The sequence below is a fragment of the Slackia equolifaciens genome (assembly GCF_003725995.1).
Lineage (GTDB): Bacteria > Actinomycetota > Coriobacteriia > Coriobacteriales > Eggerthellaceae > Slackia > Slackia equolifaciens.
The window spans coordinates 1-115,343 of the sequence record NZ_QIBX01000004.1 but is presented as its reverse complement, the minus strand read 5'-3'; the positions used below and the strand labels follow the sequence as shown (position 1 = coordinate 115,343).

The window sequence follows — 115,343 nt, the reverse complement described above, 5'->3', positions numbered from 1 at the left end:
TTTTCGTCTGCGGTATAGTACAAGCAGCAATGCGTCTTGGGAACGATGGCACGTCGGCATGGCATGGGCGGTTTTGTGGCGGCGTAGGACGGATTGTATACGCGCGCCATGGTGGGGAACATCTCCAAAAGATCAATCGTATGGCTGACATACGCTTTTATGAAAGGGGAGAGGGATTCGAACCGACAGTCAAATTCATCGTCAAAATACGACTTATATGGACGTTCCTCTTTTACAATGATTTTGCTTCCGGATGGGCTTTCGTCCAGTGTTCTTCCAGTTCTTCCCTTGTCACATAGTGGCCCGCCTTCATCCTCTCGTACGATTGCGTAAGCTCTCTCGAAAGATGCTCGTAGTAATTGCGACACAGCGCGTCGAACTCTTCCTGCGTGCGTACCGAGGGCGTGTCTGCCGAGGTGAGTTTGAAGGGGATGCCCTGTTCGCGCACCACGGCGCGGGCGAATATGTTGATGGCCGTGGAGGGGCTCAGCCCGATTTCTTTGCACACAGCGGTGAATTCGCGCTTGAGCGTGTCGTCCATGCTGATGGTCATAGGCATGATGAGGCCTCCTTACTTTTGTTTTGTTGCCATATATTATACGAGAAATCCCGTATTTTATACGTATAAAACACGTAAGGAGATTGGCAGCAAAGCGCGCATGTGAAAAGAGGGGGAAACGGGGCGCAAAGCCATCCATGGGCGGGCTCCTTTCTTGCGACTGAATCCAGCATAGCCTGCAACCCTTGCCAAACCCTTTCCCAATCCTTACCCGAATCTAGCTGGAATTTGAATCGAACCACGCCGGCGTCCACGCCATTTTTGACCCAGATTCCCTCTATGTTTGCTCTCCTGTCGACAGATTTACCTCCCTCTTGCATATACCCCCAAAGGGTATATAATGCGCTCAGGATGATGATACCCCTAAGGGGTATAGGAGGTTGCATATGGCTGAAGAATACAGGGAAGAGGCGGAAGTCGTTGACGCGTGCGAAACCGCCACGCGCGATTGCTGCTCGTGCCGCCACAAGAACACCGAGCGCACCGAGGCGTTCCAGGCCGATATCCAAAAGCGACTCAATCGAGCGATAGGCCAGCTCAACGGAGTAAAGGCAATGATTGAGGACAATCGCTATTGCGGCGACGTTCTCACGCAGCTCGCAGCCGCCGAGAGCGCCATCCACCGTACTGCGGAAATCATCCTGCAGGATCATATGGAAACCTGTGTGGTTGAGCAGGTGCGGGCCGGCAACGTGGAAGTGGTGGATGAGGCCATGAAGCTGATCAGGAGGTTCATGCGATGAAGGCGACCTTCGACGTTACCGGCATGACATGCGCGGCATGCAAGGCGCGCGTAGAAAAGGCGACTGCAAAGGTGGACGGCGTAGAGTCCGTGGCGGTGAACCTGCTCAAAAATAGCATGGAGGTGGAATACGCAAGCGATGAGCCCGAGGTTGTTGCCCAGGTGAGCGCCGCCATCTGCGCCGCCGTCGACAAAGCGGGCTATGGCGCGCTGCCTCGCACGGATGCAGCGAAGGCGGCGGACGGGCTGGGCGGTGCGCAAGGCTCGTCGGCCGCTCCTTCGCCTATGGCGGCACAGCAAAGGTCGAGCGAACTTGCTGTCGCAAACGAGCGCCACATGCGTATGCGCCTCATTGTGTCTATCGTATTCTGCGTGCCGCTGTTCTATCTGGCCATGGGGCACATGGCGGGCGCGCCCATTCCAGCGTTTTTCCAAGGCGATGCCGGGATGCTGCCCTTCGCGCTCACCCAGTTCCTGCTCTTGCTGCCGGTCATCTTCGTCAACTTCAAGTACTTCAGCGGCGGCTTCAAGAGCCTCATTCATGGCGCTCCCAACATGGATTCGCTCATTGCTCTGGGCTCGGCTGCCTCAACCATCTACGGTATCGCGATGCTGTACGTTATGGGCGCGGCGCTTGGCGCGGGCGATATGGCAGCGGCGCACGATGCGTCCATGAATCTGTATTTCGATTCTGCCTCTATGATTCTGACGCTCATCACGTTGGGCAAATACTTCGAGGCCCGCGCGAAGGGCAAGACCACGGGCGCCATCGAGGCCTTGATGGATCTTTCCCCCAAAACGGCTACGGTAGTGCGGGGCCAGGTAGAGGCGGAAGTGCCCATCGAGCAGGTGCGCGTGGGGGACATCCTTGTGGTCAAGGCCGGCGAAAGCGTGCCAGTCGATGGCATTGTGCTGGAGGGATCGGCCTCCGTTGATGAATCCGCCATCACGGGTGAGAGCGTGCCGGCGGAAAAGGCCGCGGGCGACAGCGTGACGGGCGCCACCATCAGCCGCAGCGGATGGATGAAGATGCGGGCTCAGCGTGTGGGCGGCGATACCACCTTGGCGGGTATCATCCGCATGGTGGACGAGGCTACCAGCACTAAGGCCCCCATCGAGAAGATGGCGGATAAGATCAGCGGGATTTTCGTGCCCGTGGTTATCGGTATCGCCGTCCTCGTGTTCGTCGTATGGATGGTAGCGGGCGGTACGTTCCAAGCCGCTCTGACCCACGCTATCACCGTGCTGGTCATTTCTTGCCCGTGCGCGCTTGGCTTGGCCACGCCTACCGCCATCATGGTGGGAACGGGTCGCGGCGCCACGCATGGCGTGCTCATCAAATCGGCCGAGGCGCTGGAAACCGCTCACGACGTGAAAACGGTCGTGCTCGATAAGACGGGCACCATCACGCGCGGCGTTCCAAGCGTGACGGCCGTGACGTGCGCCCCGGGGGTTTCGGAGGCGGACTTTTTGCGCATCGCCCTTGCCGTAGAAAAACCTTCCGAGCATCCGTTGGCGCAGGCGGTGGTGGCGTATGCAGAGGCGCGCACTGGCGCCGCGGGCGAAAGCGGGGAGCAGTGCGGCAAAACGGGAAATGCGGGGGCGTGTGAAACGAGGGGCAACGATGTCGCTGCGGTGTGCGGCGATGTGCGGGTGACTGACTTTGCCCAGGTTGCGGGCGGAGGAGTGCGCGGCGTGGTTGACGGAGCGATGTGCGTTGCGGGCAACGCGCGCCTTATGAAGAGCGAGGGCGTCGATTTGGGCACGCTTGTTCAGGCGGGCGATCGTGCGGCAGATGAAGGCGCCACTCCGCTCTACTTCGCGCGTGACGGCAAGGCGCTTGGACTGATCGCCGTGGCAGACCAGGTGAAGTCCACGAGCGCGCAGGCAATTGCCGAACTCGCAAGTATGGGCGTGAACACCGTCATGATCACAGGCGATAACGAGCGCACCGCTCGTGCCGTGCAGCAAAAGTGCGGCATCGGCCAGGTGATTGCTGGCGTGCTGCCTCAGGATAAGGCCGCCGAAGTAGCGCGCCTCGCACAGGACGGCCGCGTCGCCATGGTGGGCGACGGCATCAACGATGCCCCTGCGCTCGCTCGGGCGGATGTGGGCATCGCCATCGGCGCCGGCACCGATATCGCTATCGAAAGCGCCGACGTGGTGCTTATGAGGAGCGACCTTTTGGATGTGCCTGCGGCCATCCAACTGTCGCGTGCGACGATGCGTACCATCAAACAGAACCTGTTCTGGGCGCTGTTCTACAACGCCATCTGCATTCCCGTGGCGGCAGGCGCGCTCAGCTGGGCGGGCGTTAATTTGAACCCGATGATCGCCGCCGCGGCCATGAGTCTGAGTTCAGTGTGCGTGGTGAGCAACGCGCTGCGTTTGCGCGGATGGAGGCCGAAGTTTGCGCATACGGGCGTGGCGCGCAAGGCGGCTGTTGCGGCAACGGCGGGCGGGCCCCTCTCGGATGCGGGCGATGCTCCTTCGCCTGCGGATGCGCCTCGCCTTCAGGCCGCATCGACCGAGGCGGCCCTGGGCGCCCAAGATGGCGCCGACGCCGAATTCAAACCAGGTGCTTTCGATTCGCCGTCTGCTCGTACGGCGACGGCGAATGATGATAGCAAGAGCAGTATCGAAGGAAAGGAATCCATCATGGAGAAAACCCTACATGTAGAAGGCATGATGTGCCAAAACTGCGTCAAGCATGTAAAGAAAGCCCTCGAGGCGGTCGAGGGAGTGACCGCGGCGAACGTCGATCTGGACGAGAAGAGTGCCGTGGTTGAGCTTTCCGCCGAGGTGCCCGACGAAACGCTTGTTGCCGCCGTTGTGGAAGAGGGCTACGAAGCCGTTATGGCTTAACGTCCAGCTCCGTCGAAGGTGCCATGAGCTCCCCGAGCGTCGGTCGGAGGCTTTCTGCTCGCCCTCGCCTTTGGACGAGCCTGAGGCCGGCCGAACCGGTCGGGAACTTTGTGGAGCCATTTGGGCGTGGACCCATGCAAGATTGGTGTCCGCTGTAAGCTACGGCAACAGTTGTGCCTCAATATATTCAATTTGACTAAAAGCGGCGGTCGAAAGGGCGCCGTTTTTAGTAAGCTAGCGCGTTGAGTAAAACATCGCGTTGATGAAACGCCAATGAACGGAGGTCCATATGGACGATACGCATGAGCACAGGGTTGAGTTCGGCGAAGGCATCCAGTCTGATGACGTGCAGATCACATTCCTCGAAAAGGCGAACACCGCCGACAACTCCGTCGAGGGCATTGCTACGCGCACGGAGTTTACGGGACATTTTGCTATCGACGGCTATGTGCTGCAGTACAACGACGGCCGCTATGTAGATGCCGGCCTTGGCGCCGATTTCGACGAATACAATGGTCCCACGCGTGCGTGGATCTGGTTCTCTGCGCCCGTGAACGATGCCGTGAAGGAGGCGTTCGAGGGGTTTTTCTCCGCCGAGTTCGGCGAGGATCGCCTGCGCATGGAGCTCGACCCTGAGACGTTTCTCAAGTTTGCGGATTCGAGTGCCTGGGGTGAATTCACCGAAGGCGGCGTGGAGGAAGAAGAGGAGGACGACCTCTCCGGCTTTCTTGGGTAGCCCGCACGCAAAGCGAATCGCATCCAATACAACTTTCGCATACGGACTCACGTTCAATACGACCCCCGTATCCGCAAAGCCGCCTTCGGGCGGCTTTTTGCGTCGTGCACGAAATGATGCGTTTGACAAAGCGGCAAAACCTTTAAGGCGCGTCGATTGCGCGCCGAGCAAAAGAACGCACTCGTCACGGTCCGGCAGGTTCTGCGCGACTTCGGTTTTGTTCCGCGTGCGAAAGAGCGCCCTAGTGCTGCGACTTATTGCGTCGGAAGGCGAAGACGCCGATGACAAGAAGCACCGCTGCCGCAACAACAACGGGCGCAACAACGACCAGAGGAATGGTTGCAGGCTGATGGGACGAACTATCCTCTTCAGGCGCCTCGACGATCTCGAATGTGGCGCGCGCGGTGCCGGAGCAGTTCCCGATGCCCTCGATTACGATAGTGGCAGTGCCGGGTTGAATATTGTTGCTATAGGTCACGGTGTAATCCACGTCGCGGGCAAGCTCGGACCCGTCGAGCTTGACGGTGGGGGTAGGGCAAATTTCCTCGCCCGTTTCCTCTTGGTCGGGGATCACGTCCACCGTGGCATGCGAAAGATCGCCGGGCAGAATGGTAAACGAGGTTTCGATGGTGCCCGTGTATGCGCCTTTGCCCGTGATTAAGACGCTCACCGTGCCGGGGTTCACGTTGTCGCCGGAAAATTCGACGTCAAAATCCTCGCCGGCGCGCAGCGTAGCGTTGTCGAGCTTGAGGGTGACCGTGGGCGTTTCGGGCTGACCGTTGTACATGACGTCCTGCAGGCCCTGCACGCGAGCGTGCGCGATGCTCACCGAACCCTCGGTGCCAAGCTGCTCCTGGTAGTTTTCGTACGTGAGCATGGAGGGGGCCAGCTCGTTGCGCAACGCCTCGGCGGCGCCCTCAAGGCCGCTTCGGCCCGATGCGTCGGCTGCGAACGCGGGTGCGGCTATGCATGCGGCAAGCAAGAAGGAGGCGGCTATGCCTGCAAGCGCTTTGCGAGCCTTGGGCATGGGTCCTCCTAACTTGGCTTCTGGCGCGCCCTTGGGCGTGTGATGGATATTTCGCACGATTATAATCCAGCCGCGATGCTTTGAGCTGGGGGCACAGGAGAAGTCCATGCCGAGAGGAGCGCGTTGGGGTAAGGCGGTGGCGGCGATGGGACTGGAATTCGGGCGTCGCATGGGTGCGCGGATGCGGACGGCGCGGGCATTGGACGCAATGTGGGCGTCGCGCGGATTTCCCGGGAAAGCGTGAGCGTCAGAGCGTGGCATGATATAGTGCCCCGGCTATGAATGAACAGAAGACATACCCTACGCCCCTGCAATATCTTGCTACGTCCGTCAAGCGAGTGCCCATTCCCATTGGCGCCCTCGCCTTGGGCCTCGTGGCTCTGGGCGGCCTTCTGCGCCCGTATTGGGAGCCTGCGGCCTGGATTTTTGGCGCCATGGCCGCGATTCTTTTGCTGATGCTGGTGGCAAAGACGGTGTTCTTCCCCCGCATGGTCAGGCATGACCTGGGCAACTCCATCTTTGCGAGCGTCGCGGTGGGCGCGTTCATGGCTGCCATGCAGATAGCCGCCCTGTTCGCGCCGCTTGCTCCGCAGGCGATGTTCGTGCTGTGGGTGGTGGCGGTTGCTGCCCATGCTTTGTGGATCGCATGGTTCACCTGGTCGTTCATTCGCAAATTCGACCTATCGCAGGTATTTCCCACGTACTTCGTGTGCTATGTGGGCATCATTGTTGCCTCCATCACGTCGCCGACATTTGGCCTTGAGGCGCTAGGCCGCGGCATTTGGTGGTTCGGGTTTGTCGCCTATATGGTCTTGCTCGTGGTTGTTACGCTTCGTTACGCCAAGCATGAGGCGCCCCAGCCGGCCAAGCCGCTTCTGTGCATCTATACCGCGCCAATGAGCCTCTCGCTCGCGGGATATTGTGCGGTGTTCGATCCCAATGCGCACGTGGCGGTGCTCATGGAGGTTCTTGCCCAGGCGTTTTTCGTATTCGTGCTGATCAAGCTGCCTCCCATGCTCAAGTTGCCCTTCTATCCCAGCTATGCGGCGTTCACCTTCCCCTTCGTGATAACCGCCTCCGCTTTGTCCAAAACGGCGACGTTGCTGGGAAATCCGATGTGGATGGGTGTGCTGCTTGCGGCGGAGACGGCGTTCGCTACCGCAATCGTGCTGTACGCCACGGCGCGTTACCTGGTGTTCCTGTTTAAGCCTGAGCGCGTAGCGATGGCCAACGATTTGGGCAACACGGCGCTTCCGGCGGGTACGCGCGATGTCTCCATGCGCGTGTTTTCGCCTCGCATTCGTCGCGCGTTGCTTGTGGCGGTGCGTATGCGCAAGATGGCGCGTCGTTTAAGGGCGCGCGGGTAGCCGTTCGTGCGAGAGGCGAGCAGGCGCTCTTTCCTCGTGCTCATTCAGTGCATGCGCCGTGATGCGCACCTGTACGGCTTTCTTGCTCACCTATACTTTTTGCAGGTCATTAAACGGCGGCGGTCTTGCGTATCGTCGCCTTGTTGCGAAAAGAGGGGATTATGCATACCTATAAAACCCATGGCACCTGCTCTCGCGCCATCAGCTTCGACGTCCGTGACGGCCGCGTGTACGATGTGAGCTTCATGGGCGGCTGCAACGGCAATCTTAAAGGCATCGGCAAGCTTGTGGAGGGCATGCCGGTTGAACAGGTGATCTCCACGCTCGAAGGCACCACCTGCGGTTTTAAGCCCACGAGCTGCCCTGATCAGCTGGCTCAGGCGCTGAAAGAGGCAAGGTAGTGCCGCGGAACGGGCGCGCTCGCGTTCTCATCGCCTTGCGCACGCTGACTCTGGATGCGGCGGGTCGCTGTTTTTGAAATGAGTAGAACGATAGAGCTGACCGGCAAGGAGTGCCTTGCTGGTCAGCTTTTTTCTGCGGGGCTTTCCGTTTCCACGCCGAGCATGTCGAAGAGCTCTTGGCGGGTGTGGATGTCGAGCTTCTGGTAGATGTGGCGCACGTGCGCCTTCGCCGTTCCGTTGGCGATGAACAGCTCGCGTTCGATGATGCCCACGGTTTTACGCTGCGCCAAAAGCAGCAGCACCTCTTCCTCGCGGGCGCTGAGCTTGTATGCCCTGGCGGTTGCGGCCACGCGCGATGCCAGCTCGTGCTTGCGCTCTGCGATGGACACTTCGGGGGCCTTCTCGTTCGGCTCGTTCTGGCCGTCGCTGCGACGAACCATCTTTACGCCCCAGCTGCTGGACAGTTCACCCTCAGACATCAGGATCATTGTGGCCGCCACGACAGCGATGGCGCTAACGATGCTGATGAACACCTCACCGTTGCCGCCGAGCAGGTTGAGCGCATGGGCGCCGTCGGTCACGCCGCGGCCGAGCATCATGAAAATCTGCCGGATGCCGCGTTCGATGCCAAACAGCCAGATGGCCGAGGCTCCGTAGCGATAGCACAGATTTGCCACGATGAGCATGATGATAATGGATTGCATGGTGTAGCCTGCCGATACGCAGAAGCTGCTCGCCGCTCCGCCCATGAAATTGAACGAGGGCAAAAGCAAAAGCGCGGCAACGGTAAGGGGCAGCGCTACGCGATACACGAGCCCGAAGTCGAACCGCTTGCCGCGCGCCGCTACGCCAAAGAACACGGCTAACGCTCCCACTACCGTGCCCGGCGAGGAGTGCGGTCCAAACGACCCTTCGTATGACGCCATCTCCAGCATGCCGTACGCAAACGCGTATGTGGCCATGAGCAGGATAGCCTTCCAGGGCACCGAAAGCTGTACCCATACCGTAGAGGGCCGTTCGGATTTGGGCAGGCTGTCAAACCCGCTGCGTGCGCACAGGAGCGACACAAGCGGCAGAAGCGCAGTCATGACAAAAAGCCACGGGAATGCGAACCCGCGATAGATATAGATGACTATGGCGCCGGCAGCAATGGCAAGCGAGTAGTACGAAGCGACGCGCATGGGATTCAGACATCCGTAGAGCTCGCTCCAGAGCAAGATGAGGAACGCGATTCCTACGCCTCCCGTAAGTGCGCCTATCGGCGCGAGTAGCCCTGCGAGCTCGGGGCGCATGCATGCCGCGAAGACGCAAACCGTGGATGCGACGAGCAGGATGCCGCTTGGCACGTAGATGCCTGGCTTGTTGAAGAAGGGGCCTATGCGTTTTGCGAATGCGGCGCAGACAAGCGACACAACGACCATCGTCGCGTCGAAAAGGTCGCGAGCGGATGCCCCAAAAGGAAAATCCACGAACGAGCCCACGAACGCGATCTCAATCCATGCGCGATAGATTCCCAAGCCCAAAAACGCCAGCGGAACCACGGGGATGAACCCAAAGAGAAGAGACGTGCGCGCGTCGTCCGATTTCTCGTCCGGTTCGGCTTGCATCGCCTGAGATTCATCTTGCATGGTGCCTCGTTCGGACGCATGCGCATCCAAGGCCGCTTGCGTGCGGGCCTCGTTTGGCGCTTCGGTGCTTTCTTTGACGGTGTTTGTCAAAAGTCCCCCTTTAATCCTCCCTCGCGGCATTGTAAAGGAAAACGTAGGGTCGCGCATTTGGGCATTCTTGCGTAAAAGCGAGTTTTCCCAGGTAAATGAGGGGGTTATAAAAAGGGTTAAAGGAAATAGACCTACTAATTTCTCATTTGGACGATGGCGAAAGAGGAACGGTTCCGTATTGTGAGGCCTGCCTCTTGGGGAGGCGTGCCCGTGGATGCACGGTGCACGGCGTGCGGCATTGAGCCTGCGCCATGGAGGGAGGCTGGCGCTTGCGTTGCGAGATGCCGGCCGATTGAGGCCCCGCCGATGGGCGTCGGGCCAAAGACCAAGGAGGAGAATATGGAACTCACTCGTCGCGATTTGTTCAAGTTCGGTGGCGTTGCGGCCGCCGGCGCTGCTACCGCGGGCATGCTTGCGAGCTGTGCGCCTAGCACCGCCGGCACGAGCGAAACCGGCGCCGCGGTTGCCGAAGACGGTCTGCCCGCGTTCTTCGCGCAGCCGGAGCCCATCACCGACATCGCCGAGACCAAGGAATTCGACATCGTGGTCGTGGGCGCTGGCGCTGCCGGCGTCCCCTGCGCGCTCGCTGCCGCCGAGGCAGGCGCGAAGGTCGCCCTCATCCAGAAGGAGAGCCTGGCCATCTCTCAGGGCAACACCTGCGACTCGCTGATCCTGGACAGCGCCGATCCCGAGGGCACGGGTCCCGCGGGCGTGGCCGCCGTCACCTCTTGGATCACCGAGCAGTGCGTGTGGCGCTCCCACCGCGAGCAGGTTGACCTGTGGGCCAAGAATTCCGGCGAGGCTCTGACCTGGCTGTGGGAGAAGGCCACCGAGGCTGGCTGCTCCATCCAGGACACCACCGCCAAGTGGACCAGCACCATCCAGACCATCGACGGCCAGCCCGTCAAGTACTTCGCGTTCGACTTCGGCCCCAAGCCCTACAACACCGGCACCGGCATGCAGGACCTGTGCGCCTACTTCGACGGCAAGGACGGCCTGGAGATCTTCTACTCCTGCCCCGCCCAGCAGCTTGTCAAGGATGACTCCGGCAAGGTCGTGGGCGTCATCGCCGAGCTGGACAACCAGTACGTGCAGTTCAACGGCGCCAAGGGCGTGGTCATCGCTACCGGCGACTACACCAACGACGACGAGATGATGGCCTACTACAACCCCGACATGGCCAACATGGACCGCAAGCAGCAGAACAAGACCGGCGACGGCCAGAAGATGATGGTGTGGGCGGGCGCCCGCATGGAACCCGTGTGCGGCTCCAAGGTCCAGCATGACTTCGACGCCGGCCCGGGCTCCATGGCCGACATGCCCTTCCTGTGCGTCAAGGACGACGGCACCCGTTTCTGCAACGAGGCCCGCAGCGCCATGGCTTACATGGGCAACTTCCTGACCAGCGCCGAGGACACCGGCTGGTACTCCCAGATCTTCGACAGCAAGTACATGGACGACTGCGCCGATTGGCCGGGCATGCTCTACGACCCCAAGATGATGGAAGCCTACATGCCCGAGGTCGAGGGCGAGAAGGAAGGCGTGTACACCGACCTGATCGGCACCTACTCCGCCGACACCCTGGAGGAGCTCGCTGAGAAGCTGGGCATCGATTCCGCTAACTTCGTGGCTACCGTCGAGCGCTACAACGAGCTCGTGGAGAAGGGCGTCGACGAGGACATGGGCAAGGAGGCCAAGTGGCTCAAGTCCATCACCGAGCCGCCGTTCTACGGTATTCATCGTCACATTCGCCTGTCTGCCATCGTGCACGGCGTTAACGTGAACGGCGAGATGAACGTGCTCGATGCCGACGGCAATCCCATCGAGGGCCTGTACGCTATCGGAAACTGCGCCGGCAACTTCTTCGGCAGCCCCGACTATCCCATGGATCTGCCCGGTCTGTCTCTCGGCCGCTGCCACACCCAGGGTTACGTGGTGGGCAAGGCTCTGGCCGCCAAATAGCCATTCCCGTTTGAAGCGTTCGAGCTGATTGCTTCATCCGCTTATCGAAGCGCCGCGTCGTCCCCCTCCCTCCCTGACGGCGCGGCACCCCCCTCAAGGCCCCAATCGGGATTCACTCCCCGAATGGGGCCTTCTGGTGCGTTTGCCTGAGACATCATGCGCACGGCATGTGTCGGTCGTGGGCGGCATGGCACTGTATATGCGCGCCCTTGGGCTGGAGGGCTCTCAAGGCGTGCTTTGTGCATGACGCCGCGCGCACGGCATCGTGCCATCTGGAGGTTGCGAGCTTTGGCGGAGCGCGCGGTGCGCTGTTCTCCTGCGATTACTTTCCGGTTCACGAGCGGAAATAAGCAGGAAGCGACTTACGCGCGATGTTGCGTTTGAGGCCGGCTTTCGGATGGTTACTGAGTCTTTTTCGCCATTTCACAGATTAACCGGGCGGCGGAAAGGACTTCTTCCCATTCCAGGCCGGACGCGAAGTCGTTCCGATCTCGGTACCTCTTCCAGTTCGCGTGCATGGTATCGCTTGCTGCCAGGGCTTTCAGGACATTCTCGGAGGCATCTAGGCTCACGCCGTTGCCCCTGTTAGCGATGGTGGCGGCGACCGCATCCGCCAGAATCTTGCGGTCGACTTTCGATCCGGCGTTTGTGAGGGCCCACATGTCATAGAAGTCCCTCATACGCGTGTTGAACGTCGAGCGGGCGAGCATGGTCTCTGCCTTCTCCGCCAGCACGGTTTCGACGTTGTAGGCGAGGATGTTTATGGTACGGTCTTCCAACAGGAGACGATAGGCGTAGCCCACGGCGGCAGGCGTCAATGCGTCTCCCGTTGAGATGTCGATCTTCATGGGAATCTCGGTCTTGCCGAGACGTGCCCTCATCTCGATGCGCACGCCGCCGTATTCCGAGTCCTCCATAATCTCGTATGCGTTCTCAACGGAGAAAGATGCTCCGTCCTCGAGAGGGATGGCTGCAATTTCCTTCGTCATCTCGACGGCGCTCTCGATGTCGAGATGCTTATCCTGCATGGTCATGTCGGTATCCCGAGTCATGCGCTCCCCGACGCCAAGCATCGAGGTGACGAGCATCCCGCCCTTGAGGATAAGGTTTTCCCTGTAATCCGACTCGGCAATTCTCTCGAGGAATCGCTCCATTGCGTAGCGGCGCTGCAGGAGCTGAGCCCTGCCGCTGTCGCCCCCGGCGAGGTTCTTGATGAGGTCTTTTACCCTTCTCGGGTTGTCGATCATAAGAGCACTCCAATTGCGTCCCACACTCGGGATTCCATGTTCATCTTCCTGGCGTATTCGGACAGCCGCGCGAGGTTCCTGTCCTTCGACTTCGCCCAGGCTCGCATCGCCTGGTTAAACTCCGTCACGTCCGCGCTCGTCCTCTTCCGGATGAGGTCGCAGACGGTTCGCTCCTTGTTGTACGCCCTGACGATATTGCCGTCCGGGGTCCTGACCTCGCATACACCGAGCCCGTGCCATTCGGGCCTCACGTAGTAGATGCGCACGCCCTGGTTCTTGAGTGACGGCGAGTTGTACCCCGACTTGACGCTGACTGAAACCGGAATGGGGTCGCGTTCGCTCATCCCGTGCAGGAAGAGTGCGGTGTCGTGAGAGAAGATGGCCTTCGGGTAGCGCGCCTGCAGCAGAGCGAACTCATCGGGGAGGACGTCTGCCGAAAGGTAGATGCCCTGGGACTGCCGCCTCAGGCCTTTGCTGCTCACATAACGGTAGAAGGAGTCCTTCGGGATCCCCGCCCTGAGCGCGTCCGAGGCTGTGAGCACTCCGTCCCCCTTGTCGAGGAGGCGCTCTAACGTCTCGGTATGTTTTGCGATTTTCATACGGATATCTTATCATAGATTCAGTGCAAAAGTTTGAAAGAGCCATACAGATGGCCGCTGTAGGCTCGTCTCAAACTGTCCTCTGTGCGGCGGGCAGGTCGCGTTTGTACGACTCCTCCAGCCATGTGGCGAACCTCTCGGAATGCGAGCATTAGCGGTGTTGTTGCTCGGAATAGAGCAAATATTCTATTCCCAAACAATCGTCGCAGCGTCGTCGCCGATGACTTCGTTCGTCAAATCGCGCAGGTAGGTGTAATCGTCTCCCACGTCAGGGGTGCGGGTGTTTGCGTTGGTCGTGGCCTCGTCCATGCCCGCGAGCAGGCGAACATAGGGCTGGCCGCTGCCGTCGTCCCACTCGATGGTGGGATGCCACTCTAAGTTCTCCACTGCTATGCTGCCGTCTTCTTGCGGTACGAAATCGCAGGTGAAGATGCCGCTGATAATCGTGTCGGTAATGGTCCAGCAGCTTATGAAGTCGGAAAGCCCATACACCACCGGAACGGTGTTGCCCGTTTCGCCGGTTACGTACTCCACGGGCTGAATGGTGTGGCAGTGCGTGCCGAGCACCAGGTCAACGTCCAAATCGGCCAAAAACTGAGCGTATTCCACCTGCTGCTCGTTGGGCTCGTTCACGTACTCGGTGCCCCAATGCATCGCTACGATCACCGCGTCGGCTACTTTCTGGGCGCGCTGCACGTCTGCCGCGATGGCATCTTTGTCAAACGCGCACGAATAGTAGCTGTTGGGCATCTGCGAGGCGTCAGAAAACGCGTTGTCGCCGTATGTGTAGGCAAGGAAGGCGAACGTGAGCCCGTTGCGTTCGATCATGTGCACGGTCTCGCGGTCTTCTTGCGTAAGGTAGCTGCCGCCTACGAGCAGCTGGGGATAGCGATCCCACACCTCGTGACTTGCCTCAATGCCAAAGGTTCCCAGATCATACGTGTGGTTGGTGGCGAAATTCACCAGGTTGAAGCCGGTGTCGGCAACCGATGCCGCAGCCGATTCGGGCGAGTTGAACGTGGGGTATCCCGAATAGGAATATCCTTTCTCCTCGCTTACCATGACGGTTTCTTGATTGACAAAGCGCAGGTCGTGCTCCTGGATGAACGGTTTGACTTCGCGGTACCATGGGGTGAAGTCGTATTCGCCGTCACCGGTTTTGCCCGCGTAGGCATCGGCGAAGGGGAGGACGTATTCGGTCACCAGCTGATCGCCAATCGCGCATAACGTCACGCGGTCGGGGCTTTGGGCCAGCTCTCCGCGGCCGAGCACGGTGTAGCGGATGCCGTCGGGCGTGGTTCCGTGCACGATGCCGTTTTCATCGACGGTCTCTTCGCAATCGCGGAACCGTTCGGATACGCCGCTCACGGGCGCCTCGCCGCGAACGGCGTCGTTGAGCACGAGCGTCTGCGAGGAGTTCGCGGAGGCGGGGGAGCCGTCGGTGACCTCAAGGGACTCCTGGGCGGCGTTTGTCTTGCTTGTGCAAGAGAACACGCCAATCGCGATAGCGGCGATGATTGCGATTATCGCAACGAGGGCAATCACGAATCTCGCATTCATGCCGGCACGAGGACGCGCTGAAACCCCGCCGGCTCTGCCTCCGTGCGGTGCGTTATAGGCATTGAATGGTGAAGTGCCGGCGCGATAGAGCTCTCCATCGCGCCGCTGCGTTCGGCCATGGCGATGCCGCGTCGCGTAGGGCTGCGCTGTCATGGGCGGCATGTCTTGCGAGCGCCTTGAAGGCCGACGAGTCTCCACGATTTCCTCCTGCGTCGAGGGCATCCATGCTTTCTTCACGAATATTAACGCGAAGGGCGCGGCAAAAGGAGCAGCGTGGCTCCCTCGGGTGAAAAATCGGCGAACGGACTGCTGTATCATAGGCATCGCACCAAGCCCGCGCTTTCGGTGCGGCGCGCCGTACGACTGAAGGAGTGATTACCATGGGATTGTGGGAAGACTTGGCCAAGCTTCAGGGCTGCAAATGGGTCGATCTTACGCATCCGCTGACCAACGAGAGCCCGTATTGGGGCGGTATTCCCGATGGGTCGGTGGAGCTGTGCAAGACTGTGTTCGATTATGACGAAGAGATGCTCTCCTGCCGCATCCATACCTATAAATTCCCCGGTCAGTTTGGTACGCACGTGGATTTCCCCAATCATTTCACGCCGGGCGCCGTGGGGTCCGAGGCGTATGGCGTCGCCGATGCCGCGCATCCTTTGTGCGTGATCGACATCACGGCAAAAGTGGCCGAGAATCCCGATTGTGCCGTGACGCTTGGAGACGTAGAGGCATGGGAGGCCAAGCATGGCCGCATTCCCGAGGGCGCATTCGTGGCGTTGCGCACCGATTGGTCGAAGCGCTGGCCCGATAACAACGCGCTCAACAATTTTGATGACGAGGACGGTGAGCATTGCCCCGGCTGGTCGATGGAGGTTATCAGATTCCTCTATGAGGAGCGCGGCATCGCGATGAACGGCCATGAAACGCTAGACACCGACGCGTCGTATCTGGCGGTAGAGGCGGATGATTTGGCTATCGAGCGCTATGTACTGGATAACGGGCATCTGCAGGTGGAGCTTATGGCCAATCTCGATCAGGTGCCCGAGGCCGGCGCCATCATTTTCGTGGCGTGGCCGCACATCGAGGGCGCAACCGGCTTACCCGCTCGCGTGTGGGCCGTGTGCGAATAGCCTTAGTAAAGGCCAGGACTGAAAAGGGCCGTCCCAAGCGGGGCGACCCTTTTGCGTTTGATGCATCTTTGAACCGTTCGGAAAACGGCGGAATCGGTTAGCGCTTGTTGAACGGCACCAACGTAGCAGGCATGCCGTTTTCGTAGACCAGCTTAGGCTCGCCCTGAATGAGCGGGCGGAAATAGTCCATGGCCTCCTGCGTGATGCCGGCGTAGTTGGGCAGAATCCACTCAGCGGGGAAATGCTTCACGTAGTTCGCGAAGTCCTTGGCGGGGCCGGCGAAGAACTCGGCGTTGTATACGCCTGCCGCCATGTCTTCGGCGCTGCGGGGGCGAATGCCCACTACGGCGCTTGTGAACGCGGGGTCGGCCGAGCGCATGTGCGCGCTCATGCCCAGCTCATAGGCTTCGGTTACGTCCACCAAGCTCTGCGCGAAGTTGCTGGAGCGCGCCGCACGCGAAAGGTCCTGCACCACGCCGCGGGGAACAATGCCGGCGTCGACGATCATCTGCTTAAGCGTAGCGCCCGCGCCGCCCAGCACCGCGTGCGCAAAGCCATCGTTGGCGGTGTCGCCCGCAGAGAGGTAGGTGCCATCGGCATAATGAGCACCCTCGCTCACCACGATGTAGCACTCGCCCTTCTCGTCGAACTTTTTCTGCACCTCGGCGAGGAACGCCTCTTTATCAAAGTCAACCTCGGGCAGCACCAGCAGGTCTACATTGCCGGTGAAGCAGCAGCTCGCGGCCAGCCAGCCGGCATCGCGGCCCATGGTTTCCAACACGAACACTTCGGGGCGCGTGTAGGCGGCGTAATCCAGGTAGGTGGCGTGCGTGATTTCACAGGCGATCTTGGCAGCGCTCGCGAAGCCGGGGCAATGGTCCACGGGCACGAGGTCGTTGTCCACGGTTTTGGGAATGCCAATGAAGCGCTTGGCGATGCCGTTTTCGTGCGCCCACTCGCTGAGCGCATCCACCGTGTCCATGGAATCGTTGCCGCCGATGTAGAACATCGTCTCGATGTCGTGGGCGTCCATGACATCCACCAGCCGCTTGTAATCGGCATCGTTGCCGCGCTTGAGCTTGTAGCGGCAGGTGCCCAACGCGCTCGACGGCGTTTGCTTGAGAATTTCAATGTCGCGGCCGGAAAGGTCGGTCAGGTCATAAAGCTTGTCATCCAGCACGCCCTCGATGCCATGTAGCCCGCCAAACACGCGGTCGTACACGGGGTTGAGCTGGTTGGCGCGCACGACGCCGGCCAAACTTGCGTTGATGACGGCGGTGGGGCCGCCGGATTGCGCGACGAGGCAGTTGCTCATCTGGTGCTCCTTTTCCACGTATTCATGGCGCCCGCACGGTGGGATGCCTGCGCGGGTGGCTCAAGGGCGCCGCCGAAAGCGGGACGCGCAAAGAGCCTCATGGTCCTATTGTGCCATATCCTCAAAGCTTGCTATCACGGCGTCGGCAACATCCTCGATGGCATCGACGTTGTGGGCCGCGGTGTGCTCATGCACGGCGATCACGGGGAATCCTGCGCGCTTGGCGGTTTCGATAGCGTGGAGCGAATCCTCGACCACGACGGTTGTTTCGCGCGGCGTGCCCAGCTCGCGCAGCGCCCATTCGAACACGTCGGGCTTGCTTTTGCTCACGCCCACCTCGGGACAGGTGTAAACGCCCTGGAAATGATGAGCGATGCCCAGGCGCTCGAGTGCGGGAATCACCAGCTCCTTTTCCGACGCGGTGGCGATGCACATGCGCACGCCCGCCGCATCGAGTGTGTTCAGCATGCATGCCACGCCGGGCTTGAGAGGAATAAGCTCCAGATAGGGCTTGCGCATGCCGTCCATGATGGCGTTGTGCACCTCGTTGGCGGGTTCGGGCAGGTGGTACTTCTCCTTCACGTATACCGCCGCTTCCTCCAGGGTGAGCGTCTTGAAGTTCTCATGGTCGGCGGGATCGGGCTCGATGCCTCGTGCGGAGAGGTAGTTGGGCCCTAGACTATCCCAGTAATCCATGGAGTCTACGAGCGTGCCATCGAGGTCGAAAATCACGCCTGCGAACACTTCAGGCGCGCCGGGGTTCACGCGCGTGGGGTGCAGGTTTGAAACGGGGAAAGTCCCCGGGGCCGCGTTAGTCATACCGTTCCTCTCTCTTTATGCGGTTCCTGATTGCTGCGCACTCAGGAACGTGTCGCGCAGACAAGCAGCGTTCCCAGCCACGGACTAAACATGCCAGAGGGCATGTTTACCCTTTCGTTGGCGATAGTTGGCAAGATTGTATGTGAAGAGCGGCTGACGTGTGTGAAAGGGAAATAAGTTTTATGCAAAGGCAGTAGGGGCTTGGGCCTTTGGCCTGAGAAGTGCGGGGTTTCCGCCGGCGCCGTTTGGCTTGCGGAGTGCGGCGCGGTATCATGGCGGTGAAAGGCAGTTTGCTGCGGCTGGCTTCATGGGCCTCTCGCGGCGCTTGACAAAGGGGGAGCTATGAAGGCACTGCTTATCAACGGCAGCCCGCACAAGATGGGCTGCACCTATACGGCGCTCGGCGCGGTGGAAACGGGCCTGCAGGAGCAGGGCGTGCAGGCCGACATCATGTGGCTGGGCACGGGTGCTATTTCGGGGTGCCTGGGCTGCGGCAAGTGTCTCAAGGACGGGCATTGCTTCATCGACGACGTGGTGAACAAGGTTATCGATGACGCGAAGAGCTACGATGCGTTTGTGTTCGGCACGCCGGTGCACTTTGCGGCCGCATCGGGAGCCATGACCTCGTTCATGGACCGCCTGTTCTACGGTAGAGGCGCGTTGTTCGCGGGTAAGCCGGCGGCTGCGGTGGTATCGTGCAGACGCGGCGGCGCGAGTGCGGCGTTCGATCAGATGAACAAGTATTTCACCATTTCCAACATGATGGTGGTGGGCGCTCCCTACTGGAATCAGGTGCACGGCAACACGCCCGATGAGGTGCGACGCGACGAAGAGGGCATGCAAACCATGCGCACACTCGGTCGCAACATGGCATGGCTGATGAAGTGCATCGACGCCGGCAAGCAGGCGGGCATCGAGTTCCCCAAGTTCGAGCGACCCGTGAAGACGAACTTCATCCGCTAGCGTCAGGGTGCGCTCCGCATAACCAATCATCAGATTGCTGCTGCTGGCTTGACGCCGCTTAATATGCCCATCGCATTGAGCTGCCTCCCGTTTCTTGGACACGAGAAGCGGGAGGCTTCTTTATGACGTCCTTTGCATTCGGCGCGCTAGAACGCCCAGTTGCCGTTGCGGAAGATGGGAACCCTGGTGCCGTCGGGTTTGATGCCGTCTATGCTCAGGTCCTCGGTTCCCACCATGAAATCCACGTGCGTGGCGCTTTTGTTCACGCCGGCAGCCAGCAGCTCTTCGGCGCTCATTTCTAAGCCGCCCTGGTAGCAGTCGGGGAATCCCTGGCCGAGCGCCATGTGGCAGCTGGCATTCTCGTCGTAAAGCGTGCTATAGAACAGGATGCCCGTATCGCGAATGGGGCTCTTAAAGGGCACGAGAGCCACCTCGCCCAAGCGACACGCGTTTTCGTCGGTGTCCACGATGGACTGGAGCACGTCTTGCCCGCGCTCGGCGCGCACCTCAACGGCGCGACCGCCCTCGAAGCGCACGCTGAAGTTTTCGATCAGGCTGCCGTTGTATGCAAGCGGCATGGCGCTTGTCACGGTGCCTTCGGCGCGCAGGCGGTCGGGTGTGGTGAAAATCTCCTCGGTGGGCATATTGGGGAAGAACTGCACGCCATCCACCGTGGTATCCCCGCCGCCGTTCCATAGGTGCCCGGACGGCAGGCCAACGGTGATGTCGGTGCCTTGCGCGTTGGTGTAGTGCAGGGCGTCAAAACGCTGGTCGTTGAGCCAGGCGCAACGTTCTGCGAAGCTCTGGCGATGCGCGCGCCAGGCGGCAATCGCTTCGGCGGGGTCGTCGGAATCCACGCGCACGGTATGGAAGATGGCCTCCCATAGCCTCGCCACCGCGGCATCTTCCGGCAAATCGGGAAACACCTTGTGAGCCCACTTGGGGCTTGCGGCGCCCGCGATGCACCATACGCAGCGTCCGAAATCCATCGCATCGTAAAACTCGGCGCATGCGGCATGGCCCGCTTGGATGCGTGCCGAAATCTTGCGCGTATCCACGCCCGCCATGGCCTGCGGATCGTCGGAATCAATGGTGAGCACGGCCGCGCCACCGCGCGCCATGGAGTTGTTGAGCTCGGCAAGCCATCCGGGGAACTCCTCGAACACGTCCATGGCGCAGCGGTCGTAATGCATGCGCTCAATGGCCTCGTCGGAGAAGCGCACCGTCACGTGGCGCGCGCCAAGATCGTAGGCTTCCTTGACAATCAGGCGCACGAGCGGCGCCGCCTCGAGGTTGGCGCGCACGAACAGCTCTTGGCCGGGGTGCAGCGCGCAGCCCGCCTCCACGATGAGGCGTGCATAGGCGTGCATGCGGCGTTCAAGGGCTTTGGGGTCTTCGAAGGGGGAGTGTTCCGCCGCCATTCTGGCTTTCGTGATTTCAGCGTGTGCCGCGAACGCCTGCGAAATGATGTCCATAGGTAATCCTCCGTCTAATCTTCTGCGATGCGGCTATCGATTGCATAGCTCGGTAAGCGCTCGCCTTGCCACGTCGAAGAGGCGCTGGTAGTACTCATATTCGGGGATGATGACCCAGTCCTCGGGGCGCTTGAGCGAGGCTTCATCCATGATGCGCGCATACATGCTTTGCATGCGTCTACCTGGCATGACGTCGAGCATGCCGCTTTCCCCGCACAGCCAGAACTGCGCCTGAGCAAAACCCTTGCCTCTGATTGCTCTATGGGGTTCGATTATCACGCTGTAGTAATCCCTGGGTGGGTTGGGATGCCATGCTATGACGCATGTTTTCTTGAGGCCGAAGAACGATGCCGGAGCCAAGGTCTCCACCTCAGCGGCGACGGGCAGATCCAGGCGCAATGCTGTGCGCTCAATGGCCTCGACGATGTCTTCGGCGTGCGTTTTCGCGGGCATGCGGCAATTTGTGAACAGGTCGTACTGCGAGGGAGCTTCGGGAAGGTCTTGGGGTGAGAAGATACTCGATCGTTTGATGGTCATGGCATGCCTTTCGAATGCGACGTTTCGGAGTGCGGGCTTGCGATTCTGCGAGGCGAATCGTTGTGTTGTCCCGTGCGGGCGGCCATGAGGTCGCGCCGGACGGGCGTCGTACGCGCAGAAGCGCGCCGCATTCCAAAACGCTGGAACTCGTGGCAATTGTAGCGCTTGAGCTGTGGTTGCGAGCGGGTTTGTAGCCAAGCTGAAACGGCTTCTTGAGCAAACCGCAAGGCAGAATTTGCGAGTCTCGATGAGGTTTCGGCATGATTGCCAAATTAAGTTTGGTGTTGGCTATGAGCGAACGGTTACGGCCGTGTTGAATCTAGGATAGCTCCATGACGTCATCGTTGCATGATATATCAGCATTATATAGCCAATATATTTCTTATATACCTATGGTATATACTATAAAGGAGAGATGAGGCATGGAATTCGAGTATGATCCGAATAAAAGTGCGTCGAACCTCCGCAAGCACGGCATTGACTTCGATTGCGCTCAACGTCTCTGGGACGCGCAGACTGTCGAGGTGCCGTGCCGCGGAGACTTCGGAGAAGCCCGGTTTGCCGTTTTCGGTCTGATAGGAAGAAAGCATTGGACTGCGATTGTGACCTATCGAGGTGAAGCCATCCGTATCATCTCGGTGCGACGCTCAAGGAAAAAGGAGGCGGCTTACTATGATGAAAAAACAGGCTGCTAATGCGGAAGAGTTCGATCGTATTTTTGACGAGGGCAAAGAAGACATTCTTGATTATCTTGATTTGGACGCAGCCGTTGTGCGCCCTCCCATGAACGAAACACGTCGAGTGAACGTCGATTTTCCGGAATGGATGGTGCAGGGACTCGACGCGGCGGCAAGCAGGTTGGCGATTAACCGCCAGGCGGTCATAAAAATCTGGATTGCCGACAGACTGAAACAGGAGAATTTGGCCTAATGTTTTTGTTCGTCTTGTCCCTTATGCCCCATTGGGGGCAGAGGGAAAAAACGGGGTTGCTCTTCGTTTGTTGCGCCAAGGTTGCTTCTCTGAATAGGGCGAACGAGAACATAGAAGTGCCCGCCGAGGGAGGGAAGCGGCGGGCACTAAGGAAAAGCTAAGTTATGGTTTACTTTTACTTGGCTGCTAGCTCACGTCCAAGCACGTAGCCGAACGTCACACAGCATCCACCGTAGTTCAGGCCTTCCATCAAGAACGTATAGGTGTTGTTGAAGAAATCGCCAACCATGGTGCCAACGACGTAGAGTCCTTCGATGGGTGTATCGTCATCCTGGCAAACCTGCAAATCGACGTTTGTACGCAGACCACCCATAACAGTGAGGAATCGACCGCCAACGCGGGCGCCATAGAACGGCGCATCTCGCACAGGAACCATCTGATCCGCGCGCTTAAAGAAGTCGTCGTCGTGGCCCTTTTCGCACAGCTCGTTGTAACGTGCAATCGATGCAAGTGCAGTTTCCTTGGGAAGCTCAAGCAATTCCACCAGCTCCTCAAGCGTATCGGCTTTGACGAAGCGTCCACTTTCGACTTTATCTTCCCAATCGGCGATAACTTCCTCTGTGGTCATCTCGGGAAGATCAAAGGCGCCGCGGGCGTACCAGGGGCCGTATTCCGAGGCATAATTGGTTGCCCAGATTGGGAAGGAAACCTGACCGGGCTGCAGCATGAGTGCGCGGCCGGTGTAAGAATGCGTTGCGTGCTCGTTGCTGTATCGCTCTCCGTTGATGTTGAGGGTCAGGCCGCAATGTCCGCAATACGGCTGCGCGGCAGTTCCTTGCTGGACATTGACCATAGGACAATTCGGCACATTGCGCTGCCATCCGGCGCCAATCCAGAGCCCCATCTTGTGCCCGTCGCCCTTATAGAGTCCGGTAGTTGCCGGGCCTACGTCATAATCTTCGCCGGCGTCATCGGCAATGAGAGGCAGCATGGACGGGCAGTATTTCTTCATCATTTCTTTGTCGGCGGAGAAATCGCCCGTTGCCAAAACGACTGCCTTAGAGGCGGCGTATTTGGTGTATTCCTCGGTATTGAGATCTTGTGCAATGATGGCGCTGACGCGACCAGTATTGTCATCATCGCGGATTAGCTGGACGCCCTTGGTTTCGAACAGGATGCGCCCGCCCTTTTCCTGAAGGATTTCCGCAAGAGCATTCACAATGAGGGGCTGGCCAGAGCCGGGGTCGTAATCTTCGCTGTAGGCGCCGTGAGCGGCAAGTGGAATGAACTGCGGGTCATCAGGTCCAAACACCACTTCAGGAGCACATGTTTCAAGCGTCATCGGAATGCCGCGTTCTTCCATGAGATCGATGAGCCAGTTCATTGCCTCTTCATTGTTGTTGAACAGCTTGCTCCATTTCTTCTGGTCAACGCTGTTTGCGGCAAGAATACGCTCGCGCATCATGAATTTCTCGAGGTCGTAGGGCTCCACCCCTTCGCGCTCCATGACCTTGCTGTTGATGGCGTGGTTTGATCCGCCGCGGCTGACAGGTGCTTTGCTGGCAGAAATGAGCAGCACATCGGCACCTTGCTCTGCTGCCGATACTGCCGTGCACAGTCCTGAGGTTCCTGCGCCCACAACGACGATTTCCGCTTCGACGATTTCTTTGATGTCGGAATCCGGAATGGGGTCGGGCGGAATTTCGAAGCTCCACTTCGAGTCAGCGAGTTCGGCATTCAGGATGAGGTCGCCATCGGTGGTTGACGTTGCCGGGGCAGTCGCTTCGGGCTCGTCGCCTCCGTTTTGCTGGGGTGTACAGGCTCCCAACATGCTTGCGACACCGATGCCGGCGGCTCCTACGGCAGCGCCTTTAAGGAAATCTCTGCGGTCAAGCTTTGCTTCCATGGTTCCCTTCCTCTCTCCAAGTGTCGTGTCCTCGTAGGGTTCATTCAAAGGCGAATCGGAAAACGATGGCCTTCAATAAGGACGGAATAAACGATAAAAGTTGTGGTAAATAACGTCTTCACACGCACTTTGGTAAAAGACTTTTTAGTCCTGTGGGTTATCACATAGACCGGGTGATTTTCGTATTTCAAGCAGAAACGAAAGCCATTGCTCCAGAGAAAACCCCTACTGCGCTGTTTGCTGGCTTACAATCAAAGGAGCATCCGTTGGGAGGGTTGATGCATAGGAACAAATCAACAATATTGCTCTGTGCTATTGGATATACTTTCCATCTTGTGGTCATTTCCCTTATAGGCTGGAATGGCACCCTGCTTTTTCTGCCAGAATTTGCGGATGCGGAAAACGTGCTCTATTGGTTTAATGCCACGCAACTCATAGCGTTTCCCGTTACGTTTTTTATCGGCGCGCTTGCTTCTCAAAAGTGGGCGATTGAATGTCATGCAAAAGTCCTTGCTCTTGCTGCGACCTTCTTTTCGGCCGCGGGCGTGGCAGTGCTGTTTGCCTGCCTTTCTCAAGGCGATGCAAAAAGTATAGGATTGTTTGCTTCGTTGGCGGGGCTTTTGACCGGCACGGGAAACAGCATGTTCTTTCTTTCATGGCAGAATGTTCTCGCGGTGCAAGATGATTCATCTATTGGCATTGAGCTGACGATTGGTACGGGTGCCGCCGGTGCAATTTATCTCGTCGTCATTCAGTCAAAACCTGAGTGGCTTCCGCTTGCGGTCCTTGTTGTTGCGTTCGTTGCGAATGTTGTTTTGCTTGTGCTGTCTATCGACGCTACAAAGGCAGGTGAGCCTGGGTCGTGCGCTCCGAAAGCAAGGAAGAAAGAATTTGCGCAGCTTTTCGATAAGCTCTGGCAGCCAGCTTTGTGCATCGCTTCGCTTGCGCTTGCAAGAGGAATTGCTCCCGCATTAGTTTTGGATGACCCCGTATACGGTTCTACGCTCAGTACCTTGATGACGTTTGGGCGCCTAGCATCTGCCGTGCTGTTCTTTGTACTGTGGAGAAAGTATTCTCCAAATATGTCATTCTGGACGGATAGGCTCTATTCTATTGCGGTCGTGCTCGTGGCAACTGGATTTGTGCTCTTGCCTCTTTTCGGTAAGGAATATCAGTTTGTTTTCGCCATTGCCGCGTACACCATCTTCTCGGTAGCGTCACTTTTCATGATGTTTCTTTGTGCTGCGGCAGCTCGGTCGTGCGGTATTCGTCCTTTGACGGTTTACGGACTTTTTGGTGGGTTCGTGTACGCGTTTAGCCGTGCGGGATTTGCCACAACTTATTTCGCGCATATGCAAGTCGAGCTTGGGGTTGTGCAACTTCTGATGGTTGCGCTCGTGTCCGTATATATTCTCTTGCTGATATATTTTGTTAGCCGCAGGAAGCAAGGGGTTGCGCTTGGGAGGAGAGGCCAAGATATTGAGAGCGCTCCCGATTCTGGTGCGTTAGCATCGTGGCTTTCGGATGCCGACTCGGCTTCAATGATGGATTCCGATGACGAACCGGATGAGCCCGCGTCTATTGTCTTATCAGTGAAAGATGCCCTGCATGATCGGTGCTCCGCTATGGCGGAGGAATCAGGGCTTTCGGCACGTGAAGCGGAGATTATGGAGTATCTCGCCCTGGGGCGCAGCGTTCCTTATATAGCGGAAGCATTGTATATCTCGGAAAACACGGTTAGAACGCATTGCAAGAGCATCTACCGGAAGCTCGGTATTCATAGCAAGAGCGAGTTAATGGATCTCGTCGACAACTCGAAAACGCTTTCCTAATTTGGCATCGCATTTGCGCGCGCCTTGCTTTGCTGTGATACCGTGATGGATAGAAGCAAAGCGAAGCGCATCTGGATAGGAGCAACCATCGTGACCGATAATAAGTTCCCCAAGTTTTTAGACGTAGAACAGGTAAGTTCAGGCTGGATCAATAAATACATCCTCAAGTTCCGCCTGCCCGATGGGCGCGATTATCAGTATGAGGCGGTTTCGCGCAAGCCGCTCGACGTGTACAAGGCCGAGCTTGAAACGCAGGGCCCGGTTGATCCGCAGGTGGATGCCGTGTGCATCGTGGGCTATACAGCAGAGGGCTCGTTTCTGCTCATCAAGGAATTTCGTTTTCCCATGAACCGTGAGTGCATCGCGTTTCCTGCCGGTTTGCGCGATGCGGGCGAAAGCGTGGAGGAGTGCGCCTCGCGTGAGCTGCGCGAGGAGACGGGCTATGATTTGGCGCGCAATGCCGATGGCACTCCAGTCCACATCCACAGCTTCGTGCAGCCCGGCTTTTCGTCGCTCGGTATGGGCGACGAGAGTATCGCCATGGTGTTTGCCCAGGTCGAAAAGGTGGGAGAGCCGCGCTCCGAATCTACCGAGTTCATAGAGGTATTCGAATTGCCCCGCGCCGATATCGCACGGTTTTTGCAGGAGAACCGCGCGCCCCTCTCTATCCGTGCGCAGTTGGTGCTCGAGATGGTGGCGTGCGACCCGTTCGCATAGGGGCTCCTATTGCGCTGCCGGCAGCCACCACCTCGGCGCTCGGGCGGCCCGTTTGCATAGGGGGCGCTTCCGGTCGCGGGAAACCCATTGAAGGGCGCGGCTCGTTTGCATAGGGATTTTGGGACGGATTGCGCATGTTGTCTATTTCTCTTCAAGTAAACCGGCTGTTTAATCGAGAACAGTAGAACTAATTAAGCCGCTTGGCGTTGGAGAGAGGGGCAATGATGGCCGTAAAGAGGGAATTTCCCATGGAAAAGAGCGTGATGCTGGAGAAAATGCGCTGCAATATTCCGCCTTCGCCGGATTTCCAAGACAACATCGAGATCATCGACGTGACCGAGCCGGGCTACGTGCACTTCACCATGGACATTCCCGCGTGCTTGGGCAATTACCACGGCGGCATTCACGGAGGCACGGGGTATTGCATCGGAGAGATTGGGTCGGGGTTTGCCACGTTTACGCTGGGCTCCGACAACGTGTGCCAAAGCGCCAGCATCAATTTCTTCAAGGCCGTACCATGCTGCAAGGTTGACGTGACCACCGAGCCCATTCACGCCGGCCGGTCAACTGCGGTCATTCGCGTGACCACGCGCGAGGCCGCCACGGGCAAGCTGCTGTTTCAGTCTACCCACAATATGTTCCTGTTGGGGCCAATTGAGGGGTAGCGCGTTTGAGGGGCCTTTGCGCACGAGAGACATGCGGATACGAAAAGGCCCTGCGCAAGGGCGGAGCCGCTACCCGTTTCTTGAACCTTCTTTTCGCGTCCAGGAGCTGGGTTGCGTATTTCTTGCGCAGGGCCTGGTGCTGCCTCGTTACGAGCGCAGCGTAATGCCCTCGGGGAGCTCGAAATCCAAGGTGAAGCCTTCGTCCTCTTCGGCGTCTTCAGTAGGGGCCGCTTGCGCGACAACCGGCTTCTTGGTCTGGCCGAATGCCGCATCGAATGCGGAGAAGTGCGCACGCGGCACAGCGAACACCACGTTGGCGATCGTGCCGGGGTGTGCCGCGATCCATTCCTTGAACAGCGTAATCGTGCGCTGCTCGTCGCCCGCTTCGCGACCGCAGCCAAAGGCGCCCACGATGAGCGTTTCAATTTCGTGAGCCGCGGCGATATGCATGATGGCTTCGATGCGGTCTGCGAGCACCTTGTCGCATTCCGCCTCGGAGCGGTGATTCTCAAGCGCGCGCTGGCGGTTGGGCTCCGCGATGGCGAGCACGTCGGCGGCCTTCATGTCGCCTCCGCGCGTGAACACGATGCCCTCAAGGTACAGGGCGCGTCCCGTGAACAGCTGGCCGCATTGGTAGCCGCGGTTGGCATCGTAATACGTCTTTTTCATGCCGCGCAGTACGGGATAGAGGTTGCTATCGGCGCACAGGATTTGCTCCGGACCAAACGAGCCGTCTTCGTAGGCGCCGCCGGGGCGGGTGAAAGAAGCGGGATCAACCACCAGCGTTTTCCCCTCCGCGCGATGCACCACGTTAGATGCGAAATCGGTGGTTGCGCGCGTGACGGTTGTTTCGAATGCGGGCTCGGGCAGCTCAAGGGCTCGGCCTTCGCCGTCCTCGTAGATGACGGCCGATTCGATCGCCGTCGCGGTCTCTTTCGCGAATACTCCGTTCACCAGCGCCAGATGCTTTGCGGCTTCGGCGCGTCGTTCGTCCCTCGTTGGCATGCTGTCCTCCTCACATAGGTTCCTCAATCGATTGTAGAGGATGAGCGGGCGCTTCGGTGCAAGAAACCATGTAATTTGGCTCGAGGCGCTGCGTGCGGCAAGAATCTCACGTAGTATATGCGCCATGGAAAACAACGAATTCACACCATTCACCATCAACGTGACCAACTTGGAAACGGGCGCCGAGGTACCCGTTCAGGTGCGCGATAGGGGCGCCGACCAGTTTGCTGCGCGCCTTAAGAAGGTGGCGAAGGATCGCCGCAAGTGGGCGCGCAAAAACGACATCTCATGCTATCGCATGTATGACGCCGACCTGCCCGATTACGCGCTCGCCATCGACCGCTATGATGGCGTGTGGAAAAGCGAGGGCGAGAGCTATCTGTGCATCGCTGAGTACCAGGCGCCCAAATCGGTCGATCCCGAGCGAGCTCGTATGCGCCTGGAGGACGCCGTGGCAATCGCGTCGGCGGTGCTTGCGGTACCGCGCGAGCGTGTGTTCCTTAAAACGCGTCGCCACGAGCGCGGCGGCGGTCAGTACACTGACCAGCAAAAAGACGCCTGCATCATGTATACGCAGGAGTCGGGCAACGTGTTCGAGATCGATTTGGGCAGCTACCTGGACACGGGCATCTTCCTGGACCACCGCATCACGCGCGAAATGGTGGGGCAGATGGCCGAGGGCAAGCGTTTCTTGAACCTGTTCGCCTATACAGGCACGGCAACGGTGCATGCCGCGGTGGGTGGCGCGAAGAGCACGCTCACGGTTGACCTTTCGCAAACCTACCTCGCGTGGGCCGCGCGCAACATGGAGCTCAACGGTTGCGACGGGCCCGAGCATGGGTTCGTGCGCGCCGATGTGCTGCAATGGATCGTGCGTGCATGCCGCGAGAAGCCGCGGTTCGACCTGATTTTTGTGGATCCGCCCACGTTCTCCAATTCCAAGGCCATGGGCAAAAACACGTGGAGCGTCCAGCGCGATCACGTGATGCTGTTGTCGCACGTAGTGCGGTTGCTGGCGCCAGGCGGCGAGGCGGTGTTTAGCTGCAATCTGCGCAACTTCAAGCCCGATTATGAAGCGCTTGCGGCGGCGGGCGTTGCCATAGAGGACATTACCGCGCAGACCATCCCCTATGATTTCGCGCGCAATCCCAAGATTCATTGCTGCTTCAAAGTGCGTCGGGCCTAGGGGTTTGGCCGGTATGGACCTTGCCGTTATGCCTGGCTGCTTCAAGGCGCACCAGGCCTAGGACGTTGCTCTGGCGCAGGGCATATTGGTCAAGAACAATCGTCCCAACTTTGGAAAGCGACTCCATGGGGTCAACGTTTGCCTTAGCTTTGGCACTTTTGAAATGTTGCGCAACGTTTTGCGTGGAATTTTCGTTATGCTTGCATTCCTATATAACGTCGTGTCGTTGCGAGGAGGGATGAGCGCCGTGGGCACGGTTCGTCCGGCTTTTGATGCCATGCTTGACGCGTATTTCACCAAGCGCGATCTTGCCGCCTCGCTCGAGGTGGCAAGCGACGGCGTGCGCGCCTTGGGGACGTGGGCAAGCGAGGCGGTGCGTAACAAGGATGAGCTGTCGCGCCTTTTGGCCGAGGAACTCGCGGCGTATCCGAAGCCTTTGGGGTATGTGGTTGCAGGGTATGCTGAGTGGGAACTCGCGCCCGGCATTATGCAGTGCGGCGCTTCTGTTATGGTGACCCGCTCTCCCTCTTTCGAATCAGCGACAAATCCCGTTTTGCTGCGCATGACCGCGACCTTCAAGCTGATTGGCGGCGCCTGGAAGCTCACGCTGATCCACGCATCGATTCCCGAGGAGTCTGACGGCATCGGCGCTCGTTCTTCTCTTGCCGACGTGCACATTCACACCATCGAGCGGCTGCGGCGTGAGGCGACGACCGATGCCCTCACGGGAATTCTCAACCGCCGTGAAACCACGCGCCTCATTGATGCGGCGGCGGGTGATGCCGAGGGCACGCTGCTTCTTGTGGACGTTGACGATTTCAAGAACATCAATGATCGGTTCGGCCATCAGGCTGGCGATGCTGCTCTCGTGGCGCTCGCGCATGCAATCAAGGAGAACATGCGAGCTGATGACGTGGTGGGCCGTCTGGGTGGCGACGAGTTCGTGGTGTACTTCGCCCGTTTGGTGAATCGCGATGTGGTGCGCGCCAAGGTGGAGCAGTTTTGCAACGCGTTCGGGCAATCCATGTTTGACATTACGCCGGGGCTTCTGGTTACGCTTTCGGTGGGAGTGGCGCAGCGTGTGGCGGGGGAGTCGTTCGACGATCTGTACCGCCGCGCCGATGCGGCGCTGTACAAGGCGAAACACTCCGGCAAAGCCACCATGTTCTTCGACGATGAGGTATAGGTTCGAAGGCGCAAAAACGAGACGCTGGTTCGAAGGCGCGAAAAGCGAAGCGCAATGCCGAAGGTGCCAGAAAATAAAAAACCCGGCGAGAGCCGGGGAATTGTTGGTCGCGGGGGCTGGATTCGAACCAACGACCTTCGGGTTATGAGCCCGACGAGCTACCAGACTGCTCCACCCCGCACTATGTACGAGCACTTCTTGAGTGCGAAAAGGTATATTATCGTCTGATTGCTGCTTCTGCAAGAACTATTTTTATAATCTCTCGAACGACATGATTCCTTCATAATCGAGCATTCTGGCAAATGCTGACCGAGTGAGTGAGTGCCAGAACGGGTGCCTGTTGGGGCGGGCGCCTACCGGCGCCCCCTGTCAGGGCGCACGTCTGTCGGGGCGGGTGACGATTGGGGTGGACGAGCGATGGCCGGGCGGTCGACGACGCTCGGCGCAAGCGCGCTACACCGAAGCCATCCCTCGGCTAATCCAGCTCGATAGTCAGGCCGCTGGCGGTTTCGCTCACCATGCCCTCGCCGAGCTCTTCTACCAGAATCGCGAACGCTCGATCGCCGGTGCAGTGGCCGGTGTAGATGCGCTCCACGTTTGCCACCTTAAGGCGCGCCGCCAGTGCACGCACTTCCTCGTCGGACGTTTCGTAGAGATGGAAACCTCCGACAAGGGCGAGGATGCGTTCGCCGGGCATGAACGCCTTTGCTTCGGCGATAGCGACATCGGGTCCGCAGTGCGAGCAGCTGCTGAACACGGCGATTCCCGTGTCCAGCTTCACAACAAGGCTCTGCTCGTGCGAAAAGTCATCGGGGGCGAGTTCGTCTTCGCCGGGAACGGGAACGCAAGACCGCACGCGCTCGTGCGCCGCGCAGAGGTCGGCCACCTTCCCGCTCAACGCATCGCCAAGGTAATTGTCGGGATGGTCGAATGCTTCAGCGCCCGTGGAATCGGGCCGATCGGGTGCCACGAACATGCGCGCCTCAAGGCCCCGTTGGGAAAGTCCGGCGGTTGAATGGGGAAGGGCCCACACGTCGGGCGCAATCTCGGTGGGTTGGCTTACGCGTACGATGCGGCGGGCGTGGCGCGCAAACAGCCCGCGCGAAACGCCCATGTACACCATTTCGCCCCGGTCGATGCCGTAGCAGTTCTCGTGGGCCGATTGGGCAATGTAAAGCTTGGCTATACGATTGACCTGGAAGAATGCATCGAACCCATCGGCATGGTCGTAGTGTGCGTGCGAAAGGGCGGCGCTTTTCACGCGAGAAAGGTCGATGCCCAGCGCCTCCGCGTTGCGGATGAACGCCCCGCTGTCGCCGGTATCAAGCAGCATCATGCGCCCGCGATGTTCAATGAGCACCGAAAGCCCCCATTCGCTCGCAAGACGGCAGGGGGCTTTGTTGTCGATCAGCACGGTGGCCTTCATGGGCGTCTCCCTCTGGTGGTATTTCGTGTCGGGTTTTCGACGGTTATAGACCGCGAGGGGCCGCGAGTCAACAAGCGCATCGTGTATGGCGGTGAGTCATTTTGCCCTGCGCGCTTAAGGGGAAAGGCGGCTCGCCCGCTGACGCGTAGGCGCATCTTTCGCCCTGAAGAGTACAATAATTCTCGCTGGATAAGAGGGGGAGTCATGGCGAAAAAATCGAAGACACGGCTGGTAAACGGCGTGGTTTCGGCCTGCATCGCCGCATTCTTCCTGCTGCATGCGTCAATCGGGAGCGTTGCCGGGCTCGTTCCCTTGTCGACGGGGCTTGCGTGGGTGGTTTGGATTGGCGCCGCGCTGGCGGCTGCCCATGTAGCATTGTGCGGGGCTACGAGCGCTCTGCAGCTCACCGACACCGTTCGCCCTCCTAGCGTCAACAAAAAGCGTCATCTCGCACTCAAATGGGCGACAGGCGTGGCCCTTCTCGTGGCCGCAGCGGTGCACGTTTTCGTGATCAGGACGGTAGGGGCGCACGACATGCTGTCCAACATTTCGGGCGTATTCGTTATTGCGGCACTTGCCGCAGCTCTTGCCGCCCACGTGTGCGTGGGAAGCAAATCGTTGCTTAAAGATTTGGGTGTCGATCGCTCCTATAGAGCCGCGGTGCGCGTCACGGCATGCGTATGCGCTGCAGCATTCGCGCTGGCGGCATTGGCTGGGTTCATGGTTCGATGAGGCAGATTGGGGAAGGGCGGAGCGAAGCCGGGCTTTCCTGGCGGCCGGAGCGGTACAAAGCGGAGGTGAGGGATGCTTACTGTGGTGGATTTGGAGCAGGCGCGCTCGATTCCTCTCGAGCGCTTTGGCGGTTCCTGTGCGAATCGCAAGCGCGTCGTATCGTTGGACGGTGCGCTGGGAAAGGTGCTTGCCCGCGACATCGTTTCCGAGGAGGGCGTGCCGCCGTTCGATCGGTCGACTATGGACGGGTTCGCGGTAAGGGCTGCGGACACGTTTGGATGCTCGGAGGCTTTGCCCGCCATCTTGACGCTTGTCGGCGAAGTCGAAATGGGCGTCGCGCCGGATGCGGCATGCTCGTCCGGAACATGCATGCGCATTCTCACGGGCGGACAGGTTCCCCAGGGCGCCGACGCGGTAGTGATGCTGGAGCAATGCGAAGAATACGGCGACGGCACGGTGGGCATCATGAGGGCGGTTGCCCCGGGCGACAACATGGTGTTCAAGAACGACGACGTGAAGCCCGGAGAGCCGGTCCTGCGTGCGGGTGTGGGCATCGCTCCTCACCACATCGGGTCTCTTGCGAGCATGGGCATCACGGAGTGCGAGGTGCTTGACGATGTTTCGGTGGCCGTCATATCCACAGGCGATGAGATCGTGGATGAGTTCCGCAAGCCCGTGGGGGCGCAGATGCGCGATGTGAATGCTCCCATGCTTGCCGCCGCCGTGCGCGCATGCGGCGCGCGCCCGGTTCGGTACCCCATCGTGCCCGATGAATACGATGCGTTGCTCAGCGCCGTGCGGCGTGCGCTCGAGGAGTGCGACATGGTGCTCGTTTCGGGCGGGTCGTCTGCGGGGCAGAGGGACAATACGGCGCGCGTGCTGTCCGAGCTTGGCGAGCTTCTGTACCACGGCGTGGCTATCAAGCCGGGTAAGCCCACGATGTGCGCCGCCGTGCGGGAAAAACCTGCGTTCGGCTTGCCGGGGCATCCCGTTGCCGCATACTTCATGTTTCTCGAGGTGGTGCGTCCGCTGCTTGCGCGGATGTGCGGAGCGGGCGATGCGGGCGGGCGCGTCAGGCGGGCGACGTTGCGCGAGGGCATTCCCTCGAATCACGGGCGCGCCGAATTCGTCGCGGTGCGTTTCGAGGGAGAGCCAGATTGCGCATCGCGCCTTAAAGGTGGGCAAGGTGCGGAACCTCATTCCGAAGGCGCATCCGGTAAGGCTTCGCGCGGGGCGTTTGACGAGGATGGGCGCGAAGCTTTCGCCTCTCCGGTGCGCAGCAAGTCGGGGCTGATTTCGAGCCTTGCTGCTGCCGATGGGTATATCGTGATCGGGCGTAACACCGAGGGAGCGTCAGCGGGGCAGCGCGTGGACGTGCGACTTTTCTCGTGACGCGCGGCTCAATCGCTGGATGCATTTGCTCGGGGCAGTGCCCATTCGGCTCATTCTTGCGCCTCGTTTCGAATTGGCTCGGCCGCTTGGCAGGAAAAGGGAGGACGAATATGGCTTTTGCGTATCTGACCAATATCGCGTGCGAGGAGGCAATCGAGCGGCTGCTTGACGCGCTCGACGAATTGGGCGGAAGGGTCAAAAAGGAGCTTGTCCCGGTTTCCGAGTCGCTTGGCCGCATCACGGCCGAACCGCTCTATGCGCGCATTTCGGCTCCTCATTACCACGCGTGCGCGATGGACGGAATAGCGTTGCAGGCATCGGTTACGTTTGGCGCCACATCCACTACTCCCGTAGTCGTGCAACCCGACCGGTACGTGGTCGTGGACACGGGCGACCCTCTGCCTGATGGCTGCGATGCGGTGGTGATGGTGGAGGATGTCGTGCTGCCTGAGGGCGTTGGGATGCATGAACTGGGCGTATGCCCTGTAACGCTCTATAAGGCATCATCTCCGTGGGGCAATGTGCGGCAAATCGGGGAGGATATCTGCGCCGGTGAGATGCTGCTTACATCGGGCACCGTGATATCTCCTGCCGCCATGGGCGCCATGCTGGCGGCGGGCATCGCCGAGGTGCCGGTGGTCGTCCGGCCCAAAGTGGGCATTATTCCCACGGGTGACGAGGTGGTTCCCCCGTGCCCCGATCCCAGGCCGGGCGACGTGATGGAGTTCAACTCCACGATATTCGCGGGAATGGTGCGCTCGTGGGGCGGCGAGCCGGTGACGTACCCCATAACGCCCGATAGTCCCGAGGCGGTACGCGACGCGCTGCTTCGGGCGGTGTCGGAATGCGACGCCGTGCTGCTCAACGCGGGATCATCGGCGGGCCGCGACGATTATTCGGCGCGCGTGGTTGCCGATGCCGGCGAGCTTCTGTTCCACGGCGTTGCCATCAAGCCCGGCAAGCCCGCCATGGCGGGCATCGTTCGCGGCGTGCCCGTTATCGGCGTGCCCGGGTACCCAGTGAGCGGCATTGTGGTGGTGGAATCCCTGCTCAGGCCTGTTCTTGAACGATTCCTGGGCGCTTCTTTCGCCGATGGGGTTTCGGCCGAGGCAACGTTGGCGCGGCCGTGCACATCGTCGCTCAAGCACAAGGAGTATGTGCGCGTTCGTCTGGGCGCGGTAGAGGGCAAGCTCGTTGCGACGCCGCTTTCGCGTGGGGCAGGCGTGGTCACGTCGTTCGTCAAAGCCGACGGCATCATGGAGATTCCCCAGAACAGCGAGGGGTTTGAGGCGGGGGAGAAGACGCGCGTTCGCCTGCTGCGCCCGCTTGCCCAGATTGAGCGATCCTTGGTGGTCATTGGCAGCCACGATCCGCTTATTGACGAGATCGCCCAGATCATGCACGTTAAGCAGCCGGAGCTCTCCGTCGCATCGACCCACGTGGGATCGATGGGCGCTATCGTTGCGGCGAAGCGGCACGAAAACCACTGCGGCGGCATCCATCTGCTGGACGAGGCGACGGGCGAGTATAACGCCTCCTACCTGGAGCGCCATTTTCCCCAGGGCGGGGTGCGTCAAGTGGAGTGCGTCTATCGTCAGCAGGGCTTCATGGTGGCTCCGGGCAATCCGCTGGGCATCGAATCGCTTGCCGATCTGGCGCAGGAAGGCATGCGATACGTGAACAGGCAAAAAGGCTCGGGCACGCGCATCCTCAGCGATTATCTGTGCAAGCAGGAGAATGTGGACCCTGCGTCCATATACGGATACGACCATGAGGAATTCACCCACACCGCCGTTGCGGCGCTCGTGGAATCGGGGGCGGCGGATGCCGGCATGGGAATCTATTCGGCCGCCAAGATTTACGGGCTGGGCTTCGTTCCCGTGTGCGAGGAGCAGTATGACCTGCTCATTCCCGATTATGCGTGGGATACGCCCATGGTGCAGGCGCTTTTGGAGGTTCTCCAAAGCGAAGAGTTTCGCGCGCGAATCGAGGCCATGGGCGGGTATCGCGTAGAAAGCCCGGGAATGGTTCGCCGGCATTATGAGACCCGTGCGCAGATCTAGGTGCGTGCGGTCGGGTGGTGCAAACGAAGTTCTTCGGGTGAACGATGCGGCTTGTGTTGGGGTGGAGAGCGGGCGCGTGCAGGTTGAAGCGGCCTAGGCTGCTGTTCGTTTGGCGCCCGGCAGCTACGAGCCCAATATTGCGAGAAACTCTGACAGCTCGGGCGTTTGCGGGTGCGAGAGGATGGCGGCGGCGGGGCCTTCTTCCACGATGCGCCCGCCATCCATGAAGATGGCGTGGTCAGCGAGGCGGCGGGCCTGGCTCACAGAGTGCGTCACCACCACGATGCCGGCGTTTTTCTCGGTGCAGTAATCGCGCATGAGGCGCTCGGCGGCAAGGGTCGAGGGGATGTCGAGGGCGGCGGTGGGCTCATCCAGCACCAGATGGGTCCATGTGCCCGCCAGCACGCGAGCGAGCGCCATGCGTGCGGTTTCGCCGCCCGAAAGCTTTTTGGCGCTCTCGCGCTCGAGGTGCGATAACCCCAATGCTTCGACAAGCTCTTGGCAGCGCTCGTCGAATCGACGCCCTTTCGCCCCGAGCGCCACATTATGGGCGAGCGTCCCGTAAAACGCGTAGCTGCGCTGCGGCATGTAGCCGACGGTTTCTCCGGCGTCTAGAATCATACCGCCCTCATCGGGCCTGGTCGTTCCCGCGAGTACGCGCGCGAGTGTGGTTTTGCCGCATCCGTTCACGCCCATCACGGCGCAGATCTGGCCGCGGGGGAATTCAATGCCCTCTACGTTGAGCGCCGTTTTCGTTCCGTATCGCTTGACGGCTTTTTCGATTCTCATCGAGCCACGTTCCTTTGCACGATGCTCACGGCTACGTTAAGCGTGAGAAACATCAGCAGCAAGATGATGCCCAGCGCTATTCCCAAGGTGAAGTCACCGCGGTTCGTGTACATCATGATCGCCGTGGTCATGACGTTGGTTTTGTAGGCGATGGCTCCGCCCACCATGGATACGGCACCCACCTCGGCGATGGCGCGGCCGAAGGCGATGAGGTAGACCGTGAACACCTGGTAGCGGCATTCGCCCAGAAGCAGCAGCGCCGTGCGAACGCGCGAGAGCCCGATGCCTCGGGCGGTTTCGCGCACATCATCCACCAAGCCTCGAACGTACGACTCCATGTTACCCGCCACGATAGGCGTGATGAGAAGCACCTGCGCCACCACCATGCCCTCGACGGTGTAGAGCAGCTGGAGCCAGCGCAGCGGTCCGACGCCGCAGAACATGAGATAACACAGCAAACCGCACACCACGGGCGGGACGCCCATGAGCGTGCGGTTCACAATAACGAGCGCCGAAACGATTTTCGAGCGCCCCATAGCGAGGGCCGTGCCGAGTGGCATGCCTATGGCGAGCGCGATGAGAGAGCTGGCGATGCTCATGCGCAGCGTCACCAGGACGATATTCGTCAGCATCTCATCGCCCGAGACCAGAAGTGCGATGGCCTCCTCGAATGCGGTCAGCACGTGCCCTCAACCCTTTTTCTGCGGCGTTATTCGACGATGCCGCCGTTGGCCTCAAACGTGAGGAACGTCGCTTTGTCGGACAGGATGTACGCGTTCGTCTCGTTTGCCATGGCCAGGCAGGCGCCCATGCCGGCGTTGGAGTAGGTGTACCAATCGGTATAGTCGGCAACGCTGTCGGCCTCGGTGGTGATGCCCAGGTCCTCGGGCCACAGCGAGATTTCCTTGGTGTGCGTGCCGGAGGCATCGCCGCGCGAAACGAACGGGTACTTGCCGTCGGCAATCTGCGCGAAGGCGTCGAGCGCGGTGGCTGCGTCGGCTACGCCTGCGGGGTCGTCAGCGGGGCCGCACAGCACGAAATAATTGTGCATGAACGACAGGCGTTCGGAGTCAAAGCCGGGCAGCGTATACGCAAAACCGGCGGTCACGAACTCCTCTTCCTGGCTCTTGGAATGCACCAGGATGGCATCGGCGTTGCCCGACTCGGCGTTGGCGATGGCCTTGCCCGTGCCGGCGGAATACACCTCTACCTCATAGCCGTATTCGTCCTCGAAGTACGGCAGCAGGTAATCGAGCAGGCCGGAGTCGTTCACCGACGTGGTGGTGGACAGGCGGATGGCCTTCGTCTCGTCGGTTGCCTGCGGGATGTCGCCGTCATAGTGAGGCGCGTCGTCGTTGACGGTGAACAGCGATTCACCGAAGTCCGCCATGCCGTAATCGGCGATCAGCTCGAGGCCCTCGTCGGAGAGCATCCAATCGATGAAGGCGGCGGCACCTTCGGAGTTAATCGCCACGTCGGCGACCTCGTTGCCGTCGGCGTCCACGAACGGGGCGTCGGGATTCACGGCAAGCAGCGAGTAGGTGTTGATCAGGCTGTCATCCTCTTCGTACAGGATGGTCAAGTTGGTGGCCGCTGCCTCGGTGCTTTCCTCGGTCGTGGCGGCGGGCGTCGAGGTGTCTTCCTCGGCGGGCTCGCTGCTCTGCGACGAGCAGGCGGCGAGCGAAAGCGCCATCACGAACGCCGCAAGCAGGGCGACGATGCCAATGCGGATTTTCTTCATGGTTCCCCCCTTTGCTCGAAAAGAAGCTGCGCTTTCCGGCCACGCAATCATTCCATGCTTCTTTTCGCAATCCAGGAAAAACTATAGCCAAATGAAGGGAAAGATAAACCTTTGCTTGGGAGAGCATCGGCATAGTGCACCAAAAATTGTATATATGGATAATATTATTCAATTAATAGAATATATTGTTCTAAGAATGTTCGCGTTCTTGAATAGAATATGCTGTGCGCTCGTCTACGGGATCGGGGCGAGTTCTATGCTCTCCATCGACCCGTCGAGCAGGTCGATCATAAGCAGGCGGTTGCGGATCTGCCCGGGTCTTCCAAGGAGCACCTTCACCGTTTCGGCGGCTTGCACGGCGGCGGTGGCATACGCCGCGAAGGGAAGGCTCCCCAGCCGCGCGTGCTGGCTTGTGCCGAACGGCTCGCCGTATATCGAAACGAAAGAGGCGTCGCCCGGGTGCACGGTGCACACCTGTCCGAACCACCCCGCGATGGCGCCGTACACAAGGGGAATGCCCAGGGCCTGGCAGGCGTGCGCCAGCCAAAAGCGCGACTCGAGCGTATCCAGACAATCCACAACGCAGTCCATGCCGCGAATCAAGTCGGCTGCGTTGCTCTCGTCGAGGTACGAGACGATTGCTTCGGGCTTCGCCTTGCGATCGATTTCGAGGATGCGGCGTTTCGCGACCTCCGCCTTATGCAGGCCCACTGTCGCCTCGGTGCAAAGAACCTGCCTGTTGAGGTTTGTCTCGTCAAAGACGTCGGCATCGATGAGGCGCAGGTGCCGCACCCCAATGCGAGCGAGCGCTTCCACGACGGACCCTCCCAGTCCTCCGCACCCTGCCACCGCGACGCGATCCTCGGAAAGCGTGCGGCACTCTTCCTCAGTGAGCGCTTCGATATTGCGAAGGTATCGTTGTTCGACGGGCATGCGGGCTCCTGATCAAAAGGCGGCGTTGCATCTAAGCATATCATGGGGCGTTGGCTATTCGCCAATGGGGCTCGCGGCGTTCCTTCCCTGCGTTTATGTGGAACCGCCTGCTAGGCCGCATCGTCCATCACGGCCTCCAGGTTCCTGCCGTGATCCTATGGGCACCGCCGATCCGGGCGGCAGGCGGTTTGGAGCGAGGGGCTGGGTCGCAGGCGGCTTGGGCCAGCGGTGCGCTGGATTGTTCTATCCGATGGAGCCGCCGCCCCCACGATGAGGGGCGGCGGTGCTCATGTGTCTGCGATGGCGGATTCGCCGTGAACGGCTGGCGTTCGAACGCCCTGCGCTTTATACGTAGCGATACGTCTGCATCATCTCGTCGGCGAGTTCTTTCTTGCGGCAGGCGTCGCACACGCGGGGCTCTTCAACGCCCGCCTTCTCGGCGGCGCGATGCACGGCCTCCCTTGTGCCCATGAGGTTTCCGCAGCGTTCGCAGAACGCAAGCTCAAACGTGCGGCTCCAAATCGTGCGGCTCGTGGCGTCCTGCGTGTATTCGATAGCGCCCGTGGGGCATACGTTTGCGCAGCTCAAGCAGCCTATGCAATCTGCCGAAGGCTTATCGTAGGGGGTGCTCACCTTTTTATCCACGCCGCGATTCACGGTGGAGATGGCGCCCGTTCCCAAGCTGTCGCATGCTTGCACGCACAGCCCGCACAGGATGCACTTTTCGCCGTCGAGGGTGATCAGCCTATCGAAGCCGTCCAGCTCGCCTGCCTCTTGCGCCATGGAGACGATCGTTTCGGAATCGGGCGCGCGCTTCGCCAGCAGGGCGAGGGTGACGGCGCGCTCCTCGACGATTTTCTCCGAGTTGGTATACACCGTGCATTCGCGCTCTACGGGGTAGACGCATGAGGTAACCACCTTGCGTCTTCCGCGTTCCTCCACTTCCACGATGCACACGCGGCAGCAGGCGCGATGGTCCTCGAACGCGTCGGAGCGGCAGAGCGCGGGAATGTGGATTCCGTTGCGCTCCGCCACGTCGTACAGGTATTCGCCCGGCTCGCATGCGCACGGGCGTCCGTCAATGGTGATGGTCAACGTGTCGCTCATGCCGGCATCCTCCTCATCGTTTCAACAGCGTCGAACCGGCAGGCGTCGCGGCAGCTGCCGCAGGCGATACACTTGTCGGGGTCTATGACGTGCGCCGCTTTGACCTCGCCGGATATCGCATTCGCGGGGCACACGCGAGAGCACATGCCGCAGCCCGTGCATGCTTCTGCGTCGATCGTGAAGCGCGTGAGGTCGGGGCACACGCCGGCGGGGCATTCCTTGCGGTCGATGTGGGCCTCGTATTCGTCGCGGAAGAATTTGATCGTGGTCAGCACCGGGTTGGGCGCCGTACGTCCGAGCGCACAGAGCGAAACGTCCTGCATGGTGTGGCAGATGCGCTCGAGCAGCTCGATATCGCCCGCGCGACCGCGCCCCTCGCAGATGTCGGTGAGTATGGCGCGCATCTGGCGCAGGCCTTCGCGGCATGGCGTGCATTTGCCGCAGCTCTCCTCGCAGAGGAAATCCACGTAGTAGCGCGCGACCTCCACCATGCACGAGCGGTCGTCCATGACGATCATGCCGCCCGATCCCATCATGGCGCCGTACTCGGTAAGCGTGTCGAAATCCACGGGAAGGTCGAGCAGCGATTCAGGTATGCAGCCGCCCGACGGGCCGCCGGTCTGTATTGCCTTGAAGGGCCGGTCGTTCATGATGCCGCCGCCGATGTCGTATATCAACGTGCGCAGCGTGGTGCCCATGGGCACCTCCACCAGGCCGGTGTGCTTTACCTTGCCCACCATGGCGAACACCTTGGTGCCTTTGGACTTCTCGGTGCCCAGCTTGGCGTATTCATCGCCGCCGAAGCGCAGGATGGTGGGGATGGAGGCGAGCGTTTCCACGTTGTTCAGCACGGTGGGCTTGTCGAAGAGACCGCGCTGGACGCTGCGGATATATTTCGCGCGCGGTTCGCCCACCTTTCCGGCGATGGACGCCATGAGCGCCGTGGATTCGCCGCACACAAACGCGCCTCCGCCGCGCACGATGGACAGGTGCAGCTTGTGGGGCGTGCCCATGATGGAATCCCCCAGGATGCCCGCCTCGTACGCGTCGTCGATTGCGTGCTGGATGTGGTCGCGAGCAAGGGCGTATTCGTCGCGGATGTAGAGCACGCCCTCCTCGGCGCCTATGGCGAGCGCGCCGATTATCATGCCCTCGATCACGGCGTGGGGGCAGCCCTCCATTGTGGAGCCGTCCATAAACGCTCCGGGATCGCCCTCGTCGCCGTTGCATACGATGTACTTGGGCCATTCGTCATAGCCGGCGGCGCTGCGCCATTTGCGCCCGGTGGGGAATCCCGCTCCGCCCTTGCCGCGCAGGCCGCTCTTCTCCACTTCCGAGATGATTTCGTCCGGCGTCATGGCGAGCGCGCGTTTCAGGCCCTCGTACCCGCCGCGAGCGATGTAGTCGTCAAGGCTTAAGGGGTCGATGATGCCTACGTCTTTGAGCACCACCTTGTGCTGAAGCGCGTAGAACGGGTTGTCGTCCATGTGCTCGAAGAATTGGCCGTCGCGCCGGTGGAGGAGCTTCTTCACGGGTGCGCCATCGAGCGAATCGACAATCGCTTTGGCGTCGCGCGCGGCAACGCGGTAATACATCAGGTCGCGCGGCATAAACCGCACCACGGGGCCCTGCTCGCATTCGCCCGAGCAGCCGGTTCGTACCACGTCCACACGCACGTCGCCGGTCAGGTTGCGCGCTTCGAGCTCCTTTTCGATGGCGTCCGCCACGTCAAGCGCGCCATTGGCGATGCAGCTTGTGCCGCAGCAGACGAGAATTCTGTCGGTTCCGTTAATCATCGCCGATCACGCCCTTCGAATCATCCGTGCGGTAGCTATCAACAATGCCGGAAATCTGATCGACCTTAAGCTTGTTGTGATATACGCCGTCGACCACCATGACGGGGGCGAGGGCGCACGATCCCAGGCAGTTGACGTATTCCACCGAAAATTCCCCGTCGGCGCTGGTTTGTCCCGGCTCGATGTCCAGGATGCGCTTGAGCTCGGTGGCGAGGTTGACCGAGCCGCGCAGGTGGCATGCGGTGCCGTTGCATATCTTGATGATATGCTCTCCTTTGGGGGTCAGCGAGAGCGCCTTGTAGAACGTTGCCATGGAGTAGAGGTGCGCCTTGGTGCAGCCCAAGTAGTCGGCGAGGGCGGCGAGCCCCTCTTCGGGTATGTAGTTGAATTCGTGCTGCATGTCCTGCATGGCGGCCAGCGCGAAGCGGCGGTCTGCGGGATATGCCTCGATGATCGCGGTGATCTTCGAGGCGCGGTCCGTATCGTTCATGGATGCCTCGTTTCAAATGGATGTGCCCGCATCGAGAACGGGCGAAAGGCGAAGCGCCCGCCCCTGTCGGGGCGAGCGGCCGGATGTATGAAAATTGCTTATCCTCCTGCGACCAGAGGGGTGATGACCACGTAATCCTGCTCGGTGAGGCGCGTGGCCACGCCGTCCAAGTGCTCGATGTGGCGTCCATTCACCAGGATGATCACGTCGTCGCCTTTGTCCGTTCTCTCCTTGTTCAGAATGAGGCCATCGAATTCCGGCCAGCGGGCGCAAAGCGCCTCCATCAGCTCCAACACATTGGAAGGGGCGGGCAGGTCGCATGATTTGCAGCGCGCAATCTGCCGGTATGTCGCCAGGAACTTCACAAGCATGGGCGAACCTTCTTGAAGGGAACGAACGAGCGGGAGGCGGGCAGGGCTCGCCTCCCATGACGGGTCTAATAGGTCACATTCAGTTCGGCGAGCTTTTCGGGCGTGGGGATGCCGTCTGCGGTCCAATTGCGCGCCTCGTAGTAGTCGGCGAGCATGGTTTGCAGCTCGTTCACCTTGCCCTTGGCCGGGCCGCTGGGCAACGCCTCGCGCAAAAGACGCGGGGGCAGGGTGTCTTTTTCGACGCCGGCTTCCATGTTGAAGCGTTTCTCGAGGTTCCAGATGCGCTCGCCCTTGAGCAGAATCTCCTCGTCGGTTTCGTCCGAGCCCACAGCCTCGCGGTACTGGCCCGCAATTTCAGGCAGGCCGATGCCGAACGTGGTGAACAGGCACATGCCGGTGGAGTCGCACAGGGCCGTGAGATCCTGGAAGGTTTTGAGCATGGCGCCCTTGCCCTCGGTGACCTGCGGATCGAGCTTTACGGGAATGCCCAGCACCTCGGGGCTGATCATGTAGCCGCGCACGTGGCAGCCGCCGCGGTTGGAGGTGGCGTACTCAAGGCCGATGCCCTGAATGGCGCGGCCGTCGTATGCGGGCATCTCCTGCTTCTTCACGCTCATGGAAAGCTCGGGGTGGCCGTACTTCTCCGCCAGGCGGTACGATCCCAGGCCGATGGTCTTGCCAAAGCCTTCGCCGTCGGCGCACATCTGCGTGAGTTTCACCATGGCAGCGGCATCGCCGAAGCGCAGGGGGAATCCGATATCCTCTTCGGGAATGGCGCCCATCTCGTAGAGCTCCATTGCACAGGCAACCGTGGAGCCCAGGGTGATGGGGTCCATGCCCTGCTCGTTGCAGATGAAGTTTGCCTTGACGATGGACGAGATGTCGTTCACGCCGCAGGCGGCGCCATAGCTCCAGCCCGCTTCGTACTCGGGGCCTTCGCCGAAGCCGTCCAGGTTGCCCTTGCCTTCGATCTTGGTCACGCGCCCGCAGGCGATGGAGCAGCCGAAGCAGCCCTGGTTCTTCACCAGGTGCGTTTCGTTCAGCCTCTCGCCTGAGGTGTCGTCCGCCTGCTCCCAGTACGAGCCGTCGCGGCCGTTGCGCAAAGGCAGGCCGCCCACCTCGTTCACGATGTTCACGAGGATCTCGGTGCCGAAGGTGCCCAGACCGTTGCCGGTGACGGGGTGCTCTTTGAGCATGGTGCGCGCCTTGGTGACCTCGTTCATGAAGCCCTCGGGGCGGGCAACGGTCACGCCGCCGGTTCCGCGCACGGCGATGGCCTTGAGGTTTTTGGAGCCCATCACCGCGCCCATGCCGCCGCGGCCGGCCGCACGGTTCTTGTCGTTCATGATGGCGGCGAACAGCATGCAGCGCTCGCCGGGCGTGCCGATGCAAGACACGCGCACCTTGCCGTGCTTGGCCTCGAGGGCCTCGGTGGTTTCATGGACGCCCTGCCCCCACAGCTCGTTGGCATCGAGCAGCTCTACCTGGTCGTCGTTGATGTGCAGATACACCGGATGATTGGCTTTGCCCTCGAAGATGATGCCGTCGTAGCCCGCGTATTTCAGCTCAGGGCCAAAATGGCCGCCTGAGTTCGCAGCGCCGATGATGCCCGTAAGCGGCGCCTTCGACACGACTTCGTAGCGGCCTGCCGAGCATGCGGCGGTGCCGGTGAGCGGGCCGGTCATGAAGATCAGCTTGTTCTCGGGGGAAAGCGGGTCAACCTTGGGGTCGACCTCGTTGCAGTAGTATTTCGTTCCCAGTCCTCGGGCGCCCACGTAGTCATGAGCGTCCTGCATGTTCAGGGGCTCTTTCTTGATGGAGCCTTCGGTGAGGTTGATACGAAGAATCGTTCCGATCCAGCCGTTTGCCTGCGTCATTATGCACGCACCTCCTCGACGGCCGCCTTCAGCTTGTCGGCGGCAAGCTGTTTTTTGTCCGGCACCTCATCGGGGTCTACCAGGCTGATGGCTCCCGTGGGGCAATACTTGGCGCACCAGGCCTCGCCGCCGCACAGGTCGCACTTATGAATCATGCGCTTGGCGGGAGAGTACGAGATGTTGCCTAAGGGGCATGCGCTCACGCACATCTTGCATACGATGCACTTATTGGCGTCATGCTCGATAACGCCCTGGGCGTTGCGACGCAGCGCGCCGGTGGGGCAGATAGCGGCGCAGGACGCCTCGTCGCACTGCATGCACATGATGGGCACCGTGATGGCGGCATCCTCGTAGTGGAATACGCTTACATTGGAAAGGCGTGGATTGAATTCCTCGTTGTGCTTGAACGAGCATACCAGCTCGCAGGTGCGGCAGCTCACGCACTTCTTCGGATCCACGACCAACTGTTTAGCCATGGATTCCCCCTTTCATTCGAGTTCGGCCGTAAAGCACTTGAGTCCAGTAAACCATGCGTTCGGCAGAAAAAACGCGACGTCGCCGATTTGGGGAGCTTACTTGCTCGTTTGTGCCGGATTCCGACGTATCATTAGGCAGAAAGCATGAGGGTTTCTGCCTAATTCGAATCGAGGTTCCCATGCGTACATTCGATTACCGCCACCTTCCTCAGAACCTGTTCGACGGCAAGGTGGGCACGGCAAACGTGCGCCTCTACGAAGACCGGGGCACGTTCGAGGCCTTGAGGAGGGCGCATCCCGATGCGCTTGAGGCCCTGCGGCGCGAGGCCCGCTTCGACAACGTGGATGCTTCCATGCGCATAGAGGGGTTTTACCTGCCCACCGCTCGCGTGAGGGAAATCGTCGAGGGGAAGCAGCCGTCGGGGGACGCCGAGTCGCAGATAGCGGGGTACGCGCAGGCGCTCGCGCTTGTCGAGGAGTCGTGCGGGGGAGACGGCGACAGTCTGCCGCTCTCGACCGCCACTATCCTCAAGCTCTATGAGACGCTGTATTCGCATCGCAATCTTGGTCGAAAGAGCCGCTACCGCAAGAAAGACTATATGTATGTGCAGGTGGATGGGCATCCGCGCGCTATGCCGGTAAGCCCCATTACTGCGTTCGAGACCCCGCTTGTTTTGGGCGGGGCATGCGATAGCCTTGCGGATGCGTTTTTGGCCAGCTCGTGCAGCCCGCTTATTCTGAGCGCCGTGTTCACGGTGGATTTTCTTGCGATACGCCCATTCGATGAGGGAAACGGGCGCATTTCGCGTCTTTTTGCCAATCTGCTGCTTGAAAAGGCGGGTTTCGAGGTGCTCCGCTATATGAGCGTGGATCGCATCATTGAGGAGTCGGGAATGGCGTATTACGATGCGCTCAATGCGTGCGTCGAGGGATGGGACGTGGGCAGAAACGACTACTCTCCTTACGCGCTGTATTGGCTCGAGACAATACATGAGGCATATAGGCGCCTGTTCGCCGCGTTGGAAATGAGTGGAGCTGCAGGCGCGGGAAAATCCGAGCGGGTGCGCCTTTTTGTCCAACGGGCGAATCGGCCTGTGACGAAACGCGAGATCCGCGCTGCGCTCGCCGACGTGAGTGAGGCGACCGTTGAGGCGGAGCTTGGCCGCATGGTCAAGGAAGACGTGGTGGAAAAGCTCGGCGCCGGGCGCTCGACGGCGTATCGCTGGAGGGAGTAGGGTTTATCGGGCGCACGAATGCTCTCCGATGCAGAGCGTGTTCGTGCGCCGTAAAAGCTGCAACAGCACCGAGCGAAGGGGCGCCGCCCAAAAAAGGACGACGCCCCTTCATCATGCGCGCACCTGCCCGATTCGGTAAGGGAGGGAGGTGGCAGGTGCGCGCGGGGTAATGCGTCGGCGGGAGGGATGCGCCTTGCTGGCGCTGTGCCGACGCGTTGGCGTTGCGCTAGGCCGTGTACGCCGCGGCGTTTTCGCCGGCTATGCGGCCGAAGGTGTAGATGTCAGACATTGAGCAGGAGCCAAGGCGGTTGGTGCCCATCTTGTGACCGGCGACCTCGCCTGCCGCAAACAGGCCGGCAATGGGCTGCTTGTTTTTGTCGAGCACTTCGGCGGAGGTGTTGATGCGCAGGCCGCCCATGGTGTAGTGCACGGCAGGCTTGCAGGCGAGCAGATAGTACGGGCCGTCCTCGATCGGGTTCATTTCGCCGCGGTAGTTCCACTCGGGGTCCTTGCCGTCTTTGCAGTATCCGTTCCACGCTTCGATGGTCGCTTTCAGACCCTCGGCGTCAACGCCCATGGCCTCGCACACCTCGTCGATGGTGTCGCCCTTCACAACCACGCCGCGCGATTCGCAGTTTTCGTACTCATCGCTATGCACCTCGAGCAGGCCGGTTTTGTCGGCGCCAGCCTGATTGAACAGCACATAGGCAATGGAATCGGTCTGTTCGGTAATGGCATTGGAAATGACATCGCGGCGGTCAAGCTCCTCCACGAAGCGCTGGCCCTCTTTGTTCACCAGCAGGCCCTGGTACTCAAGGCGCACGTCGCCCACGTACAGAAGAGAACCGTTTTCGGGGTCGCACACGGGGTAGGTTTGGATGTACTCCATATCTACCAGGTCAGCGCCCGCTGCCTCGCCCATCACGATGCCGTCTCCCGTTGCGCCCACCGAGTCGGTGGAAAGAATCTTGTCGTCCATATCGGGGTTGTACTTGACGCGCATCTCGACGTTGCTTCCAAATCCGCCCGCGGTCAAAACCACTGCCTTGCAGGAGATGGTGGACTCTTCACCGGTCAAGGTGTTCTTGACCTTCACGCCCGTGACGGCATCGCCGTCTTTGACCAGCTCGGTGGCTTGCGAGTTGTTGAACAAAGCGATGTTGTCGATTTCGCCCACGCGGCGGGTGAGCTTGGTGGTCATCTCGGAGCCGCTGTGGGTAATGGGGATGATGGATCGCTTGATGTTGTGGCCGCCAAACTGCATGAGGTCGTGCTTCCACGAAACGCCCGCCTCAAAGGTGAGCCACTGGGACGAATCCAGTGCTCCTTCGGCGATGACCTGAACCAGCTCCGGGTCGGCTTTGTTGTCGCCGCCCACGAGCATGTCTTCGGCGAGGTTGTCGGGGCTGTCCTTGATGCCCTCCTGCGCCTGGATCCAGTTGCCGGGCGCGGCCATCTCGCCGCCCGAGAGGGCGGTGTCGCCACCGTAGACGCCCATCTTCTCAAGTAGCACCACGTTGGCGCCCTTGTTGGCGGCGCTAATGGCTGCAGCAAAGCCTGCGCCGCCAGCGCCTACAACGACCACATCGGCCGACTCGGGCAGCGGCTCGGCTTCAGAGGCGGCTTTGTCGCGGCCTTGCCAATCGCTCGAGTCCTCGCCAATGGCATCCAGCGCTTGGCCCACGGCCGAGATGAATGCCATGCTCGACAAGGTGGCGCCGCTCACGGTGTCAACGTTGAGCGTTTGGCTGTCGATAATCTGCTTGGTGAGCTGCTCCATGGCGTGGTCGCCTAGGCCAGGAGTCTCGCGAGAGCTGAGCACGGTGATGCGATCGATGGCGCCGTCTTTGGCAGAAACCTCGATATCCATGTTTCCGTGCTTGCCCATGGCCTGAGCCGTGGCGATGCCGGTGCCGTTCGACGAGGCCCCCTCCGAGCTTCCCTCGCTCGATTTGCTGGGGGTGCAGCCCGCGAGCGCCAACGCGCTGCCGATTGCTGCAACGGTGCCGCCCGCTATGAAATTCCTGCGCGATACGTTTTTCATTGTTCCCCTCCTTTGGTGGTGGGCGCCGTTGCGATTGTCCGGCGTCCCATTATTTCGCGTCGGCGGGGCGCGGCCTGTGCCGCATGCTCCGTCCGAGTTCGCTGCAACTGTATGACGGTCATGCCGTTGCGGCAATCGTCCGGTGCGGTTAAATAATTAACCCATCAATAACCCTAGCCGCGACTAGGTGTTTTGCTTATGATGTACAGGTTTTGCGCGTTGCGCCGATGTGCTCTTGGGGAGGGGTGAGCATGGAATCATTGCGCGGGGCGGCGGATCAGTGTCGCTCCATGGCGAACCGAATGGCGGCGGTTCCATTTGTGTTCTTGGGCGTTGGCCTGTACAGGGCGTGGCTGGCGTTGTTTTTTCGATACGAAGCGTTTCCCGGAATGAACGCTCCGAGCTATTTTTTGTTCGAGGCGGCCATAGGCGTCGCATCATTCATCCTCGCTCTTGCCGCGAGGCGCATATGCCCTATATGGTCGAATCGCGCGGTGGTCGGGGCATCGTGGGCATGCATGACATGCGGAGCGGCCTGCATTGCCGCAGGGTGTTTCGGCGGCGTTGCGCCGCTCAGTGCAGTTGGGCTGGTGCTTGCCGGTGCCGGGCTCGCTGCCGTTATTCTTATGTGGGCGGAATTCTATGGCTCCATCAACCCCGCGCGCGTAGCGCTGTACCACGCCATGGGCATAGGCTTCGGCGAAATCCTGAAATGGCTATTCATGGGAATGGACATAAGCTACCTGGTGTTTTTCTCGCTTGTTCTTCCCGCTGCCTGCATAGCAACCGTTCATGCGAGCGTGTCGCGACTTCCTCGCGACGAGAGGCCCGCCCATGGCGCCGGCGCAGCTTCACGGGTCATTCCCTGGAAACCCATTGTTCTGATGGCCGCCTGTTCGTTTGCCGCAGCCTTTGGGGCGCTTCCCGCCCAAGCGCTCAGCGCGGGAAACGTTGCCGGGGCATTAGGGGCGTGCGCCCTGGTATGCGTGGGCGTTCTGGTGCAAATGCGCTGGTTCAATTTCGACACGGTATACGAACTCGCATTCCCCCTGTTCATCATTGCGTTTCTTTTTGTTTCTCCGGCGGTTACCGGCGGGTCGTTCCTCACGGCGGTGGGGTACGAAGCCGGATATACCATGCTCACTATTCTGATGGTGATCGTGTTTGGCAACATCACATACCGCTATGGTGTGAACGCAGTGTGGGCTTGCGGAATAGAGCGCGGCATTCGCTACGTGGCCGAATCAATTGGGTGGGGGTCGTCCGCGGTGCTTGCCGGTACGCTTGGCTCGCAAGAGATGTCGACCGCCTATCTTGTCATCACCTTCGTCGTGGCGGCGGTGTTTGCGGTGGTGTTTTTCTCGGAGCGCAAGCTTTCGGCGCAATGGGGCATAAGCCTGAAAGACGGAGGGGAGCTGCTCGCTGCTTCCGACGAAAGATGGCGCGCTTTGCGGGTCGAGGAGCTTTCGCGCAAGCACGATCTTAGCTCCCGAGAGGGCGAGGTGCTGAGGCTGCTGGTTGAGCGAAAAACCATGGCGGAAATGGAGGAGGCTCTGTTCATAGCGCAGGGCACTATAAAGGCGCATGTGAGCCATATCTACAAAAAGCTCGGGGTGCACAGCAGGACCGAGCTGTTTGCCCTTTTCGACGACCCGGAGCGTTCGGGGTCGCAACGTTAGACTTCGGACGGATGTGCGTTCTAGGTCGCAACGTTAGATTGGGGGCGGAGACGCGTTGGCTTTGCGGCGCAGGGCTGGCCGCATTGCTCGCGAACGCGGGCGTAACGCAAGAATGCCGCCTCGAAAGGCGGCATTTGCATAGGAGACTGATTTCTAGTTGCGGTGCTTGCGCATGCGAAGGACCGCAAGGATGATGGCAGCGAGGCCGACGGATCCTATCAAGGCTGCCGCCCCTGCGAAGACGAACGAAGCGTCGTTGGTTTGGGGAATCGACGTGCCGCCTGTTTGCTTTGCGGGCGTTTTGCTCTTGTCGGACGCGCTCTTGGTGCTGCCGTGGCCGCCGTCGCTCTTGGCGCCTGGCTTGTCGCCGTTGCCATGCGGGTTGTCGGGGTTGTTTCCGTGCTCGCCGCCGGGATTGTTTCCTCCGCCCGGATTCTCGGGATTGCTGGGCTTTTCCGGCTTCTCGGGATCGGTGCCGGGGTTGTGAGGGTCGGTCGGGTCGGTGCCCCCGCCAGGGTTGTCGCCCCCGCCAGGGTTGTCGGGATTGTCGGGGTCGCCGCCGCCGGGGTTATCGCCGCCGCCGGGCTCCGTCGGGTCGGGCGTCTTCTCCCACTGGGCGGTCAGCACGAGATGCGGGTCGTCGTAGGGGATCTGGACCTCGTCGCCCGGAGCATAGCTCTTGCCGTTGGAACCGCTCCAGCCCTTGAACGCGTACCCCTCGCGTTCTGGCGCATCGGCTGCCAAGAACTTCTTCGTCTCGGTGTTGGGCGAGGTGTCTTCGTGAATGCCAAATGTACCTTCTTCGCCCTGGGGGTTGGGCGCGCCGCCCGCGGAATCGTATCGCAGGCTGAATTCCTTGTCCCATACCGCAGTGAGATAAATCGCCGGCTCGTAGCAGGCGTTCGTCTCTACATCGGAAACCGGATAGAGGTCTTTGTCGTCGATCAGCTTGAGAGTGGATTCGTATCTGCCCGATTTGATCGGCGCCTCGGATGCGTCCGGCATGCTGCCCGCCCCTCGAAGCATCAAGGTTGAATCGCCGTCGTCGACGAACGGGGACTTCCAAAACAGGAATTTGTATCCGTCGCGAACAGGCAGCGTGTCTATAACCGCAAAGTCCATGGAGTCGGGCGGCTCAGGGGCCGTCACTTTTTGCACCTGGCTGAGGTCGGATTTTTGGAATGTCTCATCCCACGAGTTGCGCCATTCGTAGGAAGTGAGCGAGGGGTCGTTGAGGGCGCCCCCGTTGGGGTCGTAGGCAATTGCCCCTACGTAGGTTAAAGGCAGATTATCTGCTACGGTCACCTGGAACCCCACGACTGCGTTAACGGTTGTGCTGCTGCCGTCGGCCGCTTCGCCCGTAAGGGTCAGCCAGTAGTAGACGCACACCGGCGTATCGGGCGGTGTTTCTTTGAGCCCCTTCATGCTGCCGCCGAGCGAGAGATATTCCGACGAGGCAGAAACGTACTCGGAGTTATTGCCGTCGGAATACGTTCCTCCCACAGATGTTCCAGCCACGGAGAGCAAGGTGCCGGTCACGTTGTATACCTGGGTTTTGCCGGGCTGGTGGGGAATTTCTGCGGTGAACGTTTTGGGCGAGACGCCGCCCCAGTTTACGCTGGCCCCCGGCTCCAGAACAATCTTGCCGTATTCGCCGGCCAGCGGGAACGTGTTCCCCGGCTTGTTGAGGGAGCCTACGCCGGGGACGGTGGGTTGCAGGGTGTGAATGTCTTCAAGGCTGAAATTGTCTGATTCGCGAGGAGCTATATCCTCGAAGAGGCCGTAGGGCGAGCTGCTCTCGTCTTCGTTGATTAGGTATGTCTCAATTGTCTCGCAACCGGATTCTTCCTTTGCAAATGCGGGTGTCGCCTGCGTGGCGATTCCTGCGCACACGAGCAGGGCGGCTACGGCAAGGTACCCCCTCTTTCTTATGGCGTGTGTCATGGCGGTCCTTTCTACGCGATTCGTTTTGCAAAACGCGAGATGGTGGGCATTTCTTATAGATATGCCGAAACTACCAAGCGACGCCGCGGCGCCGTCAAGCGGGAAGAAAGGAGGATGGATGGAGATTGAGGGGTTTTGGGGTCGGGGTTGAATCGCGGCATGCCGAAAGCTTTTTGGCTTGACGGCTGTCGCAAAGGGGCCCTCCGGGCCCATCTGCGCAAGCGTAGGGGTGTTCTTATAAAAGAGCTTCTTAGAATCGGGTCAATAATTTTCGTTATTCTACTGTTAGCCACTTGCAACTTTGTGAAATTACCCCATTTTTCACCCAAACGGCTCCGAAACAGTTCAGAATCGATGTAGGTGGCGCTATGAAAAGCCGTCAAACGGTAGAAAGCCGAAAATAATTGTCCAGTTTTCTGAATTTGCTCGTATCAACGTGGGCTCTCTGGGTCTGAGCCAGTACCGTCGTGGTCCATTGTTTGGAGGGCGAAGTCTTTCGGGTGGAGCTGCAGGATGCCCTGCGTACCGCCTTGGCGCTTTGGGCACGGAAGCGCTGGTTGAAAAGCTGGCGCAATAAAAAACGGGCCCGGAAGGCTTCGGACCCGTAATACATTCTCTGGCGGAGAGCTGGGGATTCCCGCGTTCGCTTTGCGAACGCTCAGCCCCTCGGGCTAAAGCCCTCGGGCGATTCGCTAAAAACTGCCCACCGGGCAGTTTTCTTTACGCGAATCCACCTCATCGGTTCGAATCCCTGTAGTGCGCAATAAAAAACGGGTCCGGAAAGCTCCGGACCCGCAATACATTCTCTGGCGGAGAGCTGGGGATTCGAACCCCAGATACGCTTTTGGCGTATACTCGCTTAGCAGGCGAGCACCTTCGGCCTCTCGGTCAGCTCTCCGCAAAAAGGTGCGCGAAGCATGGTATCGTTATTGCGTGCGAAATGCAAGGCCGCACTACAGATTGAACATAGGAGGCTCAATGAAGCCCAGCGTCACATACTTCTGCGATTCATCCAAACGCCGCACGCTGCGCGTAGCGGCGCTTCTTTTGGGATTGTTCGTGGCCGTCATGGCAATGAGCTTTTTCGCGCCGCACGCGTCGGCCTATGCCAAAGAGTACACTTGCCCCAACGTGACTATCGATGCCACGGTGAATAAAGACGGCTCTCTTTCGGTCACCGAGTCGCGCGAGTTCACGTTCGACGGCGCCTTTACGGCGGTGTGGTGGGAGCTCGGTCAGAACTTGCCTTCTGACGCATCCGAGGTGACCATCGACGGCGTGTCGATGACCGAGCCCCAGGCGTCGGGCTCTGGCGTGGATTCCGCCCCGGCGGCAAACGAAAGCTTGTCCGAGGTGCCATTTGAGCTCGAATGGCGCGATGCGGGCGGCCCCGGAACCACATCCTATTCGTTTGATGAGGCGCGCGGCACGCTGTATGTGTTCTTTGATGCGGAGGACGCTACCTCGGTCATAACCATCTCCTACACCATCTCGAACTTCGTGCAGGTTTATGACGATGTTGCCGAGCTGTACTGGCAATTCATAGGGCATGGCTGGGCGGTCGATAGCAGTCATGTAACCGCGACGGTTCATCTGCCCGCGCCCAGCGGCACCAGTCTCGGGTCGGGCGATGAGACGGTGCGCGCGTGGGCGCACGGCCCGCTCGATGGCACGGTGGACATCCAGGATGATGCCACCATCGCGCTCGCCGTCCCCCGGGTTTCCGCCGGCGGCTACGCGGAGGTCCGCACGACGTTTCCCGCGGAGTGGGTGAGCGGGGTCGACTCCACGTCGCCCGTTCGCCATACGGGCGATCGCCTCGATTCGGTGCTCGAAGAGGAATCGCGCTTGGCCAACCAGGCCAATGCGGAGCGTTTGCGTGCGCTCGCGTTTATCGTGGTATGCCTGGTCATCTCCATCGGCAGCATTGTGTGGGCGCTGTGGATGTTCTTCCGCCACGGCAAGGAGCACAAGCCTGTGTTCCAAGAACAGTACTGGCGCGATGTGCCCGATCCGAGCATTCATCCCGCGGTGATCGCTCGCCTGTGGCGCTGGGATGCTCAGAGCCAGGACGATTTCACTGCCACGCTTATGCATCTGTCGCATCGCGGCGTGCTGCGCATAGATGCAGGCCAGTACCAGGTGCCCGATGGCCGCGGCCAGAAAACCGTGCAAGATTACTACATCACGCGCTTGCCCGGGTGGCAAGAAAAGGTGGCCGGAAGCCCCATCGACGAAGAGGCGATAGACGTGCTGTTCGAGAAGGCGGGCAAAGGCACCGATTCGCTGTGGTTCGGCACGATCAGTCAATACGGGCAGGACAACCCCGAGGCGTTTGTGGCCTCCATGAACGAATGGCAGGGCATCCTCAGCGCCGAGACCAACCGTTACAACTTCTTCGAGGCAAAGGGAAACCACTATCAGGCGCTCATGACCTCGCTGGGAATTCTCGGCATCATTGCGGGCCTGGTGGGCATCTTCATGTTCTCCAACTTCATTCCCCTGATTGCGCTGGGACCTGCGTCGGTGGTGCTGTTTGTCATCGGGCGCTTCATGAGCCGCCGCAGCACGCAGGCGGTGGAGCTGTATGCCAAGTGCGAGGCTCTGCGAAATTGGCTGAAGGACTTCAGCGCGCTCGACGAGCGTCTTCCCACCGACGTGAAGGTGTGGGGCGACATGATGGTGTATGCCTACATTTTTGGCGTGGCGGAAGAGGCCATCAAGGCGTTGCAGACGCGCATGCCCGAAATAATTGACGACCCCGGCTTTGCCCCCATGTATTACTGGTACATGCCGCACTACTATGGCATGAATGCCGCTTCGACCATTGCGAGCCCGGCGGATATGTTCTCTACCATGCAATCCAACACGATGTCGGTAGCGAGCGCGGCCCTGAGCTCTGCGAGCGGCGGGTTCAGCAGCGGCGGCGGATTCGGCGGCGGGTTCTCCGGTGGCGGCGGGTTTTCCGGCGGCGGATTCGGCGGCGGAGGCGGTGGCGCGCGCTAGGGAGCTGCCGCATCAAGCTCTGTCCGCCAGCGTGCTGTCAGGTGGCTGCGGCGCTTGGCGTGCGCTAGTTTTTGTTGAGGCGTTTGATGGCGCGGACTGGCGGGGGCGCGGATATGGCGGAGCGCGGATATGGCAGAGCGCGGATACGGCGGAGCGCAACCGGGCAAAGCGCACGCCGGAAGGCGCGGGCCGATAGGGCGCTCGCTAGCGAGGTGCGTCAAAGGACCCAACCAACTTTGCTGGTAGAAGCCAGCTTTAGAGTGATTTGGTGCCGCGGGGGCGGAGCGGGTCGGCCAGCCCAGCCCAGCCCAGCCCAGCCCTTCCGCGCTTTCTATTGATGTTGAAAAACTCGCGTTTAGCGCGATTTGGGCACATTGCTGCTGAAAAACTCGCGTTTAGAACGACCGATTAGGTGCAGAATGGGCGAAATGGAGTGTGCCAAAAGCTGTGACCTGGGGAAACGTGCGCAAGGCTTCCGCCGCCCCCTTTTGGCGCGGCTTGTTGTTCGCGCTAAACGCAACATTTTCAGCAGAGGAGTCCGGAAATCGCGCTAAACGCGACTTTTTCAGCAGGGAAATCCGGGAATCATTCTAAACGTGAGCTTTCCACCAAGTCGCGATGCGTGCTTTTGTCGTGTCGAGAGGTGCCGTCGCGTTAGGCGGGGCGTGTTAGCGTATACTTTCCCCGACTTAAAACGCGAGCGCCGCGCATGCGGCGGTAAGGAGAGCAACCATGGGCTGCGAAGAGAAAACCCCGGTCATTGGCATCATCATGGGCAGCGAGAGCGATATGCCCGCCATGGAGCCCTGCATGAAGCAGCTGGATGAGTTCGGTGTGCCGTACGAGGTCAAGGTGGCATCCGCCCACCGCAAGCCGCTCGAGGTACACGCTTGGGCCGAAAGCGCCGAAGAGCGCGGCCTGCGCGTGATCATCGCCGCCGCCGGCAAGGCTGCGCATCTGGGCGGCGTAGTTGCGGCCTACACCCCGCTGCCGGTTATCACCGTGCCCATGAAGACCTCCGATCTGGGAGGTCTCGATTCCCTGCTCTCCATGGTGCAGATGCCTTCCGGCGTGCCCGTGGCATGCGTGGCCATCAACGGGGCCAAAAACGCCGCCATCCTGGCCGTGCAGATGATGGGAACCGGTTGCGAAGGCGCTCGCCAGAAGATCAAGGACTTCAAGGCCAAGATGGCCGAATAGCGCACGCGGGCGTTTGGGAGGTCGGGCCATCCCGCCGAGGGCGTGAGCTGATGAGCGCCTGGGCGTTTGAGGAATCGGTCCAACGTCGTGCTGCGATGCCAGCGGCTTTGGCCCGACGCATGTCGTGTTGTCGGGTCTTCGACGCAGCATCCGGCTGTGATGCCGGGGCTCCGGTCCGATATCGGCTCCGGTCCGATATCGCACGCTATTTTCTGGCCCATGTCGCGTAAAAGCGACGGGGCCTTTTCTGTTTCGCGCAATGCGACCAAAGCTTTGATAGGAGAATCATGACCACGATAACGCAGGGAATGGATGGGCGCAGCGTCGGGCTTGCAAGGCCTTGCGTGCGTTTTGGAATGGCCATGGCTGCAGCGCTTGCGTTTGTCGCGTGCCTGATGGCGCTTGCTCCGCGGGCCGCATACGCTGCTGTGGGCGATACGTTTGAGGCGGAAGGCCTCGTGTATGAGATAGTGACGCAGGATGATGAGGCGCACATCTATCAGGCCCAGGTTGCGGGCTATGTTCCCGAGTTGGCGGGGCCGCCTCAAGACACGGGCGAATACCATCTGGGCACCGAGGTGAGCGCCCCGATCGGGAATCAGTACTACCTTTTCGGCGTCGTGGGCGTAAACCCCGACGCGTTCGACGGATTCGACGGCGAGCTTGTGGCGGATGCCAGCGCCTTCGCCTTGTATGCGGATGCGTTTGCCTCGTTGCCCGAGGCCGCAACGTTTGCGCTCTACGTCGATCTTCCTCTTAAGGTGACTTCGGGTTTGTCGTTCACGGTTACGGATGGCGGCTCTGCAGGAACGCAGGTATCGCTGCCGGATGGGCGTGTATGCAATGCGTTCCGACTTGGCACCTGCCTTGAGCGGGGCGTGAATGCTGTCGTGGAAAACGGTACCGGTTCTGATTTGTCGGTTTTGTATCGCAGCGCCTTCTCTCTCAGCGATGAATGGCGCGAGTGCGTGCTTGCCTCCGGCCAGCGTATCGATGAAGCGTGGATTCAGCCGTTTTTGACGGAATTTTCCTATGCGGTCAACGGGGGCTCTTCTGTTTCGGTGGCGGCCGAAGAGGATACGCAGACCGATTTCACGGTGGAACTGCCTGCGGGCACTCCGCTTGATGCGCAGGTAACCGTTGACCTCTCAGCATTCCCGGGCATTGCCATGGGCCTTGTCGAATCGTCTTGGGAGAACAACGCGGCCACGGTGGCTCTTGAAAATGGCGAAGCCACCGTTCAGGGCGTGCTGCAGCCTGCCGGCGGCGGCATTGAGGAGCTGGGCAGCTTTTCCGTTCGATTCACGGTGGCCGAATCCGCCGAGGCCGCCAGCGTTTGGGTGGGCGGTGTGCGCCACGACGCTCCGTTCGAGGAGGACGGAGTGAAGCTGACGTATGAGAACGGCACGCCCACGCTTACGCTTGACGGCGCCTCCATTGACCAGGCGGGCGGCGCTGGTTCTACGAAGTACGCCATTTACACGGCGGGCAACCTGCGCATCCAAATCCAGGGCGAGCCAAGCACGATTACGGTGGATGATGCCTCGCAGGTTGCCGGGGCGATTTATGCGGGCGGTGCGCTGGATATCGTCGGCTCTGTTCCGCCGGACGGCTCGTCGCTTTCCATAACGTATGTGCGTCATGCCGTTGCGGACAAGGAGGCCGTAAGCGTCGTGCGCGCCCAAAGCGCGACTATCCAGGCAAACCTCTCGATAGCGCTCTCTTCTGCCGAAGATGCTGCAAACGATGCGCCTTTTACCACTGCCATCAGGTGCGATGACAATATTGCGGTGCAGGGTCGCGGCAATGCGGTCACTCTGACGGCGACGGACGACGTTGCAGGTCGCGCGTATTACGGGCTGGACAGCCAGCATGGGTCGGTTGCCGTTTTCGACGCGGCGCTTTCCGCTCAGGGCGCGTTCAGCTCCGCCGTTGATGCCTGGGAGGGCGACATTAACGTGGAGGGGCGCTCGTCGGTGGTCGTGGATGCCCAAAACGCGGCGAGCTTCGGTGCAGTGTTCGCGCCGAACGGAGCTATCAACGTGGATTTGACGGGAGGGTCGTCTTCCTTTGGGGTGAATGCCGCACGCCCCGATGACGCAGACCCGAGCCTTCTTGCTCCGGCCGCTGTGTTGGCCAAGGAGATTGCGATGGCGGACGGCCTGTTCACGGTGAAACCCGCCGGCGCTCAGGTTGCAACGCTGTCGGAGCCTCTTATGGGCTTCGGTGACCTGCAGACTGTCGCAGCTGCCGAAAACCTCGAGGCACCTGCGGCTTCAGTGAGGACGGTGTTCGCTCTTGAGGGTCAGCGCATGGGCGATGTGTTCCCGGTGGATTCGTTTGCGACGGTCGTCTGGCAGCAGGCGCTCGGGCGCGAGGATGCTTACGACGCGAACCATGTGGTCTCGGCGGGCGATGCCGACGCCATTGCGGAGTGCCAGATGCTGCGGTGCCGCGACGTGCCGGCGGCCGATTATGCGAAAAGCGGCATGGAGCATCTTACTGGGCTGAAAAACGTGATAATCACCCTCTCCGACCAGGGCGATGCCTTGCTCAAGCTCCCTGCCATGAGCCTTGATGGGCTTTTGGTGGGCGCTAGGGATGGCGTGCAAAGCGTGACGGTTGAATCGCCTTCGCTTGCGGCGGGCACGGTTATTTTTGACAACGACGCATTGACGGGCTCTTCGGCGTCGGTGGCAAGCCTGTCGTTTGCCGGCTCCATGAGCTTTGGGTCTTTGGACGTTGCCGAGCTGCGTTCGCTCGAGTCGCTTGCGTTTGGTGAGGGCGTTGATATTGCTGACCTGGTGGTTTCCAATTGCGGATTGCTGAATAGCGTTGACGTGTCGCATCTTGCGGGGCTTGAGGAGCTAAGCCTGAGCGCTTTGGGCGAGGGCTTCACCCAGCTTGACCTTTCGTCAAACACGCAGCTTAAGTCGCTTTCCCTTAGCTTGCTGAGCAGCGGTTTTACCCAGCTCGACGTTTCGGGGCTGACGCAGCTTGAGTCGCTTACCCTTGGCGGCGGCGGGTTTGAGGCCCTTGACCTTTCCCGCCAAGCCGCGCTGCGCGATTTGCGGATCGACGGCGCCGGCGCCCTGGCGTCGCTTGACCTGTCGGCGCAGCACGCGCTCAGCAGCGTATGGGTTGACGGGGCGGGCAATTTGGAGTCGCTTACGTTTGCCGGTGATGCCCCGCTTACTGAGATTTATGTGTCTGGCACGGGGCTGACGCAGCTCGAGATTCCCCAATCTGCCGTTCTGACGAGTTTGAGCGTGGGCGATAACCAGCTGTCAGAGCTGGTGATTCCCGAGGGCAGCAGGCAAACGCTTAAATCCTTGATCGCTTACGGGAACAAGCTGAAGTCGCTTGATTTGGGCGGCATGAATCTTGATGGGTGCCTGCTGGTTGCGGCCGGCGGAGGAGACCTCCGGCCCCAGACACCCGTGTTCGAGGGCGCGGAGCAGAAGGACGAATCGGTAGTGGTCGACCTCTCGTCGATCGCCGATGGCTTGATGGGGCTCTATCCCGGTGCGGGCGCGTATGACGAAGCGACGCATGCCGTGACATTCTCCAATGCGGACGATGCGGCGCGTGGATTCATGTACTCCTATGATACGGGAGCCACGGTGGCGGATGGTGGCGACGAAGCCGGCATCCTTGTGGTCGAGGCGAGCGTGGACGTGAAGCCATACGAGGAGCCCGATACGCCTGGCGGCAACCCCGGCCAGGGCGGCGGCCAAACCGGTGAGGGCGAAGGTTCGCAAGGCGGCCAGGGCGGCTCCGATGAGGGGTCCGATTCCGGTGGCCAGGGCTCTGGCTCTACCGCCAACGCGTCGGGCTCCGATTCCAGCCAGGCGCACGAGTTCTCGCGCACGAATGACCTGACCGGTGCCGTGGTGCCCATCGCCATCGGCGTGGTTGCGGTCGCGGCCGTAGTGCTTGTGGTGGCGATCATCGCCCTCAGGCGCACCCGCCGCTAACGGCCGAGCTGTTTTTCTCGGGTACTTTTGGCTTAGGGCCTCGAACATGATGAGTTCGGGGCCTTTTGCATGCATGGCTCAAAATATCTTGCGTACGTTCGAAGTTTCGATTTGAATCGAAACTTATTCAGTGGCGTGGCATAAGGTTGGGCAGCTGGGCGATTACCACGCCGGCGAGGATGGCGGCAACGCCGGCCCACTCCACGATGCCCAGCGGTACGCCCAGTACGATCATGGAGATGAGCAGGCCCATGGGCAGCTCGGCCGATGCCATGATGGTGGAAAGGCCCGATGAGAGGTGCGGCGCTCCCAGGCCAAAGAGAATGACGGGGCAGAACATGCCAAAGAGCCCAGCAACGGCGGCGTAGGGCGCGAAACCCTGGAGCAGCGCGCCCGACGCGAAGAAGTCGGGGCATGAGAAAAGCGAGAGCGCCGCCGCACCCGTCATAACCACGAGCCCGCGTTGCGCGGAGGAGCACGTCACCTGCACTTTTCCCGAAAACGTCACGAACAGCGCGCATGATACTGCCGCGCCCAGAGCGCATGCGATGCCCGCAGGGTCAAGCGAATCGAGGCCCGTGCCGTACAGCCCGCTCGCGAACACGGTGCTCACCAAGATGACGGCCAGCGCCACCATCTCGCATGCGTGCGGCGCACGACGCGTGGAAATCACCTGAATGACCAGGCCGATCCACGTGAACTGGAACAGCAGCGTGAGCGCAACGGGCGCGGGCAGCACGCTCATGGCATAGCAATAGAGGATGGACGTTGTGCAGGTGAGAACGCCCAGCCCCATGAGCTTGAAGGCTTGAATGGCGCTCAAGCGTGTAAGCCGCTGGCCGCGCGCTCGACCCAAGGCGGTGGCGATGGCGAAAAATAAGAGCGCGAGCCACGCCTGCCCGGCGACGACCTGGCTCGATGTGAACCCAGCCGCATAAGCAAGCTTGTACGTGGTGGCCATCGCGCCGTAGCAGGCCCCGGCCAGAAACACCTGGGCGGAGGCGATTGCCCGGCGTGACGCGCCGGACTGGCGGGTGCTCTCGACGCGGGGCGTTGCCTCCTGCGACATGCCGGCGGAGGGACGTGCCTCGATGGCGGATGAGCTGGCGTTTTCCATGGCGTCCTTTCAAAGTCGTTCGACGCGTAGCGTACTTTTTGGGTGCATCTTGCTACATCTAGCGCATTCCGCATTGGCGTTGCAAGGAGCCGTGCCTCTAGCAAGCAGCGCCCCGTGCTGCGTCCGGAGGCCCGCGAGCGCGCTCCGTGCCGCAGGCCGTGGCGCCAGGGCAATAAAAAAGCCACGCACCCGATTGCTCGGATGCGTGGCGAAAAGATGACGGAATGCCCGGAAAAGTCCACGCGGTGTTTTAGACGGCGTGCATTATAAGGGCATCATGCGCCGGCGGTCAAGAGGCGGCGCGCTCTTCGGAAGGCCCCCTAACGGCTGATTTGTCGAACCCAAGCTCTGGGCGCGCACGCTCGTTGCAGTCGGGGATAGCCCCATCCGAGTCATTGCCGGCGCCTCCTGATGCAAATTCCTAAGAGTTGTCGCTCTTTTCGGCCTCTGAGCGGCGGGCGCTCCAAAACACATCGAAAGCGTCCATGAGCTCCATGCGCGAATGCACATTGGCCTTGCGGTAAATGTTGTGCACATGGGCGCGCACGGTAGATTCGGCAACGAACAGCTTTTCTGCCGCATACGAGGTAGTCCTGCCGGAAAGCAGCAGGTCAAGCACCTCCTCCTCGCGTTTCGAAAGCCCAATGGATTCGGCGAAGTACGGGAAGAACTCCTCCTTCGGCACGATCGCCTCGGCCTCTTCTTGAACGGCGCGGTCATCGGCGATTGAGGCGAGCGTTTTCCTATCCAAATCTGTGAACGCGATGGTGGCTATGAACAGGATAAACAGGAGCGCGAGCACGGCAAGGATGGTGCTCGACCCGTTGACTTCCATGACCGGCTGCATACCGTATCCGACTGCCCAGCCCAAGAGCATGCCCGCCGAACTCGCAAGTCGTGCGCCCGCGATGGCGCGCAGCAACGAGGAGTTATCCGCCTTCACGAGGTTGCAGTAATCGTTATAGGCCAGCACCTCGAACAGCAGAAAACCGAGCGTGATGAAAAAGCCGGCGAGCAACGGCTGCGAAAACCCCACTGCCAGCATGGCAAAGCCGACGCCCATCAGCGGCGGAACGGCGCGATAAAGCGTATAGGGCTTCGTAGGTGAGCGCGAGAATTTGGCAAATACGAGCACGATGCAGGCAAGGGCAATCGCGCACGTAGGCTCAACGACGTACCCAAAAAGAAAGCGGTCCGAAAGAAACAGCGCGATTCCCAGGTACAGGGCGAAGCCGAAGGAGTACAGGGCGAGCCCCGCGGTCATTTTCACAAACGGTAGCGATCGATAGGCATCTTCTTCCACGGGAACGGGGCCCCTGTCGGCCGCGTGCTCAGGCTCCTCTTTAACGGCATCGCCGTAGCGGCGCGCCATGATCAGGGCGGCGCACGACGCGAGTGGCAACACCACTGCGCAGGCCGTCATCGCCGTGTCGCCGAGGAAAATGGCGGCAAGGCACAGGACCGCCCCGATGGCATAGGACGAAACAAGCAGGAGGAGCGTCTCTCCGAGTTTCATGTATCCGAAGAACGTCATCCACATGAGAAAGAGTGCGCTTTCGGCGAAGGCGCTCACCAATGCGGCGCCAGTGACGATGCCGGGAGTATCCGAGAGCAGCACGACGGGAGCGACGCATGCGCCCGTTATGCCGGCTGCGATTGCGACGGGCACCCAGTTGCGGATGCACGCGATTCGGCTCGACACGACCATGGCACCGACGAGAAAAAGCAGGCGTGCTGCAAGCTCAGTCATTTCAAAGGGAACATCGCCGATGCCTTGGGCCGAGCCAAGAAGCGGAGAAGGCGAGATGTTGACCAGAAATAGCCATCCCCAGAAAAAGCCGAACCCCAAGAAGCGTAAGGGGAAGAGCCCCGATTGAGCCTGCATAGCATTCCCCCTCTGCATGCTCTCGCGCGTGTCTAATGCGCCCATTGTATCCCACCGGAAGCTCCTCCATGCCCCCGAATAGGGCTTCAAGGGCCGCTTACGTCAGCGACCTGGGAAAACGTCGAAAAATAAGCGTTTTGATGGAGGTTGTTGAGTGCCAAAACAAGCGCTTCAGCGAATGTTCAGCGCCCGCTTGGAGCCCTAAATTGAAGATGCGCCGCGAGAGACGGTGCGACATAAGGGATGAGAATTGGGGGCGCCGATGAACAATCAAAACAAAAGCGAGCCTCTGACGGAGGGTGGGCCGACAGAGCGGCAAGCGCCCTCCGTGAGCAGAAGGACGATGGTGGAAGGGGCCGTTGCCGCCGCGGCGGTTTTGGCGCTGGGCGGAACGGTTAAAGCGTTCGCGGGCGAGACTCCGCAGTTGCGCCCGCCTGGAGGCCAGGACGAAGGCCTGCTCCAAGGTGCCTGCATCCGTTGCGACCGATGCCGCGCCGTTTGCCCAACGCACGCGATTGGCGTGGGCTATCTGAAGGACGGCATCATCAACGCGCGAACGCCCTGCATGGATTTCCGCTCAGGCTATTGCGATATGTGTGGCGGCGAATTCCTCTGCATCAAGGCATGTCCCACAGGAGCGCTTACGTCGTTCGACCCCCACAAGGACAAGATCGGCGTCGCCGTGGTGGATGAGGACGAATGCCAGCTCTATGGCGTTTCGGCCAAGTGCAACGCGCCGTGCATCGATGCCTGTGAGTACGAAGCCCTGTATCTGGACGATAACGGCAGGCTTGTGGTTGACGAGGAGAAGTGCAACGGGTGCGGCGCGTGCGAGTACGTGTGTCCGACAAGCGCCTACCGCAGCTACGACGGAACGGGTAGGCGCGGAATCAACATCGAGATGAAGGGGACGAGCAATGGCTAGCGAGAAGAAGAGCGTCGAGCATGCGAAGCTTCCCACGCCCGCCGTTGTGAAGGTACGCAAGGCCGTGCGCGTGATCGTTCCCGCGGCGATTCTTATCGCCCTGGTTGCGGGTGTCGGATCGGGCACGTTGTGCAGCGTTGGATACGACGCGATCGCCTACATCTGCCCGTTAGGTGCGCTCGAATCCATATTCGGGTCGGGGGCCGTGGTGGTGCGCGTGATTATCGCCATCGCGGCGGTTGTCGTCATCGCGCTTCTGTTTGGAAAGGCATTCTGCAGTTGGGTGTGCCCGGTGCCCCCGCTGTCGAGCCTGTTCTCAAGCGCCAAGCAGCGTCACAAGGATAAGGTCGCGTGTGCCGATGCCGCGAAGCACGTGGGGGAGCGCCTGCATGAGTGCTCAAGCGCCGGGTGCGCCGCATGTGGCTGCTGCGCGAGCAAGGCGATCGAAGTGAATGCTGATGCTGCTGCTGCGGAGCAATCCGAGAACTCCACCAAGAAGAAGGCGCGCAAGTCCAAGCTGGACAGCAGGCATTTCGTGCTGGCGGGTGCGTTGGGGTCTGCCGCCATCTGTGGGTTCCCCGTATTCTGCCTCATTTGCCCCATCGGCCTTACATTTGCCACGGCAATTGCGTTCTATCGCTTGGCGGGTTTCAACGAGCCCACGCTCGATCTGCTGATCTTCCCGGTCATCCTGATTCTCGAGCTCACGCTTCTGCGTAAGTGGTGCCACCGCTTCTGCCCCGTGGGCGCCCTGCTTTCGCTGATTGCCGGGTTCAATAAGACCACGCGTCCCAAGGCCGACAAATCGCTGTGCGTTCGTAGCGACGGAACTCCCTGCACCATCTGCTCCGGCGTGTGTCCTGAGCATATCGACCCGTGTGATGACCTGGGCGATCGTCCGCTTTCCGAATGCACGCGCTGCGGCAAATGCATCGAATCGTGCCCGTACGGAGCGCTGAGCTTCACGAAATCCAACAAGCGCGTCGAGGCCAAAGCGACCGCAACGGCTGTAGGGGAGGAGTAGGTATGGAGACAAAAGGAATCGGAGCCGAGGAGCTCATCCGCATAGAGGAAAACGAGCGCTTCTGGGAGCAGCTCGTGGCTGAGGACGAAGCCCAGGAGCAGGCTCAGGAGGAAACAGAAGGCGTCGTCAACCTGGTGTCTGTCGATGCGGAAGCCAACGAATGCGAAGGAGGCTCCGACGCTGAGGCGCTGGATGACGACATGGCGTTCGAGGAGGCGGTGGCGCGACTCGAGCGCACGGTGACTGCCTCGCCCCGTCATCGCGAGATTTACCTGAAGCTTCTCGAGTTCTGCCTCGAACGCCGCAGCCTCGCCGAAGCGGAGGCGCACGTTGTGGAGTATCCCGAGTACCCCTATGCGGCACAGCCTGCGTATCGCCTGATTCGTGCCTTGGTGGATGCGGGCGGGCTTGCCTGGATGGAGCTGGCCGAAGACGGGTCGATCATCTACCCCGAGGACAAAGAGGGGTTGACCGAGGATGAGGCCGACGATCTGGTGGCGAGCTTCGCCGTGGAGACCACTCCCGTGGGCGACCAGGTACGCGATCAGCTATCCCCTGAGCGACGCTTAAGCGATTTGCTCGATAAGGTGCCCCAGCGCATGGGCACGTATATGGACGTGATGGAGTTCTGCAGCGAACCGCGATCGTACAAGGAGGTGCACGACCTGCTGCAAGGCCGAGACGTTTTGCGCCTGACCTCCAACGCCGACGGCCAACCGCTTCAACCGAGCTTCTTTTTGGACATGCTCGAGCGATCAGGCGGCCTGGCATGGAACAAGGGCTGGAAAGTCACGGAGAAGGGGAAAGAGCTGCTCGCCCGTATGGGCCGAGCTAGCGCGTAAATGTGAGACGGAAGGATGGATAATGGAGAAAGCCACCATTTCGAGGCGCGGCTTTGTGAAGGGCGCGGCCGCAGCCGCCGCAGCGCTCACGGCGGCGGGCTCGGTTCAGCTGCTTGAGCCGGCCGAGGAGGCGTATGCCGCCGGTTCCGTGGAGCGCGTCATGCACAAGACCGCCTGCCACGGATGCACCAACTGCTGCCCAGTGCGCGTGTACACCGAGGAAGGCCGCGTGGTCAAAATCGAGGGCGACCCCGACGGCCCGCTGAACAAGGGCGGCATCTGCCTGAAGTGCCTGGGCCAGATGCAGACGCTGTACAGCCCTCGCCACGTACTTCACCCCATGAAGCGTGTGGGCGAGCGCGGCGAGAACAAGTGGGAGGCCATCAGCTGGGATGAGGCCGTTGACCTGGCCGGCGAGCAGATTGCCACCGCGGTTGAGAAGTACGGCCCCTATGCCTACTGGAGCGCCCGCGGAGGCGGCGGCGCCTACATCGAATGGGAAACGTGGGGCATGGATTACACCGTGGGCGGCTGTAACTCGCTCGCCTCAGGCGCATGCCAGTGCGCTATGCCGCGCGACTTCGTTTCTACCACGAGCGTGGGCTTCAACTGCTGCGTGGACATGGACAACGTGGACCGCTTCGTGGGCATCGTGGACAACGCCGAGCTCGACGGCACGCGCCGCGATGATTCCGAGCGCGTGTTTGTGATGTGGGGCAGCCAGCCCAGCGCCTCGAAGGCCGCGCACGGCGGCCATGGTCTGGCGGATGCCCGCTCCAACCTGGGCGTTAAGTCTATCGTGGTGGATCCCTACATGACGGCCGACGCTGTGAAGGCCGATGTGTGGCTGCCCGTGCGCCCCGGCTCCGACACCGCGCTGCTGCTGGCATGGATTCGCTACATCATCGACACGAAGGCTTATGACGAGGAGTTCGTCAAATACTGGACCAACCTGCCGTTCTTGGTGAACCCCGAGACCAAGTTGCCGTACAAGGCCGAAGAGGTGTGGCCCGATTACGAGAACCCCGCGGCCGACAAGAACGGCGTGTACGACACCCCGGCATACGTGTGCTTTGACGCGCGCACCAACTCCGTTCAGCCGTTCCCCTTCTCCGCTCCCGAGGATAGCCCGGTTGACCCCGTTCCGTTCACCACGGCCAAGGTCAATGGCGTAGAGTCCAAGACCGCCGGCCAGATTTATTGGGAAGAGGCCGAGCCCTGGACGCTCGACGCCGCTGCCGAGACGTGCTGGCTCGAGGCTGACCGCATCAAGGAAGCGCTCGATCTGTACATCGGCGCCGACTGGGGTGGCATCTCGGGCGGCGTGTTCTCCGACCATCAGGAGTGCTCGTCCACCGCGCCTCTGGGCATGCTCGCTATCGATACCCTGCTCGGCCGTATCGAAACGCCGCTTTCCGCCTATCAGAACCACGGCCCCGCAAGCCTGACTGAGGACCGCCCCACATCGCGCCTGGGCGCCGCCTCCACGAGCTTCGAGCGCTATGGTTTGGGTTGGACCGCCGGTTTGACCAAGAAGGAGAACGACCGCTTGCTGGACGACATCGTGGCGGGCTGGGATGCCAAGGGCCGTGACGGCGAGGAGATGCGCCGCTACTTCTTCCAGTCGAAGTGCGACACGCTGGGCGCTACCGCGCACAAGGGCATCCATCAGTGGCAGACCTGCGCTCCCAAGGAGCTGCGCCTAGCCATCACCTCCGGCGAGCCGTATCGTCCGCGTGTTATGTATGAGATGTCGGGCAACAAGTACGCCGTCATGGGCCCTGCCCTGGAGTGGAAGAAGGCCTACGACCAACAGGACTTCATCATCCAGCAGTACCCCAACATGACGTCGTTCACGGTGCAGTCGGTTGACCTGTTCCTGCCCACCACCGAATGGCTCGAGTACGACAGCTATGAGAGCCCCGCGACGCATTTCAACCGCCACTATGCGCGCTGCCACGTGACGCATCTGGGCGAGACGGTGAACCCGTTCGTGTCGCCGTACCAGGTGGGCAAGTCGGTGGTCGAGCATCTGGGCGCCGAGAACTGCTTCGACCCCGACGCCTTCAAGGTGCCGTTCTTCGAGAGCAGCGATGCTGCTCGTCAGGCTTGGGCCGAGCAGATGGGCCATGCTTCGTGGGACGAAATGATCGCTGACGTAGACCATCGCTATACCGAGACCCCCATCGACGAGTACATGGTGTACTACCAGTACAAAGACAAGGTGTCCGACGGTCTGCCGCGCGGCTTCGCGACGCTTTCCCGCAAGGTGGAGGCCTACAGCGAGAGCATGCTGCGCCTGGCGCGCACCGGCTTCCCGTACATGTACCCCTACGAGCAGGAGGCATGCGAGGACTACACGCCCATCTGCGTGTTCAAGGAGCCCACGGAAAGCCCGCTCACTGATACGGAGTATCCGCTGGTCATCACCACGGGACGCCTGCCGCACTTCCATCACGGCACCATGCGTCACGCTCCGTTCATCCGCGAGGTCATGCCTGTGCCCGAGCTGCGCATCAACCCGCAGACGGCGGCGGAATACGGCATCGAGCACCTCGACTGGGTGAAGATCACCTCGCGTCGCGGTAGCTCCCATGCACGCGCCTATCTGACGCAGGGCATCGCGCCGGGCGTGCTGATCACCGAGCGCTTCTGGAACCCCGAGTGCTTCGACGCTTCGCAGGAAAGCATCTCGCCCGGCATCGAGGAGTGCGGCTACAACTGCATGTCGGCCGACGAGTTCCAAAACCCCTGCTTCGCCACGAACAGCTATCGTGCGTTCACGGTGAAGATCGAGAAGTGCGAGCGTCCTGCGCGCGTGTGGGTGGAAAGCGAGCAGTTCCAGCCGCTTATGCCCACGCTGCAAAACGAACCTGTCACCGAGGAGGTGTTCTAAATGGCATACGGCCTGCTCATCAACCTTGACCGTTGCAGCGGGTGCGACAGCTGCATCGTCGCCTGCAAGCTTGAGAACGATCTGCCCCTGGGCCACTTCTACAACAAGGTCATTGCCTTGGGCCCCACGGGCACGTTCCCCAACGTGGAGAAGTACTGGCTGCCCTCGCAATGCCAGCAGTGCCGCAATCCCCAGTGCGTGGCGGTGTGCCCCACGGGCGCGTCGTACCGCGACGAGAAGACGGGGTATGTGCTGATCGACCGCGAGAAGTGCATCGGCTGCCGCTACTGCATGTACGCCTGCCCCTACGGCGTGCGCGAATTCAACGAGGAGCAGGGATGCGTGCAGAAGTGCACCCTGTGCTCCCAGATCACGGCAGACGGTTCGGGCGTGCCCGCCTGTGTGCACAACTGCAACTGCGGTGCGCGTTTCTTCGGTGATTTCGACGACCCCGAAAGCGACGTGTGCAAGGAGATGGCGAAGTATCCGCCCGAGGCGATTCACTCGCTGCCTGATCCCGGCGATTCCCAGCCGGTGACGCGCTACATCCTGTCGCCTAAGTTCGCAAGCTGGAAGGAGCTGGTGTAAATGGAGATCCAATGGCCCCTTGTTTTGTTCTCCCTGCTGGCAGGCACGGGCGGATCGCTGTTCGCGTTCGTCGGGCTGTCTGAGTTCCTGGGCGGCTCATCCAAGGTGCGCGATGCCGGGTCGATCGTAGCCATCGCGCTCATCGTGTTGGGCGGCTGCTTCTCGGTTCTGCACCTCGCCTCGCCTTTGCACGCCATCAGCGCCGTGACCAACCTGCTTTCGTTCTCCGGCATCTCCATCGAGCTGATGCTTCTGGGTGCCAACTTCGTGGTCATGCTTGCCTACATTCTGGTGCGCAAGCGCAGCAACGCGACGACTCCTGTGAAGGTGCTGGCCGTGCTGGGTATCGCGTTCGGCCTGATGCTGGGCTTCTTCTGCGGCCACGGCTACGTGATTGACGCTCAGCCCACGTGGAACAGCGAGACGCTTCCTCTCGCGTATCTGGGCACCTCGCTCGCATGCGGTGCGTTTTTGTACGGCACCATTGTCGCCCTAAAGGGTGACGAGAAGGAGTTTGGCGGAAAGCTGGGCGTCTTCACGCTGGGCGCTGCGGTCGTGGGCGCCATCGGCCTGGTGGCTTACGTTGCGTTTCTCGGTATCGATGCCGCCTCGTCACAGGCGCTCGTGCTGTGGGGCGGCGTGGTTGTGCTCGGCATCGTCGCGACGCTCGTCATCAGCGGCTTGGGCGTATTCGGCGGCGGTAAGATGCCGGCAATTGCCGTGGACGTGTCGGGGCTTGTCTGCGCGTTCGTCGGCGGCCTGGCGGTGCGCTCGCTCATGTGGCTGTGCGCCACGGGCTACATCGATCTGTTTAGCCACACCGTTCCCAGCGTAATGATGAACATCTAGCGCTAGGCTTTGCGGGCGGTGCCGTTTCCCTCCCTTCGGCACCGCCCGGATGATACCTGCCGCTTATTTGCAGCGGCGTGCGGATGACGCCCGCCCTCAAGCGTACCGCAGCTTGCCCGCGAGGCTGCGCCTCGCCTGTTTCCTGAGAGAAGAGAAAGACCATGAACGAAGATATGACCCCTGGCGATATCGAAGAGATGCTTTCCGGTCGCGCATCGATGTACCGCATGCTCGCGCAGCTGTATTTCAAGCCGCTCACCCAGGAGCAAATCGATGCGCTTGCCGCTTTGGATTTGGCCGAACTGGCGTCTGAAGAGGGCTCGCCCTATGCCGACGGCTACAACGATTTGTATCGTTATCTGCATCGTCGGAACACAGGCACGCGTCAGGAACTTGCCGCTGATTACACGTCGGTGTTCTATGGCGCTCAGACCTACGAAGGCCGTGCCGCGCAGCCGTTCGAATCGCTCTATCGCTACGATGGCGGTCTGATTATGGGCGAGGCGAGCGGCGAGGTGTTTCGCGCATTCAGGCAGTCTGCCGTCAAGGTGAAAGACGGGCTCGATTTGCCCGACGACCACCTCTCGTTCATCTTCGAGTTCATGGCCCATCTGTGCGACCGGGCTCTTGAGGCGGTTGACGGAGGCGATTTCGACCGCGCCTCAAGGATTCTGGAGAGCCAGCGGGCGTTTTTCGAAGCGCACATCGCGTCCTGGTTCCCCCGCTTCAAGGCGCTCGCGAACAAGCTGGTTTCCACCCGCTTCTATCGCGGCTGCCTGAAGCTGACCAAGGCGTTTCTCGACGAGGAGCCGGAATCGATGCGCGAAGGAATCGAGGCCCTTTCCTCTCTGGGCAACGCGGCATAGGGGCGTGTCGAAGGGCGCGCGTCCGCCCGCTCATTTCGCTCGCGCGACCAATTCCGCCGTCGGGACCTGTCGGATCTCGGCGGCTTTTTTGTTGCGCGGAACATTGGTTCGACCGTCGGGCGTACCTCCTCTATTTCGCAATGCGACGCTCGTATTGCTCTATGACCTGGGCGAGCGTGACGCGGTCCATTGCCTGTTCGGCCGCCTGCTGCACCTCGCCGAACCTTTCTCCGATCACCAGCTGCACGTTCACGCCCAGACCGCATTCGGGATTGGTGTGCGTGTCCAGGTGCAAGAGCGGTTTGTCGCCTTCCACGGCGCGGTACACGTCCAGCATCGTGATGGCATCGGGCCGACGCGTAAGTGCGGGCTGTGCATGGCCGGTCACACACGAGATGAGGCCTGCGCGTTTGAGCTTGCCCATCATCTGGCGCACCGATGACGGGTTGGAGGCGAGGCTTGTCGCGATGGCGTCGCTGGTCAGATCGCCATTCGGGTTGGTTTCGATGAACACAAGTATATGCATGGCGTCGCTGAGCTTTGTCGAGTGTGCCATTGGACCTTCTTTCCGCTGTGGTGCCTCCGCCGCGCTTCCACGCCTGCTGTCTCTTAATGCATTGGCGTCGCGAAGTCTCATCCTGCATATTGCTGTTGAAAATATTATAACAGCCTTGCTGCATCTCCCATTGCATGATATTCTGCTGTTGTAAAAAATATAACAGCAGAAAGGAATGCAAAAGTGGACGGAGGCAACCGGGGCGTTGATCGTGTGGCGTCCATGCTTCACGATGCTGATGCGGTGGTTGTGGCGGCGAGCAACGGTTTCGATCTTGCCGATGGGTACAATCAATTCGCCTGCGATCGGGAATTCATGCGGACGTTCGGCGATTTCAATCGCATGTTCGGCCTGACCAGCATACTGCAGGGGCTTGCGGCCCAATGGCCTAGCTGGCGGACGCGCTGGGCATATCTGGCGCGCCTCGTCGAATACGGATGGCTGTCGTATCGGCCTTCTTTCGCCATGCGGGCCCTTGACGCGCTTACGCGGGAGAAGCCGCGCTTCGTGATAACGTGCAACTGCAACGGGCGTTTCGAACGTGCGGGATTCGATGCGGATGGGCTGTTTGAAACGGAAGGAAGTTTCGCGCGCCTGCGCTGTTCGGCGATATGCTCCGACGAACATCACGACGCCTCGCCTTTTGTCGAGCATGTTTTGGATTGCATGGCGCAACGCGCTTCGAGGGCTCAGGACGCAAGCGATGGGCGAGGCTCGGAAGCGCAGGGCGCAACGCGCGGACAACGCCTCGCCGGGGCATGCAACTTCATCGAGGTGCCCGAGGCGCTTATTCCGCGGTGTCCGTATTGCGGCGCCCCGCTTGATGCGGCCGTTGACGACACGGGCGCGCTCGCCCGCACCTCCTTGTTCCAGCGGCAGCAAGCGCGCTTCCGCTCGTTTCTCGAAGCGTACAAAAACGAGCGAATCCTCATTCTTGAGCTAGGTATGGGACAACGCAATCTTGCTATCAAGCGACCGCTTATGGCGTTCGCCGAAGCGGCTCCGAACTCATCGTATGTTGTGGTCAACCGCGAACCGGCGATTCTTCCCGCGATTCCTGCGGCCCGCATCGCGTCGGTTGAGGGCGACTTGAGTGAGGCGCTTTCGGCATTATGCGAGCTCGCGAGCGAAGGCCCTGCACCTCAATCGGGCGAGACGCAGGGGTTCGCCCGTGTCGGCGAGGTGCGCCTATGAGCCGCCTCATGGGGCTCTATGCCCAGCACTTAAGTGCCAACGCCGCCCCTCCTGCGGTGGACAAGGCGACGTTTGCGCGCCAAGTCGAACAAGCGGGCAATGTGCTCGCGGATGCCGATATGGTGGTGTGTGGCATTGGGTCGGGCATGTCCACCGCCTGCGGCTACGACCACTACGGGCGCTCGGCTGCCTTTGATTGCCCCTTTGCCAAATTCGAGCGGGCGCACGGGTTCTCATCGCTGATGGACGGCTTCTACCATCTGTATGCCACCAACGAGGAGCGCTGGGGCTTTCTGGCCGCCTATATCGCATATCTGCAGAACGCGCCTGTGGGTCGTGCCTATCGCCAGCTCGCGAAGCTGCTCGATGGCAAAGAGTATTTCGTGCTTACCACCAATGTCGACGGCCAGGTCCGCCGCGCCTTCCCGAGTGAAAGCGTATGGCTATTCCAGGGCGATTTCGGCTTTTTGCAATGCTGCCAGCCCTGCTGTGACGAGCTGGTGTCCGCGTTGCCCGTGGCCCGCGCAATGCTCGATGCCATGGGGGATGATGGCGTTGCAGTGCCCTCTGACCTTCTGCCGCGGTGCCCTCAATGTGGTTGGCTCAGGTCTCCCTGGGTTCGTGACCACGGATTTCTCGAGGGTGAGGCCTGGCGCGACGGGAAACGTCGCTACGAGCGATTCGTATCGGATGCGCTTGCGGGCGGCAGGCGGGTGGTGTTTCTTGAGCTGGGGGTAGGCGGCATGACGCCGAGCATCATCGAAATTCCGTTTTGGGAGATGACCCGTACCAATCCCAACGCGTTCTACCTGCGGGTGAATATGGGCAAGGCATCGGAGCCGCGCCAACTTGAGGGCCGGTCGCTCACCGTGACGGGCGACATCGCCAACGTATTTGACATGCTGACGAATGAACAAGAGACAAAGGAGCAAGACGCGTGACGTTCTACGAGGAATTGGTGATTCAAGCCCAGCGAAATTACGAGCAGTACTACGGCGTGTATGCCCGCGGCGGGGTGCCTTACGAGTTGGCGGGCCCTTCGCCGCTTTCCTATGACGAGCAGATTGATTTGTTCGCACGCAATGTGCAGGAGGCCGATTGCATTCTCGTGGGTGGCGCATCGGGCCTTTCGGCGGCGGGTGGCGGTGACTTCTACTACGATAACAACGACTCGTACAAGAAATACTTCGGCAAGTTCGCCGAAAAGTACGGGTTCAACGGGGCGTTCGACGGCATGTCTCACCGGTGGGACGATCGCGGCGAATTTTGGGGATACCTTGCCACCTTCCTCCACACTACGCAGTCGGCTCCGATACGCGCTCCCTACCATGACCTTGCCGCGATTCTTGACGGCCGCGACTTTCACGTTGTGACCACCAATCAAGATACGCAGTTCGTGAAAGCATTTCTTGAGGAAAAGGTATCGGAGATCCAAGGCGACCATCGATTCTTTCAGTGTTCGCGCTGCTGTACGGATTACTTGTGGGATGCGGTTGGCCCGGTGAACCGCATGATAGAGGCGATGGGCGAGGGAACTTCGGTGCCGGAGGATATGATTCCTTGTTGCCCGCATTGCGGGGCGGAGGCGTTCCCGTGGGTGCGTGGCTATGGCAATCTTTTGCAGGGGCGGAGATACGAAGCCGAGTATGAAAAGGTGTCGCGCTATGTGCAGGAAAACGCCAGCCGTCGCATGCTGTTTATCGAGTTGGGCGTAGGACGCCTGACGCCCATGTTCATCCAGGAGCCGTTCTGGAATTTGACGCTGGGCTTGCCCGATGCGTTCTACATCGCGGTGAACGACAAATACGATTACCTCCCCAAGCAGCTGTCCGATAAAGGTTCGGTCATTGTGGCCGATATCGCTCAGGTGCTGCGCGATGTGCGTAAGCGCCTGGGAAGATAGGAGAGCTGCCGCATCCGTTTCATCCGCATGAACAATTCGGCCGTCGGGGCTTGCGAGCCTCGGCGGCTTTTCTGTTTCGCCTACAATAGAGCAATTGAACTGTTCTGCGCCGGCTCGAATTACTCCGGATGCGCTGCGATGCGGGCCGATGCAAAGGAGGTCCCAATGAAGAAACTGCTGATGGGAAACGAGGCGTTCGCGTGCGCGGCGCTTGAAGCGGGCGTGGGCGTGGTAGCGGGCTATCCCGGCACGCCTTCCAGCGAGCTCATCGAGACGATCGCCGCGCGCGTGGCCGACGGCAGCGCGCAGGGCGTTCACGTGGAGTGGTCCACCAACGAGAAGGCGGCGTTGGAATTGGCGGCGGGCGCATCGTACGCCGGCGCGCGCACGTTGTTCACGTGCAAGCAGGTGGGCCTCAATGTGGCCAGCGACGCGCTTATGAGCTTGAATTACGTGGGCATCGAAGGCGGCTGCGTGCTATATGTGGCTGACGATCCGGGCCCCATTTCCTCTCAGACCGAGCAGGACACGCGCCGGTTCGCGGCTTTCGCCAAGGTGCCGGTGCTCGACCCTGAAAACATCGAGCAAGGCATCGAGATGATGCGTGCGGCGTTTAACCTGTCCGAGCGCTATCGCACGCCGGTCATTCTGCGCGCCACTACGCGCGTGTGCCATTCGTCCACGTTCGTGGAGGTGGCTGACGTGACGCATGCGCGTCCGGCAAAGGGTTTCAAGAAGGATGACACCCGATGGGTGATTTTCCCGCGTCGCGCCGCCGAGGGGCATCGCGAAGTCAACGAGCGTCTCAAATGGATCGAGGCGGAATTCTCCGGAACGCAGGTCAGCGAGAACGGGGAGCCGGTTAGGGCGTTTGTCGATGCAGGCGAGAGCTTTGGCGATGATGAGTGCACTTTCATGTGCATGGGTGCGGCCGCCCATGAGGGCATCGGCACGAATCCGGCCGACCTCTTGCCCGATTACTTGCTGCCCGCAGCGGCGGTTGACCTGCATGAATGGGCGATGGACGGCTCGCGCAGAAGCGATGCTCTCCCTGGCTCTCACGAAGGTGAAGCGCTTGCCAATCCTGATAGCCAAGCTGAGTCTAAGGGTGCGGCAGAAGACGATAAGGAGCGAGCGGAGCTCATCGCCACAATGGAGAAGATACGTCCCGATGAGCGTGCAGGCATGGTTCCTGCGCCTGAGCTGACGTCTCCGTGCAACCTTGCCCGATTCAATCCCATCGAATCGGGCACTGACGCGTGCGGCTTTGCTGCGTTGGATGCCGGTGCGGAAGTTGCAACGACGTCGGGCGATGACGCAGAACGCTCCACGTCATCCGACGCTTCGCCGAATGCGGCCGCGCATGCCGATTTCTCCGCCAAAACGCTCGGCATCGTGTGCGGCGGTGTGTCGACCGCCTATGTGCGCGAGGCGCTTGCGATGATTGCACAAGACCCCGCCACGGAGGAGCGAAGCCGCCTATACGGCTCCATTCCGTATGAGTTTCTGCAGGTGGGAACGCCGTTCCCGTTCCCTCTGGAGCGTGCGAGCGCTTTCGCTGATCGCGTGGACCATATCATCGTGTTCGAGGAACTCGACCATGTGCTTGAGGATGAGTTCGTGCGCCTCATGGGCCTGCGTGCGGCGTCGGGGCTTTCCGTCGTGCGTGTGGAAGGGCGCCGCAGTGGCGCCTGCCATGGGGTAGGCGAAAACACGGTGGAATCCGCCGTTGAAGTATTGCGGTGTCAATTCGACGCGCTGGAGCTTGAGGCGCGCGGCTTTGCCGGCGACGAACTTGAGGATGAGCTCGCGGTACGCCGCATCGCGCGCCTGGATGAACGTATCGACCATCTGAAGGCTGCCCCGAACGCGAAGCTTCCCGTGCGTCCGCCCGTGCTGTGTGCCGGATGCCCTCATCGTGGCGCGTTCTACGCCGCTAAGCAGGCAGTTCGCGCGATGCGCGTGAAGGCCGTGTTCTCGGGCGATATCGGCTGCTACACCTTGGGCAACGCCCAGCCGCTCGACGCGGTGGATACGTGCCTGTGCATGGGAGCCGGCATCACGATGGCGCAGGGCTTGGGCACGGTGGAGCCGGGCGTCAAGCAGCTTGCATTCGTGGGCGATTCGACGTTTTTCGCCAGCGGCATGACGGGTGTTGCCAACGCTGCCTACAACGGGCACGACATCTGCGTGTGCGTGCTGGACAATTCCACCACGGCCATGACCGGCGGTCAGCCGCATCCCGGCATCGGGCGCACGCTCATGGGCACGATGAGCGAGCCGCTTTCCATCGAGACGACGCTTGAGACGCTGGGCGTGAAGTGCATCGAGCACGCCAACCCGCATCACCTGCAAGAAAGCGTTGACGCGGTGGCGCACGCGCTCGAGCACGAGGGGATATCGGCCGTTATCTTCCGTGCGCCGTGCGTGAACTTGGTGAAGCCCAAAGCACCCGTGACCATCGATACCGAGGCCTGCACGGGGTGCAAGAAGTGCATCACGAGCATCGGATGCCCGGCCATCGGCTTTGACGTGCATGGCGCACGCGAGGTAAGCGAAGGAGCGCGCAAACGTCCAGGCGTCGCAACGGTTGATCCCACGCTCTGCACCGGCTGCGGCCTGTGCACCCAGGTCTGCCCGTTCGACTGTATCAAGGCGACTGCCGATTCCAAGGAGGATGCGCAATGAAGAACATAGTGCTTACGGGAATCGGCGGGCAAGGCACGGTGCTTGCAGCGAAGACTCTGGCGCAGGCCGCCCAGGCGCGCGGCTGGCACGTGCGCACCGCTGAGACCATCGGCATGGCGCAGCGCGGCGGCAGCGTGGTGAGCCACGTACGCATGGGCGATTGCGGCGAGCAGGCGGCGGCACCTCTGGTGTCGGAAGGCTGTGCCGACATGCTTATTGCGTTCGAGCCTGGCGAGGGCGTGCGCATGGCGCGTATCCTGAGGCCCGGCGGCGTGATGGTGACGGCATCGCGCGTCGTGCAGCCTGTGACGGCGTCGCTCTCCAAAGAGCCCTACGAGGCGAGCGCCATGCTTGAGGCGTTGCGGGTGAAGGCGGCCTGCGTGAAAGAGGTCGCACGCGTCGAACCCGAGCCTGCATGCGAGGAGCGTCAGGGGGGCGCGTCTTGTATCAACCCCACTGATTCAGGATCGTTTCTCATGCCGGACCAGAAGAGCGCTCAGGAAGCCGCCCCGTCCATCAGCACGCTTTACGTGGTGAACGAGGCTCCCATCCTCGATCGCATCGGCAACGCCAGAACGCTCAACATCGTGCTGCTTACTGTTGCCGTGCATGCGGGCGTACTCGGCCTCACCCTGCAGGAATTCAAGGACGCCGTGGCTGCTTGTGTGAAGCCGCGGTTCAAAGATATGAACCTCGCCACCATCGATGCGGTAGAGGCATTGCTTGCTTAGGGGCAAAAACCATCCAGGGTGTGATACCTGTCGTCAAGGCGTTGCTCGCTTAGGCGGCTGATTAAGCGGCGGAGTATTGAAGGGGGCGTCGGGCTACGAAGCCCCTTTTTTATGCGCACAATCGCGGTTAAACACGCGGTTGATTTTCAGCTGGGGATTATCGCGAGGCGCCTAGCGTTGTCCGATAAGCTCACAGGCCCGTTGCGGCGTTATGGCTATTGCCGGTAAGTGGGCGAGAAGCTGCCTATCGCTCGTAACAATGTAGTCTACGTTGGCGCGTTCCCCGGCGGCAATGATGAGGTTGTCTTCGAAATCGCCGTGGTCGCGTCTGAATTTGCGTGCTATCCACAGCTCGCTCTCATCGATGGGAGCCGTCGTTGCCAATTCGCTCATGTTATCTATGCAAGCCCACGCTACTTCACGTGCCGCTTCCGCTGCGCCTTCCGGCAGCTCTGCGTCTTCGGAGCGGGCCGTTGTTTTGAGCGTTCTCTCCAGGAGAAAGAAAACATCCTTGGCGGTGGTGGGGGCGTAAAACAACGCCACGTGCTCGCATTGAGCGGCCTGGCGCAAGAGGCGCGTCGCGGGGTTTGCTCTTTGCGGTCTTGCCAGGTAATGGTCCATCCACACATTGGTGTCAAGGAGGAATGATAGTGCGCCCTTCATAGCGTCCCCCGTTCGCGCATGCGCTCAGTTAGGGCTTCGAAGAGAAGGTCATCATCGGATTCATACCCGCTGCAGGCGACTGGGGCACCTGCATTGAAACGATGCATGAAAGACGCGATGGCGCGCGGGCCCTTTTCGACAAGGGCCAGCCGATGGGCGGCACGATTGTCCGCTTCATCTTTTGCGGCAGATTCCGCCGAATCCAAGAGAGAGGTTATTTCCTGCGGTACGGCAGCGTGAGTCGCGGCGAATGCCCAGAGCGCGCGTACGGCGGCAGAAGGGGTGTATCCCGCTTGAGCTAAGGCCGCATCTCCACTTGCCTTCAGCGCCGCATCCATGCGCACATTCATCTGGGCCTGGTGCGACGTCCGGCTCGCGGCGGACGGCTCGTTTTGGGCGGTTATGGGAGCTCCTACTAGCGACTGACTCGACATGGCGCCTCCTTTGCTGGCGTCTCAATCGTCTCCTTTATGTATAGCATTAAATAGAAAGCTATACAAGAGCTTGTTGTTGTGCAATGCAACGAAAGGAAGGAAATCCAAAAGCTCCTGTCGTGGGTGGTTTGCGAGCCGCTGCCTGATTGCATGAAGTGCGCAAGCCCGAAACCTTATCTGAACAGGCATTTCTCAAAGATTACCCCACGGGGGGCATAGCCATTTTCCTCCTTCGGATGCATTCTGACATCACGGATTCCCGACAGAATCGAAGGAAAGGGGGAGGGAATGACCGAGAACAGCAACGGCCAGGATCTCGTGCAGACCGACGCCGTCGAGCAGAACGCGGCAGTGTCCGCCGACGCCGCTGAGTCCGCTGCGGCTCCCAAGAAGGCACGCCCTAGGAAGGGCATCATCGCCGCTATCGTTGCGGTGGTGGTCATCGTTGCCGCCGGCGCGGGCTTCTGGGTGTGGCACGAGCAGCCCAGCTTCTGCAATGCTGTGTGCCACAGCCCGATGGACAAATATGTCGAAAGCTATACGTCCAACGATCCTGGCAAGCTGGTCACGCAGCACGCCCAGGCAGGCGACGGCTGCCTGGATTGCCACGAGGCCGAAATCACTACGCAGGTGAGCGAGGTCATGGCGTGGGTGTCGGACAGCTATCCCATGGGCGAGGACGGGATGCTCGCTACGGGCAAGGAATTTGCTAACGAGGAGTTCTGCGCGCGCCCCGAGTGCCACAGCATGGCCGACATCGTGGATGCCACGTGGGGCTTCGAAGGCAACGACGCCAAGTACAATCCGCATTCCAGCCATCAGGACAACCAGCTTGAGTGCGGCGACTGCCACAAGGTTCACGAGACCAGCCAGCTCTACTGTGCTAAGTGTCATCAGCTCAACCTGCCCGAGGGATGGGAGGCCGCAAGTGAATAAGAACGCATCCAATGTTGCGGGCTTCTCTCGCCGCAATTTTCTGAAAGGCGCCGGCGTTACCGCCCTTGCCGCCGCGGCTTCCACCACGCTGGCGGGTTGCGGAAACGGCTACGTCAACAACGCCGAAATAAAGAACGAAACCACCCAGGCTCCCGCAAGCCCCAGTTGGCTGGGCGAGGCGCCCGAGATTGACGAGTCGCTGATCACCGAGACGCTCGAGACCGAGGTTGTGGTGGTAGGCTGTCGCACGGGCGGCATTCCGGCCATCATATCGGCGGCGGAGAACGGCGCGCAGGTGTTGGGCATCGAACAGATGAGCGAGATCGCCGATCCGCGCGAAGACCTCGGCGCAGTGAACTCCCGCTATCAGCAGGAGACCGAGGAGGAATTCCCCGAATTCGCCATCGACAAGATGGAAATCATGGAGGACATCGTCCGCTACGCCAACGGGTTTGTGGATTACAACCTCATCAAGCTCTGGGCAGATGAGTCCGGCGCCATGATCGATTGGATTGCCGACATCGTGGAGAGAAACGGCGAATTCCGCATGTGGCATGAGGGCTCCATCGGCACTACCGGCCAGGGCGCGCGCGACAAGGCGTGGGCCACGGGCCACAGCCCCGAGAAGCTTACCGAAGACGAAAACGTGAGCTTCGGCACGTGCCTGCGTGACTATGCCATCGAACTGGGCGCGGAGTTCCGCTACGACACCATGCTCGTCAAATGCGAGCAGAACGACGAGGGCCGCGTTACTGGCGTCATCTGCCAGGACGGCAACGATCTGCACTACATTCGTGTGAATGCCAGCAAGGGAGTCATTCTTGCTACCGGCGGCTATGTTGCCAACACCGAGATGGTGGAAGCCCGCCAGGCGTGGAACAACCGCCTTAAGATCAACGTTCCCGTGGGCGGTGCCTGCACGGGCGATGGCATCAAGGCTGCAATGTGGTGCGGCGCGGCCATCGACCCGCTGGGATGCGCAGTCACGTTTAACCGCGCGTGCTGCAAGCCCGATGAGGTGGCGGGCAGCGATCTCATCGGCAAATGGTTCTGGTTTGGCGAGCAGCCCTTCCTTAAGGTGAATCTTAACGGCGAGCGCTTCTGCAACGAAAGCGGTCCGTATGACTACATGCTGCACTCCGCCTACATGCAGCCGCATCACACGTATGTGGATATCTGGGACTCCGATTACGTCGACCAGGTGAAACACCTCAACGAAGTGGGTTGCTGCCGCCTGTATCCTTTCGATAACGGGGCTCCCTCCAACATGCCCATCAGCAAGATGGCGAGCGATTTCGAGGAGCTCATCGAGGCGGGATACATCCAGCAGGCCGACACCATGGAAGAGCTTGCCGAAAAGCTCAATCTTCCTGTTGAAGCTACGGTTGCCACATGGGAGCGCTATAACTCTTTTGCCGATGCGGGCAAGGACGAAGACTACAACAAGGAGCCCTATCGCCTCACCAAGCTCAACCATCCGCCATATTATGGCGTTCGCACGGGTGCGTGGTTCCTGGCCACCATCGATGGCGTGCGCATCAACACCGATATGCATGCCATCACCGATGAAGGCAAGCAGATCGATGGCCTGTTCATGGTGGGCAACGATTCGGGCGGCTTCTTTAGCGTGAGCTACCCCAACCTTATGACGGGGCTGGCCGCTGGGCGCACGATGACGTTCGGACGTCGCGCCGGCATGCTGGCTGCGCAGGGCAAATAGCGCAAACGCGGATGGGCTATGGCTGCAGGCGAATGAGCCGTTGGCAGACATGGCCCAACATACAAGCCCCTCCTCTTCCGCCCCGCCGGCGTTTTGAAGCCGGCGGGGTTTTGACGTGTCTCGCGCGGATTTCAAAGGGGAGGCCGCTGATACAATGCTCATGCCCGTCCGGCTTCGGCGTTCCTGCGCCGAAGCTTGGATGGAGGAGCGACCAAAGGGAGGGCGAAATGCCAACGGGGAGCATTTCAAAATCGTCGAATGAAGAACGGAGAAAGGCTAAGGGGAAGACGGCGAATTCTGCCGTTGACTTGCAGCCGGAGGGAGGCGCTGGCATGTTCGTGCGCGTTTGCGCTGCGGTCACGTGCGTCTTGCTGGCGGCCTCGCTTATGAACGTATCGGTGTTTCCCCTGTTCGATCCCTTGTTTACATATGCGCGCGACATCTCGGTGGTGGCGAATGCCGCGACGCTGATCGCCTTAGGACTTGTGGGAACGCTTCGCCCCTTATGGTTGCGGGTCGCGCTATCGGTGCGCATCGTTGTGATGGGGACGATCTTGGGTTCGGTGCTCCTTGTATGGTCGCTTGCGTGGGGCAATGCCTGGGCTCTGACCATCGCTGCGTGCGTCGTTGCTGTCGCGCGCGGATGGGCCATGGTCGCCGTGGGAGTCGCGGCGGCATCGTGCCTGACCAGCAGGCAGATTGCGCCCTGCATCGCGCTTGCGTTTGTCGCTTACTACCTTCTCACGGTGTTCTCGTGGGTTGTTCCTTCGGGCATTGGGCTTGTGGGTTTTCTCGCGCTGCCCATGGTGGCGCTCGCGCTTGTATGGCGCGAGGCCCTGCCCGTGCTTCAAGAGATCGAACGAGGCGAGGCGCCCATCGATACGGCGGTCACTCAGCCGTCGTCGTTCTTATCGCTTGGGAGCCAGTTGTTTGTGTGCCTGTTTCTGTTTCGCGTAGCGTTCGGATTTTCCCTTCGTTTTGGCGAAATGGAGGGCGTGCCGCTGTCGGACTTCCTTGTGATCGTTCCCGTTGCCATAGTTGCTGTGTTTGTGCTGGTGCGACGCGATGGGGCGTTTTCTGCCGATTTGCTCACGCAGATCTCGGTGCTTTGCGTTGTCGGGGGCTTCTTCATCTACGCCGCATTGGGCCTGGAGGCTCGTATGGCTGCGACCACATTGCTCTCGGCGGGTAATACCCTGTTTGACATCGTTGCCTGGGTGGTGCTCATTGCGGCGGCGGCGCGCAACCGACGCGCATCGGTTGCGATATTTGCATGGGGCCGTGGCGTTTCGGGGCTTGGCACTACACTCGGGGCTGCGATTGGCGTGTGGATGGGTCAGGCGTTCGGGGTCGACACCCATTTGGTCGCCGCGGCTCAGGGCGCTCTAATCCTGGTGTTCGTGGGCTATGCGCTCATAGGGCTCCATCGGTTCAGTTTCGCGGAAACCATCCAGGGCGTGGTGCCCGCGGTTGATGCCGCCACGGCGACTCCCGAGTTGCAATTCGAGGATCGCTGCCGCGAGGTGGCACAGCGTTACGGGTTGACCGCGCGAGAGCTCGAGGTGTTCATGATGCTGGCCCGCGGGCGCGATCGCACCTACATCCAGGAGCAACTTACCGTATCGCGGAATACGGTAAAGGCGCACGTGAAACATATCTATGCCAAGCTAGGCATCCACGCTCATCAAGACTTAATCGACCTGGTAGAGCAGAACGACGGAGCGCAACGCATCAACGAAGAGCAACCGACGGCCTCGGTTGGCAGGCCTTAGCCGCCGAGACTCTTCTCGTTCCGCATGTTGTAATCCGATACGCGGCATGCGAGCCGAAGCGGCTCGATACTGTACCTTCATTATTCTTGCGGTGGAATATAATACAGCCGAGGGCGCACGAGAAGTGCGCCTCTGCATGCATAGTCAATCATCGCGCCGTAGAGCGGAGGCACCATGGTTCGCATATCGGATGCCCGTTTAGACGAGCTTCTGGCTGAAGACATACCCTATATCGATCTTACGACGCATGTGCTCGGCATCGGAGATGCGCGCGGCAGCATGGAATACTTTACGCGGGAGGCGTGCGTGCTCTGCTGCACCGAAGAAGCCTCGCGCATCGCGGCCAAGCTGGGCCTTTCGGTTGAGCGCTCTCTGCCTAGCGGTACGCGTCTTGAAGCGGGGCAGCCGTTCATGAAAGTCGCAGGCACGGCGGCGGGCCTGCACATGATGTGGAAGGTGTGTCTTAACCTCTTTGACCATTATTCTGCCGTGGCAACCAAGACGGCCCAGATGGTGGAGGCGGTCCATGCCGTCAATCCCGGCTGCGAGGTGCTCACCACGAGAAAATCCACGCCGGGCAATAAGGACTTCCTGGTAAAGGCGATTATGACGGGCGGCGCGTTCCCGCACAGGCTGGGCCTTTCCGAAACGGCGCTGGTGTTTGAACATCACACGAAATTCATGGGCGGGTTCGACGCTTTTGTGGAGCAGCTTCCCGCCGTGCGCCGCCGCTGCATCGAAAAGAAACTGTTCGTTGAGGCAAATGCCGAGGAAGCACGTGTCTTGGCGCATGCCGGCGTGGACGGCATCCAATTCGACAAGATCCCCGCCGCCGAACTGGGGGCTTTGGTGGAAGAGCTGCGCGAAATTGACCCGCGGCTGACGCTCATTGCCGCCGGCGGGATTACTCCTAAAAACGCCGCCGAATATGCTGCTACCGGGGTGGACGGGCTTGTCACCACGTCACTGTTCACGGCAAAGCCGTTGGATATGAGCGTGCGTATGACCGTGGAGTGAGAGCCGAATCAACTGTGGCGTCTATGCGCCTTCGTCTGATTTGCCCTCTTCATGCAGCGCCCGCGGGTTGAACGAGCTCAGCAGGTCGAGCATCTCTTGCTTCTTGTGAATGTCCAGCTTCGTGTAAATGCGCTTGGTATGCGTGCGCACGGTGTTCTCGGACACCATGAGCTTTTGCGCCAGACGAGGAACGGTATCGCCTCGCGCCATCATCTCCATGATTTCGGCCTCGCGGTCGGAGAGCTTGTAGTGCTTCTTGACCATGGCGCATTGCTTGGAAAGGCGGTCGCGGAACTCCTTTTGCGGCGCCTCCTCGCCCGGGGCGGCATCTACGCTGGCGCTCGCGCGGTGGCGCGTGGCGGGAGTGGCGGCAGTGGGAATGAGCTCGATATGCTCGGCTCGCGCACGATTGGGCGAAAGCGCCTGCTTGAAGCCGCCCTGCCCCACAAAGTACATGATGGCCAGCAGATACACCGTAAACAGCGCGATGGCGGTAAACGGCTGGGGCCCGAACACGTTCAGGTCAATCACCAGCATGCCGCTTAGGTATCCCAGGTCATGCAGCATGTACACGATGCCGGCGAAGAACCCATAGATGAATACGGGGTTGATGCCGCGATCGCGCGACGCCTGTGCGCATTGGATCATCATCAGTATGATGGCGCAGTTGTAAATGGCGTAAAGTGCCCCGGTGAAGGGCGCCAGAAATCCGTTTCCAAAAACAGGCAGGAGCAAAAACGCCGATATGACAAAGGGAAACAACACCCTGAACGCCAGCGAGATGTTTATCCTCAGCGACTTGAGCTGCCAGGTGAGCATGAGCGCCCCTGCAGCCACGAGCATGCTGCCCATTGAGAGCAGGTTCACGAGTGCGCCCACTTCGGGCGTTTCGACGGCGAGCGCCCGCATGACGCCGCACGAGAGCGCGAACGCGCCGATGGAAAACGCGCTGCGCCAATAATCGGCGAGCGCCTGCCGATAGACGCTGGGGTGCTCGCGCGGCACGTCGCGAAACATGGGCTGATCGAGGTTCACGGTGCGGCTGGTGAGCACGATGCTCAAGGCGAACAGCGGCATGAACACCAGCGGGATGAGAAACACCGTCACGGCAATGGGAATCAGGTACAGCGCAAAATAGATGATAGGCGCCAAAAACGTGCCCACGATCATGTCTCGGTTGCCCACGCTGGGTTTTTGCGATGCGAACAGACGCTGCCACGCCATGTAGAACCCGGCAGACCCAACGCCGATGAACACGCCGCCCGCCACTGCCAGCGGCAACGCGAATGCCTTCAGGTAAGCGGCTCCGATGAGCGCGCACCAGCCGAGGAAGTACGGCACGCCTGCGGCCCACACCAGAAAGCGACGGGCGGGGTCGGGAAAGAAGTACACGCCAAGCGTGCTCGCAAGGTAGCTCAGAGCGAATATGAGCGATTGCGCCAAAAAGAACGCCGTCGTGAACGATTCGGTTTGAATGCTTAAGGGGAGGAAGGGGAACACGCCGCCCCAAACCGCCGTGGCGTTGACGGCAAGAAAGAGCGCGAAGCCTAGGCTCGAGATCGTGGGCTTGGTTTTGAGGGCGCTCAGCTGTGGCACGATTCCTCCTCTCTCAGATCCAGAATTGCGGTGGACCGCAGGGCGCTTGCCCGCTGGAAGTCATGCTGTTGGATGCGTCTGCAGCAGTGTAGCGCGATGCCGTGCAATTGCGCTTGCCATAATGGCGATAGGGCGTTCGAATTGCAAAATATGTGACAAATCACGAATGAAAAACGCTAAATGGCACGAATCATGTGACAAGGATTCAGTCACATGCATGGCATGCTAGGCATCGCAAACGTTGCCGGATGGAGCCCGTCAAAGGTGCGTTGTTGACGCATACGGGTGAAGCGCGGAGGAGAGGGCCCAGGCCGCGCGATCCAAGGCAACCGGCGCAAGCGAAGCGCGCCATTCGCCCGCCCCTAAAGCATTCGTACGAAGCGAGGGCAACGACAAGCGGTATGACGCTTCGCTTGAATACGCGAACGAAGAGGAACGCGAGATTTGAGGGGGAGACTATGTCGGAGACTGCACATGCCGTCACGCGGCGCAATTTCCTGAAGACCACCGGCGCTCTGGGCGCTTTGGCGGTCGCAGGAGGTTCGGCGACCGCTGCCGGTTCTTTGTTCAGCGCTGCGCCCGCCCAGGCTTTCGCCGACGGCGAGGAGCAAATCGTCTGGAGTCAGTGCAATGTGAACTGCGGCGGATGCTGCGTGTTCCAGTGGCACGTCAAGGACGGCAAGGTTTTGTACATGGAGACGGATAATACCGGCGAGGATGCGCTCCAGGCACGCGCCTGCCTGCGCGGCCGCTCTATGCGTCGCTGGCTCAACCATCCCGACCGTCTGACACAGCCCATGAAGCGCGTGGGCAAGCGCGGAGAGGGTAAGTTCGAGGCCATCAGCTGGGATGAGGCCATCCAGACCATCGCCGACAAACTGAAGTACACCATCGAAACGTACGGCAATGAGGCGATCTATCGCACCTACGGTTCGGGCATGCATTCGGTGACGGGCAATCCGTCCGACCGCCTGCTCAACCTTCTGGGCGGCAAGCTGAACCCGCTGTATGACTACTCCACGCATATGCTCCAGTGCGTGATGACCTATATGTACGGAAGCTCGAGCAACCTGGACGAAAACGGCAACCATGTCACGCTGGGCAAGCCGGCCACGGCGTTCAGCCCCTATGACGCCGTGAACGCGAGCTCCATGACCGAGGCCGAGCGTGCGAGCGATTTGGTGGTCATGTTCGGCAACAGCCCCGCTGAGACCCGCATGGGCGGCGGCAATATCGTGTGGGATTTCGCCCGTGTGCGCGAAGCCGTCAAGGGTCGCGGTGGTCGCATCATCAACATCGACTACCGTTTGAACGAGAGCGCTTCGGGACATTCCGACGAATGGCTGCCCATTCGCCCCGGCACCGACGCCGCGCTGGCGAGCGCCATCGCGCATGAGTGGATCGTGAACGACCAGATCGACCTGGACTTCCTCCACACCTACTGCGTGGGTTACGACGAGGAGACCCTGCCCGAGAGCGCAAAGGGCCAGAACAAGTCCTATCGTGACTACATTATGGGCACCGGCTACGACATGGTTGAGAAAACTCCCGAGTGGGCGGCCGAGATTACGGCCGTTCCCGCCGATACCATTCGCGCCCTTGCCTCCGAGATCGCGGCGGCCGATGCTCCGTTTATCGTGCAGGGTTGGGGTCCGCAGCGCCACACCAACGGCGAAGACGCTACGCGTGCCATCTGCATGCTGCCCATCCTTATCGGCAAACTCGGCCTGCCCGGAACCAACACCGGTCAGCGCGAGGCGGAGCCCTACGTGTCGCTTGTGGGCGGATTGCCTTCGCTGGCGGAGAAGAGCCATGTGACCGCGTCCATTCCTGTGTACCAGTGGCTGAACGCCGTCGACCATGGCGAGGAGATGACCGCCACCAATGCCGGCGTGCAGGGCGTGGATAAGCTCCCCTGCGGTATCAAGTTCTTGTGGGAGTACGCGGGCAACTGCATTACCAACCAGCATGGCGACATCAACCGTGTGCACGACATCCTGCAGGACGAGAGCAAATGCGAGTTCATTCTGGTTTGGGATACCGTGATGACCGACTCCGCCAAGTATGCCGACATTCTGCTTCCTGACGCCATGCGCGGCGAGCAGCTGAACATGTACACGCAGGGCTACGCCGAGTGGTACACCGGCGTGACCGTGGGCGGCCCTGCGCAGGAGGCCCCGGGCGAATGCCGCACCAGCTACGACGTGTGCGCCGACATCGCCGACAAGTTCGGCCTGCGCGAGGACTTCACCGAAGGCCGCACCCAGGAGGAATGGATTCAGTACCTCTATGAGACGGGCGCCGAGGCCGACGGCAACATGCCTACGTGGGACGAGATTCGCGAGCAGGGCGTGTACAAGCGCGAGCTGCCCGGTAAGATCGGCCTGGAGGATTTCCGCAACGACCCCGAGGGGCATCCGCTGGCAACGCCTTCTGGCAAGATCGAAATCTACTCCGAGACCCTGGCGAACATCGCCGAGACGTGGGATTTGGAGGATGGCGAAACCATCAGCCCCATCCCCGTGTTCACCCCGGGCTTCCAGGGCTACGGCAGCGTGACCGAGGAGTACCCGCTGTACGCTGCGGGATTCCATCACAAGAGCCGTACGCATTCTTCCTTCGGCTTCATCGAAGAGCTGGAGAAGGTTGCCCGTCAGCAGATGTGGATTAATCCCGTCGACGCCGAGGCGCGTGGCATCGAGAACGGCGATCGTTGCGCCGTAAAGAGCCCCGCGGGCGAGATTCGAATCGAGGCCAAGGTGACCCCTCGCATCATTCCGGGCACGATCGGCATCCCGCAAGGCGCGTGGCACAACGCCAATATGGACGGCGACCGCATCGACGAGGGTGGCTGCGTGAATACGCTTTCCACGTATCACCCGACGCCGCTGTCCAAGGGCAACGGTAATGCGCACTCGATGATTGTCCAGGTTTCCAAGGCGTAAGGTGAGGGGAGGATACGATGACTCAATACGCGTTCTATTTCGACTCCACTCGCTGCACCGGTTGCCGGACCTGCGAGATGGCGTGCAAAGACTACAAGGACCTTTCGGCCGATATCGCTTATCGCAAGGTGTATGACTACGAGGGCGGCGGCTTCACCCAGTTCGAGGACGGCACCTGCCAGGCGACGTCGTTCGTGTACCACGTGTCTCTGGGCTGCCAGCACTGCCAGAATCCGGCATGCGTTCAGGTGTGCCCCACTGGCGCCATGCATAAAGACGCCGAGACCGGTCTGGTGAGCGTGAACGCTGACGTGTGCGTAGGTTGCGGCTACTGCCATATGGCGTGCCCGTACAACGTGCCCACGGTCGATCGCAGCCTGGGACATTCCGTCAAATGCGACGGATGCGCCGACCGCGTTGCCCAGGGCAAGCGCCCCATCTGCGTGGAATCGTGCCCGCTTCGCGCGTTGGATTTCGGTCCGATCGAGGATATGCAGAAAAAGGGCGAGCAGGCCAACATCGCGCCGCTGCCTGACGCGTCCTACACCAATCCGTGCCTGTTCATCAAGGCATGCGACGATGCCCGCCCGGCGGAAAGCCGCGACGGCGAGGTTGCCAACCCTCTGGAGGTGTTGTAAATGGAAGCCGCTTTCGCTGAGATGCCTCTGGCATTGTTCACCACCCTGGCGCCCATCGGCGCCGGAGCGTTCATCGCGCTGGCCGCGGCGTTTTGCGCGGGCAGCATGACCGAGGAACAGAGCCGTGCAACTTTCAAGATGACGACCATCCCCGTGGTGGTGCTGCTCGTGGGCTTTGCGGCGTCGTTCTTCCATCTGGCCTCGCCTCTCAATGCGCCCTCCGTGCTTGCGGGCATTGGCCGCTCGCCGCTGTCCAACGAGATTGCCGTGGGCTCGATTTTCGTAATCGCGGCGCTTGTGTTCTGGATTCTCGGCCTGCTCGGCAAGCTGGGCGAGGGCGCGCGTAAGGGCTTTGCCGTAGTGGTCGCCGTGCTCGCCGTAGTGTTTGCCGTGTTTACCGGCATGGCCTACATGATGGGCACTATCGTTTCTTGGAACACGCCTCTGACCTCTATCGAGATTCTGGGTGCGGCGCTTTTGGGCGGAGCGCTTTTGGGCTCCGGCGTGCTGGCGCTCGCGAAGGCCGACAACTTCGAAGGCGCCCACACCGCTCGCTCGGTGATGTTCATGCTCGGCCTGGTGGGCTTTGTTGCCGCCGCAGTTGCGGCGTTCGGCCACGCCGAGTACGTTGCGGGTCTGGTAAGCGGCATCGTAGCCGGCGCCGACTTGCTCGCACCCGCTGTGCCGTACCTGATGGGTGCGCTGGTGCTGGGTATCGTGGCCGTGGCCTGCCTGGGCGCCGCCAGCTTCGGAAAGTCCTCCGCGCCCATGGCGCTGGTTGGCGCCGTGCTGGCGATCGCGGCGCAGCTGCTGGTGCGTCTTGCCTTCTACGCCTGCCAGATGTCGGTAGGGCTGTAAGGCGTAGGTCGTGCGCCTGATGGGAGCGAATCTCCTTTCGTCCCATCGAAGGCCGACGGATTATCCGGTTGAACTGGTGCGGGCATTGCGAGCCAGATGCCGCCAAAAGAAATCTAAGCGGGTGGGGCGCTTGTCGCCTCGCCCGCTTGGGCTTCAGATGGGCATTCGCTGCCTCGCCCGTTTGAACGTGGGAAGGGTGCCCGCCCGATCATCTCGCTTAAAATTTGGGGTTCCTATAGCTCTGTTGAGGGACTCGTTTTTTCTGGCGATGGGACGCGGATAGCGATGCGGGGCAGTTGTCCGCGTCTCGCAAACGGGATTGCGACGTCGATAGGCAACGCACCGTCTGCGTTATTGCATGCGAATCCGGAAAACCGGACAAATATTTTCGGTTTTCTACCGTTCGATTGCTCTGCCCTGCTCCTCTCGCGTCGATTTCGGGTCTTTTTTGGGTCGTCTAGGCGCAAGAGGCGAGGGTTTTGATAGCGTTGCACGTGCCAGACGGTAGAAAACCGAAAATAATTGACCCAATTCTGAAATGTGCGCTTACGAGGGGAGGGCGGTATGCTGCAGTTCGGCTTCAACACGGCGTTGGGCGAAATCACGCTGGTGCTGTTTACCACGCTGGCGCCGCCTGCCGTGCTCGCCTGCATGATCATGGCGGGCGTCATCGCGTCGCGCCCCCTTGCGTTTGAGGCGCGCAGCCGCATTTCCCATGCCATTGCCATTCCTCTGGTGGTATCGATGGTGGGGCTCGTGGCTTCTGCCACGCATCTGGGCAATCCCTCGAATGCCCTCTATGTCTTTTTGGGCGTAGGCCGATCGCCTCTGTCGAACGAGGTGTTTTCCGCTGTCGTTTTTCTTGCGGTATGCGGGCTTTACTGGCTTTTTTCGTTCAGCGAGAAGGATCGCCCACGAGTGCATCGCGTTTGGTGTGCGCTCATAGTAGTCGCAGGAGCGGCGTGCATTGCGGGCATTGCGCTTGCCTATGACGTGGGCACGATAGTTACGTGGCATACGCCTTATGTTCCCGCCAATGTAATGCTTTCGGCGCTGGCGGGCGGACCGCTTTTGGGCATGTTCGGCCTGCGTATCGCTCGGGCGGTGTGTATGCATACGCGCCTGAGCAAAATCCTGGCCGCCATCGCTTTGACGGCGCTCGTGCTTAACGTCATCTGCCTCGTGGCGCAAAACGCCGCGTTGCCCCATGTGGCGAACGGGTACGGGTCGGCTGTCGAGCTGGTGCCGTTCTATGGGGCGATGATCGCCTCGTATGCCCTGGTCGCAGGCATTGGCGTACTTTTTGTGGCGGTTCCTCTGTGGCGCGGCGCGATGCCGCCCGGGTGGCGTTTCGGCGTGGCGAGTGCGTTGTTCTATCTGGGGCTTTTTGTCGTACGATTCGGCTTCTATATGATGCACATGACCGTTGGCTTGGGCGTATAGGTCTCTGTTATGGGCGTATAGGCCTCTCGCAAATTGACGTGCGTTTAACCGAATCGCGTTGCCGTGCTAGCGCGCTTTAGCGTACAATAGTGTCATGATGAATCGCGTCAACATGTTCGTTAGTCCTGAAACCCGCCACAGCGGGGCATTTTCTCATGGGGGCGTTTCTCCGTTTTCAGCCGTGCGCATGGGCGCGGCAGGTCGATGGCTTTAGCTTCAAGCTCTACGAAGCGGTGGGCGTTTTGCCCGTCGTCTTTCGTCGATGCTTGAAGCGCCTCTCGCTCGCGCATATCGCAGCCGCGCTTCTTTCGTTTTGTCATATCTCTGCCGCTGCGACACCGATAAGCGCTCTGCTCTCTGCATTATTGATGGGTCAGCCCCTGGCCCCCGCCGAAAGGAACTTCCATGCAGCTTACCGACGCACAATTCGACTTGATCAAAAAAGAGTTCGCAACCCTGAAGGACCGCTCGCCGTTCTATGCGCGAAAATTCGCCGACATCGACCTGGCCGACGTGCAAACCCAGGCCGATTTCGAAAAACTGCCCTTCTCTGAAAAGGCCGACTTGCGCGAAGCGTACCCGCTGGGAATCCAGGCCGTGCCCGATGAGGAGGTGGTGCGCATCCATTCGTCCAGCGGCACCACCGGCACGCCGGTCATCATCCCCTACACCGCGCAGGATGTGTCCGACTGGGCCGATATGTTCGCCCGCTGCTACCGCACCGCCGGCATCACGCCCCTCGACCGCATTCAGATCACGCCGGGGTACGGCCTGTGGACCGCGGGCATCGGCTTTCAGCTGGGGTGCGAACGGCTGGGCGCGATGGCCATTCCCATGGGGCCGGGCAATACCGAAAAACAGCTCAAGATGATGCAAGACCTCAAGAGCACGGTCATCACCGCCACGAGCTCTTACGCGCTGCTGCTCGCCGAGGTCATCACCGAGCGCGGCCTGCGCGACCAGCTCAGCCTGCGCAAGGGCGTCATCGGCAGCGAGCGCTGGGGCGAGAAGATGCGCTCGCGCATCGCCAACGAGCTGGGCATCGAGATCTTCGACATCTACGGTCTGACCGAAATCTACGGCCCCGGTATCGGCATCTCGTGCAGCGAGCATAACGGCATGCATATTTGGAGCGACTATCTCTACATCGAGATCGTGGATCCCAAGACCGGCGAGGTGCTGCCCGATGGCGAGGTGGGCGAGCTCGTAATCACCACGCTGCGCAAGCAGGGCGCGCCGCTTATCCGCTACCGCACGCACGACCTCACGCGCATCATTCCGGGCACGTGCGCCTGCGGGCTTGAGCATCCGCGCATCGACACGCTTACCGGTCGAACCGACGACATGTTCAAGGTAAAGGGCTGCAACATGTTCCCCGCGCAGGTGGAGGAAGTGCTGGCCATCACTGACGGCGCAAGCTCCGAATACCAGGTGATGATCGAAAACATCAGCGGCAAGGACATCCTCACCGTGCTGTTTGAGACGCCGCTCGAGGGCGAGGCCAAGGAGAAGTGCGAGCAGGAGCTGGCGATGATCTTCAAGGCGAAGATCGGCTGCACGCCCGATGCCGTTGCCGTTCCCATGGGCGAGCTGCCGCGCTCCGAGAAGAAAACCCAGCGCATCTTCGACAGCCGCTACTAAGCCTCAGGAGAGTCTGGGGCTGATTCGAAAGGCTCTAGTGTCTTTGCTGCTTGTTCTGCAAAGATGTTTTCGTGTTTAGCTAATGCGACCCTCCAATGAAAAGCCCCTATAGGGGCTTTTCATTGGAGGGGTATTGAATCGAATGAATGTATCAAATGCTCGCGCTTGCGGACTCGCCGGCAATCAGACCGCTGGCGAGGCAGAACCCATTCGCTGAAGCCATCTGATAGTAGGGCGAGGTGAAGAGGTCGGCATCTACTCCGGCAACGTAAAGACCCTCGATGGGCTTTCCGTCGGCATCGAGCGCCTGACAGTTTGCATTGGTTTTGATTCCGCCGAGGGAAAGCCATCCCGCGGGCTGGGACTGCACGATATAGAAAGGCCCTTTCTCAATGGGATTGAGGTACTTGGCATCTTTGAAGAATGTCTCATCCACGCCGGCTTCACAGGCGGTGTTGTAGTCGGAGACGGTCTGCTCTAGATTGGTGAGACCGAAATGCTCGGCGAGTTCGGCAATTGTATCTGCCTTGAAGGCCCAGCCTTCGTTAACCGCTTTGTCGAACTGGTCAAGGATGTCGCTCATCACCGTTTCGGCAAACATCGACTTCATACGTTCGTCCCCAAAGAAGTTGCTAGCGGGTTCGCTGGCGTATCTGGACATAAGTGCACTGTCGGCGATGGCATAGTGATATTTCTCGCGGACAAAGGGCTCAGCGGCGAACATGCACCGTTCACAAACAAACCCCTCATTAATGAAGCGATCACCTTCGGCGTCAACCATAAGGGTGCCAAATACGGTGAGCCGCATGGCGTCGTTGCTTCCGGTGCCCGGACGGAAAGCATAGGTCGGGGTAGCAAGATCGTTTGCGCCACCATATTCATTCATTGAGATGCTGAAACATTTACCAATTTGTGCTCCTGCTGCAATGGACATATTAATTCCTGTTCCAACGCACGCTTCGTTGCCCATAACGACGATTTTTGCACCTGCAAATTTCTCTGCTACCATTTGCTCGTTGCCAAGGAAACCACCCGAGCACATAATCACTGCTTTAGCTTTGATGTCGAGTACGGTACCGCCCTGGTCGCACTGTATACCAGTAATTTTCCCGTCTTCAAGAATAATGTTTTCAGCAGTTGTGCCGAATAGGCATTCGACACCTGCTCCATCAACGACATTCTGGAAAACAGCCGCACGATCGGTACCGGTAAGGTTGTACCAATGTACTCCCCTGGTTGAAATGTTTGCGGCATCGCCGGTTACGTCAAAATCGGTGCGGAAATCCATGCCGTTATCGACGAGAATGTCTATGGCGCGGCCGGATGCTCCAAAAATCGCCCGAAGAGTTTTTTGATTACTTTGATAATTCGTGCCATCATTGATGTGGTCCATGGCTTCTTGGATGGTGAGCTGATCGCCCGAGGACGCCTTCTGGAGACTCGAGCCGACACACCATGCTCCCGAAGTTCTGACATTTGTTACACCCGACATGTCGCTGGCAGTATCGATTGCGATAACGTTTGCCCCCTTGCTTGCCGCTCCGTATGCGGCCATGAGGCCGGATGCGCCGAGGCCAACGACAAGGATGTCACACTCTTTGGTTTCCTCCGCGTTTTTCAGCGCGGTTCCCGTATTGGATTGTTCGGATGCCTCCTCAACGGACGAGCTTGGCGTGCAGCTCATGAGCCCAGCAGCTGTTCCTATTGCGGCCAGAGTTCCTGCTCCTACAAGAAAGTTTCTACGAGAAACGTTCATGGGGGTGGTCATGTTTTCCTCCCTTGTGCTGATGTTGCTTAGACGGACTTGCCATTGCTTGGCTAATCGAAGCGTATTTGCGCGGATTTCCGAAAGCATCATCTTCTCGCGATGATTTTCTTCATGGGGGCCTTTTGTATACTCTTCTCTAGTTGATATTTATTTCTGGGGAGGGCTGCGATGTCCAATAATTCAATTTCCTCCGGGATGCCTGTGAGGCCAAGTAGTTGGATGTACGCCTGTCTTGCGCTCTCATTTTGCATTGTGTCGAAAGAAGCAGTGCGCTATATGGCTTTATGGCAATTCGAACAGAAGACTCCGCTTCTTCTGGCGATAATTCTAGTGGTCACATGTGCGCTGCTTCTTTCTTTGAACAAAAACGCATCGGTGCGATCGTTTTTTTGCGATGAAAATGATGGCATGGTGTTGCTATCAGTTTTGCAGTCTATAGGGCTATCGTTAAGATTTGCTGTTTCTTTGGGTATAGAAATGCCGTTGTGGGCGTCATATCTTTCTTACGTTTTGACGGAGCTGTCTTTGGTTTCACTGGCCATATGCATGTTACATGCTGTTAGGTTCGGGTGGAGCGAGGGTGTCGAGGTGATATCGTGGGGGCTAGCTATAGCTGGCATGGTGCAAATGGTGTTGGTATTCATTGATTCAATTGCTGGCCGCCTTGTTCTTGTCGTGGCCCCTTTGCTTATGACGGGTTTTTTCATTCGCTCTAGGTCATTGCAACCTATGGGGTCAAAAGGTAGCTTTGGGGATATCTCCTCCAATTCGGATGCCAAGGGAGAAAAGGCCAAGGCAATGCATTTTCTGGCGGTGTTTCTCGTGAGCGTGGTGCTCATGGGGGCTTACTCCCAATGGAGGCCCGCTCAGGATGGCATGCTGGTGTCTGCCCTTCTTCAGCTTTCGTCTGGATTCGGCCTTATGATTCCTGCGGTGGTTGTCGCTATGGCGGCAAAGTTTGCGTCACCGTCATCACTGTATTTTGCTGGCCAGGCTATTGTGTTTCCTGTTGCGTTGGGAGCGCTCTATCTGTCGAGTGTTTTCGATGGTATTGGAATGGCCTTCTCCATTCTTTTGTTCGATTCTGCTTACTCCGTGATCCTGCTGTTTGCTTGGGTTGCTGTGTGGAAAGCTCCCTCGGCCGATTCTCTTCTAATTATTGTCGGCGGTTTGATTTCTTACAAAGTTGGCTGGTTCATAGGGGTGTGGGGAACTACTGGGTTTACGTCATCAATCCCTTGGCTCGGTACTTTCATCGTTGCCATTGCGTTTATCGCGTTGCTTGGGGTGAGCAGCACGACATTGTTCCTGTCATTCAGGGGTGTTGAAAAGCAGCGTGCATCCTGTTCTGATGATGCGGCAAGAGTTACATTTGAAGAGGCTTGCGCCTTATTCGCGGAAAGCATAGCTCTGACGAAGCGAGAACGCGACGTTCTTGCCCTTTTGGCTCGTGGCAGAACAGCGAGCTATATCGCTCGTGATTTGGTGGTGTCAGAGCCAACGGCGAGAACTCACATCTCCCACATCTATAGAAAAGCCGGGGTTAATTCGCAGCAACAGCTGATAGATCTTTTCGAGGAGGTGTCCGAGCGAGCTGCGCTCGATATGTCTCGTGTGGCATCGAAAGAGAAGGGGGATCGGTTTTGACCGTAGCCAGACTGCTGCGCTCATACTGAGTTGCCGCAAAGGTAAATTGGGTAACAGGTTTGCCCGGAAACGATTGCGCAGGGTGGGGGTGAACAGATGGGGCGATTAATTGAGTGCGGATTTAACAGGGCAATAATAATTGTCGGTCAGTTGCTAGAGGCATTCGTATTTGCGGGTAGAGCGAGAGATGCCGGTTCCGCGCTTTGATGTCGCTTTTACTTCGCCTGCTTGATTGCTTGGCTGTGGAGCTACACTTGTTTCGGCGTCCTTGCGCCTAGGCAGACGAAATCTCTCCATATTATGATAAGCCTTCGCGGAAACGCAAAATAGACGAGATTCGATGTGCCCAAGGGTAAACATGCCATGCTCGAGTGAGCGATAAAGGTTTCAAGTCAAGTCGTGCATTTCGAGCGGATAAGGTTCTGCGGGGGCAACGCCCCCCTGCGCAACCGTGGGTTTTGTCATGCGCGGTGGCACATATTTTGCAGGAGCGAATCGTGACTTATAACTCGACGAGGCCGCTGAAACAGCGGTCTCTAAGGCACGCGTCAGGCTGAAAGGCGCCTTGGTTGCAATTAGGGGGCACGAGAGAAATGAAAATAGTGAGCGATGGCCGTATGACGTCGGTTAATGAGGGGGCCATTGATGGCGCTGCGGAGCGGATCGCCCGTCTGGAAGATCGGATTCGCATAGAAGAGCTGTTGGCGCACTATGCGCGGTGCGTGGACACGCAGGATGCCGCAGGTGTGGCGGCGGCGTTTTTGCCAGATGGGTGCATCTGCGGGCCCAATCTCCAACCCGTTGTTGGGTCGGAGCGCATCCATAAACTCTATCGCCGTCTGCTTTCCGCCATGAAGAGCTCTTTGCATTTGGTGGGAAGCCAACAGGTTCTGTTTGAATCGCCCGATTGCGCAGTGGTGCATGCTGCATTCTACGCATGGGATTCGTATCTCGATGAAGCGGACCCCGACTGCTACTCATTCGGGTTCTACGAGGCGAAGGCGCTCAAAGAAGAGGACGGCGAGTGGCGTCTCTCCGCGTTGAGCATTCATTTTGCGGGGCAGCTCGACAGTTCGAGCGTGCCGTACCCCGGGGGTCGCGCATGTGAACAGTTCGGTCGCCCTTGGCCGCCGACGGTGTTTGAATAAATGCAGGGCTCGGCTGCAATGCGGGGATCGGGCTGCAATGCGGCACGCAAGAAAAAGCTGCCGCCCGATACGAATCGGAGCGGCAGCGTTAAGTGCTCAGGGCTCATGAATACGGGATGCTCTTAGCCGATGGGCGTCTTCTCCTGACGAATAGTGCCGGCCTCATACAGCGCGGCGATTTCGTCGTCGCTCACGCCCAGGCTGTGCAGGATCTCTTCGTTGTGCTGACCCACCAGCGGCATGCCGCGGCTGATTTTGCCGGGGTTGTTCTTGAGCTTGGGAATCACGTTCACGCCGCGGATCTCGCCGTCGTCATAAGCGTTCTTCCAGGTGGTGAAGGTTTCGCGCGCCTGGTAATGCGGATCGGCGTCGCAATCGGCGAAGGTGTAGATGCGGCTGCAGGGAACGCCGGCATCCAGCAGAATCTTCTCGGCTTCGGCGCCGGTGTGTTCAGCGAAAAACGCCGCCAGCTTCTCCTCCAAAATATCGCCGGCAGGAGTACCCATGGCGCACAGGCCCATGCCGTCATAGAACGGCTCCTGGTTGATGTCGATGTCGAGCGCCTTAAGCGCGTTGCGCACCACGCCGGCGCCCAGGATGAGGATGTACAGCGGCACGCCGTCTTTGCAGGTATACGCGCCGTAGCCTGCCGAACTCGTGGAGTGCGAACCTTCGCGCACCGGTAGCCCGCCGGTGTTCAGGTAGTTCATTACATAGAAGCCGGAGCAGCGGATCATGGCCTCGTATTGGGCGATATCCACGCTCTCGCCCTTGCCGGTTTCCTTGGCGCGGTTGAGCGCCGCCAATCCGCCCACAATGCCGAACAGGCCCGTGAAATAATCGGAAGGTTGCGGGAACGCGGGAATGGGCAGGCGGTCGGGGAATCCGTTCATCTCCATGTAGCCGGAGAATGCCTGGCCGATGCCGTCGAAGCTGGCGCGTGTGACGTATTCGGGCACGCCCGTCTGGCCGAAGCCAGAGATGTGAACGATTACCAGACGCGGATTGACCTCCCACAGCGTCTCGTCGGACATATCCCATTTCTCCATCTGCCCGCCGCGGAAGCCCTCGACCAGCATATCGGCTTCTTTGAGCAGCTGGAAGAAAAGCTCACGTCCGCGGCCCTTGCGCACGTCCATGCACAGGGAGCGCGAGTTGCGGCGGTCCATCTGGGTGCCCCAGCCGCCGAGCGCCGGGTTGGGGCGTGAGGTATCGCGTCCCTTGGGGTTCTCAATGCCGATCACGTCGGCTCCAAGGTCGCCCAGCATTGCGCAGGCGAACGGACCGGCAATCGCCTGCGAAAGATTAAGCACCTTCACGCCCTGCAGGGGGCCGAAGGGGGCAAATTCTTCTGCCATGCGTATCACACCTTTCGTTCTCGCGTTTTCGGCGGGGCGCCTTTTGCGAGGACGCTCTCCCGCCGCTTTCATGGGTTCAAAAGCAAAAAGCGTGCCGAGCATCGCCGGGCATGAATTTTGCAAGCCATCTTCTGGGATAAGCAACGCATACGAGAACTCGGAGGAACAAGACGTGAAGACCCAGGAGATACCTCAGTTCGGGCTTTTGTCCGGCTATCGCGTGGTGATGATCGGCCTTTCGGTGGCGGGCCCATTTGCGGGAGAGCTATACGCCGAGCACGGAGCCGACGTGATTTGGATAGAGAACCCTACGGTACCCGATATGGGGCGTTTCTCATGCCATGCCGGCAGCACCCAGCAGGACCGGCGAAACATGCGCAGCCTCGCGATGAACTACCTCAAAGGAGAGGGGCGCGAGGCGTTTTTGGAACTGCTGAAAACCACGGATGTGCTCATCGAGGCATCTGTCGGCGGCCGCTTTGAGAAGTACGGCCTGGGCGATGAGGTTTTGTGGGAGGTCAATCCGCGCCTGGTGATTGCCCACATTTCAGGCTTCGGCCAGACGGGCGTGCCCGAATACGTCAAGCGTGCCAGCTACGATCCCATCGCGCAGGCCTTTGGCTGCGTGATGCGCATGAACGGTCTGGCGGGCCAGCCCTCTGCGCCGGCGATGGTGTTCCCGGGAGACTACTCCGCCGCATTCTATGCTTTTGGCATGACGGCGGCAGCGCTGCTCAAGCGGCAGGAAACCGGAAAAGGCGAGAGCATAGACGTCGCGCAGTTCGAGGCTCTTATGCGCATGCAGTCGCAGTATGCCATCAACGGCTGGCGCTTCGGCGAGGAGTATGTGAAAGAAGGCAACCACAGCCTGATATGCGCGCTGTACGGGACGTACACCTGCAAAGACGGGGAGGAAGTGTACGTGCTGTTCCTGGGCCCCGGCGTGCTGAAAGCGGGGCTTCCGCTTATCGGACTGGAATATGGCAGCGAGCTTTTCCCCGAAGGGGAGGGCATCATTCCCTACGGCTCGCATGCGGCCGATGTCGCGGAGGAGGCGTTTGCGACGTTTTTGGCTCAGCACACCGCGGAAGAGGTGGAGGACATTCTGGCCAACAACGGCGTGCCGTGCTCGCGTCTGATGGGGTACGCCGATGCGGCGCGCGACCCGCAGTACCAGGCGCGCGGCGTGGTGGCTCGCTGGACTGCCACGGATGGCAAAACCGAGCTTCCTGGCGTGAAGGTAGTGCCTGAGCTTAAGAACAACCCCGGCATGATCTGGCGCGGAGCCCCGTGCATCGGTCAAGACAACGAGGACATCCTTGAGGAGCTGGGCTTCAGCGATGAACGTATCGCCCGCATGTATGAGGATCGCATGCTGGGGCAGCGCTCTTACGAGGAATCGTTCGCGGAATAGCCGGTCGCGCCTTCGCTAGCCGAGCGGTTCTTGGGTGCGACACATGTGAAGAGGCTGTGAACAACTTGCCCCGAACGGCGCATGCTGTTCATTCGCCGGCATCGAAAAGCGAGCGATTTTCAATCTGAATCAAATCTCCAAATTTGGCACGTTTGTTGCTTAGAGGTTCAGTGGACTCCCATGCTGAAGCAATCGAGGAGCCGGTAGAGTCAAGGAGGTTGTATATGAAAGCAGCTGATATGCCCAAGTTCGGCAATCTGCAGAGCCTCAAGGTCATCAATGCGGCATCGGTCATCGCCGGTCCGTTTGTGTGCGGCCTTTTCGCCGAGCAGGGCGCTGACGTCATCGAGCTGGAGAGCGTGATCGCTCCCGACATGTACCGCATGTACGGCGACGCATGGTCGGCAGAGCGCCGCAACCAGCGCATGATGACGCTGAACATCCCTACCGACGAGGGCAAAGAGGTGCTGTTCCGCCTCGTCAAGGACGCCGACGTGCTGGTCGAGTCCTCCAAGGGCGGCACCTGGAAGAAGTGGGGAATCACCGATGAGGTGCTGTGGGAGCACAACCCCGCGCTCGTCATCCTTCATATCTCCGGCTTCGGCCAGACGGGCGATCCCGCCTATGTGAAGAAGGCCTCCTTCGACCCCATCGGACAGGCGTTCTCCGGCTACGCTAGCCTGAACGGCTTCCCGGGCACCCCTCCGTCGGTCACCAAGCCCTTCACCGGCGACTACATGACCGGCCTCATGGGCGCATGGGCCACGCTGGCCGCCGTCATCCGCGCTCGCGAGACGGGCGAGGGCGACTCCATCGACTGCACGCAGTTCGAGTCCCTGGTGCGCGTCCAGGGCGCTACGCTCTCCGACGGCATCAACCACGGCATCCAGCCCACCCCCATCGGCAATGAGGACTTCGTGGGCGCCTGCGCCGGCTCCCAGAAGTGCAAGGACGGCTACGTCCAGGTCGCCGTGGGCGGCAACGGCCCCGTGCGCAAGCTGGTCGAGTTCTTCGGCTTCGCCGACGACCCCGACTTCCAGCCCCTGGGCACCTATCCTTCCATCACCCGCGCCCCTGGCTGCAAGGACATCAATGATCCTCTGCCCGCCCGCGCCGCGAAGTTCCGCGCCGCGCTGGACGAGTACTGCCTGACCCACACCGTGGACGAGGTCAACGAGCAGTTCACCTCCATGGGCGTGCCCGTGTCTCCGCATATGACCTATGAGCGCATGCTGAAGGATCCTCATTATCAGGCGCGCGAGGTGTTCATCGAGTGCCACGACGAGATCACCGACGCCGATGTGAAGCAGGTGAACCTCTTCCCGAAGTTCGCCAAGCATCCCGGTCAAATCGTCCGCGGCGGCGCGAAGTACGATGCCGATACCGCCGACATCATGGAAGAGCTCGGCTACACCCCCGAGGAAGTCGCCGCTCTGTACGAGAAGGGCGTCCTGAAGAAGGGCGAATAACCCGAGTTTTGAGACGGGCGTAACGCCTGCCGAACGGGGAGACGGAGCCGTCCGTCTCCCCATCTACCTGCCATTAGGCAAAAGGAGTGCCTTCGGAGCCTGTTGCAGCAAGCTGCTTTGGCATGGTTTTTGCTTGTGGAATAGCGCGCCCTTTGCAGGGGGCGCGTGCGAGACTGGGGACGGGCTTGTGCCCGTAAAGGTCTCAAAGCTTCCTCGTCCGACGGCGGCCTTCAGGGGCGGCCGACGGAGGTGGAAGCATCTCCGGCAAGAGAGACAAGGAGTGAAAAATGGGAACCACCAATGCTAAGGGCAGCAATTACGCCTGGGCAGTAGCCATTGCCTGCGTGTGCTTCTACGCTGTCCCGCTGGGCCTCATGGCAAACCACGCCGGTTTGTTCCTGACGCCTGTCATCAATGAGTTCGGCTGGTCTCAGACCGAGGCTTCGCTGTACATGTCCATCCAGCCCTGGGTTGCTGCAGTGTGCACGCCGTTCGCCGGCAAGCTGCTGTCCAAGTACAACCCCCGCATCGTCATGACGATCGCCGCCCTCGTGTTCGGCCTCTCGTCTCTGGCCTGCGCCTGGTTCACCTCGCCCATCCAGTGGCACATCTACGGCGTGCTCTACGGCGCGTCCGCTGCGTTCTGGATGTACATCGCCACCCCGACGATGGTCAACCGCTGGTTCGCTAAGAACAACGGCACCATCATCGGCGTCATCGGCGTGTTCGTGTCGCTGCTCGGCGCCATCATGTCCCCCATCATCGGCGGCTGGATCGCCGAGTGGGGTTGGCAGCAGACCCGTATCGTCCTGGGCATCGCTGTGACCATCATCTCCGCCGGCGGCACGCTGCTGCTGCTCCGCGAATCCCCCGAGAAGATGGGCGTTCTGCCTTGGGGTTATGGCGAGGCTACCGAGGCCAAGCAGACCGCCGCTTCCAAGTGGGAAGTCGGTCCGGACGAGGGCTGCATGCAGAAGGACGCCATGAAGTCCCCCGCTCTGTGGATGCTCGTTCTGATGGCCGGTCTGTTCGTGCTGTCTGCTTCCTTCAACCAGCAGGCTGCTCGCTACGCCGCCGTCAACCCGCTGTTCGGTGAGAACGGTGCCGCTATCGGCGCTATGGCCGTGTCCGTCATCATGTACGCCTCCATCGTCGGCAAGTTCGGCCTCGGCTGGATCGCTGACCACTTCGGCGCTCGCATCTCCGGCATCACCGCCGGTGTGTGCGGCCTGGCTGGCGCTGCTGTCATCATGTTCTCCGGCGGCTCCGTCATGATGTTCTACGTCGGCGCTGCTCTGTTCGGTCTGGGCTACTCCGCACTGAACATCGTTCCGCCCATGGCTTGCCGTCAGGCGTTCGGCCAGAAGGACTATGCGAACATCTACTCGATCGTCGCTACCGGTCTGAACGTTCTCTCCGGCTTCGCCGCTCTGATGTACGCGACCCTGTTCGACCTCACCGGTGGCTACCAGGCTGCCATGGTCGTCATGATCGTCTTCTACGCTCTGGTTATCCTCATGTCCATGGTCATCGTTCCCATGGGCCGCAAGCTGTGGGCCAAGAACGCCTAAGCGAAAAGGATCGTATGAGTGCAAAGAGGCGCCCATGCGCCCAAGCGCAACGGTGCTTCTGAGCGCGACGACATGCGTTATCGGTGCGGCCGAGGCTGCAAACTCGGCCGCACGATACGAGGCTGCAACACAGTCCTCCGATAGATTCCCTCTCTCCCGTTGCGGAGGGAGGGAATTTTTTTAAGCGGAATCGTCAAGCGGAGCTAGCTCGATTGCGCTTGTCCTTGATCTTGGAGGCCACGCGGGCCACCTTGGTGTACAGGGACTCGTCCCCGATGGCTCCCGCAAGCTCGCGCAGCTCCTCCAGAAACGTGATCGCTTCTTGCTTGTAGGGGCTTGAGACCACCAGGCCTATGAGTGCGCGCACAAGCGTGTAGCGCGCCTGTCCTTCCTGCGCTATTTGGTAAGCCTCTAGGTTGGCGGCATACGCCTTTCCCGGCGCGTGACGATGTACCAGCATTGCCTGCGTGACCAGCGTGCTCGCAAGCGAGATGCGGTTGTCGGTCTTACGCAGCTCGGCGATGGCGGTATCCATCAGGCGTTCCCCTTCGGCGTAGTCGCCGCGTATGTTGGTAAGCAATGCCTTTACGCCCGACGATGTTGCCGAGAAGCTGTTGATGGGCGTCTCGCGGAATATCTCCTCTTCAAGCTGGATGACTCCGTATATGCGCTCATCGGGAAACCAGTTCATGATGGCTATAAGGGTGACGATGGCCGAATACTGCAGCAGCATGTTGGTGCTCGACTCGGTGCCGCCGCGGTACCAGAGATTGCGTCCTATGAGCCGGTTGAGGCAGTCCTTTGATCGATCGAGGTCTCCTCTGATCATGTAGTAGGAGGACTTGAATCCCAGAATGTAGTTCACTAGCAGCACGCTTGCATTGTGGGAGAGCGCCTCGTTTTCGGCCGCGTCAAGCGCCTCGATAATGCGAGGGCTGATGTCTCGCCGATAGCACGGTATGACGCCTGCCTGGACCTCTTTGAATTCAGGAAGCACAACAAGGCTGCGCGCCGCCTCGAAGGCCAGTGCGTAGTCTTGGCGCTGCTGCCCTCGGGCTACCGTTATCGCTTCTTGCACGTACAGGTCGGCCTCATACAGCTGCCCTCGATGCGTCATGTTCATGTACAGCATCATCGCGCAGTCAAGCTTGCGCGACCCCTCAAGGTAGCGCACCGCAAGCTTGAAATGATGGATCGCGCCATCTACATCGTCGACCTGCAGCAGGTAGTCTCCCGCTTTTGCGGCAAACGGAGCGCAGGTCTCGGGGTGCGTGCTTTTGAGGTAATGATTCGTGATGGCTATATCTTGAGCGTTGGCGGGGCTTTCCCCGTACAGCTCCTCCATGCCTTGCGCCACGCGCAAGTGAGCGGTGGCGAGGCGCTGGGGCTCGCGCGAAAGGCGATCGAAGATATGGTTGCGCATCTGGGTGTGCAGGAATCCCACATGATTTGCGTGATCGAGCGCGGTGATGCCCGCAGTGGAAAGCTCAAGCAGTACATCCTGCGGAGAGCTGCCGTGGCACATACGCCCGAACAGGCGGAACTCGCAGGGTTCCTCCATTACGGCGAGCTTTTCCGCCATGGTGAGGGCCTCGGGGCTCAAAGGGCGCAGGATGAAATCAAACAGGCTCTCAAGTGAGTTTTTGCCCGAGAATTCGGTGTAGCCCGAATCGAGGCCCCGCACGATTGCGCGCATCCAATAAGGATTGCCATCCGCAAGCTCCACCAGCCGGTTGGCCGTGGTTGCGTCTATATCGGGGAAATAGAACAGCAGCACTTCCATCATTTGAGAATCGCTGAGCCGTTCGAGACGTATGACGCGCAAGAGATCGGCTTTTTGCAGGCCGTTGAAAAAGGACGCCGCGTCCGAATTCATGAGTGCGGGCGAAAGCGCGACTACGAACTGGGCGCGCCCGGCCTCGAGGTGTGTGGGCACCGATCGGAACACCGAAAGCGACGAGGCATCGACGTTGTGGAAGTCATCTATCAAGATGCGCAGGGGACTTCGTTCCGCGGCTGCCTCTATCAGACGCGAGAACGCCTCTGCCACCTGGAGTGCAGTGAGTGCGAATGCGGCAGACGAGCTACGGTTGTGCGAGCTGAGGTCGGGGGCGAGGCAGCACAGCGTCGCCCAGATATCGGCCGGCATCTGCTCCTCAAGTAGGGCTGAAAGCTTCGCCCAGTCAAAGGCCGCAGCTATGGCGCGCACGATGGCGGCGACGGACGAGAACGGCACGCTTTTGCCTTGCTGGGACAGGGCGATCGTGAGGGAAGCCATGCCGTTTGCCTTGGCGAGCTCCGACAGGAACCGCGTTTTGCCAATGCCGGCTTGCCCTTGAACCAGTACGAGCCTCCCTTGCGCGCCTTCGAGCGCTCCTTTCAGCTGTTCCTCGCGTCCGATGAAGGGCATATCGTCTTCACTGCCGATAAACTGCTGGCCCGTTGCCCGCACCGACGCCGTGAAGTCGTCGTTCGAACCGATGATTTCCTGGTAACACGCCACGGTTTCCTGCGAGGGCGGAATGCCGAGCGCCTCGTTAAGACGCTCGACGAGGCCTTGGTAGAGCGCGCCAACCTGCGCACGCATGCCGCTTTGAGCCATGATGCGCATGCGTCGACGGTAGATTTCTTCATTGAGCGGGTCGGCCTGTGCGGCGGTGTCGAGGATTTCAAGTGCGCTTTGCGCCTCTCCGCGGGCCGTCAGGATGGATGCTGCGCGGCAGGATGACGCAGCGAAGCGCGCGGTCCAGCGCGTCTGCTGGGCTTCGACCCATTGATCGAAGGGGTGTGCGCCCTTGAGCGCGAATCCCTCCAAAAACGCTCCGCGGAACAGTGCAAAGGCGGCAAGCGCGTCCTTGTCGGAGCCAGATGCCGAAAGGAGTTCAAAATCGGCGATATCGGTTGAGCAGTGCGGGGCAAGCCCCACGGCGGTGCGTGAAGTGATAAGCGAGCCCTGAGGCAGGGCAGAGCGAAGGTATGACAGGTGGATGCTCAGCGCGCGCGACGCGGAATCGGTTGTACTGTCGGGCCAGAAGAGCCACGAAAGCGTGGCGCGAGGTACGGGTTTGCCGGTGGCGGCCAGATAGTAGGCGAGGGCCCTCACGCGCGTGCGGGGAATGGACGCCATCTGTTCGCCCACGAGGATGCGTGGCTCCCCTAGGAGCTCTATGCGCACGCGCTCTTGTGTCACGGTTCCCTCTCCCAAACGTTAACAAGACGGAGACTATATTAACAAAAAGCTAACAAAATAGCTCCACGGAGGGAAACAAAGAAGAAATTGCCCGCTTTTCAGCTCGAATTGGGCTTTATTGCCGTCGTAAACGTGAAGCGTTTGTTAACAGACCGGTTCTAGAGTGGAACGGCTTTATTGAACTGCCGCAGAAAGGGACAACATGACGGCAAATAAACTGAGCGGGTCGGCATGGGCGTGGCTTGTGCTGATCGGCTGCATCGGCTTCTACTCCATACCCACGGGCATCATCGCCAACACGTCGGGCATCTTCGTGGCCCCGGTCATGGATCAGTTCGGCTGGAGCCAGACCGACACCACGATGTACCGCACCATCCAGCCCATCGTGTCCGCCATAACGGCGCCCATCGCCGGCAAGCTGCTTGAGAAGTATAACCCGCGTTGGATTCTCGCCGTCGTCTCTGCGGCTTTCGGCCTCGCCTCTCTCGCCAGCGCGTATGCCACCGAACTCTGGCAGTGGAACCTCTACGGCGTGGTGTTCGGCATCACCGCAGGCTTCTTCATGTACCTGGCGGCTCCCGTGCTTATCAACATCTGGTTCAAGAAGGGTTCCGGCATAGCGGTCTCTATCGCCGCCGCCACGCTTTCGCTTCTTGCCGCCGTGGCAAGTCCGGTGGGGCAGGGGCTCATCGACGCCTATGGCTGGCAGACCGCTCGTGCGGCGCTTTCCATCTTCACCACGGTGCTTTCCGTCGTCCTGACCGTCGCCTTCGTTCGTAAGAGCCCTTCGGTCATGGGCGTGCTCCCCTTCGGCGCTGACCAGGTGTACGAGGAGGGAGAGGACATCTCGGCAATGGAGCAGGACGGCGCCACTATGGAGCAGGCAAAGAAGTCGCCCGCTCTGTACACCCTCATTCTGGTGGCAGGAATCTTTTGCATGTGCGCGGCGTTTTTCCAGCAGATCCCAGCGTTCTGCTCGCATGGCGCGCTGGGCGCCGGCGTGGGCGCTACGGCCGTTTCCATCATCATGGTGGGTGGCATCGTGGGCAAGCTTTTGCTGGGTGCCTTAAACGACAAGATCGGCATCACCTGGACGGGCCTCATTGCTACGCTCGGCGGCGCAATCGGGCTGGTTCTGGCATGGGTCGCGGGTTCCAACGTGATGGTGTTCTATGCCGGCATGGTCATCTTCGGCTTTGGGTATGCGGGCTTGACGGTTATCGCGCCCATGCTCGCCCGTGCGTCGTTCGGTCCGCGCAACTACTCGCAGATCTACTCCTGGGTGTCCACCGGTATCTTCATCTCGACCGCCATTTCGTTTACGGTGTACGGCCTGATCTACGATAACACCGGCAGCTATGACCTGTGCTTCGTGGTCGCTATCGCGCTCTATGTGATCGCTGCCATCTTGATTCCGTTCACCATCAGGCGCGCCAACGTTCTCTGGAAGAACAAGAGCAAGTAAGTGCCCGTTGCGGGCTGGGGCTCCGCAAAAGCGCCCATTCGGCGCGCATTGAATGCCAACGGAGGGACTGGATGCAAAGGCTTCCAGTCCTTTTTCTTTTTGGCGGATTCAATGTGGCGGGCTGCCGGAATGTGTATAAAGCTGCTTAGGACGTGCATCAAAAAAGCGACCCGGGGTGCGGGTCGCTTACGTCTTGAGGGCTGGAGCTGGCGAATGCGCTCCCTGCGCCGGTTATCTGTACCAGCTCATGACCGAGGCGCGCAGCTGATGGAGCTTGGGAAGATTGGTCCGCAGCGTCTCCATGTCTTCACGGAACTGCGCAATCGATTTTTCATCCATCTTTTTTACAGGGGAGTTAAGCGCTTTGCATACACGGTTGACCACTTTGTTGTGGGCGTATTTCTGAGCGAACCCCATCTTTTTCTTCGCAACCACGTAGATATCGGCGAGTTCATTGATGAACACGCGCGCGTCGTCGGTCTCCTTCAGATAAGCGCGCCATTCTTCGTCCTCCTCTTCGTGCGCTTGGGCATCGGCGAGAAGCGCGTTCACTTCGTCGGTATCGATGGGGCCGCTTTGCTCCATCACGGCTCCCTTGTCCTTCTTGCGGTCAAGGTTGTTGGATCCCAGCGAGAGCATGCCTTGCGCATCCATGCCCACCAGCATGTCAATCATGGGAATGCCCTGATTTGACCAGCGGATATCGCGCAGGCGTATGCGTCCGAGCGTCTTGTTGTCCTTAGCGAGGGGCCGGTTTCCTATGAGGAAGTGCGCCTCCACAGCGGTTTGATAGGCTATCGCGGTGGAATACACCTCGCTATGCCAGAACGGGATACTCTCCCCGCGTTTGACCAACGCCTGCATGCGCCCATCGGGCAGTTCTATGCCTATATCGAGCGGAAGCTTTCCATCTTCGCAGGCGAGCGGTATTTGCACGGAGTTCACTTCGCTCAGGCGCTCGAATTCGCCTTCGGGCGCTTTGAACTGGGGCTTCTTTTTCTTCTTTGCCATGAGGCTCCTTGCGTTTCCGGTTCCGATTCTCTATGCAAATAGATATAGCAAAATGCATGCCCGTTCTGGAGGGCATGATGGCACTGAGCAATATGTTAATTGGCGTTTCCGCTATGTAGCCGCTTGCAGCATTGCGCGCCTCCCATGACGGTGCCTGCCCGATTAATCGGGCTTGAGGCCGCTGCGTTCATAAACATGGCAGCGGCGACTTCCTTGGGAGCATGACCCTGAAAATATTCTGGCACGCTATTTGCTTAAGGGAAAGAGGGAATGAGCAAGTGGTAAATGCCGAAAGGGGGCCGAATTGCTAGGCAGGGTCAAGAGCGGGTCGGTATGGGCGTGGCTTGTGCTGATCGGCTGCATCGGCTTCTACTCCATACCCACGGGCATCATCGCCAACACGTCGGGCATCTTCGTGGCCCCGGTCATGGATCAGTTCGGCTGGAGCCAGACCGACACCACGATGTACCGCACCATCCAGCCCATCGTGTCCGCCATAACGGCGCCCATCGCCGGCAAGCTGCTTGAGAAGTATAACCCGCGTTGGATTCTCGCCGTCGTCTCTGCGGCTTTCGGCCTCGCCTCTCTCGCCAGCGCGTATGCCACCGAACTCTGGCAGTGGAACCTCTACGGCGTGGTGTTCGGCATCACCGCAGGCTTCTTCATGTACTTGGCGGCCCCTGTGTTGGTGAACAGCTGGTTCGTAAAGCGCAACGGCTTTGCGATCTCCATCACCGCCGCCTCTCTTTCTATCCTTGCCGCCGTGGCAAGCCCGGTGGGCCAGTCGCTCATCGACGCCTATGGCTGGCAGACCGCTCGCGCCGTGCTGTCCATCGTCACCACGGTGGCGTCGGTGGTGCTCACGGTGTTTTTCGTTCGCAAGAGCCCCGAATCCATGGGTCTTTTGCCCTACGGCGCCGATCCGCTCAACGAAGTGGGCGACGCTCATGAGGGTCGCGCGATGGAATCCGAGGCAGGCGCTTCGGTGGAAGACGCGATCAAATGCCCCGGCCTGTACCTGCTCGTGTTGGTGGCGGGCATCTTCGTGATGTGCGCGGCGTTCTTCCAACAGATTCCCGCGTTTTGCGCCCACGGCGAGCTCGGGGCTTCGGCAGGTGCCGTTGCCGTATCCATCGTAATGGTGGGCGGTACCGTGGCAAAGTTTTTCCTGGGCTGGCTCAACGACCGTGTTGGTGCGGGTGTTACGGGTGTCATTGCCGCCGTGACGGGTGCGTTTGGTCTGATTCTCGCCTGGATGGCCGGTTCCAATGTCATGCTGTTCTACATCGGCATGGGGGTTTTCGGATTCGGTTATGCCGCCCTCACCGTGGTGGCACCCATGCTCGCCCGCGCGGCGTTCGGGTCGCGCAACTACTCGCAGATCTACTCCTGGGTATCCACCGGTATATTCGTATTTACCGCCGTTTCATTCGTCGTCTACGGAATGATCTACGACATCACGGGATCGTACGACCTGTGCTTCGTCGTGGTCATCGCAATGTATGCAATCGCCATCGCCCTCGTGCCCATCACGCTGCGCATATCGCGTGCCACCTGGGCGGGGAGGTAGCCGCAGCATGTCCGTAGAAACCGCCTTGAACATATAAGAGGGGCTTTCGATAGAGGAATCAACCGTCAAGAGAAGGAGAATGCACACGATGAGCACGCAGTATCCCATCCTCGGCTCGCCGCTGAAGGTCAACGGCGTCACCCTGCAGAACCGCATGATCACCACGTCCATGTCGCCGGGCGAGGGCTATGCGGAAAACGGCAAGGCCACCCAGCGCCTGGCTAACTATCTTGAGGAGCGCGCCGCCGGCAAGACGGGCCTGATCATTCAGACCGTCTGCCCGTGGAAGCGCAACTCTGACATTGGGGAAGGCGGTATCCATCTGCATCCGCTGCCTTCATGCTATGGCGACGAGTGCATCCCCAACCTGAAGGAAATGATGGTCGGCCCCGTGCACAAGCATGACGGCAAGATTTGCGCGCAGATTTACGCTGTGCATGACTGGAAATTCGAGTCCGACGAGTGCGAAGGCCCCTATGGCCCCACCGATATCGCCGTGCTTAAATTCATGGGCGGCTTCCGCGCCATGACCATCGAGCAGATCGAGGAGTTCAAGCGCGAGTATTTCAACGCGGCGCGCGTGTGCAAAGAGGCCGGCTTCGACGCCATCGAGGTCATGGCGGGCGTGGGCGGCATCATGAGCCGATTCATGTCCAAGGCCACCAACAACCGCACCGACCAGTACGGCGGAAGCCTCGAGAATCGCTGCCGTTTGACGGTGGAGGTGCTGCAGGGCGTGCGCGAGGTCGTAGGCCCCGACTACCCCATTGTGGTTCGCTGGTCGCCTGTGGACTTCATCAAGACCGACGCGGGCGAGGGCCTGGATATCGAAGAGGCCAAGCAGATCGTTCCCATCCTTGAGGAAGCGGGCCTCGACCTGCACGATCTTGCTGTGGGTTGGCATGAGACCAGCGTGCCTCTGACCACCAAGCGCATCGAAGACGGCCACTGGATGTGGATTGCCGAGCAGATCAAGAGCGTGGCCAAAAAGCCGGTTGCCCAGGGCTATCGTAATACCGACCCCACCGTTATGGAGCAGAACCTTAAAGACGGCAAGTGCGATGCCATCGCCGGCCTGCGCTACAGCATCGCCGACCCCGACCTGCCCCGCAAGGTCATGGAGGACCGCACCGCCGACATGCGCAAGTGCATCGTGTGCTGCCGCTGCATCGACGACGTGGTTTCTGGCGGCAAGCCGCTGGTGTACTGCGGCGTGAACCCGCACTTCGGTCCCGAGCTCGATCACGAGATGTACCCCAAGGCCGCCAAAAAGAAGAAGGTCATGGTCATCGGCAGCGGTCCGGCAGGCATCAACGCCGCCGTGGCGGCATGCGAACGCGGGCATCAGGTTGATCTGTACGAGGCGGGCCCGCGTCTGGGCGGCTGCGTGAAGATGAGCTCCATCTTCAGCCCCTATCATGAGCGCTACCTTGACTATATGAATCATCTGATCGAATCGCACCCCGCTATCAACGTGCACCTGAAGACCCCGGTTGACGCCTCCGTGGTCAAGGCCGCCAAGCCCGATGCCGTGGTGGTCGCCGTGGGCGGCGATGTGCGGGGCCTGGACGTTCCCGGCGCCGACGGCAAGAACGTCATCCAGTCGCACAACTTCCTGGAGATGCTGAACGGCCACAAGCCCAAGGCCAAGGGCGCGTTCAACAACTTCATGTGGTGGGGCGCCACCACGGTGCTCAAGATGCACTACACCCCCGAATTCGCCCGCAAGGCGACGGGCTCTTTGAGCTGGCCCATCAGCAAGAACGTCGCCATCATCGGCGGCGGCCTGCCCGGTTGCGAGTTTGGGCATCTGTGCATGGAAACGGGCCGCACCACCGCGATTATCGAAGAGGGCAAGAAGATCGGCTATGACGTGAGCGCGTCTGAGCGCTTCGGCATGAACAACGACTTCAAGAAGGCTCCCAACGTGACCACCTACCCGCTTACCAAGGTGACCGAAATCACCGAGAGCGGCGTGAAGGCCATTCAGTCCGACAGGGAGGGCAACAAGAAGGAAATCTTCATTCCTGCCAAGACCGTCGCCGTCACCTTGGGCTTCAAGCCCAACCATGCGTTGGCCGAATCGCTCAAGGGCGTCTGCGACGAGGTGTACCTGGTTGGCGATGCCGACGAGCCACATCGCATTGCCGATGCCACCAAGGCGGGCTACGTGGCGGGTTGCGCTATCTAGGGGTTGCGCCGGCCTTCCGACCGGTGCACCATTCGACGCTGCGCGGGCGTCGGACACCCCATCTTGGCCTTCACACATCGCTTGCGTACGCAGTACGCGGCGCTCCTTGTTCAGGCCAATCTGGGGCACCGGACGCTCGCTCGCTGACTTTGGCGCGACCGCAGCGAGGCGGGCCTACCGAACTCGCCAGATTCACCCTCGCTGTTCGTCGTGCGAACGAATGTCGATTGGCTCGAACGTGAGCCCTGAAAGGTTGAAGAATGACCGAAGCTGAACACGACGTTGTGTACATGGAGAAGGCGGGCGACGGGGTTGCCGTCATCTACCTGAACCAGCCTAAAAAGAAAAACGCCATCAACGCCCGCATGATGGAAATCCTTACGGATTGCCTCTATGCGGCTGATGCCGATGATGATGTGCGCGCGGTGGTTCTGCGCGGGTCGGGCAGCTGCTTTACCAGCGGCGGCGACCTGAGCCAGTCCTCGCCCGAGGAGAACACACCCGAGCGCGCCCGCAAGACGTACCGGAAGTATTGCCAGGCCACCTGGGCGATTCGCTCGATTGCCAAGCCGGTTATCGCCATGGTGGACGGCTATGCCGTGGGCGGGGGCTTCGCCCTCATGCTGGCGAGTGACATGGTGTGCATCTCCGAGAATGCGCAAATCATTCCCGCATTCTGCCAGATCGGCATCGCTCCCGAAATGGGTGTGGTGAAGTTCTTGCCCGAACTGGTGGGCGCCCAGCGCGCGAAGGAGATCGTGTTTTTGGGCGATCGCCTCAGCGGCCAAAAGCTTTTCGATTTGGGAATCGCTAACCGCGTGTGCGCTTCGGAGGACCTCGAGGCCACTACGATGGAGCTTGCCCGACGCCTGGCCGACATGCCCGACGCCTCCATCCAGGTGGCCAAGTGTATGTTCAACGGCCTGGCGGACTGGAACCTGCAGGCATCTATGAACAATGAGCAGACAGCCTCCCCGTTCTGCACCACCACGACGGCGTACGCCAAGACCATGGAGAAATTCGCACGATAGCGCATGCACTGGCCCGCCTCGCTCCGCTTGGGAGGGAGGCGGGCCAGTGCATGCGC

Annotated in this window: 89 protein-coding genes and 2 tRNA genes (1 of these 91 running past the window's edge); 53 read left to right on the top strand and 38 right to left on the bottom strand. The window is 60.2% G+C overall.

Annotation, left to right across the window (positions count from 1 at the left end):
- Window positions 1-110, bottom strand: partial view of a hypothetical protein gene (locus DMP06_RS04075; RefSeq protein ID WP_148042489.1) — the 5' portion only. The gene continues 85 nt to the left of window position 1, outside the view; only the first 110 of its 195 coding nucleotides appear in the window; its start codon is at window positions 108-110; its stop codon lies off the left edge, out of view.
- A 122-nt stretch (window positions 111-232) separates the two neighbouring features.
- Window positions 233-559 (bottom strand): type II toxin-antitoxin system RelB/DinJ family antitoxin, encoded by a 327-nt coding sequence (locus DMP06_RS04070; RefSeq protein ID WP_123208473.1) that lies wholly within the window; start codon window positions 557-559, stop codon window positions 233-235.
- Window positions 560-945: 386 nt separating this feature from the next.
- Between DMP06_RS04070 and DMP06_RS04065 the strand changes: the two genes are divergently transcribed.
- The 3 genes from DMP06_RS04065 to DMP06_RS04055 all read left to right on the top strand — a co-directional run bounded on the left by DMP06_RS04065 (window position 946) and on the right by DMP06_RS04055 (window position 4,902).
- Window positions 946-1,302, top strand: coding sequence for a metal-sensing transcriptional repressor (locus DMP06_RS04065; RefSeq protein ID WP_123208472.1), 357 nt, complete (start codon window positions 946-948; stop codon window positions 1,300-1,302).
- A complete protein-coding gene (locus DMP06_RS04060; protein WP_123208471.1) occupies window positions 1,299-4,166 on the top strand; it encodes a heavy metal translocating P-type ATPase in 2,868 nt (955 codons plus the stop codon). Before DMP06_RS04065 ends, DMP06_RS04060 begins: the two co-directional genes overlap by 4 nt.
- A gap of 289 nt (window positions 4,167-4,455) precedes the next feature.
- Window positions 4,456-4,902 carry a hypothetical protein gene (locus tag DMP06_RS04055; protein ID WP_123208470.1) on the top strand — a complete coding sequence of 149 codons (447 nt, stop codon included), beginning with the start codon at window positions 4,456-4,458 and terminating at the stop codon, window positions 4,900-4,902.
- Window positions 4,903-5,143: 241 nt separating this feature from the next.
- Here the strand turns inward: DMP06_RS04055 and DMP06_RS04050 are convergent, their stop codons facing one another.
- Window positions 5,144-5,929 (bottom strand): hypothetical protein, encoded by a 786-nt coding sequence (locus tag DMP06_RS04050; protein ID WP_123208469.1) that lies wholly within the window; start codon window positions 5,927-5,929, stop codon window positions 5,144-5,146.
- A gap of 278 nt (window positions 5,930-6,207) precedes the next feature.
- Between DMP06_RS04050 and DMP06_RS04045 the strand changes: the two genes are divergently transcribed.
- Together DMP06_RS04045 and DMP06_RS04040 are read left to right on the top strand one after the other, a co-directional pair.
- Window positions 6,208-7,296 (top strand): TDT family transporter, encoded by a 1,089-nt coding sequence (locus tag DMP06_RS04045; RefSeq protein WP_123208468.1) that lies wholly within the window; start codon window positions 6,208-6,210, stop codon window positions 7,294-7,296.
- A gap of 161 nt (window positions 7,297-7,457) precedes the next feature.
- Window positions 7,458-7,697 carry a TIGR03905 family TSCPD domain-containing protein gene (locus tag DMP06_RS04040; protein WP_123208467.1) on the top strand — a complete coding sequence of 80 codons (240 nt, stop codon included), beginning with the start codon at window positions 7,458-7,460 and terminating at the stop codon, window positions 7,695-7,697.
- 122 nt (window positions 7,698-7,819) lie between these two features.
- Here DMP06_RS04040 and DMP06_RS04035 read toward each other — a convergent pair whose 3' ends face one another.
- Window positions 7,820-9,415, bottom strand: a complete 1,596-nt coding sequence (locus tag DMP06_RS04035; protein ID WP_245962365.1) for a helix-turn-helix transcriptional regulator — start codon at window positions 9,413-9,415, stop codon at window positions 7,820-7,822.
- Between the two features lie 339 nt (window positions 9,416-9,754).
- On the opposite strand from DMP06_RS04035, the gene DMP06_RS04030 reads away from it, so the two are divergent.
- Window positions 9,755-11,377: an FAD-binding protein gene (locus DMP06_RS04030; protein WP_123208466.1), complete on the top strand. Its 1,623-nt coding sequence runs from the start codon at window positions 9,755-9,757 to the stop codon at window positions 11,375-11,377.
- A gap of 401 nt (window positions 11,378-11,778) precedes the next feature.
- On the opposite strand, the gene DMP06_RS04025 is transcribed toward DMP06_RS04030, so the two are convergent.
- The 3 genes from DMP06_RS04025 to DMP06_RS04015 all read right to left on the bottom strand — a co-directional run bounded on the left by DMP06_RS04025 (window position 11,779) and on the right by DMP06_RS04015 (window position 14,768).
- A complete protein-coding gene (locus DMP06_RS04025) occupies window positions 11,779-12,624 on the bottom strand; it encodes a nucleotidyl transferase AbiEii/AbiGii toxin family protein (protein WP_123208465.1) in 846 nt (281 codons plus the stop codon).
- Window positions 12,621-13,223 carry a type IV toxin-antitoxin system AbiEi family antitoxin domain-containing protein gene (locus tag DMP06_RS04020; RefSeq protein WP_123208464.1) on the bottom strand — a complete coding sequence of 201 codons (603 nt, stop codon included), beginning with the start codon at window positions 13,221-13,223 and terminating at the stop codon, window positions 12,621-12,623. Before DMP06_RS04020 ends, DMP06_RS04025 begins: the two co-directional genes overlap by 4 nt.
- A 186-nt stretch (window positions 13,224-13,409) precedes the next feature.
- Complete coding sequence (locus tag DMP06_RS04015; protein WP_148042488.1) at window positions 13,410-14,768, bottom strand: CapA family protein; 1,359 nt, start codon at window positions 14,766-14,768, stop codon at window positions 13,410-13,412.
- A 395-nt stretch (window positions 14,769-15,163) separates the two neighbouring features.
- On the opposite strand from DMP06_RS04015, the gene DMP06_RS04010 reads away from it, so the two are divergent.
- On the top strand, window positions 15,164-15,913 hold the full coding sequence (locus DMP06_RS04010; protein ID WP_123208462.1) for a cyclase family protein: 750 nt from the start codon (window positions 15,164-15,166) through the stop codon (window positions 15,911-15,913).
- 97 nt (window positions 15,914-16,010) lie between these two features.
- Here DMP06_RS04010 and DMP06_RS04005 read toward each other — a convergent pair whose 3' ends face one another.
- Together DMP06_RS04005 and DMP06_RS04000 are read right to left on the bottom strand one after the other, a co-directional pair.
- Entirely contained in the window at window positions 16,011-17,228 is a 1,218-nt protein-coding gene (locus DMP06_RS04005) for a diphosphate--fructose-6-phosphate 1-phosphotransferase (RefSeq protein WP_123208461.1), read from the bottom strand.
- Between the two features lie 105 nt (window positions 17,229-17,333).
- Window positions 17,334-18,047: an HAD family hydrolase gene (locus tag DMP06_RS04000; protein ID WP_123208460.1), complete on the bottom strand. Its 714-nt coding sequence runs from the start codon at window positions 18,045-18,047 to the stop codon at window positions 17,334-17,336.
- A 342-nt stretch (window positions 18,048-18,389) separates the two neighbouring features.
- Between DMP06_RS04000 and DMP06_RS03995 the strand changes: the two genes are divergently transcribed.
- Window positions 18,390-19,010, top strand: coding sequence for a flavodoxin family protein (locus DMP06_RS03995; RefSeq protein ID WP_123208459.1), 621 nt, complete (start codon window positions 18,390-18,392; stop codon window positions 19,008-19,010).
- Window positions 19,011-19,156: 146 nt separating this feature from the next.
- Here DMP06_RS03995 and DMP06_RS03990 read toward each other — a convergent pair whose 3' ends face one another.
- Both DMP06_RS03990 and DMP06_RS03985 read right to left on the bottom strand, forming a co-directional pair.
- A complete protein-coding gene (locus DMP06_RS03990; RefSeq protein WP_245962364.1) occupies window positions 19,157-20,485 on the bottom strand; it encodes an aminopeptidase in 1,329 nt (442 codons plus the stop codon).
- Between the two features lie 33 nt (window positions 20,486-20,518).
- On the bottom strand, window positions 20,519-21,022 hold the full coding sequence (locus DMP06_RS03985) for a hypothetical protein (RefSeq protein WP_123208458.1): 504 nt from the start codon (window positions 21,020-21,022) through the stop codon (window positions 20,519-20,521).
- Window positions 21,023-21,444: 422 nt separating this feature from the next.
- Between DMP06_RS03985 and DMP06_RS03980 the strand changes: the two genes are divergently transcribed.
- Together DMP06_RS03980 and brnA are read left to right on the top strand one after the other, a co-directional pair.
- Window positions 21,445-21,717, top strand: a complete 273-nt coding sequence (locus DMP06_RS03980) for a BrnT family toxin (RefSeq protein WP_123208457.1) — start codon at window positions 21,445-21,447, stop codon at window positions 21,715-21,717.
- Window positions 21,695-21,952: a type II toxin-antitoxin system BrnA family antitoxin gene (brnA, locus tag DMP06_RS03975; RefSeq protein ID WP_245962363.1), complete on the top strand. Its 258-nt coding sequence runs from the start codon at window positions 21,695-21,697 to the stop codon at window positions 21,950-21,952. The genes DMP06_RS03980 and brnA overlap by 23 nt, the downstream gene beginning before the upstream one ends.
- Before the next feature lie 175 nt (window positions 21,953-22,127).
- Here the strand turns inward: brnA and DMP06_RS03970 are convergent, their stop codons facing one another.
- Window positions 22,128-23,858, bottom strand: coding sequence for an FAD-dependent oxidoreductase (locus DMP06_RS03970; RefSeq protein WP_123208486.1), 1,731 nt, complete (start codon window positions 23,856-23,858; stop codon window positions 22,128-22,130).
- 152 nt (window positions 23,859-24,010) lie between these two features.
- Between DMP06_RS03970 and DMP06_RS03965 the strand changes: the two genes are divergently transcribed.
- The 3 genes from DMP06_RS03965 to DMP06_RS03955 all read left to right on the top strand — a co-directional run bounded on the left by DMP06_RS03965 (window position 24,011) and on the right by DMP06_RS03955 (window position 27,072).
- Window positions 24,011-25,690, top strand: coding sequence for a helix-turn-helix transcriptional regulator (locus tag DMP06_RS03965; RefSeq protein ID WP_123208456.1), 1,680 nt, complete (start codon window positions 24,011-24,013; stop codon window positions 25,688-25,690).
- 90 nt (window positions 25,691-25,780) lie between these two features.
- On the top strand, window positions 25,781-26,407 hold the full coding sequence (locus DMP06_RS03960) for an NUDIX hydrolase (protein ID WP_245962362.1): 627 nt from the start codon (window positions 25,781-25,783) through the stop codon (window positions 26,405-26,407).
- A gap of 248 nt (window positions 26,408-26,655) precedes the next feature.
- A complete protein-coding gene (locus DMP06_RS03955) occupies window positions 26,656-27,072 on the top strand; it encodes a PaaI family thioesterase (protein WP_123208485.1) in 417 nt (138 codons plus the stop codon).
- A 147-nt stretch (window positions 27,073-27,219) separates the two neighbouring features.
- On the opposite strand, the gene DMP06_RS03950 is transcribed toward DMP06_RS03955, so the two are convergent.
- A complete protein-coding gene (locus tag DMP06_RS03950) occupies window positions 27,220-28,077 on the bottom strand; it encodes a TIGR02452 family protein (RefSeq protein WP_123208454.1) in 858 nt (285 codons plus the stop codon).
- A 124-nt stretch (window positions 28,078-28,201) separates the two neighbouring features.
- Between DMP06_RS03950 and DMP06_RS03945 the strand changes: the two genes are divergently transcribed.
- A complete protein-coding gene (locus DMP06_RS03945; protein WP_245962361.1) occupies window positions 28,202-29,263 on the top strand; it encodes a class I SAM-dependent methyltransferase in 1,062 nt (353 codons plus the stop codon).
- Window positions 29,264-29,501: 238 nt separating this feature from the next.
- A complete protein-coding gene (locus tag DMP06_RS03940) occupies window positions 29,502-30,449 on the top strand; it encodes a GGDEF domain-containing protein (RefSeq protein ID WP_161957811.1) in 948 nt (315 codons plus the stop codon).
- 104 nt (window positions 30,450-30,553) lie between these two features.
- On the opposite strand, the gene DMP06_RS03935 is transcribed toward DMP06_RS03940, so the two are convergent.
- Both DMP06_RS03935 and DMP06_RS03930 read right to left on the bottom strand, forming a co-directional pair.
- Window positions 30,554-30,630: transfer RNA gene (locus tag DMP06_RS03935), tRNA-Met, on the bottom strand.
- A 294-nt stretch (window positions 30,631-30,924) separates the two neighbouring features.
- On the bottom strand, window positions 30,925-31,875 hold the full coding sequence (locus DMP06_RS03930; protein WP_123208451.1) for an MBL fold metallo-hydrolase: 951 nt from the start codon (window positions 31,873-31,875) through the stop codon (window positions 30,925-30,927).
- A gap of 204 nt (window positions 31,876-32,079) precedes the next feature.
- On the opposite strand from DMP06_RS03930, the gene DMP06_RS03925 reads away from it, so the two are divergent.
- From DMP06_RS03925 to DMP06_RS03915, 3 genes are all read left to right on the top strand, one after another.
- Entirely contained in the window at window positions 32,080-32,607 is a 528-nt protein-coding gene (locus tag DMP06_RS03925) for a hypothetical protein (RefSeq protein ID WP_123208450.1), read from the top strand.
- A 72-nt stretch (window positions 32,608-32,679) separates the two neighbouring features.
- Entirely contained in the window at window positions 32,680-33,999 is a 1,320-nt protein-coding gene (locus tag DMP06_RS03920; protein WP_123208449.1) for a molybdopterin molybdotransferase MoeA, read from the top strand.
- Between the two features lie 110 nt (window positions 34,000-34,109).
- Window positions 34,110-36,062: a molybdopterin biosynthesis protein gene (locus DMP06_RS03915; RefSeq protein WP_123208448.1), complete on the top strand. Its 1,953-nt coding sequence runs from the start codon at window positions 34,110-34,112 to the stop codon at window positions 36,060-36,062.
- 123 nt (window positions 36,063-36,185) lie between these two features.
- Here the strand turns inward: DMP06_RS03915 and DMP06_RS03910 are convergent, their stop codons facing one another.
- The 10 genes from DMP06_RS03910 to DMP06_RS03865 form a co-directional block, all read right to left on the bottom strand.
- A complete protein-coding gene (locus tag DMP06_RS03910; RefSeq protein ID WP_123208447.1) occupies window positions 36,186-36,851 on the bottom strand; it encodes an ATP-binding cassette domain-containing protein in 666 nt (221 codons plus the stop codon).
- Window positions 36,848-37,534, bottom strand: a complete 687-nt coding sequence (locus tag DMP06_RS03905) for an ABC transporter permease (protein WP_123208446.1) — start codon at window positions 37,532-37,534, stop codon at window positions 36,848-36,850. Before DMP06_RS03905 ends, DMP06_RS03910 begins: the two co-directional genes overlap by 4 nt.
- Window positions 37,535-37,560: 26 nt before the next feature.
- Complete coding sequence (locus tag DMP06_RS03900; protein WP_245962360.1) at window positions 37,561-38,592, bottom strand: ABC transporter substrate-binding protein; 1,032 nt, start codon at window positions 38,590-38,592, stop codon at window positions 37,561-37,563.
- Between the two features lie 234 nt (window positions 38,593-38,826).
- Entirely contained in the window at window positions 38,827-39,525 is a 699-nt protein-coding gene (locus tag DMP06_RS03895; RefSeq protein WP_123208445.1) for a HesA/MoeB/ThiF family protein, read from the bottom strand.
- Window positions 39,526-39,870: 345 nt separating this feature from the next.
- Window positions 39,871-40,632, bottom strand: a complete 762-nt coding sequence (locus tag DMP06_RS03890) for a 2Fe-2S iron-sulfur cluster-binding protein (protein WP_123208444.1) — start codon at window positions 40,630-40,632, stop codon at window positions 39,871-39,873.
- The gene (locus DMP06_RS03885; protein ID WP_123208443.1) at window positions 40,629-42,428 is read right to left on the bottom strand and encodes an NADH-ubiquinone oxidoreductase-F iron-sulfur binding region domain-containing protein; all 1,800 of its coding nucleotides are present in this window, start codon (window positions 42,426-42,428) and stop codon (window positions 40,629-40,631) included. Before DMP06_RS03885 ends, DMP06_RS03890 begins: the two co-directional genes overlap by 4 nt.
- Entirely contained in the window at window positions 42,421-42,918 is a 498-nt protein-coding gene (locus DMP06_RS03880; protein ID WP_123208442.1) for an NADH-quinone oxidoreductase subunit NuoE family protein, read from the bottom strand. Before DMP06_RS03880 ends, DMP06_RS03885 begins: the two co-directional genes overlap by 8 nt.
- A 98-nt stretch (window positions 42,919-43,016) precedes the next feature.
- Window positions 43,017-43,289, bottom strand: coding sequence for a MoaD family protein (locus tag DMP06_RS03875; protein ID WP_123208441.1), 273 nt, complete (start codon window positions 43,287-43,289; stop codon window positions 43,017-43,019).
- A 65-nt stretch (window positions 43,290-43,354) separates the two neighbouring features.
- On the bottom strand, window positions 43,355-45,166 hold the full coding sequence (locus DMP06_RS03870) for an aldehyde ferredoxin oxidoreductase family protein (RefSeq protein ID WP_123208440.1): 1,812 nt from the start codon (window positions 45,164-45,166) through the stop codon (window positions 43,355-43,357).
- A complete protein-coding gene (locus DMP06_RS03865; protein ID WP_123208439.1) occupies window positions 45,166-45,642 on the bottom strand; it encodes a 4Fe-4S dicluster domain-containing protein in 477 nt (158 codons plus the stop codon). The genes DMP06_RS03870 and DMP06_RS03865 overlap by 1 nt, the downstream gene beginning before the upstream one ends.
- 179 nt (window positions 45,643-45,821) lie before the next feature.
- On the opposite strand from DMP06_RS03865, the gene DMP06_RS03860 reads away from it, so the two are divergent.
- Window positions 45,822-46,877 (top strand): Fic family protein, encoded by a 1,056-nt coding sequence (locus DMP06_RS03860; protein WP_161957810.1) that lies wholly within the window; start codon window positions 45,822-45,824, stop codon window positions 46,875-46,877.
- Between the two features lie 226 nt (window positions 46,878-47,103).
- Here DMP06_RS03860 and DMP06_RS03855 read toward each other — a convergent pair whose 3' ends face one another.
- Complete coding sequence (locus tag DMP06_RS03855) at window positions 47,104-48,921, bottom strand: flavocytochrome c (RefSeq protein WP_123208437.1); 1,818 nt, start codon at window positions 48,919-48,921, stop codon at window positions 47,104-47,106.
- A 251-nt stretch (window positions 48,922-49,172) separates the two neighbouring features.
- On the opposite strand from DMP06_RS03855, the gene DMP06_RS03850 reads away from it, so the two are divergent.
- Window positions 49,173-50,600, top strand: coding sequence for a response regulator transcription factor (locus tag DMP06_RS03850; RefSeq protein WP_123208436.1), 1,428 nt, complete (start codon window positions 49,173-49,175; stop codon window positions 50,598-50,600).
- A 153-nt stretch (window positions 50,601-50,753) separates the two neighbouring features.
- Here the strand turns inward: DMP06_RS03850 and DMP06_RS03845 are convergent, their stop codons facing one another.
- Window positions 50,754-52,544 carry an InlB B-repeat-containing protein gene (locus tag DMP06_RS03845; protein WP_161957809.1) on the bottom strand — a complete coding sequence of 597 codons (1,791 nt, stop codon included), beginning with the start codon at window positions 52,542-52,544 and terminating at the stop codon, window positions 50,754-50,756.
- Between the two features lie 807 nt (window positions 52,545-53,351).
- Window positions 53,352-53,442: transfer RNA gene (locus DMP06_RS03840), tRNA-Ser, on the bottom strand.
- An 80-nt stretch (window positions 53,443-53,522) separates the two neighbouring features.
- Between DMP06_RS03840 and DMP06_RS03835 the strand changes: the two genes are divergently transcribed.
- The 3 genes from DMP06_RS03835 to DMP06_RS03825 all read left to right on the top strand — a co-directional run bounded on the left by DMP06_RS03835 (window position 53,523) and on the right by DMP06_RS03825 (window position 60,727).
- Complete coding sequence (locus DMP06_RS03835; protein ID WP_123208434.1) at window positions 53,523-55,550, top strand: DUF2207 domain-containing protein; 2,028 nt, start codon at window positions 53,523-53,525, stop codon at window positions 55,548-55,550.
- Window positions 55,551-56,282: 732 nt separating this feature from the next.
- Entirely contained in the window at window positions 56,283-56,750 is a 468-nt protein-coding gene (gene purE / locus DMP06_RS03830) for a 5-(carboxyamino)imidazole ribonucleotide mutase (RefSeq protein WP_123208433.1), read from the top strand.
- A 287-nt stretch (window positions 56,751-57,037) separates the two neighbouring features.
- Entirely contained in the window at window positions 57,038-60,727 is a 3,690-nt protein-coding gene (locus DMP06_RS03825; RefSeq protein WP_123208432.1) for a leucine-rich repeat domain-containing protein, read from the top strand.
- A gap of 127 nt (window positions 60,728-60,854) precedes the next feature.
- Here the strand turns inward: DMP06_RS03825 and DMP06_RS03820 are convergent, their stop codons facing one another.
- Complete coding sequence (locus DMP06_RS03820) at window positions 60,855-61,844, bottom strand: DMT family transporter (RefSeq protein ID WP_245962359.1); 990 nt, start codon at window positions 61,842-61,844, stop codon at window positions 60,855-60,857.
- Window positions 61,845-62,265: 421 nt separating this feature from the next.
- Window positions 62,266-63,729 carry a helix-turn-helix transcriptional regulator gene (locus DMP06_RS03815; RefSeq protein WP_161957808.1) on the bottom strand — a complete coding sequence of 488 codons (1,464 nt, stop codon included), beginning with the start codon at window positions 63,727-63,729 and terminating at the stop codon, window positions 62,266-62,268.
- Window positions 63,730-64,057: 328 nt separating this feature from the next.
- Here DMP06_RS03815 and DMP06_RS03810 point away from each other — a divergent pair, with 328 nt between their 5' ends.
- The 7 genes from DMP06_RS03810 (at window position 64,058) to DMP06_RS03780 (ending at window position 71,719) form a co-directional block, all read left to right on the top strand.
- Window positions 64,058-64,654 carry a 4Fe-4S dicluster domain-containing protein gene (locus DMP06_RS03810; RefSeq protein WP_161957807.1) on the top strand — a complete coding sequence of 199 codons (597 nt, stop codon included), beginning with the start codon at window positions 64,058-64,060 and terminating at the stop codon, window positions 64,652-64,654.
- A complete protein-coding gene (locus DMP06_RS03805; RefSeq protein ID WP_123208429.1) occupies window positions 64,647-65,678 on the top strand; it encodes a 4Fe-4S binding protein in 1,032 nt (343 codons plus the stop codon). Before DMP06_RS03810 ends, DMP06_RS03805 begins: the two co-directional genes overlap by 8 nt.
- A gap of 2 nt (window positions 65,679-65,680) precedes the next feature.
- Complete coding sequence (locus tag DMP06_RS03800) at window positions 65,681-66,520, top strand: hypothetical protein (protein WP_123208428.1); 840 nt, start codon at window positions 65,681-65,683, stop codon at window positions 66,518-66,520.
- A 22-nt stretch (window positions 66,521-66,542) separates the two neighbouring features.
- Window positions 66,543-69,416, top strand: a complete 2,874-nt coding sequence (locus DMP06_RS03795) for a molybdopterin-containing oxidoreductase family protein (protein WP_123208427.1) — start codon at window positions 66,543-66,545, stop codon at window positions 69,414-69,416.
- Window positions 69,417-70,004, top strand: a complete 588-nt coding sequence (locus DMP06_RS03790; protein ID WP_123208426.1) for a 4Fe-4S dicluster domain-containing protein — start codon at window positions 69,417-69,419, stop codon at window positions 70,002-70,004.
- Window positions 70,005-70,853 carry a dimethyl sulfoxide reductase anchor subunit family protein gene (locus DMP06_RS03785; protein ID WP_123208425.1) on the top strand — a complete coding sequence of 283 codons (849 nt, stop codon included), beginning with the start codon at window positions 70,005-70,007 and terminating at the stop codon, window positions 70,851-70,853.
- 161 nt (window positions 70,854-71,014) lie between these two features.
- Window positions 71,015-71,719: a TorD/DmsD family molecular chaperone gene (locus DMP06_RS03780; protein ID WP_123208424.1), complete on the top strand. Its 705-nt coding sequence runs from the start codon at window positions 71,015-71,017 to the stop codon at window positions 71,717-71,719.
- A 130-nt stretch (window positions 71,720-71,849) separates the two neighbouring features.
- Here the strand turns inward: DMP06_RS03780 and DMP06_RS03775 are convergent, their stop codons facing one another.
- The gene (locus DMP06_RS03775; protein ID WP_123208423.1) at window positions 71,850-72,275 is read right to left on the bottom strand and encodes an Rrf2 family transcriptional regulator; all 426 of its coding nucleotides are present in this window, start codon (window positions 72,273-72,275) and stop codon (window positions 71,850-71,852) included.
- Between the two features lie 183 nt (window positions 72,276-72,458).
- On the opposite strand from DMP06_RS03775, the gene DMP06_RS03770 reads away from it, so the two are divergent.
- The 5 genes from DMP06_RS03770 (at window position 72,459) to DMP06_RS03745 (ending at window position 78,791) form a co-directional block, all read left to right on the top strand.
- Window positions 72,459-73,469, top strand: a complete 1,011-nt coding sequence (locus DMP06_RS03770) for an SIR2 family protein (protein ID WP_123208422.1) — start codon at window positions 72,459-72,461, stop codon at window positions 73,467-73,469.
- Entirely contained in the window at window positions 73,466-74,410 is a 945-nt protein-coding gene (locus DMP06_RS03765) for an SIR2 family NAD-dependent protein deacylase (RefSeq protein WP_123208421.1), read from the top strand. Before DMP06_RS03770 ends, DMP06_RS03765 begins: the two co-directional genes overlap by 4 nt.
- Window positions 74,407-75,372, top strand: coding sequence for an SIR2 family NAD-dependent protein deacylase (locus DMP06_RS03760; RefSeq protein WP_123208420.1), 966 nt, complete (start codon window positions 74,407-74,409; stop codon window positions 75,370-75,372). Before DMP06_RS03765 ends, DMP06_RS03760 begins: the two co-directional genes overlap by 4 nt.
- 165 nt (window positions 75,373-75,537) lie before the next feature.
- Window positions 75,538-78,060, top strand: coding sequence for a thiamine pyrophosphate-dependent enzyme (locus DMP06_RS03750; RefSeq protein WP_245962358.1), 2,523 nt, complete (start codon window positions 75,538-75,540; stop codon window positions 78,058-78,060).
- Complete coding sequence (locus tag DMP06_RS03745) at window positions 78,057-78,791, top strand: 2-oxoacid:acceptor oxidoreductase family protein (RefSeq protein ID WP_123208419.1); 735 nt, start codon at window positions 78,057-78,059, stop codon at window positions 78,789-78,791. Before DMP06_RS03750 ends, DMP06_RS03745 begins: the two co-directional genes overlap by 4 nt.
- Window positions 78,792-78,962: 171 nt before the next feature.
- Here the strand turns inward: DMP06_RS03745 and DMP06_RS03740 are convergent, their stop codons facing one another.
- Complete coding sequence (locus DMP06_RS03740) at window positions 78,963-79,454, bottom strand: type II toxin-antitoxin system VapC family toxin (protein ID WP_123208418.1); 492 nt, start codon at window positions 79,452-79,454, stop codon at window positions 78,963-78,965.
- On the bottom strand, window positions 79,451-79,804 hold the full coding sequence (locus tag DMP06_RS03735) for a type II toxin-antitoxin system RelB/DinJ family antitoxin (RefSeq protein WP_380782774.1): 354 nt from the start codon (window positions 79,802-79,804) through the stop codon (window positions 79,451-79,453). The genes DMP06_RS03740 and DMP06_RS03735 overlap by 4 nt, the downstream gene beginning before the upstream one ends.
- Before the next feature lie 372 nt (window positions 79,805-80,176).
- Between DMP06_RS03735 and DMP06_RS03730 the strand changes: the two genes are divergently transcribed.
- From DMP06_RS03730 to modD, 4 genes are all read left to right on the top strand, one after another.
- Window positions 80,177-80,824: a cytochrome c3 family protein gene (locus DMP06_RS03730; RefSeq protein ID WP_123208416.1), complete on the top strand. Its 648-nt coding sequence runs from the start codon at window positions 80,177-80,179 to the stop codon at window positions 80,822-80,824.
- Window positions 80,817-82,544 (top strand): FAD-dependent oxidoreductase, encoded by a 1,728-nt coding sequence (locus DMP06_RS03725; protein WP_123208415.1) that lies wholly within the window; start codon window positions 80,817-80,819, stop codon window positions 82,542-82,544. Before DMP06_RS03730 ends, DMP06_RS03725 begins: the two co-directional genes overlap by 8 nt.
- 332 nt (window positions 82,545-82,876) lie before the next feature.
- Window positions 82,877-84,316 (top strand): helix-turn-helix transcriptional regulator, encoded by a 1,440-nt coding sequence (locus DMP06_RS03720; protein ID WP_161957805.1) that lies wholly within the window; start codon window positions 82,877-82,879, stop codon window positions 84,314-84,316.
- A gap of 174 nt (window positions 84,317-84,490) precedes the next feature.
- Window positions 84,491-85,333, top strand: coding sequence for a ModD protein (gene modD, locus DMP06_RS03715; RefSeq protein WP_123208413.1), 843 nt, complete (start codon window positions 84,491-84,493; stop codon window positions 85,331-85,333).
- 21 nt (window positions 85,334-85,354) lie between these two features.
- On the opposite strand, the gene DMP06_RS03710 is transcribed toward modD, so the two are convergent.
- Window positions 85,355-86,929, bottom strand: a complete 1,575-nt coding sequence (locus tag DMP06_RS03710; RefSeq protein ID WP_245962357.1) for a helix-turn-helix transcriptional regulator — start codon at window positions 86,927-86,929, stop codon at window positions 85,355-85,357.
- A gap of 458 nt (window positions 86,930-87,387) precedes the next feature.
- Here DMP06_RS03710 and DMP06_RS03705 point away from each other — a divergent pair, with 458 nt between their 5' ends.
- From DMP06_RS03705 to DMP06_RS03685, 5 genes are all read left to right on the top strand, one after another.
- The gene (locus DMP06_RS03705) at window positions 87,388-89,874 is read left to right on the top strand and encodes a molybdopterin-dependent oxidoreductase (RefSeq protein WP_123208411.1); all 2,487 of its coding nucleotides are present in this window, start codon (window positions 87,388-87,390) and stop codon (window positions 89,872-89,874) included.
- Window positions 89,875-89,891: 17 nt separating this feature from the next.
- A complete protein-coding gene (locus DMP06_RS03700) occupies window positions 89,892-90,512 on the top strand; it encodes a DMSO/selenate family reductase complex B subunit (protein WP_123208410.1) in 621 nt (206 codons plus the stop codon).
- Window positions 90,513-91,370 carry a dimethyl sulfoxide reductase anchor subunit family protein gene (locus tag DMP06_RS03695; RefSeq protein WP_123208409.1) on the top strand — a complete coding sequence of 286 codons (858 nt, stop codon included), beginning with the start codon at window positions 90,513-90,515 and terminating at the stop codon, window positions 91,368-91,370.
- A gap of 564 nt (window positions 91,371-91,934) precedes the next feature.
- Window positions 91,935-92,813 carry a dimethyl sulfoxide reductase anchor subunit family protein gene (locus DMP06_RS03690; RefSeq protein WP_245962356.1) on the top strand — a complete coding sequence of 293 codons (879 nt, stop codon included), beginning with the start codon at window positions 91,935-91,937 and terminating at the stop codon, window positions 92,811-92,813.
- A gap of 405 nt (window positions 92,814-93,218) precedes the next feature.
- Window positions 93,219-94,454 (top strand): phenylacetate--CoA ligase family protein, encoded by a 1,236-nt coding sequence (locus DMP06_RS03685; protein ID WP_123208408.1) that lies wholly within the window; start codon window positions 93,219-93,221, stop codon window positions 94,452-94,454.
- A 151-nt stretch (window positions 94,455-94,605) separates the two neighbouring features.
- Here DMP06_RS03685 and DMP06_RS03680 read toward each other — a convergent pair whose 3' ends face one another.
- A complete protein-coding gene (locus DMP06_RS03680; protein WP_161957804.1) occupies window positions 94,606-96,222 on the bottom strand; it encodes an FAD-dependent oxidoreductase in 1,617 nt (538 codons plus the stop codon).
- 168 nt (window positions 96,223-96,390) lie between these two features.
- Between DMP06_RS03680 and DMP06_RS03675 the strand changes: the two genes are divergently transcribed.
- Together DMP06_RS03675 and DMP06_RS03670 are read left to right on the top strand one after the other, a co-directional pair.
- Window positions 96,391-97,869, top strand: a complete 1,479-nt coding sequence (locus DMP06_RS03675; RefSeq protein WP_123208406.1) for a response regulator transcription factor — start codon at window positions 96,391-96,393, stop codon at window positions 97,867-97,869.
- A gap of 593 nt (window positions 97,870-98,462) precedes the next feature.
- Window positions 98,463-99,017, top strand: a complete 555-nt coding sequence (locus DMP06_RS03670) for a nuclear transport factor 2 family protein (protein WP_123208405.1) — start codon at window positions 98,463-98,465, stop codon at window positions 99,015-99,017.
- Window positions 99,018-99,139: 122 nt separating this feature from the next.
- Here DMP06_RS03670 and DMP06_RS03665 read toward each other — a convergent pair whose 3' ends face one another.
- A complete protein-coding gene (locus DMP06_RS03665) occupies window positions 99,140-100,375 on the bottom strand; it encodes a CaiB/BaiF CoA transferase family protein (protein WP_123208404.1) in 1,236 nt (411 codons plus the stop codon).
- 172 nt (window positions 100,376-100,547) lie between these two features.
- On the opposite strand from DMP06_RS03665, the gene DMP06_RS03660 reads away from it, so the two are divergent.
- The 3 genes from DMP06_RS03660 (at window position 100,548) to DMP06_RS03650 (ending at window position 104,829) form a co-directional block, all read left to right on the top strand.
- A complete protein-coding gene (locus tag DMP06_RS03660) occupies window positions 100,548-101,789 on the top strand; it encodes a CoA transferase (protein WP_220092535.1) in 1,242 nt (413 codons plus the stop codon).
- A 224-nt stretch (window positions 101,790-102,013) separates the two neighbouring features.
- Window positions 102,014-103,258 (top strand): CoA transferase, encoded by a 1,245-nt coding sequence (locus DMP06_RS03655; protein WP_123208403.1) that lies wholly within the window; start codon window positions 102,014-102,016, stop codon window positions 103,256-103,258.
- A gap of 287 nt (window positions 103,259-103,545) precedes the next feature.
- A complete protein-coding gene (locus tag DMP06_RS03650) occupies window positions 103,546-104,829 on the top strand; it encodes an MFS transporter (RefSeq protein ID WP_123208402.1) in 1,284 nt (427 codons plus the stop codon).
- Window positions 104,830-105,022: 193 nt separating this feature from the next.
- Here DMP06_RS03650 and DMP06_RS03645 read toward each other — a convergent pair whose 3' ends face one another.
- Window positions 105,023-108,019: an AAA family ATPase gene (locus DMP06_RS03645; protein ID WP_123208401.1), complete on the bottom strand. Its 2,997-nt coding sequence runs from the start codon at window positions 108,017-108,019 to the stop codon at window positions 105,023-105,025.
- Between the two features lie 202 nt (window positions 108,020-108,221).
- Here DMP06_RS03645 and DMP06_RS03640 point away from each other — a divergent pair, with 202 nt between their 5' ends.
- Window positions 108,222-109,484 (top strand): MFS transporter, encoded by a 1,263-nt coding sequence (locus DMP06_RS03640; protein WP_123208400.1) that lies wholly within the window; start codon window positions 108,222-108,224, stop codon window positions 109,482-109,484.
- A 231-nt stretch (window positions 109,485-109,715) separates the two neighbouring features.
- Here the strand turns inward: DMP06_RS03640 and DMP06_RS03635 are convergent, their stop codons facing one another.
- Window positions 109,716-110,495: an Hsp70 family protein gene (locus DMP06_RS03635; RefSeq protein ID WP_123208399.1), complete on the bottom strand. Its 780-nt coding sequence runs from the start codon at window positions 110,493-110,495 to the stop codon at window positions 109,716-109,718.
- Between the two features lie 304 nt (window positions 110,496-110,799).
- On the opposite strand from DMP06_RS03635, the gene DMP06_RS03630 reads away from it, so the two are divergent.
- The 3 genes from DMP06_RS03630 to DMP06_RS03620 all read left to right on the top strand — a co-directional run bounded on the left by DMP06_RS03630 (window position 110,800) and on the right by DMP06_RS03620 (window position 115,287).
- Window positions 110,800-112,065, top strand: coding sequence for an MFS transporter (locus DMP06_RS03630; RefSeq protein WP_123208398.1), 1,266 nt, complete (start codon window positions 110,800-110,802; stop codon window positions 112,063-112,065).
- Window positions 112,066-112,153: 88 nt separating this feature from the next.
- Window positions 112,154-114,256, top strand: coding sequence for an oxidoreductase (locus DMP06_RS03625; RefSeq protein ID WP_123208397.1), 2,103 nt, complete (start codon window positions 112,154-112,156; stop codon window positions 114,254-114,256).
- Between the two features lie 260 nt (window positions 114,257-114,516).
- Complete coding sequence (locus tag DMP06_RS03620) at window positions 114,517-115,287, top strand: enoyl-CoA hydratase/isomerase family protein (RefSeq protein WP_123208396.1); 771 nt, start codon at window positions 114,517-114,519, stop codon at window positions 115,285-115,287.
- The last annotated feature ends 56 nt before the right edge of the window (window positions 115,288-115,343 follow it).

What these genes read in the sequence shown, in the direction of transcription:
- DMP06_RS03730 (WP_123208416.1), top strand. Translation starts at nt 80,177, where the DNA reads ATGACCGAGAACAGCAACGGCCAGGATCTCGTGCAGACCGACGCCGTC.
- DMP06_RS03650 (WP_123208402.1), top strand. Translation starts at nt 103,546, where the DNA reads ATGGGAACCACCAATGCTAAGGGCAGCAATTACGCCTGGGCAGTAGCC.
- DMP06_RS03950 (WP_123208454.1), bottom strand. Translation starts at nt 28,077, where the DNA reads ATGCCAACGAGGGACGAACGACGCGCCGAAGCCGCAAAGCATCTGGCG.
- DMP06_RS03690 (WP_245962356.1), top strand. Translation starts at nt 91,935, where the DNA reads ATGCTGCAGTTCGGCTTCAACACGGCGTTGGGCGAAATCACGCTGGTG.
- DMP06_RS04005 (WP_123208461.1), bottom strand. Translation starts at nt 17,228, where the DNA reads ATGAGCAACTGCCTCGTCGCGCAATCCGGCGGCCCCACCGCCGTCATC.
- DMP06_RS03685 (WP_123208408.1), top strand. Translation starts at nt 93,219, where the DNA reads ATGCAGCTTACCGACGCACAATTCGACTTGATCAAAAAAGAGTTCGCA.
- DMP06_RS03635 (WP_123208399.1), bottom strand. Translation starts at nt 110,495, where the DNA reads ATGGCAAAGAAGAAAAAGAAGCCCCAGTTCAAAGCGCCCGAAGGCGAA.
- DMP06_RS03640 (WP_123208400.1), top strand. Translation starts at nt 108,222, where the DNA reads ATGACGGCAAATAAACTGAGCGGGTCGGCATGGGCGTGGCTTGTGCTG.
- DMP06_RS04060 (WP_123208471.1), top strand. Translation starts at nt 1,299, where the DNA reads ATGAAGGCGACCTTCGACGTTACCGGCATGACATGCGCGGCATGCAAG.
- DMP06_RS03750 (WP_245962358.1), top strand. Translation starts at nt 75,538, where the DNA reads ATGAAGAAACTGCTGATGGGAAACGAGGCGTTCGCGTGCGCGGCGCTT.
- DMP06_RS03990 (WP_245962364.1), bottom strand. Translation starts at nt 20,485, where the DNA reads ATGGACATCATTTCGCAGGCGTTCGCGGCACACGCTGAAATCACGAAA.
- DMP06_RS03980 (WP_123208457.1), top strand. Translation starts at nt 21,445, where the DNA reads ATGGAATTCGAGTATGATCCGAATAAAAGTGCGTCGAACCTCCGCAAG.
- DMP06_RS03940 (WP_161957811.1), top strand. Translation starts at nt 29,502, where the DNA reads ATGAGCGCCGTGGGCACGGTTCGTCCGGCTTTTGATGCCATGCTTGAC.
- DMP06_RS03740 (WP_123208418.1), bottom strand. Translation starts at nt 79,454, where the DNA reads ATGAAGGGCGCACTATCATTCCTCCTTGACACCAATGTGTGGATGGAC.
- DMP06_RS03855 (WP_123208437.1), bottom strand. Translation starts at nt 48,921, where the DNA reads ATGAAAAACGTATCGCGCAGGAATTTCATAGCGGGCGGCACCGTTGCA.
- DMP06_RS03675 (WP_123208406.1), top strand. Translation starts at nt 96,391, where the DNA reads ATGTCCAATAATTCAATTTCCTCCGGGATGCCTGTGAGGCCAAGTAGT.
- DMP06_RS04010 (WP_123208462.1), top strand. Translation starts at nt 15,164, where the DNA reads ATGGGATTGTGGGAAGACTTGGCCAAGCTTCAGGGCTGCAAATGGGTC.
- DMP06_RS03880 (WP_123208442.1), bottom strand. Translation starts at nt 42,918, where the DNA reads ATGAACGATACGGACCGCGCCTCGAAGATCACCGCGATCATCGAGGCA.
- DMP06_RS03765 (WP_123208421.1), top strand. Translation starts at nt 73,466, where the DNA reads ATGAGCCGCCTCATGGGGCTCTATGCCCAGCACTTAAGTGCCAACGCC.
- DMP06_RS04025 (WP_123208465.1), bottom strand. Translation starts at nt 12,624, where the DNA reads ATGATCGACAACCCGAGAAGGGTAAAAGACCTCATCAAGAACCTCGCC.
- DMP06_RS04040 (WP_123208467.1), top strand. Translation starts at nt 7,458, where the DNA reads ATGCATACCTATAAAACCCATGGCACCTGCTCTCGCGCCATCAGCTTC.
- DMP06_RS03955 (WP_123208485.1), top strand. Translation starts at nt 26,656, where the DNA reads ATGGAAAAGAGCGTGATGCTGGAGAAAATGCGCTGCAATATTCCGCCT.
- DMP06_RS03785 (WP_123208425.1), top strand. Translation starts at nt 70,005, where the DNA reads ATGGAGATCCAATGGCCCCTTGTTTTGTTCTCCCTGCTGGCAGGCACG.
- DMP06_RS03735 (WP_380782774.1), bottom strand. Translation starts at nt 79,804, where the DNA reads ATGAATGTGCGCATGGATGCGGCGCTGAAGGCAAGTGGAGATGCGGCC.
- DMP06_RS03815 (WP_161957808.1), bottom strand. Translation starts at nt 63,729, where the DNA reads ATGCAGGCTCAATCGGGGCTCTTCCCCTTACGCTTCTTGGGGTTCGGC.
- DMP06_RS03895 (WP_123208445.1), bottom strand. Translation starts at nt 39,525, where the DNA reads ATGCCCGTCGAACAACGATACCTTCGCAATATCGAAGCGCTCACTGAG.
- DMP06_RS04000 (WP_123208460.1), bottom strand. Translation starts at nt 18,047, where the DNA reads ATGACTAACGCGGCCCCGGGGACTTTCCCCGTTTCAAACCTGCACCCC.
- DMP06_RS03825 (WP_123208432.1), top strand. Translation starts at nt 57,038, where the DNA reads ATGACCACGATAACGCAGGGAATGGATGGGCGCAGCGTCGGGCTTGCA.
- DMP06_RS03720 (WP_161957805.1), top strand. Translation starts at nt 82,877, where the DNA reads ATGTTCGTGCGCGTTTGCGCTGCGGTCACGTGCGTCTTGCTGGCGGCC.
- DMP06_RS03705 (WP_123208411.1), top strand. Translation starts at nt 87,388, where the DNA reads ATGTCGGAGACTGCACATGCCGTCACGCGGCGCAATTTCCTGAAGACC.
- DMP06_RS03775 (WP_123208423.1), bottom strand. Translation starts at nt 72,275, where the DNA reads ATGGCACACTCGACAAAGCTCAGCGACGCCATGCATATACTTGTGTTC.
- DMP06_RS03870 (WP_123208440.1), bottom strand. Translation starts at nt 45,166, where the DNA reads ATGACGCAGGCAAACGGCTGGATCGGAACGATTCTTCGTATCAACCTC.
- DMP06_RS03910 (WP_123208447.1), bottom strand. Translation starts at nt 36,851, where the DNA reads ATGAGAATCGAAAAAGCCGTCAAGCGATACGGAACGAAAACGGCGCTC.
- DMP06_RS04020 (WP_123208464.1), bottom strand. Translation starts at nt 13,223, where the DNA reads ATGAAAATCGCAAAACATACCGAGACGTTAGAGCGCCTCCTCGACAAG.
- DMP06_RS03620 (WP_123208396.1), top strand. Translation starts at nt 114,517, where the DNA reads ATGACCGAAGCTGAACACGACGTTGTGTACATGGAGAAGGCGGGCGAC.
- DMP06_RS03800 (WP_123208428.1), top strand. Translation starts at nt 65,681, where the DNA reads ATGGAGACAAAAGGAATCGGAGCCGAGGAGCTCATCCGCATAGAGGAA.
- DMP06_RS03680 (WP_161957804.1), bottom strand. Translation starts at nt 96,222, where the DNA reads ATGACCACCCCCATGAACGTTTCTCGTAGAAACTTTCTTGTAGGAGCA.
- purE (WP_123208433.1), top strand. Translation starts at nt 56,283, where the DNA reads ATGGGCTGCGAAGAGAAAACCCCGGTCATTGGCATCATCATGGGCAGC.
- DMP06_RS04055 (WP_123208470.1), top strand. Translation starts at nt 4,456, where the DNA reads ATGGACGATACGCATGAGCACAGGGTTGAGTTCGGCGAAGGCATCCAG.
- DMP06_RS03820 (WP_245962359.1), bottom strand. Translation starts at nt 61,844, where the DNA reads ATGGAAAACGCCAGCTCATCCGCCATCGAGGCACGTCCCTCCGCCGGC.
- DMP06_RS03835 (WP_123208434.1), top strand. Translation starts at nt 53,523, where the DNA reads ATGAAGCCCAGCGTCACATACTTCTGCGATTCATCCAAACGCCGCACG.
- DMP06_RS03985 (WP_123208458.1), bottom strand. Translation starts at nt 21,022, where the DNA reads ATGACCATCAAACGATCGAGTATCTTCTCACCCCAAGACCTTCCCGAA.
- DMP06_RS03695 (WP_123208409.1), top strand. Translation starts at nt 90,513, where the DNA reads ATGGAAGCCGCTTTCGCTGAGATGCCTCTGGCATTGTTCACCACCCTG.
- modD (WP_123208413.1), top strand. Translation starts at nt 84,491, where the DNA reads ATGGTTCGCATATCGGATGCCCGTTTAGACGAGCTTCTGGCTGAAGAC.
- DMP06_RS03900 (WP_245962360.1), bottom strand. Translation starts at nt 38,592, where the DNA reads ATGAAGAAAATCCGCATTGGCATCGTCGCCCTGCTTGCGGCGTTCGTG.
- DMP06_RS04045 (WP_123208468.1), top strand. Translation starts at nt 6,208, where the DNA reads ATGAATGAACAGAAGACATACCCTACGCCCCTGCAATATCTTGCTACG.
- DMP06_RS04030 (WP_123208466.1), top strand. Translation starts at nt 9,755, where the DNA reads ATGGAACTCACTCGTCGCGATTTGTTCAAGTTCGGTGGCGTTGCGGCC.
- DMP06_RS03845 (WP_161957809.1), bottom strand. Translation starts at nt 52,544, where the DNA reads ATGACACACGCCATAAGAAAGAGGGGGTACCTTGCCGTAGCCGCCCTG.
- DMP06_RS03625 (WP_123208397.1), top strand. Translation starts at nt 112,154, where the DNA reads ATGAGCACGCAGTATCCCATCCTCGGCTCGCCGCTGAAGGTCAACGGC.
- brnA (WP_245962363.1), top strand. Translation starts at nt 21,695, where the DNA reads ATGATGAAAAAACAGGCTGCTAATGCGGAAGAGTTCGATCGTATTTTT.
- DMP06_RS03920 (WP_123208449.1), top strand. Translation starts at nt 32,680, where the DNA reads ATGCTTACTGTGGTGGATTTGGAGCAGGCGCGCTCGATTCCTCTCGAG.
- DMP06_RS03970 (WP_123208486.1), bottom strand. Translation starts at nt 23,858, where the DNA reads ATGGAAGCAAAGCTTGACCGCAGAGATTTCCTTAAAGGCGCTGCCGTA.
- DMP06_RS04070 (WP_123208473.1), bottom strand. Translation starts at nt 559, where the DNA reads ATGCCTATGACCATCAGCATGGACGACACGCTCAAGCGCGAATTCACC.
- DMP06_RS03655 (WP_123208403.1), top strand. Translation starts at nt 102,014, where the DNA reads ATGAAAGCAGCTGATATGCCCAAGTTCGGCAATCTGCAGAGCCTCAAG.
- DMP06_RS03700 (WP_123208410.1), top strand. Translation starts at nt 89,892, where the DNA reads ATGACTCAATACGCGTTCTATTTCGACTCCACTCGCTGCACCGGTTGC.
- DMP06_RS03850 (WP_123208436.1), top strand. Translation starts at nt 49,173, where the DNA reads ATGGAATCATTGCGCGGGGCGGCGGATCAGTGTCGCTCCATGGCGAAC.
- DMP06_RS04065 (WP_123208472.1), top strand. Translation starts at nt 946, where the DNA reads ATGGCTGAAGAATACAGGGAAGAGGCGGAAGTCGTTGACGCGTGCGAA.
- DMP06_RS03915 (WP_123208448.1), top strand. Translation starts at nt 34,110, where the DNA reads ATGGCTTTTGCGTATCTGACCAATATCGCGTGCGAGGAGGCAATCGAG.
- DMP06_RS03925 (WP_123208450.1), top strand. Translation starts at nt 32,080, where the DNA reads ATGGCGAAAAAATCGAAGACACGGCTGGTAAACGGCGTGGTTTCGGCC.
- DMP06_RS03795 (WP_123208427.1), top strand. Translation starts at nt 66,543, where the DNA reads ATGGAGAAAGCCACCATTTCGAGGCGCGGCTTTGTGAAGGGCGCGGCC.
- DMP06_RS03665 (WP_123208404.1), bottom strand. Translation starts at nt 100,375, where the DNA reads ATGGCAGAAGAATTTGCCCCCTTCGGCCCCCTGCAGGGCGTGAAGGTG.
- DMP06_RS03930 (WP_123208451.1), bottom strand. Translation starts at nt 31,875, where the DNA reads ATGAAGGCCACCGTGCTGATCGACAACAAAGCCCCCTGCCGTCTTGCG.
- DMP06_RS03745 (WP_123208419.1), top strand. Translation starts at nt 78,057, where the DNA reads ATGAAGAACATAGTGCTTACGGGAATCGGCGGGCAAGGCACGGTGCTT.
- DMP06_RS03670 (WP_123208405.1), top strand. Translation starts at nt 98,463, where the DNA reads ATGAAAATAGTGAGCGATGGCCGTATGACGTCGGTTAATGAGGGGGCC.
- DMP06_RS03865 (WP_123208439.1), bottom strand. Translation starts at nt 45,642, where the DNA reads ATGGCTAAACAGTTGGTCGTGGATCCGAAGAAGTGCGTGAGCTGCCGC.
- DMP06_RS03860 (WP_161957810.1), top strand. Translation starts at nt 45,822, where the DNA reads ATGCGTACATTCGATTACCGCCACCTTCCTCAGAACCTGTTCGACGGC.
- DMP06_RS03885 (WP_123208443.1), bottom strand. Translation starts at nt 42,428, where the DNA reads ATGATTAACGGAACCGACAGAATTCTCGTCTGCTGCGGCACAAGCTGC.
- DMP06_RS03780 (WP_123208424.1), top strand. Translation starts at nt 71,015, where the DNA reads ATGAACGAAGATATGACCCCTGGCGATATCGAAGAGATGCTTTCCGGT.
- DMP06_RS03890 (WP_123208444.1), bottom strand. Translation starts at nt 40,632, where the DNA reads ATGAGCGACACGTTGACCATCACCATTGACGGACGCCCGTGCGCATGC.
- DMP06_RS03875 (WP_123208441.1), bottom strand. Translation starts at nt 43,289, where the DNA reads ATGCTTGTGAAGTTCCTGGCGACATACCGGCAGATTGCGCGCTGCAAA.
- DMP06_RS03805 (WP_123208429.1), top strand. Translation starts at nt 64,647, where the DNA reads ATGGCTAGCGAGAAGAAGAGCGTCGAGCATGCGAAGCTTCCCACGCCC.
- DMP06_RS03790 (WP_123208426.1), top strand. Translation starts at nt 69,417, where the DNA reads ATGGCATACGGCCTGCTCATCAACCTTGACCGTTGCAGCGGGTGCGAC.
- DMP06_RS03995 (WP_123208459.1), top strand. Translation starts at nt 18,390, where the DNA reads ATGAAGGCACTGCTTATCAACGGCAGCCCGCACAAGATGGGCTGCACC.
- DMP06_RS04050 (WP_123208469.1), bottom strand. Translation starts at nt 5,929, where the DNA reads ATGCCCAAGGCTCGCAAAGCGCTTGCAGGCATAGCCGCCTCCTTCTTG.
- DMP06_RS03945 (WP_245962361.1), top strand. Translation starts at nt 28,202, where the DNA reads ATGGAAAACAACGAATTCACACCATTCACCATCAACGTGACCAACTTG.